Here is a 105354-nt window from a genome sequence, read left to right as displayed (position 1 = left end):
AAGCGGGAATAGCTCAGTTGGTAGAGCACGACCTTGCCAAGGTCGGGGTCGCGAGTTCGAGTCTCGTTTCCCGCTCCAAAATTTGAAAGTATCGCAAGATACGCACCACCCAAGCGGGAATAGCTCAGTTGGTAGAGCACGACCTTGCCAAGGTCGGGGTCGCGAGTTCGAGTCTCGTTTCCCGCTCCAAATTCTTATCTCAATAAAATTATCCACAACGCGTTATCACGTTGGGGACGATTTCTTTTGCTTCTGACACACTCTTGTAAACAGACTTATCCACAGGCTAGGGCATTATTCCTGGAGTGCGAAAAACTTCGCTGGGTGAATAGTAACTTTGCAATCTGTTGAAAATATTGGATTAATTATCATTTTGAATTGTTAGTGCGATCACTTGACGATTTTTTCCCTCTTGAATCACAATGCATTTTTATTTTTATACACAAGCTGTGGATGATTCAGGCGTCGCGTGGCAGACCTTTTTCAACCACTCTGATCAGTCGCTGTTTCTTCGGTAATTGCACCTCTACCACACAGGCATTGCGCCTCTCAATTTGCTGGGCGACCGCCCATTCTATGTGCTCATCAAGAAGTGGGTGCTCACCTCGGCGACTTTCCAGCGCCTGAATCACCACGTCATCCCACGGCGCATTTCCGAGTGCGACAGCAATATTTCGCAGCCAGCGTAAGTGACCAATACGCCGGATTGCTGAACCCTCTGTAACTTTCAGGAATCTTGCTTCGCTCCAGTTGAACAGTTCAATCAGTTCCGGGGCGTGTAGCGGTTTGCGCGGACTGAAATCATCCTCGGTGGTTAGCTGCGAATAGCGATTCCACGGGCAGATAAGCTGACAGTCATCACAACCATAGATGCGGTTTCCTATCAGCGGGCGAAGTTCTTCAGGGATCGCGCCTTCCAGCTCGATAGTGAGATACGAAATACAGCGGCGGGCATCGACAGTGTAAGGTTCCACAATCGCACCGGTCGGACAGATTGTCATGCAGGCCACGCATTTTCCACATCCCTCTTCCTGAGGGGCGTCGATGGGCAGGGGCAAATCGATCAGCAACTCGCCAAGGAAAAAGAACGAACCTGCCTCGCGATTAAGAGTAAGTGAGTGCTTACCTGTCCAGCCGAGACCGGCTTTTTCAGCCAGCGGGCGTTCAAGAATGGGCGCAGAGTCGACAAACGGTCTAAAATTCAGCGAGCCACAATGTTGCTGAATCATCTCGCCCAGTTTTTTGAGGCGGTTACGTAAGAGTTTGTGGTAATCGCGGCCCAAAGCATAACGGCTGACGTAGCCCAACCGGGGATTTTTCAGCGTGCTGGCAAACGCGGCGTTAGCGGGCAGATAGTTCATGCGTACGCTGATCACGCGCAGAGTACCGGGCAATAATTCGTGTGGCCTGGCGCGCATCATGCCGTGGCGGGCCATCCAGTCCATCTCGCCGTGGTATTGTTTGTCCAGCCATGCCTGCAGTTTGGGTTCGGCTTCGCTGAGGTCGGTATCGGTAATACCAACCTGCTGAAAGCCCAGTTCCAGCCCCCACTGTTTGATATTTTGCGCTAACTGATTGAGATCGAGGGGCTCTGACATGACGGACCATACAATGAAGAAATACCCCACAAGTATACCACACTCCATTTGGCCCGCCGATGACATCCAGAGAGTGGAGCGCGAAGCGGCAGACGCTTTTGGATTGACGCTGTACGAACTGATGTTGCGTGCGGGCGAGGCGGCGTTTCAGGTCACCCGCAGTGCGTACCCCGAGTCCCGCCACTGGCTGGTGCTCTGTGGGCACGGCAATAACGGCGGTGATGGCTATGTACTGGCAAGGCTTGCGAAAGCCGCAGGCATGAATGTCACCCTGTTGGCGCAAGAAAGCGATAAACCGCTCCCCGATGAGGCCGTGCAGGCTCGCGAGTCCTGGTTGAATGCGGGAGGCGTTACCCATGCGCCAGATATCGTCTGGCCTGGGGGAATTGACGTCATTATTGATGCGCTGTCAGGTACTGGCCTTAAGCAGGCCCCGCGCCAGTCTCTTGCCACATTGATTGAACATGCTAATGCGCATCCCGCTCCCGTGGTGGCGGTGGATATTCCTTCCGGCCTGCTGGCGCAGACGGGTGCGACGCCCGGCGCGGTGATTAACGCCGCGCATACGGTCACGTTTATTGCGCTGAAACCCGGTTTGCTGACGGGAAAAGCGCGGGATTTCACCGGGCATTTGCATTTTGATGCGTTGGGTCTGGAGAACTGGCTGGCGAGGCAGGAGAGGCAAATCCAACGCCTTGATGCTTCGCAACTCAGGGGCTGGTTGACGCCGCGTCGCCCGACGTCGCACAAAGGCGATCACGGTCGGCTGGCGATTATTGGCGGGGATTATGGTACTGCCGGGGCGATTCGCCTTGCGGGCGAGGCAGCGCTACGAAGCGGCGCCGGGTTAGTCAGAGTGCTGACGCGCGGTGAAAACATCGCGCCACTGCTGACGGCCCGGCCAGAGTTGATGGTTCATGAACTGACCCTGCAATCTCTTGAGGAAAGCCTGTCATGGGCAGATGTGGTGGTGATTGGCCCTGGGCTTGGACAACAGGACTGGGGTAAAAAGGCGCTGCAGAAAGTTGAGAATTTTCGCAAACCAATGCTCTGGGATGCGGATGCGCTCAACCTGCTGGCAATCAATCCCGATAAACGTCACAATCGCGTGATCACCCCGCATCCGGGGGAAGCTGCCCGGCTGCTGGGCTGTTCTGTTGCAGAAATAGAAAGTGATCGCTTACTTTCAGCACGCCGTCTGGTAAAACGGTACGGTGGTGTTGTGGTGCTAAAAGGCGCGGGAACGGTCGTCGACGCAGAGTCAGCTGTGCCAGCTATTATTGATGCCGGTAATGCGGGAATGGCCAGCGGCGGTATGGGCGATGTGCTCTCCGGGATGATTGGCGCATTGCTCGGACAGAAGCTTACCCCGTATGATGCAGCGTGTGCGGGATGTGTTGCCCACGGCGCGGCAGCGGATGTGCTTGCTGCGCGTTTCGGCACTCGCGGCATGCTGGCGTCCGATCTCTTTTCCACGCTCCAGCGTATTGTTAACCCTGATGTGATTGACGTAAACCATGATGAATCGAGTAATTCCGCTACCTGATGAGCAGGCAACATTAGACCTGGGACTGCGGGTAGCTAAAGCCTGTACGGGTTCGACTGTAATCTATTTGTACGGTGATTTAGGTGCGGGTAAAACCACCTTTAGCCGTGGGTTCCTGCAGGCGTTAGGCCATAAAGGCAACGTGAAAAGTCCAACCTACACGCTGGTGGAACCTTATTCACTCGATAACCTAATGGTATATCACTTTGATTTATATCGCCTTGCGGACCCTGAGGAGCTGGAATTTATGGGGATCCGTGATTATTTTGCCAATGATGCCATCTGCCTGGTGGAATGGCCGCAACAAGGTAAAGGTGTACTGCCTGACCCGGATGTCGAAATACACATAGATTACCAGGCGCAAGGTCGTGAGGCGCGCATTAGCGCGGTCTCCTCATCAGGTAATTTGTTGCTGGCGCGTTTAGCCGGTTAACCTTAAGGGTGGCGGGATGATTTTTCGCATCAGAAATTGGTGGGTGGCTACACTGGTCCTGCTGTGCGCGCAGGTCGGGGCTGCCAGCCTCTCCGATATTCAAGTTTCCAACGGTGAACAACAGGCACGGATTACGCTGAGTTTTATTGGCGATCCGGATTATACCTTTTCGCAGGACAGTAAACGTACCGTTGCGCTGGACATCAAACAGAGCGGCGTGATTCAGGGATTACCGTTGCTGTTTAGCGGAAATAACCTGGTGAAGGCGATCCGCTCGGGAACGCCGAAGGATGCTCAGTCACTGCGACTGGTCGTGGATTTAACCGAGAACGGGAAAACCGACGCCGTGAAGCGGCAAAACGGTGGTAATTATACCGTCGTCTTTACGATTAACGCCGATGCCCCACCACCACCTCCGCCGCCGGTGGTGGTGAAACGCGTTGAGACGCCGGAGATCGCGCCGCGCCCGAGTGAACCTGCACGTAACCCGTTTAAATCCAGTAACGATCGCACGACAACTGTGGTTAGCAGCAACACGGCGACGCGTCCTGCGGCACGGACTCCGGTGAGTAATGGCGACAAAGTCGTTATTGCCATTGATGCCGGTCATGGTGGTCAGGACCCAGGGGCTATTGGACCTGGTGGTATTCGTGAGAAGAATGTCACTATCGCCGTCGCCCGTAAACTGCGTACGCTGCTCAACGATGATCCGATGTTCAAAGGCGTCTTAACGCGTGACGGAGACTACTTCATCTCGGTGATGGGGCGGTCGGACGTCGCGCGTAAGCAAAATGCCAATTTCCTGGTATCGATCCATGCGGATGCCGCGCCAAATCGCGATGCGACAGGGGCTTCGGTGTGGGTATTGTCAAACCGACGTGCAAACACAGAAATGGCCAGCTGGCTGGAGCAGCATGAGAAGCAGTCCGAACTGTTAGGCGGCGCGGGCGATGTACTGGCAAACAGCCAGTCTGACCCTTACCTGAGTCAGGCGGTGCTGGATTTGCAGTTCGGTCATTCACAACGCGTAGGGTATGATGTGGCGACCAACATGATCAGTCAGTTACAGCGTATTGGTTCGATGCATAAGCGTCGTCCTGAACACGCCAGCCTCGGCGTGTTGCGCTCGCCAGATATCCCATCGGTGTTGGTTGAGACGGGCTTTATCAGCAATCACAGCGAAGAGCGTTTGCTGGCAAGCGATGATTATCAGCAGCAGCTGGCTGATGCCATCTATAAGGGTCTGCGTAACTACTTCCTGGCGCATCCGGTGCAGTCCGGACCGCAGGGGACGCCTGCGCAAACAGCCAGCGCGACTGCGCCGGGCGAGACGCTAACAAACTAAGGAATAGCCATGCCGATTCAGGTTCTTCCGCCGCAACTGGCGAACCAAATTGCCGCAGGTGAAGTGGTGGAACGACCTGCGTCGGTGGTCAAAGAGCTGGTAGAAAACAGCCTTGATGCTGGCGCGACGCGAATTGATATCGATATTGAACGCGGCGGCGCAAAGCTTATCCGCATTCGCGATAATGGCTGTGGCATTAAAAAGGACGAACTGGCGCTGGCGTTAGCGCGTCACGCGACCAGTAAAATCGCCACGCTTGACGATCTTGAGGCGATTATCAGCCTCGGGTTTCGCGGCGAAGCGCTGGCGAGTATCAGCTCGGTGTCGCGGTTAACGCTTACCTCACGCACCTCAGAACAGCCCGAAGCCTGGCAGGCGTATGCTGAAGGGCGTGACATGGACGTGACGGTTAAACCCGCCGCGCATCCGGTGGGCACGACGCTGGAAGTGCTGGATCTGTTCTACAATACCCCGGCGCGGCGCAAGTTCATGCGCACCGAGAAAACCGAATTTAACCATATTGATGAGATTATCCGGCGCATTGCGCTGGCGCGTTTTGACGTCACGATCAATTTGTCGCACAACGGCAAAATGGTGCGTCAGTATCGCGCGGTGGCGCAGGATGGGCAGAAAGAGCGTCGGCTGGGCGCAATCTGCGGCACTTCCTTTCTGGAGCAGGCGCTGGCGATTGAGTGGCAACACGGTGATTTGCTGCTGCACGGTTGGGTGGCTGACCCTCATCATACGACGGCGGCGCTGGCGGAAATTCAGTACTGCTATGTGAACGGACGTATGATGCGCGATCGGTTGATCAATCATGCTATTCGCCAGGCCTGTGAAAACAAACTCGGCGCCGATCAGCAGCCTGCGTTTGTGTTGTATCTGGAAATCGACCCTCATCAGGTTGATGTCAACGTGCATCCCGCGAAACACGAAGTGCGGTTTCACCAGTCGCGCCTGGTGCATGATTTTATCTATCAGGGGGTTCTCAGTGTGCTGCAACAGCAGCTTGAGACACCGTTGCCGTTGGCAGAAGACGATGAGCCGACGCCAAGGTCTATCCCGGAAAACCGTGTGGCGGCCGGACGCAATCACTTTGCTGAACCTGCGGTCGCGCGTGAACCTGCGACACCGCGTTATTCTTCTCCTTCCCCGGTGAGTCACACTGGCCGTCAGGCAACCGCACAGTGGCCGCAGGCTCAACCGGGCTATCAAAAGCAGGAGGGGGAGGTTTATCGTCAATTGCTACAGACGCCTGCTCCGGCGCAAAAGAAACAACGTCCTGATGCTGTCGAGCCTGCGCTTGCCGGACACAGCCAGAGTTTTGGTCGCGTACTCACCATTATTGGTGCCGATTGTGCGTTACTCGAAGGCAATGGTCGCATCCAGTTACTGTCGCTGCTGGTGGCTGAACGCTGGCTGCGGCAGGCGCAACTGACGCCCGGAAAAGCGCCGGTCTGCGCCCAGCCGTTGCTGATTCCGCTACGCTTAAAAGTGGCGGTTGACGAAAAGACGGCGCTGCAAAACGCGCTCCCCTGTTTGGCGGAGTTAGGGATTGAATTTCAGCTGGATGCGCAGCATGTGACCATTCGAGCTGTGCCTTTACCCTTACGCCAACAAAATTTACAAATCTTGATTCCTGAACTGATAGGCTACCTGGCGCAGCAATCTGGCTTCGAGGCAGACAATATTGCCCAGTGGATTGCGCGTAATCTGATGAGTGAACATCCGCAGTGGACTATGGCGCAGGCCATTACCCTGTTGGCTGATGTCGAGCGGTTATGTCCGCAACTTGTGAAGGCGCCGCCGGGTGGTCTGTTACAACCTGTTGATTTACATTCGGCGATGAACGCCCTGAAACATGAGTGATATTAGTAAGGCGAGCCTGCCAAAGGCGATTTTTTTGATGGGGCCGACGGCCTCCGGCAAGACTGCATTAGCAATTGAATTGCGTAAAGTTTTGCCAGTAGAGTTGATAAGCGTTGATTCCGCCCTTATCTATCAAGGGATGGATATTGGTACGGCCAAGCCCGACGCTGAAGAGTTAAAGGCCGCTCCGCACCGATTGCTGGATATTCGCGATCCTTTGCAGGCGTATTCCGCGGCGGATTTTCGTCGTGATGCCCTGGCGGAGATGGCTGACATCACTGCGGCGGGACGTATTCCGCTGTTAGTGGGCGGTACGATGTTGTATTTCAAGGCGTTGCTTGAGGGATTGTCGCCATTACCGTCGGCGGATCCTGAGGTCAGAGCCAGAATTGAGCAGCAGGCGGCAGAGCAGGGATGGGACGCGTTGCACCGACAACTTCAGGAGATCGATCCTGTTGCGGCCGCGCGAATTCATCCAAATGATCCGCAAAGACTTTCCCGGGCACTGGAAGTTTTTTTCATTTCGGGTAAAACTTTAACGGAACTGACGCAAACGTCAGGAGACGCTCTACCGTACCAGGTGCATCAGTTCGCCATCGCCCCGGCGAGCCGTGAACTGCTCCATCAGCGAATTGAGCAGCGTTTTCATCAGATGTTGGCTTCAGGTTTTGAAGCAGAAGTGCGGGCGCTTTTTGCCCGTGGAGATTTGCATACGGATTTGCCTTCCATTCGTTGCGTGGGATACCGCCAGATGTGGTCATACATTGAAGGCGAAATTTCATACGATGAAATGGTTTATAGAGGTGTTTGCGCCACGAGGCAGTTGGCGAAGCGTCAGATGACCTGGTTACGAGGCTGGGACGGTGTGCACTGGCTTGACAGTGAAAAGCCGGACCAGGCGCGAAACGAAGTATTACAGGTTGTTGGTGCTATCGCAGACTGAATGTGTACAATTGAGACGTATCGTGCGCAATTTTCAGAATCGAAAGGTTCAAAGTACAAATAAGCATATAAGGAAAAGAGAGAATGGCTAAGGGGCAATCTTTACAAGATCCGTTCCTGAACGCATTGCGTCGGGAGCGTGTTCCGGTTTCTATTTATTTGGTGAATGGTATTAAGCTGCAAGGTCAAATCGAGTCTTTTGATCAGTTCGTGATCCTGTTGAAAAACACGGTCAGCCAGATGGTTTACAAGCACGCGATTTCTACTGTTGTCCCGTCTCGCCCGGTTTCTCATCACAGCAACAATGCCACCGGCGGCACCAGCAGTAACTATCATCACGGTAGCAGCGCGCAGGGTTCTTCTGCGCAACAGGACAGCGAAGAAACCGAATAAGGTTTGTCGCTGTTTATCCATGTCGGGGGCGCCATAATAGCGGCCCCCGCTGGTTATTTATGAGGGTTTACGCTTGTTTGACCGTTATGATGCCGGTGAGCAGGCGGTACTGGTACACATCTATTTTTCGCAAGACAAAGATATGGAAGACCTACAAGAGTTTGAATCTCTTGTCTCTTCCGCCGGTGTCGAAGCAATGCAGGTGATTACCGGGAGCCGTAAAGCACCGCACCCGAAGTATTTTGTTGGTGAAGGTAAGGCAATCGAAATTGCGGAAGCCGTGAAAGCGACTGGCGCTGCAGTGGTGATTTTTGATCATGCTTTAAGTCCTGCCCAGGAACGTAACCTGGAACAGTTGTGCCAGTGTCTTGTTATCGACAGGACCGGTCTTATTTTAGATATTTTTGCCCAACGTGCGCGTACCCATGAGGGTAAGTTGCAGGTTGAGCTGGCGCAGTTGCGTCATATGGCCACACGCCTGGTCCGTGGCTGGACCCACCTTGAAAGGCAAAAAGGCGGGATTGGTTTGCGTGGTCCGGGTGAAACCCAGCTCGAAACCGACCGTCGTTTGCTGCGTAACCGCATTTTGCAGATACAGTCGCGCCTGGAGAAAGTTGAGAAGCAACGTGAGCAGGGGCGGCAGTCGCGCAAGAAAGCGGATGTCCCAACCGTATCTCTGGTGGGATATACCAACGCCGGAAAATCCACCCTGTTCAACCAGATAACCGAGGCCCGGGTATTCGCAGCAGATCAACTGTTTGCGACCCTGGACCCGACGCTGCGCCGCATTGACGTTGCGGATGTCGGTGAAACTGTGCTGGCGGATACCGTTGGTTTTATCCGTCATTTACCGCATGACCTGGTGGCAGCCTTTAAGGCTACTTTGCAGGAGACACGTCAGGCCACCCTGTTGTTACACGTAGTGGATGCTGCTGACGTACGCGTACAGGAAAACATCGAGGCAGTGGATACGGTGCTCGAAGAGATCGATGCTCACGAGATCCCGACCCTGATGGTGATGAACAAGATCGACATGCTGGACGACTTTGCGCCGCGTATCGACAGAGATGAAGAGAATAAACCAATCCGTGTCTGGCTATCCGCACAGACCGGTGTTGGCATACCACAGCTTTTTCAGGCTTTGACTGAACGGCTTTCCGGTGAGGTGGCGCAGCACACGTTGCGTTTGCCGCCGCAGGAAGGTCGTCTGAGAAGCCGGTTTTATCAACTTCAGGCAATAGAAAAAGAGTGGATGGAGGAGGACGGCAGCGTAGGTTTGCAAGTTCGCATGCCGATCGTTGACTGGCGTCGCCTCTGTAAACAAGAACCGACCCTGGTGGATTACGTAGTCTGACCAGGAAGAAAGTCCTGAGGATTTTTGCCCAATACTTATCGGATTTTGGGGTGCAGGACGGCGGCAACGCCCCTGTAGTGCAAAAAACGGGGTATCTCACCGCATAACAAATATGGAGCACAAACATGGCGTGGAATCAGCCCGGTAATAACGGACAAGACCGCGACCCGTGGGGGAGCAGCAAACCTGGCGGCAACCCTGAGGGAAATGGAAACAAAGGTGGCCGCGATCAGGGGCCTCCTGATCTGGATGATATCTTCCGCAAACTGAGTAAAAAACTCGGTGGTCTGGGTGGCGGTAAAGGTACTGGCTCTGGCGGCGGCAGCTCATCGCAAGGCCCACGCCCGCAGTTGGGTGGTCGTGTCGTATCCATCGCAGCGGCAGCTATCGTCATTATTTGGGCGGCCAGCGGTTTCTATACCATTAAAGAAGCGGAACGCGGCGTGGTGACACGCTTCGGTAAATTCAGTCATTTGGTTGAGCCGGGTCTGAACTGGAAACCGACATTTGTCGATGTCGTCACCCCGGTGAACGTTGAAGCGGTGCGTGAACTTGCTGCGTCCGGCGTGATGCTGACGTCTGACGAAAACGTCGTACGCGTTGAGATGAACGTGCAGTACCGCGTGACCGATCCGCAGCGTTACCTGTTTAGCGTGACCAGCGCCGATGACAGTTTGCGTCAGGCAACCGACAGCGCCCTGCGTGGGGTTATCGGTAAGTACACCATGGACCGCATTCTGACCGAAGGCCGTACCGTGATTCGTAGCGATACCCAACGTGAACTGGAAGAGACGATTCGTCCTTACAACATGGGTATCACTCTGCTGGACGTCAACTTCCAGGCTGCACGTCCGCCGGAAGAGGTGAAAGCCGCGTTTGACGATGCTATCGCCGCACGTGAAAACGAGCAGCAATACATCCGTGAAGCAGAAGCGTACATCAACGAAGTTCAGCCGCGTGCAAACGGTCAGGCGCAGCGTATTCTTGAAGAAGCGCGTGCTTACAAGACCCAAACCATCCTGGAAGCGCAGGGTGAAGTGGCTCGCTTTGCCAAGCTTCTGCCGGAATATAAAGCCGCACCGCAAATTACTCGCGAGCGTCTGTATATCGAAACGATGGAAAAAGTGTTGAGCCATACCCGAAAAGTTCTGGTCAATGACAAAGGCGGTAATCTGATGGTTCTGCCATTGGATCAGATGCTGAAAGGTGGGAACACCTCCGGGGCAAAGAGCGATAACAGCGGGGCGAACAACCTGCTGCGTCTGCCGCCGGCGTCTTCCTCCAGCAACAGCGGAGCAAGCAACACCTCGTCCCCCAGCCAGGGCGATATTATGGACCAACGCCGCGCTAACGCGCAGCGTAACGACTACCAGCGTCAGGGGGAATAACGATGCGTAAGTCAGTTATTGCGATTATCATCATCGTGCTGGTAGTGCTGTACACGTCTCTCTTTGTTGTCAAAGAAGGCGAGCGCGGGATCAAATTCCAGTTCAGCAGCGTTGTGCGCGACAGCGACAAGAAACCGCTGATTTATGAGCCGGGCCTGCACTTCAAGGTTCCGTTCATTCAGTCGGTGAAAATGCTCGACGCGCGTATCCAGACCATGGACAACCAGGCCGACCGTTTTGTCACCAAAGAGAAGAAAGACCTGATCGTCGACTCTTACATCAAGTGGCGTATCAGTGATTTCAGCCGTTACTTCCTGGCAACGGGTGGTGGTGACGTTTCTCAGGCCGAAGTGCTGCTGAAACGTAAATTCTCTGACCGTCTGCGTTCTGAGATTGGTCGTCTGGACGTGAAAGATATCGTCACCGATTCTCGTGGTCGTCTGACCCTGGAAGTGCGTGATGCGCTGAACTCCGGTACTGCAGGCACCGATGACGAAGTGGCGACGCCAGCCGCGGATAACGCGATTGCCGAGGCCGCTGAGCGCGTAACCGCTGAAACTAACGGTAAAGTGCCAGTCATCAACCCGAACAGTATGGCGGCGTTGGGTATCGAAGTGGTCGATGTGCGTATCAAGCAGATCAACCTGCCTGCTGAAGTGTCTGAGGCGATTTACAACCGTATGCGCGCCGAGCGTGAAGCGGTAGCGCGTCGTCATCGTTCACAGGGCCAGGAAGAAGCGGAAAAACTGCGTGCAACAGCGGATTATGAAGTAACGAAAACGCTGGCGGAAGCCGAGCGCCAGGGCCGCATTATGCGCGGTGAAGGCGATGCCGAAGCGGCGAAACTGTTTGCGGATGCCTTTAGCCAGGATCCCGATTTCTACGCGTTCATCCGTAGCCTGCGTGCTTACGAGACGAGCTTTGAAGGAAATCAGGACGTCATGGTGATGAGTCCGGACAGCGATTTCTTCCGCTACATGAAGACACCGAGCACCACGGCACGTTAAAATAACGTCAGGTTGTAGATGAGCAAAACCACCGGCATCTCCAGGGATGCGGTGGTTTTCTTTTTTTAAGGATAACGGATGAACTCAACAATTTGGCTGGCGCTCGCCCTGGTTTTGGTGTTTGAAGGCCTGGGTCCGATGCTTTATCCCAGGGCCTGGAAGAAAATGATCTCTGCCATGACGCAATTGCCTGAAAATATTTTACGCCGTTTTGGTGGAGGTCTTGTGGTTGCGGGCATTGTTGTCTACTACATGTTGAGGAAAACGATTGGCTGATCAAAAAGTGGGCTGATTACCCGTTTTTAGCCCGCAAAAAGTGCTGTATATCTGAAAAAGCGATGGTAGAATCCATTTTTAAGCAAACGGTGATTTTGAAAAATGGGTAACAACGTCGTCGTACTGGGCACCCAATGGGGTGACGAAGGTAAAGGAAAGATCGTCGATCTTCTGACTGAACGGGCTAAATATGTTGTGCGCTACCAGGGTGGTCACAACGCAGGCCATACTCTCGTAATCAACGGTGAAAAAACCGTCCTCCATCTTATTCCATCAGGTATTCTTCGCGAAAATGTTACCAGCATCATCGGTAACGGTGTTGTGCTGTCTCCAAGCGCGTTGATGAAAGAGATGAAAGGACTGGAAGACCGTGGCATTCCTGTTCGTGAGCGCCTGCTGCTGTCTGAAGCCTGTCCGCTGATCCTGGATTATCACGTTGCGCTGGATAACGCGCGTGAGAAAGCTCGTGGTGAGAAAGCGATTGGTACTACAGGTCGCGGTATTGGGCCGGCGTATGAAGATAAAGTTGCTCGTCGCGGTCTGCGCGTTGGCGACCTGTTCGACAAAGCCACCTTCGCTGAAAAACTGAAAGAAGTGATGGAATATCACAACTTCCAGTTGGTGAATTTCTACAAAGTTGAAGCTGTTGACTACCAGAAAGTGCTGGATGATGTCATGGCGATTGCCGACATCCTGACCTCGATGGTTGTTGATGTTTCCGACCTGCTGGACCAGGCGCGCAAACGTGGCGATTTCGTCATGTTCGAAGGTGCGCAGGGTACTCTGCTGGATATCGACCACGGTACTTATCCGTACGTAACCTCCTCTAACACCACCGCTGGTGGCGTCGCGACCGGTTCCGGCCTGGGTCCGCGTTTTGTGGATTACGTTCTGGGTATCATCAAAGCTTACTCCACACGTGTGGGCGCGGGTCCGTTCCCGACAGAACTGTTTGATGAAACGGGCGAGTTCCTGTGCAAGCAGGGTAACGAATACGGTGCTACCACCGGTCGTCGTCGTCGTACTGGCTGGCTGGATTCCGTTGCGGTGCGTCGCGCTGTACAGATCAACTCCCTGTCTGGCTTCTGCCTGACCAAACTGGACGTACTGGACGGTTTGAAAGAGGTGAAAATCTGTGTGGCTTACCGTATGCCGGATGGCCGTGAAGTAACGACCACTCCGCTGGCAGCTGACGACTGGAAAGGCATTGAGCCGATCTACGAAACCATGCCTGGCTGGTCTGAAACCACGTTTGGCGTGAAGGAGCGCAGCGGTCTGCCGCAGGCAGCGCTGAACTACATCAAGCGTATCGAAGAACTGACCGGTGTGCCGATTGATATTATTTCTACCGGCCCGGATCGTACTGAAACCATGATTCTGCGCGACCCGTTCGACGCGTAATCTATGGTAATGCCCGGTAGCGCTGCGCTGACCGGGCCTACGGTTTGTCCGTTATTCCAGGCCGGATAAGGCGCAAAGCGCTGCCATCCGGCTTAATCATTCGCAAGATCCTCGTTTTTTTCCTTCCCGCACTGAAATAAATTAGCGACCTGGCTGTTGGCTGGTTTATCATCAATATAATTAATACTACCAGGTATATCCCGTTTTCCCCTTTTCCTGAGGTTGATGTGCAGTTAACGAGTTTCACCGATTACGGATTACGCGCGCTAATCTATATGGCGTCGCTACCGGATGGACGTATGACCAGTATTTCTGAGGTGACAGAAGTCTACGGCGTGTCCCGTAATCATATGGTCAAAATAATTAATCAACTTAGCCGGGCGGGCTATGTTACTGCTATTCGAGGAAAAAATGGCGGTATACGCCTGGGCAAACCCGCTGATAAAATTCGTATTGGTGATGTGGTGCGCGAGCTGGAGCCCCTGTCGCTGGTGAACTGCAGCAGCGAATTTTGCCACATAACCCCAGCCTGTCGACTCAAGCAGGCACTTTCTAAGGCAGTGCACAGTTTTCTCACGGAACTGGACAACTATACGCTTGCCGATTTGGTTGAAGAGAATCAGCCACTTTATAAATTATTGCTGGTGGAGTGACGTAAAACTCCACTGGAGCTGACTACGGAGGAACCGAGATGTCACATGATCCTTTCCAGGAACGCGAAGCTGAAAAATACGCGAACCCTATCCCGAGCCGGGAATATATCCTCGAACATTTAACTAAACGCGAAAAACCGGCCAACCGTGATGAACTGGCCGTTGAACTGAATATTGAAGGCGAAGAGCAGCTGGAAGCCCTGCGCCGCCGTCTGCGCGCCATGGAGCGTGACGGGCAACTGGTCTTCACTCGCCGCCAGTGTTATGCGCTGCCGGAACGTCTCGACTTACTGAAAGGCACCGTTATTGGCCATCGCGATGGCTACGGTTTTTTACGCGTCGAAGGCCGTAAAGATGACTTGTACCTTTCCAGCGAGCAGATGAAAACCTGCATCCATGGCGATCAGGTGCTGGCGCAGCCGTTGGGCGCTGACCGTAAAGGTCGTCGTGAGGCGCGTATCGTGCGCGTACTGGTGCCGAAAACCAGCCAGATTGTTGGTCGTTACTTCACCGATGCTGGCGTGGGATTCGTGGTGCCAGACGACAGCCGCCTGAGCTTTGACATTCTGATCCCACCTGAAGAGGTGATGGGTGCGCGCATGGGCTTTGTGGTGGTGGTGGAACTCACCCAACGCCCGACCCGTCGCACCAAAGCCGTGGGTAAAATTGTCGAGGTCCTGGGTGATAATATGGGCACCGGCATGGCTGTTGATATGGCGCTGCGTACCCATGAAATCCCTTACATTTGGCCAGCAGCGGTTGAAAAACAGGTTGCCGGGCTGAAAGAAGAAGTGCCGGAAGAGGCAAAAGCGGGCCGCGTCGATCTGCGGGACTTGCCGTTGGTGACTATCGATGGTGAAGATGCGCGTGACTTTGACGATGCAGTCTATTGCGAGAAAAAACGCGGCGGCGGCTGGCGTTTGTGGGTCGCGATTGCTGACGTAAGCTATTACGTGCGTCCGCCAACACCGCTGGATCAGGAAGCGCGCAATCGCGGGACGTCGGTTTACTTCCCGTCGCAGGTCGTGCCAATGCTGCCGGAAGTGCTCTCGAACGGTTTGTGTTCGCTGAACCCGCAGGTTGATCGCCTGTGTATGGTCTGCGAAATGACCGTGTCTACCAAAGGGCGTCTGACCGGCTATAAATTCTATGAAGCGGTGATGAGCTCTCATGCGCGACTGACCTATACCAAGGTTTGGCATATGCTGCAGGGCGATCAGGATCTGCGTGAGCAGTATGCGCCGCTGGTGAAACACATCGAAGAGCTGCACAACCTTTACAAGGTGCTGGACAACGCGCGTGAAGAACGCGGCGGTATCTCTTTTGAGAGCGAAGAAGCGAAGTTTATCTTCAACGCCGAACGCCGTATCGAACGCATTGAGCAGACGCAGCGCAACGACGCGCACAAGCTGATTGAAGAGTGCATGATTCTGGCAAATATCTCAGCGGCACGCTTTGTTGAGAAAGCCAAAGAGCCAGCGCTGTTCCGTATCCACGACAAGCCGACGACGGAAGCGATCACCTCTTTCCGCTCGGTACTGGCGGAACTGGGGCTGGAACTGCCGGGTGGTAACAAACCAGAACCGCGTGACTACGCGGAGCTGCTGGAGTCGGTCGAAGGCAGACCCGACGCAGAAATGCTGCAAACCATGCTGCTGCGCTCAATGAAGCAGGCGATTTACGATCCAGAAAACCGCGGGCACTTTGGTCTGGCACTGCAACAATATGCGCACTTTACGTCGCCTATCCGCCGTTATCCGGACCTCTCATTGCACCGTGCAATCAAGTATTTGCTGGCGAAAGAGCAGGGTCATAAAGGTAACAGCACCGAGACGGGTGGCTACCACTACTCGATGGAAGAGATGCTACAACTGGGCCAGCACTGTTCCATGACCGAACGCCGTGCTGATGAAGCCACGCGTGACGTTTCTGACTGGCTGAAGTGCGACTTTATGCTGGATCAGGTCGGTAACGTCTTTAAGGGCGTGATTGCCAGCGTGACAGGCTTTGGGTTCTTCGTCCGTCTTGATGAACTGTTTATTGATGGTCTGGTGCACGTATCATCGCTGGATAACGACTATTATCGTTTCGATCAGGTTGGGCAACGTCTGACCGGCGAATCCAGTGGCCAGATGTATCGTCTGGGCGATCGCGTGGAAGTTAAGGTCGAAGCGGTCAATATGGATGAGCGTAAAATCGACTTTAGCCTGATCTCCAGCGAGCGCGCACCGCGCAACGTCGGGAAAACGGCGCGTGAGAAAACGAAAAAAGGCGATAACGGAAAACCCGCGGGCAAACGCCGTCAGGCTGGCAAAAAGGTGAATTTCGAGCCGGACAGCGCCTTCCGTGGTGAGAAGAAAGGCAAACCGGCTAAACCGAAAGCTGAGAAAAAAGGCGATAAAAAAGCGAAAAAGCCGTCGGCAAAAACGCTTAAAATCGCTTCTGCCACCAAGGCAAAACGCGCGGCAAAGAAGAAAGTCGCTGAATAACGACATGACACTGTAGGCCGGGCGCGTGCATCGCCGCCCGGCGTTACATGCCGATGACGGCAACATTAACCATTAACGAGTACATTCATGAGTGAAATGATTTACGGCATCCACGCGGTGCAGGCCCTGCTGGAGCGTGCTCCTGAGCGTTTTCAGGATGTCTTTATTTTGAAAGGCCGTGAAGACAAGCGCCTGCTGCCGCTGATCCATGCTCTGGAAGCGCAGGGTGTTGTCATCCAGTTGGCGAACCGCCAGTTCCTGGATGAGAAAAGTGAGGGTGCGGTACATCAGGGAATTATTGCGCGTGTGAAGCCTGGCCGTCAGTATCAGGAAAACGATTTGCCGGATCTGATTGCCTCACTCGATCAACCGTTTCTGTTAATTCTTGACGGCGTGACCGACCCGCACAACCTGGGTGCGTGTCTGCGTAGCGCTGATGCGGCTGGCGTCCATGCGGTGATTGTGCCGAAGGATCGCTCCGCGCTGTTGAATGCGACGGCCAAAAAAGTCGCCTGTGGCGCTGCCGAGAACGTGCCGCTGATCCGTGTGACCAACCTGGCGCGCACCATGCGCATGTTACAGGAAGAGAACATCTGGATCGTGGGTACGGCCGGTGAAGCTGACCATACGCTGTACCAGAGCAAAATGACCGGCCGTCTGGCGCTGGTGATGGGCGCGGAAGGCGAAGGTATGCGTCGCCTGACCCGTGAACACTGTGATGAGTTGATCAGCATCCCAATGGCGGGTAGCGTTTCGTCGCTTAACGTTTCCGTTGCGACGGGGATCTGCCTGTTTGAGGCCGTACGCCAACGCAGTTAAGGCTATTTTTGCAGAAAAACCATCCAAATTAGGGATGGTTTTTTTTTATCCGAAACGGATAATGTGAGCCGTAAATTTGAGCTTTACTGGATTCATCATTTAATAGTTAATTTATGGAAGAATGTATGGCATGGACAGCACCGGCGCGAATCGACGCGCTACTGAATTTCCCTTCTAAGAATATGGTTAAAGTAAATAATGAGCATGCTTTACTTATTAAAATACGTCATTGCGGCAACCGCCTTGCGTAGTTAACGCCCCATAACGATAGTGGAAAATCAGGTGTGAAACCTGTCTGTCTGCTGTTTTTATCTTATTGATATTAAAGCGTGTTATTGATTAATTTCAGGAAGAATATAATGCATATACTGGATTCATTAGTGGCTTTTTGCGCGTATTTTTTTATCGGTGCAGCCATGGTGATACTTTTCCTTTTTATCTATTCAAAAATTACGCCTCACAATGAATGGCAGCTGATTAAAAACAATAATACGGCAGCAGCGCTGGCGTTTAGCGGGACGTTGCTCGGCTACGTCATTCCATTATCCAGTGCGGCAATCAATTCGGTCAGCATACCGGACTATTTTGCCTGGGGTGGAATTGCTCTGGTTATCCAACTGATGGTTTACGGCGGCGTGCGTTTGTATATGCCGACACTGAGCGAAAAAATTATTAATCACAATACTGCGGCGGGAATGTTCATGGGCACTGCCGCGCTGGCAGGGGGCATTTTCAACGCCGCCTGCATGACATGGTAATGGACGATCATGGCGAAAAAACGTAAATCCAGGCAGAAAAAAACGGCAGCGGGGCGTATTGATACTCTGCAAAGCGGCAATCCGGTTAGCGCTTCCCTGCCACAACAGAATCGCTATGGGGGCAAATTTCTGACGCTGGCGATCATGGGCGGTGCCGCATTTTTCGGCCTCAAAAGCTGTGGTGATGAGGGGAGTGCGGATAACGATGGCGACGGCGTTTATTACTCTACAGTGAGCGATTGCATTGATGACGGGAATAGCGCCACCGTGTGTGCAGATGGCTGGAATAACGCAAAGGCCAGCTTTTACGCGAATGTGCCCGCGAACATGAGCCAGGAACGCTGTCAGTCACTCTATTTAAACTGCTATTTTGACAGCGTTGATCATAGCTGGATCCCCGTGATCTCCGGTTTTCTGCTCAGCCGTTCGATTCGTAATGAAGGCGATGAACAGTACGTTTACAGCAGCGGCGGTTCCTCGTATGTCTCTCGCCCAGCATGGCGGGTTGCCTCGGGTAATTATGTCTGGAGCGGTAAAAGAAATGCCACCACCTATCGTGATACCTCCCACCATGCCATAGCGCCGAGGGTCCCGACGGAATCTCGTGGGGGATTTGGCCGCTTCTTTAGCTCACATGGTTCCAGGGGAGGTTAACCATGCTGCGACATGCTGTCCCTGTGCGCAGAGATCTGGACAAGATCGCCTGCGATCACGGCTTCGATTTTCATATTATCGACAACGAAATTTACTGGGATGAGAGCCGGGCATACCGGTTTACGCTGCGGCAGATTGAAGAGCAGATCGAAAAACCGACCGCTGAGCTCCATCAGATGTGCCTGGAGGTGGTTGAGCGGGCGGTGAAGGACGAACATATTATGCAGCAACTGGCGATCCCGCCGCTGTACTGGGATGTTATCGCCGAAAGCTGGCACAGCCGCGATCCTTCCCTGTACGGACGGATGGATTTCGTCTGGTGCGGTAACAACGCCCCGGTCAAACTGCTGGAATACAACGCAGATACGCCCACCTCGCTGTATGAGTCTGCCTATTTCCAGTGGCTGTGGCTGGAAGATGCCCGGCGCAACGGCATGATCCCGCGCGATGTCGATCAGTACAACGCGATTCAGGAAAGGCTCATCGCCCGCTTTGGCGAGCTTTACAGTCGGGAGCCGTTCTACTTCTGCTGTTGTCAGGAAAGCGATGAGGATCGCTCCACGGTGCTGTATTTGCAGGACTGCGCACAGCAGGCCGGACAAGAAACTCGGTTTATCTATATTGAGGATCTTGGCCTTGGTGTCGGCGGCGTGCTGACCGACCTTGACGACAACGTGATTAAACGTGCTTTTAAGCTCTACCCGCTGGAGTGGATGATGCGCGACGATTACGGTCCCTTGTTACGAAAACGCCGTGAACAGTGGATTGAGCCGCTGTGGAAGAGTGTTCTCAGTAATAAAGGGTTGATGCCGCTACTGTGGCGCTTTTTCCCCAATCATCCCAACCTGTTACCGGCCTGGTTCGACGGTGAAAAGCCGTGTATTCAGCCTGGTGAAAGCTATGTGCGTAAACCTGTCTACTCCCGTGAAGGCGGTAACGTCACTATCTTTGATGGCAAGAACAAGGTTGTTGAACACGCTGAGGGGGATTACGCGGATGAACCGATGATCTACCAGGCGTTTCAGCCGTTGCCACGTTTTGGCGAGAGCTACACGCTGATCGGCAGTTGGATTGTTGATGATGAGGCGTCAGGCATGGGAATCAGAGAAGATAATACCTTGATTACGAAAGATACTTCGCGTTTCGTCCCCCATTATATCTCGGGGTGATCCCGCTTTTGTGATCTCCCTCCGCAGTCGGCGGCGCGGTACTGACCATACTTACAGTCACTGCCATTGGAGGAGGGAGACATCATGCACTGGCAAACGCATACCGTTTTTAATCAACCCGTTCCACTCAATAACAGCAATTTATTTCTGTCGGATGGCGCGCTGTGCGAAGCCGTCGCCCGGGACGGCGCTGGCTGGGATAGCGATCTGCTCGCCAGCATTGGCCAACAGTTAGGCACCGCAGAATCGCTGGAATTGGGACGTCTGGCGAACATGTATCCCCCTGAGTTATTGCGCTACGACCCACAGGGACAGCGTCTGGATGATGTGCGTTTTCATCCTGCCTGGCACCTTCTGATGCAGGGGTTGTGCGCGAACCGCGTACATAATCTGGCCTGGGAAGACGATGCCCGCGCGGGGTCGTTTGTTGCCCGTGCGGCGCGCTTTATGCTGCATGCTCAGGTGGAAGCGGGAACGCTTTGCCCCATCACGATGACCTTTGCGGCGACGCCGCTGTTGCGACAGATGTTGCCCGCTCCCTTCCATAACTGGCTGACGCCTCTTGGTAGCGATCGCTACGACTCTCATCTTCTCCCCGGCGCGCAAAAACGTGGTCTGCTGATTGGCATGGGAATGACGGAAAAGCAGGGTGGATCTGATGTTCTGAGCAATACCACTTTCGCGGAACGTCTTGACGATGGCGCATACCGGCTGGTGGGGCACAAATGGTTCTTTTCCGTTCCGCAAAGCGATGCGCATCTTGTTTTGGCTCAGGCAAAAGGCGGACTCTCTTGCTTCTTCGTACCGCGCTTTTTACCCGATGGGCAGCGAAATGCCATCCGTTTTGAACGGCTGAAAGAGAAGTTGGGCAACCGTTCTAATGCCAGTTGCGAAGTGGAGTTTCAGGATGCGATTGGCTGGCTGCTAGGCGAAGAAGGCGAGGGGATCAGGCATATCCTGAAGATGGGCGGGATGACACGTTTTGATTGCGCGCTGGGCAGCCATGGGATGATGCGCCGGGCATTTTCTGTCGCTATCTATCACGCCCATCAACGGCAGGTATTTGGCAAACCGCTGGTTGAACAGCCAATGATGCGTCAGGTGCTGAGCCGTATGGCGTTACAACTTGAAGGCCAGACGGCGCTGTTGTTTCGACTGGCACGAGCGTGGGATCGTCGCCGCGATGAGAAAGAAGCGCTCTGGGCGCGTTTATTCACGCCTGCCGCGAAGTTCGCGGTGTGCAAAAGCGGTATTTCGTTTGTCGCCGAGGCGATGGAAGTGCTCGGTGGAATAGGTTATTGCGAAGAGAGCGAGTTGCCACGTTTGTACCGGGAAATGCCGGTGAACAGTATTTGGGAGGGTTCTGGCAACATCATGTGCCTTGACGTGCTTCGGGTGTTGAACAAACAAAGCGGCGTTTACGAGTTACTGGCCGACGCCTTTGCCGAAGTCAAAGGCCAGGATCGTTATTACGATCGCGCAGTGCGTCAACTCCAGCAGCGATTGCGCAAGCCTTCAGAGGAACAAGGGCGGGAGGTAACGCAGCAACTTTTCCTGCTCGGTTGTGGGTCGCAAATGTTACGGTATGCATCTCCGCCGGTGGCGCAGGCCTGGTGTCAGATGATGCTGGACACGCGCGGCGTGGCGCGTTTGTCCGCTCAGGTACAGAACGATTTGCTCCTGAGAGCGACAGGGGGATTACGTTAGAGGCCAGGCTCGCAGGCCGGGTTAAGCGCAAACGCTGCTACCCGGCCTACGCGAAGAATCAGGCATACAGGATGGCTTGTACGCGCCAGTTATCTGGCTGCTGATCTTCGTACATCTGAATAATGCGGTACCAGGAGGCGCCTTGCTCATCGGCTTTTAACGCCACGATACGTTCCACATCCTGCGGGTTCCCTGCAATATTGCTGACGGAAATCTGGCCAATTTCGTTCAGGCCTGTGACGCAGTCAGCACTGGCGAATTCGGCAGACTGTGCCGTGGTACTCACCAGTCCGGCAGGAACCAGCAGTGAGGATAAGGCAATAGATTGTTTCATCGTCAGCTCCATTTTACGTTTCCCCACCTGGGTAGGGCATTCCGTCGCGGTAATAAACCTCCAGCACCCTGCTCTCGGTTCATTGTGCACAGGTAAACGCATAGGCACGCAAAGCAATGTAAAACTGACTAAAAATCAATCTACTGTTATTTACGATATAAAATGGCCTGTGAATACCACTGACCTGTCACGATGGTTTCATCGACCAATACAATAACGTAATAATCTGCTTTGGCGGCGATGGCCTTTGCTCTGATTTCCGCCACGGCGTCATCCGGGGAACCCCGAACCAGGGCGCTCACCGCCCCCATTCGTTGCAACCCATGTGACTGGTCGCGGCGAATTTCCTGAGGTTGGTCAGTGACGGGTGGTGCAGGTTGCGGCGTACCCTGAAGTACACTGCAGCCGCTTAAGAATAAAACCAGCATCAAAGAGGCAAACCGGCGCATAACTCTATCTCGTTTCCTGATAGCCATAGTGTAGTGCCTTATTAATTTCCCTTTAGGGGGAATGTTCCCGAATTGTTATCTCTCACGCGATTTTCGAATGAAAATGTTGCGAAAGCGTAACCCAGTTCTCAACATTGTGAATCATTGTCGAACACATAAACTTGCGCTATGAATTTTGCCGTGGCATACCAGAATAAAAGAGGTGTAAAAATGATAGAGATTGAATCACGGTATCTGGCAGAGACTCCCGTTCTTCATGCGTTTCCGCAGGGAAAACGTGAGACTCTGCTGCCTTGTCTCATTTTTTATCATGGGTTCACCTCTTCCAGCCTCGTGTATAGCTACTTCGCTGTTGCACTGGCGCAGGCCGGGTATAGAGTTATTATGCCTGATGCGCCGGAACACGGTGTGCGATTTACCGGTGATGCACAGTGGCGAACCTGGCAATTCTGGCAAATTCTGCAGCAAAATATGCAGGAATTCGCTGCGTTACGTGCGGCAGCACAGACGGAAAACTGGATTCTGAACGAACGCCTGGCAGTAGGAGGGGCGTCGATGGGCGGCATGACTGCGTTGGGTATTATGACGCGTCATCCAGAGGTGAAATGTGTCGCCAGTCTGATGGGATCAGGGTATTTCACTCAACTGGCGCAGACGCTCTTTCCTCCGTCCTCACTGGAAACACCTTCGCAGCAGGCCGAATTCGACAAGATACTTGCCCCGTTGGCCGAGTGGGAAGTAACGGATCAACTGACCCATGTGGCAAATCGACCGCTGCTGCTGTGGCATGGGCAGGAAGATGATGTGGTTCCTGCCACAGAATCATTACGCTTGCAGCAAGCGTTGAGCCAACGGGGGCTGGATAAGAATCTGACCTGTTTATGGCAAGCGGGAGTACGTCACCGTATTACGCCAGAAGCCCTGGCAGCCACGGTCTCCTTTTTTCGCCAGCATCTTTAAATACGCCGAACGTTAACCCTTTGCGCTCCATTGTGTTGCAGGATTATGGGGGCGACAGCGCCCAAAAAAAAGCCCCCTGAAGAGGGGGCAAATCAAACTATGGCAATGTTCTCGTTGGTTGTTTCTGAATGGCTAGCGATAAATGTCTGAGCTGGCATGCATGTTACCGTTGCTACCTGGCTCCCGGATCAGGATGACGTGGTAGTACGTTGCGCCTTGCGCATCTGTTTCTTCGTTCAGAGCTTGATCTGCTTCACTTTCAGTGGCGAAGTTATGATTAATGTAAATCACGCCTAAGCTCTGCACATCATCCATATTCCTGGCTTGTTGGTTATCGATTTTAATGGCTGCCGTCGCATTTGCACTGAGCAAAAGTGCAGCCAGAAAGGTCAAAACACGGGCTCGCATACTGTACCTCCTCGACTGCTGTGTCTGGTCGGCGATATCTCCTGTGAATGGATTACTTCTGATTTAATTCTAATCGCTACTTGAGAAGGGGATAGCGACCATTTCTGATGCAGTTGTTCAAAAAATTACCGCATTACCCACTTCATCTTCATTTATAAGTCACTTGCGTATGCCGTTGCGCTCAAAAAAATACCTGTCTTTTAAGAATGAACTCTTACGCAATAATCAATTTTAATGCCGAAATTCGCCCCTTATAGTGATCGCTAACATAAAGATAACTTTATGATATTAAGGCAAAAACTAATGGATACTTCATTCATGGATTTCAGCTATTTCACGATCATGTTTATGGTTGCGCTAATAGCAGGTTTTATCAATGTGGTTTCGGGCGGCGGTGGTTTTCTCTCCATCGGTGCGCTGCTGATTTCCGGTTTGCCGCCCGCCAATGCATTAGCAACGAATAAACTTCAGGCACTGGGCAGCTCACTCACCTCTGGTATTTACTTTTTGCGTCAGGGTCATATTAATGTTCAACAACATAAATATGTGTTTTTATCCGCTTTTGCCGGTTCAGCAGTGGGGACCACGCTGATCCAATTTATCGAGCCAGAGTTACTGAAAAAGCTGTTGCCGGTGTTAATTATCGCCGTTGCCATTTATTTCATTTTTGCCCCCAACCTGAGCGAGCCGAAAAAGCGGCAGCAGGTATCGCTGTTTCTCTTTTCGTTGGTTTGCGGTGTCGGTGTCGGATTTTATGATGGGTTTCTCGGGCCGGGAGCCGGTTCGTTTTACACGCTGTGCTACATCCTGATGTGGGGATACAGCATTGATAAGGCGCAGATCCACTCTAATTTCATCAACCTTGCGTCTAACATTGCCTCCATTATGTTCTTCATCGCCGGAGGGAAAATGATTTGGTCACTTGGGTTGGTGATGTTTGTCGGGCAGTCTCTCGGTGCTCGCCTGGGTGCGACGGTTGTGCTGACGCGCGGTAAGAAAGTCATCAGGCCGATGATTGTGATTGTCTCCATCTGCATCAGCGTCAAGATGCTGCTGGACATGTACTAATGGCGCGATCATGACGCGCTGATAAATAATCGTACAATCACCTTGAGTTTACCGGCCACCGCCAGTATTATGACGCGTCATTTTTCAGCCGACCTTTAACACGTTCCTTGCCTCCATGGGCCTCGGCTGACCCAGACAGGAGGCTGAATAATCCGTAAGGAGCAATTCGATGCGTCATTACGAAATCGTTTTTATGGTCCATCCTGACCAGAGCGAACAGGTTCCGGGTATGATCGAACGCTACACTGGTGCAATCACTGCAGCAGAAGGCACGATCCACCGTCTGGAAGACTGGGGCCGCCGTCAGCTGGCTTACCCGATCAACAAACTGCACAAAGCTCACTACGTTCTGCTGAACGTTGAAGCGCCGCAGGAAGTGATCGATGAGCTGGAAACAAACTTCCGCTTCAACGATGCCGTTATCCGTAGCATGGTAATGCGTACTAAGCACGCTGTTACCGAAGCATCTCCGATGGTTAAAGCGAAAGACGAGCGTCGTGAACGTCGCGATGATTTCGCAAACGAAACCGCAGATGATGCTGAAGCTGGGGATTCTGAAGAGTAATTTCTGATGACCAACCGTTTGGTGTTGTCTGGCACAGTGTGCAGGACGCCGCTTCGCAAGGTCAGCCCATCAGGAATTCCTCATTGCCAGTTCGTGCTTGAGCATCGTTCTGTGCAGGAGGAAGCCGGTTTTCACCGGCAGGCGTGGTGTCAAATGCCCGTTATTATTAGCGGACACGAAAACCAGGCCATTACTCACAGTATAACGGTCGGTAGCGCAGTGACCGTTCAGGGGTTCATCTCTTGCCATAAGGCAAAGAACGGCCTGAGCAAAATGGTTCTGCATGCCGAGCAGATTGAATTGATAGATTCTGGAGACTAGCCATATGGCACGTTATTTCCGTCGTCGCAAGTTCTGCCGTTTCACCGCGGAAGGCGTTGTTGAGATTGATTACAAAGACATCGCAACGTTGAAAAACTACATTACCGAAAGCGGTAAAATTGTCCCGAGCCGTATCACCGGTACTCGTGCAAAATACCAGCGTCAGCTGGCTCGCTGCATCAAGCGCGCTCGCTACCTGTCCCTGCTGCCGTATACCGATCGTCATCAGTAATCGGCCGCTGTCTATTAACGACTTTAAGAGGATAAGGTAATGCAAGTTATTCTGCTTGATAAAGTAGCAAACCTGGGTAGCCTGGGTGATCAGGTTAACGTTAAAGCGGGCTACGCTCGTAACTTCCTGGTACCACAGGGTAAAGCTGTTCCTGCTACCAAGAAAAACGTTGAATTCTTCGAAGCGCGCCGCGCTGAACTGGAAGCCAAACTGGCTGACGTTCTGACCGCTGCTAACGCACGTGCTGAAGCAATCAACGCACTGGAAACCGTAACCATCGCGTCTAAAGCTGGCGACGAAGGTAAACTGTTCGGTTCCATCGGTACTCGCGACATCGCTGACGCTGTTACTGCAGCTGGCGTTGCCGTTGCTAAGAGCGAAGTTCGTCTGCCGAACGGCGTTCTGCGTACCACTGGTGAGCACGAAGTTGACTTCCAGGTTCACAGCGAAGTCTTCGCTAAACTGGTTGTAAACGTTGTTGCTGAGTAATTAATTACTCATCACCACGACAAATCGCCGGCCCTGTGCCGGCGTTTTGCTTTTCAGAAAACCCCTCTGTTTCTCTCTGGCTATTCTTTATCCTTTTCGGGATAATCAAAAAATAAAACATAATTTCAAAGTGATACTGGAATGGACGTTACCCATCAACAGCCTCTGTTTGCCCGCAAAAATGTGGTTTACCTGAGTGCCGCCTTTTGTTGTTTGCTATGGGGAAGCGCTTACCCGGCGATAAAGAGCGGGTATGAGATCTTCCAGATTGCAACGGATGATATCCCCTCAAAAATTGTTTTTGCTGGATACCGATTTTTATTTGCGGGTGTGTTACTGCTGTTGCTGGCAATGATGCAGCGAAAACCCATCGCCCGCTTAAGCCCGCGACAGTTTGGTCAGTTAACCCTGCTGGGGCTGACGCAAACGTCGCTGCAATACATATTTTTCTATATCGGCCTCGCCTTCACGACAGGGGTAAAAGGGTCGATCATGAATGCGACGGGCACCTTTTTTAGCGTGCTGCTGGCGCACTTTATCTATCAGAATGACAAACTCAGCTACAACAAAACGCTCGGTTGCATCCTGGGCTTTGCTGGCGTGATGGTGGTCAACTTCAACAACGGCTTGATGGACTTTAACTTTAGTTTGTTAGGGGATGGCTCGGTGGTGATGGCGGCCTTTATTCTTTCCGCCGCGACGCTTTACGGTAAACGTATCTCTCAGACGGTAGACCCGACAGTCATGACGGGCTATCAGTTAGGGATAGGCGGCCTGGCGCTGGTCATTGGTGGTTATGCTTGCGGTGGCTCACTGACCGTACACGGACTCTCTTCCGTGGCGATCCTGGGCTATCTGACGCTGCTCTCATCGGTGGCGTTTGCGCTGTGGAGTATTTTGCTCAAACACAACCGCGTGGGGATGATTGCCCCGTTTAATTTTCTGATCCCCGTCTCCGGCGCGGTTTTGTCGGCGACCTTCCTCGGCGAAAATATCCTGGAGTGGAAATACGCACTGGCGCTGGTGCTGGTGTGCTCGGGGATTTGGTGGGTGAATAAGATTCGTAAAGTCTGAACATTATAAGCCCGGTAGGCGTTAGCGCCACCGGGCACGCATTTACCGTACGCGAATAAAACTTCCATTTGGCTGACGGGTAAACAGAACCTGCTGGTTATTACCGGTATCAATGGTTAAGCCTGTGACCACGCCGTTAGCGTTCTGGCGGATCTGTACCATCTGACCATCTTTAAGGTTGCTGAGTGGTTTACCCGCGCCCTCTGCCTGCGCCATGGCATATACATCCGTAGGCGGAAGCCCATGATCGCGAAACACTTGCGCCAGGGTTTTACCTGAATCCACGCGATAAGAACGCCACTGTTGGTCAATCCCGCTATCCTGCTGGAAGGGTTGGGATTGCGTCGGCGCTTGTGTTTGCGGCGCCGTTTGTTCCTCTGGCTGCTCGTCCTGAATAGGTTCAGGGGCGACGGGTGCTACTTGCCCTGGGTCATTTTGCGGGGCAACCAGCTGCGCCTGAAGCTGAGCTTCCGTGGGCGGTTGCGACTGCGACTGGAGATCCAACTGGGCGTTTCGCGTGACGACTGGCGTCTCGCGGGTGCCATTTGAAGGAAGCAGGAAGCCAATCACCAGCACAATGGCCGCGGCGATAATGCCACGACGGTGCATGGGTGGCAGTGGATCCATGATGCGAAAATTGTCCGGTGCATGCCAGATTTTCGCCAGGGTTGGTTTTAGTTCAAAGCGCCCGGGCATGGCTTTCCTCCTGCTCCGCTTATCGTTCCTCGATCATAGAGTATAGATGGCTAACGCTATGATGTTCGTCATAATGCCCGCTTTCGTGACCTCAGCGCGGGATACACCTATTGTTTATGTTTCCCTGCGATTTGTCATCTCTTCCCGAGACAAAGTTTTACCGGATGCAGCGTGGCTGATATGCTTCCCGCTTCTTGAAATCCGATGAAAGGAAATATGATGGCAACCCCGACTTTTGACACTATCGAAGCGCAAGCAAGCTACGGCATTGGTTTGCAGGTAGGCCAGCAACTGAGCGAATCTGGTCTGGAAGGGCTGTTGCCTGAAGCGCTGGTTGCAGGTATTGCTGACGCGCTGGAAGGTAAACACCCGGCAGTGCCTGTTGATGTGGTTCACCGCGCGCTGCGCGAGATCCACGAACGTGCTGATGCGGTACGTCGCGAACGTTTCCAGGCCATGGCCGCTGATGGTGTGAAATACCTGGAAGAAAACCGTGAGAAAGACGGCGTGAACAGCACCGAGTCTGGTCTGCAATTCCGCGTGATCAACCAGGGTGAAGGCGCTATCCCGGCGCGTACCGATCGTGTACGTGTGCATTACACCGGCAAACTGATTGACGGTACCGTGTTTGACAGTTCTGTTGCGCGTGGCGAACCGGCTGAATTCCCGGTAAATGGCGTGATCCCAGGCTGGATCGAAGCGCTGACGCTGATGCCGGTTGGCTCCAAATGGGAACTGACTATTCCTCAGGAACTGGCGTACGGCGAGCGCGGCGCTGGCGCGTCCATCCCTCCGTTCAGCACGCTGGTGTTTGAAGTGGAACTGCTGGAAATCCTGTAAGCAGTGACTTCTGTTCCCCTCTTCATTGAGGGGGACAGAAAAAAGAGTGAAAAACCTACAATGAGCGAGATGTCGATATTTTATTTTGCAAATATGCTCGCTGCGTGTATTTTTGTGAACTGATTCTCGTTGTCAGAGTGATATGACACTCACTTTAAACATAAAATTAACATTTTATTTAAATCTAAGTATTCATCCCGCCAATTCTTACCTAATATCGATGAGTCCCGATAACGGGTTCGTCGTAGCATAGATGTACGACAGACGCATTAAAGGCCGTAGAGCCTAACAACACAGACAGGTACAGGAAGAAAAAAACATGGTAGATCAGGTAAAAGTCGTTGCCGACGAAGAGGCATCGTCTGAACAGTCGCTACGGCGCAATCTTACAAACCGCCATATTCAGCTTATCGCCATCGGCGGCGCTATTGGCACTGGTTTGTTCATGGGGTCCGGTAAAACCATCAGCCTTGCAGGGCCGTCGATCATTTTCGTGTATATGATCATCGGTTTTATGCTCTTTTTCGTGATGCGCGCAATGGGAGAATTGCTGCTCTCGAATCTCGAGTACAAATCATTTAGTGATTTCGCCTCCGATTTGCTCGGACCGTGGGCGGGATATTTTACCGGCTGGACCTACTGGTTCTGCTGGGTGGTTACCGGAATGGCCGACGTCGTCGCCATTACGGCTTATGCGCAATTCTGGTTCCCTGGGCTATCAGACTGGGTGGCCTCACTGGCGGTGATTGTCCTGCTGCTGAGCCTCAACCTCGCCACCGTAAAAATGTTCGGCGAGATGGAGTTCTGGTTTGCGATGATCAAAATCGTTGCCATCGTCGGGCTGATTGTGGTCGGACTGGTGATGATTATGATGCACTTTCAATCGCCGACGGGCGTTGAAGCCTCATTCACCCACCTGTGGAATGACGGCGGTTGGTTCCCGAAAGGCTTAAGCGGCTTCTTTGCCGGTTTCCAGATTGCCGTCTTTGCCTTCGTGGGTATTGAGCTGGTGGGGACGACGGCTGCGGAAACCAAAGATCCGGAGAAATCTCTGCCGCGCGCCATTAACTCGATTCCAATCCGTATCATCATGTTCTACGTTTTCGCGCTGATCGTGATTATGTCCGTAACGCCGTGGAGCTCGGTCGTACCGACCAAGAGCCCGTTTGTGGAGCTGTTTGTGCTGGTCGGTTTGCCTGCTGCTGCCAGCCTGATTAACTTTGTCGTGCTGACGTCTGCCGCATCGTCCGCGAACAGCGGCGTGTTCTCCACCAGCCGTATGTTATTCGGCCTGGCGCAGGAAAGGGTTGCACCGAGCGCGTTTGCGAAGCTGTCTAAACGTGCTGTTCCGGCAAAAGGGCTGACCTTCTCCTGTATCTGCCTGCTGGGCGGTGTAGTGATGCTGTACGTTAACCCGAGCGTGATTGGTGCATTCACCATGATCACCACCGTGTCGGCCATTCTGTTTATGTTCGTCTGGACCATCATTCTGTGCTCGTACTTGGTGTACCGTAAACAGCGCCCTCATCTGCATGAGAAATCGATTTACAAGATGCCGTGGGGCAAGGTGATGTGCTGGGTGTGCATGGCGTTCTTCGTGTTTGTACTGGTGCTGCTGACGCTGGAAGAAGATACCCGTCAGGCGCTGATCGTCACACCGCTGTGGTTCATCGCGCTGGGTCTCGGCTGGCTGTTTATCGGTAAGAAACGTATGGCAGGCGTGCGTTAAGTCTGTTGCCGGATGGCGCTATCGCTTATCCGGCCTACAGAGGCACGAAGTGTAGGCCCGGTAAGGCGAAGCCGCCACCGGGCTTTTTTTATTCCCCGGATAAGGCGCGCGGGAACAGTACGTTGTTTTCCAGACTGATGTGTTCCATCAGATCGTCAATCAGTTCGTTAATACCGTTATACATCGCTTTCCATGTCGTGCAGGCTTCCGGCGGCGGTGTCACGTTGTTGGTCGTGTGTTTGATCACTTCCAGCAGTTCACCCGCGTCATCGTGTTCGCTTTCCATGACGCTTATCGGGCCCATCGCCTGACTTCCCATTCTCTGTTTGATCATCGGGAACAGGATCTGCTCTTCTTTCATCATGTGGCTGGAAAGTTCCTGATGCAGCATGGTCAGATATTTCGCCAGACCCTTCGGTACGCTGGGTTTATCTGCGTGTACGCGTTCGACTTTGCTCGCCTGCAGAATAAGTTCCGGCAGTTGCTCACGGTGGCGATCATGATAACGCACGATGATGTGGTCGATGATTTCGGGGAGTTTTGCGGTACGCCAGTCTTTCTCAATCGGCTGTTCAGCAAGCGTAGCCAGTTGCGCTTCAATAGCGTCAACATCCAGCTCTTTACGCGCGGCCGCGCGCGCCAGCGTCTGCTTACCACCGCAGCAGTAATCCATATCGTACTTACGAAACAGCGCCGAAGCGCGAGGGATCGAGAGCGCCAGTTCACCTAAAGGTTGATCGCGATAAGACATAGCTGTTACCTCATTCTCAGTAATATAAGATGTATATTAAATACATCTTTAAAGCGAAGATATACCTCTTTCGAGTCAGAACGAAATGTGATGATTGTCACGAAATTTTCTTATTCTCTTAAGGTGCTGAATCTTATTAAAAAGAACTGAAAATCCGCTTTGGTCGCCGACGGCGGGATTAAATAAGCTGGCGGCACTGCCGATAGTTAGACCTCAGGCAATACTTGCATAAGAAAAGGCAACAGATGTTCAAACGGATCAAAGTCATCACCTTACTGATAATCGTGCTACTCACCCTGGGCGCGATGCAGATCATTTCCGCAGGCGTTTTTATCGGCGCGCTCAACCACGACAAACAAAACTTCACCGTGTCACAGCTTTCCAGTCAGAACGTGGCTGAATTTACCGATGCGTGGATCAGCCTGAACCAGGCGCGCGTGACGCTCAACCGGGGTATGCTGCGACTGCAAGGTAACATGGCAAACCAGATCAATGGCGGGCAGCTGAATGAACTGGTGAACGCCGCGAACCGCATGCTGGCAGAGGCAAAGCGCCATTACGACAATTACTACGCATTGCCGGAAACGCCGGGTCTGGATGAACAACTGGCCGACAGACTGGAAGAGCAATATGGCCTCTACTCGGCAACCCTGGAGAAAATGAACGTACTGCTGGCTGAAGGCAAGCTGGAAGAGATGTTCAGGCAGAATGCCGAGAAAAAACAGTCCGCCATGCAGGCGGTTTACCATGAGTGGCGTACCGCGCAGGCAGAACTGGCGAATGCGGGGATGCGGGATAACGAAAACGACTATCAGCGTATCATGTGGATCCTGACCCTGATTATGTTGGCGGTCGTGGCGGTGATTGTCATCAGCTGGATTGCCATGCAGCGCGTGTTGCTGAAACCGCTGCACGATGTGATGGCGCATATTCGTCATATTGCAGCAGGCGATCTGACCCACAGCATCCACACGGACGGCAGCAACGAAATGGCGTTGTTGGCGCACAATCTGCACGAGATGCAGCAGGCGCTGGCGACCACCGTCAGCGTGGTACGCGACGGGGCCGATACCATCTACACCGGCGCAGGGGAAATTTCGGCGGGCAGCAACGATCTCTCTTCACGGACTGAACAGCAGGCGGCATCACTGGAAGAAACAGCAGCCAGCATGGAGCAGCTTACCGCGACCGTGAAGCAAAATGCGGACAATGCGCGCCAGGCGACCAATCTGGCGCGAAATGCCTCTGAGACGGCGCAGAAAGGCGGCAAGGTGGTGGATGGCGTGGTGCGTACCATGGATGAAATTGCCACCAGTTCCAGCAAAATTGCCCAGATCACCAGCGTGATTGACGGCATTGCATTCCAGACCAATATTCTGGCGTTGAATGCGGCAGTAGAAGCAGCAAGGGCGGGGGAGCAGGGGCGCGGCTTTGCTGTGGTTGCGGGCGAAGTGCGTACCCTGGCGCAGCGTAGCGCGCAGGCGGCAAAAGAGATTAAGGCGTTGATTGATGACTCGGGCAATCGGGTGACTGCAGGCGCGGCGCTGGTGAATGAAGCCGGTGAAACCATGGCGGAGATTGTGAGTGCGGTCACCCGTGTCACCGACATCATGGGCGAAATTGCCTCTGCTTCCGATGAGCAAAGCCGGGGCATCGATCAAGTCGGTCAGGCGGTTGCAGAAATGGATCGCGTGACGCAACAGAACGCTTCGCTGGTGGAAGAATCGGCCTCCGCTGCCGCGGCGTTGGAAGAGCAGGCTGCGCGTCTGAACCAGACGGTGGCGGTGTTTAACGTTTCGCGCCGGACGGCGGCGTAAACATCTTATGCGGCCTACGCGCGATGACGTCGTAGGCCGCATAAACGCCGCACCCTCTCCGGCAACATCACGACTCTGAAACCGCGACGACGCTCGGCTTCTCCGGTTTCGCTCGCACCGCAATCACCACCCCAACCACCAGCAGTGCAATCCCGCTCAAGGTCAGCAGTGGGGGCATTTCTTCACGCAGAATAAAGGTATAGAGCAGACCTGCCAGCGTCTCGAAGACAATCAAGGGGCCGAGGATAACCGTTGGCAAGCGCTGGCTGGCCACGTTCCAGCATAACGCGCCTACCCATGAACAGAGGATCGCAATGGCCACCATCAGGCAGAGAAACACCGCCGGGCGCGGCCCAAAGGGCAGATCAAACAGGGGCGTTTGCCCTTTCAGCCAGAGGCAGGCAGCGACATACCCCAGCAAAGAAACCGGCAGCGTGACCAGCGCCTGCGCCGTTGCCCACATCATCGGATGTTTATCCGGATTTTCGCGTAACCAGCGGGCGTTACGCAGCGCATACCATGCCCAGCACACCACGGAGATCAGCGCCAGTGCGATACCTGAACCATAGCGCCAGCCGTTAAAATCGGGCATTCCCTGATCCAGTTCCGCAACATTCACGCAGAGCAGCCCAATGCCGATAAGTACCAGTGCGGGCGTTAAGCGTAGCCAGGATAGTTTGCCGTCACGCTGGCTATAAAGCAGGTTGGCAAATACCGGGATCACCACCGGCAGCGTTCCGATGATCATCGTTGAGACGGGGGCGCCGGTGCGCTGGATCGCGCTTGCCAGGCAGAAGTAATAAATCAGATTGCCCATCATCGTCAGCGCCAGCGCGGTCAGCCAGTCTTTACGTGTTAACTGGCGAAGCCGCACGCGGCCAAGCCAGGCGATGGGTAATGCGATCAACCCCAGGGCCAGATAACGCCCCATTGCCTGCAATACCGCCGGGTATTCCGGCACGATCAACGGCCCGACAAAAATCAGCCCCCACATCAGCCCCGCCAGCAGGGCATACAACACACCGCTAATCATTTTTACATCCACATTATTGAACGTAGTGAGAAGTGTAGGCAGGGAATCCACGCCCGTATTGTATGAGGTTGCTGATTAACCGGAAAACACCTGCTTTTGGTAGCGTACCGGGGTGATGCCGTAGCGATGGGTAAAGGTACGGGTGAGATGGGATTGATCGGTCAACCCGGTGGCCGCCGCCACCTCTGCTGCGGGCATACCGTGGGTGAGAAACGTCTTTGCCCGCCACAGCCGAATCGCCATCAGCATCTGGTGCGGCGTCACGTGGAAATGGGCTTTGAACTGGCGCTGAAAGTGCCAGGGGCTTAGCGACGCGACGTTCGCCAGTTCGTCCAGCGTGACAGAATGCATATAGTTATCATGCAGATACTCGCGTACGCGATCAAAACGGTGTGCGCCTTCGCGCGGCGTCGGCGCATGACGCGCCAATGGCTGGAACGTGTCGATAAGAGAGAGCAGCAGACCTTTTTGCGCCAGCGGATCGTCCGCGTGCCAGAGTCCCTGGATCAGCGAACAAATCTGGCGCGATCGTAACGGATCGTGGCGCGTAACGTCCTGAAACCACCAGTGACGGATCCCGGTCACCTTTTCCAGCAGATCGGGTTCGAGATAGATCATTCGGTAACGCCAGCCGTCGGCTGTGTCAGCCTCGCCGGTATGCAGCTCATCGGGATTCATCGTGACGACGGACTGGGCGGGGGCAACATATTGCGTACCGCGATAGCGAAAGCGTTCGGCTCCGGCTTCTATCGCACCGATACCGAACGCTTCATGGGTATGGGGTTCAAAGGCGTAACGCGAAATGTGGGCATGATAAAGTTCAACGCCGGGAACCTGCGCCAGATGGCGAAAACGGGCGCTGTCTTTCTCATCAATAAACTGTTCTGGTACGCCTTGCACATTGTCTCTCCCCATGAACCCGCTTTTTATTATTAAAGAGGGTTCCCGGGGACGCCACTGCAATTCGCGAATTTTTAGCACTTACAGGATGTTTTTGACGCTCTCAGCCAGTGGGGTGGTCGAACGTCCAGTCAGTGTGCTCAATGTCTTGCTGTCATCAAACAGGCCACCGTTTGAGGCGCCCACATCGGAATCCGCCAGCATATCCGCCAGTCCCGCAGGCAGACCCACACCTTTGAGCGCCGAGGCAAAATCCGCTTCGCTCAGATTCTGATACACCACGTTTTTCCCGCTCTGTTTTGCCAGTTCGGCGGCCAGTTGGCTGAGCGTCCAGGCTTCATCGCCCGCCAGTTCGTAAACCTGACCGGCATGACCCTCTTCGCTAATCACGCGTGCGGCGGCAGCGGCATAATCAGCACGGGTGGCGGAGGCGATTTTGCCTTCCCCTGCGGCGCCGATAAACACGCCGTGTTCTAGCGCTGCGGGCGCACTGGCCAGGTAGTTTTCGGTATACCAGCCGTTACGTAGCAAGGTGTGGGGAATGCCTGAGTCTGCCAGCATTTTTTCGGTTTCAACGTGCTCGACATGCAGTCCCAGCGGGGAGCGGTCGGCATGAAGAAGGCTGGTGTACGCGATAAATTTTACATCAGCTGCCATTGCGGCATTAATCACATTGCGATGCTGTGCGCTACGTTGCCCGACTTCGCTCGACGAGATCAGCAGCAGTTTATCAATACCCTGTAGCGCGGTGGTGAATGCCGCTTCGTTGTTGTAATCCGCCTCACGTACGGTAATGCCTTGCTGACGCAGGGCCGTGGCTTTCGCCGCGTTACGAACGATAGCGACAATCTGGTTGGCAGAAACGGTTTTCAGTAAGGATTCGATAACGTGTTGACCCAGTTGGCCAGTGGCACCGGTAATTGCGATCATGGGATGACTCCTCGTCTTTGTCTTGTGTTTAATTACGCTAACACCTAAACTTACTTTTAGTAAGTACGTACAAAAAGGTAAGTATAAAAATGACAAACTCAACGCTTTCTCAGCAATTGCGCGAGGGGAATTTGTTCGCCGAACAGTGCCCGTCGCGAGATGTGTTAAAGCACGTGACCAGCCGCTGGGGGGTATTGATTCTGGTGGCGCTGCGTGACGGAACGCATCGCTTCAGCGATTTACGCCGCAAGATGGGCGGCGTGAGCGAAAAAATGCTGGCGCAATCGTTACAGGCGCTGGAGCTGGACGGTTTTGTTAATCGGGTGTCGTATCCGGTGGTTCCACCGCACGTAGAGTACAGCCTGACGCCGCTGGGTGAGCAGGTCAGCGATAAAGTGACCGCGCTGGCGGACTGGATAGAACTGAATCTGCCGCAGGTCCTGGCGGTACGGGATGAGCGTGCGGCGTGAGTATTTGCCGGATGGCGGCTGACGCCTCTCCGGCCTACAGATAGCATTGACCCGTAGGCCGGATAAGACGCTCTGGCGTCGCCATCCGGCAATGAAGGGAGCGTTAGTGGCGCAAATCCACCTGATAAATTGCAAAACCGATATCATCGGTGGCGACTTTCTTCAGCGGATATTGTCCTTTCTCTTTGATAAACGCGGCAGCCTTATCGGTCGGGGATGTCTCAAAACGGATATCCAGCGTCGTCTTACTGCTGATGGGCGCCAGACGCCAGTTATTGTCCGCTGCCGGAAGGATTGCGCCTGCACGCTTCGTTTCTGCGCCTATCCACGCGGCCAGCACTGAACGGTTCTCATCCGGTGAAGCAAACGCGATATGGTTTTCGCCGGTGCCCGCAAACTTACCACCGTAAGCGCGATAGTTATTGGTGGCGACCAGGAATGTTGCGTTCGGGTCAATCGGTTTGCCGTTGAAGGTCAGATTCTTGATACGTTCTGCGTTGGGGTTGACGGTCTGGCATTCGCCGTCATAGCGGGCGGGCTGCGAAACATCCACCTGGTAATTCACCCCATCAATCACATCGAAGTTATAGGTGCGGAATCCATCCCAGTTAATCAGCGACTGCGGCTTGCTGCTGTGGATATCAATTTGGTTGAACTGTCCTGCCGAACATTCCAGCCACTCTTTCACCTCTTTGCCGCTGGCTTTGACGACCACCAGGGTATTGGGGTAAAGATAGAGGTCGGCGGCGTTACGGAAGGTGAGTTGCCCTTTTTCCACCTCAACAAAGCTGGCGGGATCGTTTTTACGACCACCGACTTTAAACGGCGCGGCGGCAGAAAGCACAGGCAGTTTTGCCAGATCCGGATCGCCCTGAATAAAGTGTTCAACGTAGGCTTTTTGCGCCATATTCACGACCTGAACGGTCGGATCGTCTTGTACCAGCGCCAGATAGCTGTACATGTTATCTGCGGATTGACCAATCGGTTTGCCGACAAATTTGCGCGTGGCGTCATGATCGGCTTTCAGGATATCGGCCAGCTTACGGTCTTCCGCTGCCAGCGATTTTTTCGCCGTCGCGTCATAAATCGGGCGCGCCTCGGCTTTTGCCTGTGTCACCTGCCATTTCCCGCTGTCGTTGTTGAGCACCAGATCCACCACGCCCAGATGATCGCCCCACATGCCCGGCATGACGGCCGGTACACCGTTAAGGGTACCTTTGGTGATATCCGCGCCTTTAATGCTGGCGAAATCTTTACCCGGGAAGACGGCATGCGCGTGACCAAACATAATGGCATCCACGCCCGGGACTTTGCTGAGATAGTAAACCGAGTTTTCCGCCATGTTGTGGTACGGATCGGCTGAAAGACCGGAGTGCGCAATGACGACCACCACATCGGCGCCGTTGGCGCGCATTTCAGGAACATACTTGCGGGCGGTTTCGGTGATGTCATTCACCGTCACTTTGCCGCTGAGGTTAGTTTTATCCCAGGTCATGATCTGGGGTGGCACAAAACCGATATAGCCGATTTTGAGCGTTTGCTTATGACCGTCCTTATCGATGACGTCTGTCTCTTTGATCAGATAAGGGGTAAACAGCGGCTTTTGGGTTTTAACGTCGATGATATTGGCGTTAACGTAAGGGAATTTTGCGCCAGACAGCGCTGCGTGGAGATAATCCAGACCATAGTTGAATTCATGGTTGCCAAGGTTGCCGACGGCATAATCAAGCGTATTCAGTGCTTTATAGACAGGATGAATATCGCCTTTTTGCAGCCCTTTGTCTGCCATGTAATCGCCCAGCGGACTCCCCTGAATCAGATCGCCGTTATCGACCAGTACGCTGTTTTTCACTTCATTTCTGGCGGCATTAATCAAACTTGCCGTGCGTACCAGGCCGAACTTTTCCGTCGCGGTATCTTTGTAATAATCAAAATCCATCATGTTGCTATGCAAATCAGTGGTTTCCATGATTCGCAGATCGACGGTCGCCGCATTCACGCTGGCCGCGATCAGCGTGGCCAGGAGCGTTGCGCTAAACTTAATCATCAGGGGCATCCTTTTAAGATCTAAGCCACAAAAGAAAATGTATCTATATCTTCTTGCTTACAGAATCGTGAATCATGCCATGAATTTACCTGCCAAAACCGCAGTCATTATCACAGTTGGCGGATCCCCTGACGATCGGGTATAAGTAAAACAACGAGTTAACGCCACGGCCACAAACGAGGTGGAGAATGTTAGAACATGTATGCCAGCTTGCACGGAATGCGGGTGATGCCATTATGCAAATTTACGATGGAGTCAAACCGATGGAGATCACCAGCAAGCAGGATGATTCTCCGGTCACTGCGGCGGATCTTGCCGCGCATGCCGTGATACTCGAAGGATTACAGGCACTGACGCCAGATATTCCGGTTCTTTCGGAAGAAGACCCGCAGGGTTGGGACGTGCGCCAGCACTGGCAGCGTTACTGGCTGGTAGACCCACTGGATGGCACGAAAGAGTTCATTAAACGTAACGGGGAATTCACCGTCAATATTGCGCTGATCGACAAGGGCAAGGCGGTATTGGGCGTGGTTTACGCTCCCGTCATGAAGGTGATGTACAGCGCGGCAGAAGGTAAAGCCTGGAAAGAAGAGTGCGGTATACGCAAACAAATTCAGGTACGCGACGCCCGCCCGCCGCTGGTGGTGATTAGCCGCTCCCATGCAGACAACGAAATGAAAGAGTATTTGCAGCAGTTGGGCGAGCACCAGACAACCTCGATTGGATCTTCCCTTAAGTTCTGCCTGGTGGCAGAAGGGCAGGCTCAACTGTATCCACGCTTTGGCCCTACTAACGTCTGGGATACCGCTGCGGGCCACGCTGTTGCCGCTGCCGCCGGGGCGCATATTCACGACTGGCAGGGTAAACCACTGGATTACACGCCGCGCGAATCATTCCTTAACCCCGGCTTCCGGGTCTCTATTTACTGAGTAATTTATGCAGCAGGGCGATCACCTGCTGCACCTCTTCCTGCGTTAATGCGCCATCTTTTGCCCACTGAACACGGCCATCTTTGTCGAGTACGGCGATAGCTGAACTCTCTTCATCCAGTTGCCAGGTTTTACGCGCAATACCGTCGCTGTCGACAATAAACTGCGACCAGGGGTAGAGCTTCTTATTACTCTCAAGGCTACTGCGCACGAACATACCGGAGCCGGGAATGGCGTCATCCGTGTTAACGATAGTGGTGGTCTGGTATTTGTCGTGCGGCAGTTTTGCCGCTTTGATGGCCTCGATCAACGTCGCGTTTTTCTCTTTGGCAGAAGTGCGTCCAGCGATGTGTTGCAGAATGCGTACTTTCCCTGGCAGCTGCGCGCTATTCCAGTTTTTGTAGCTAAACTTATCACTATCAAGAATCAATTCACCGCGATCGGCAATCCCCACTGGTGACACGCGCTGGTGCGTTTCGAAGTTATGTGCGGAGGCCATCATCGGCAGTAGCAGGCATGAGAGCGCCAGAAGCTTACGTAAGGTCATGGTGTTTCCTTATTATTTGCAGGTGATCCGACCACTTGGGTCTGAGATTTAATCATATGTGCGAATAATGCTTTTTCCCGCAAGCGCGATGCCAGTTTGCGGACGGGCGCACAAATCCTGCGAAAAATGAAGGCTTATACTGAATCCAGCGTATCAGTGAAGAGATAATTCTGAATAAGTGTAATGGAAAGGTAAATAAACTTATACACGCTGGAAACATCGTCGCGATAGTCTATAGTCATATGGCATTAAAATTTGCGCCTTAGAACAGTTGGGCTGATTGTGGCACCGCAAAGGCGTAATGCTCAGCAGGAGACAACAATGAAAATTTTCCAACGGTACAACCCGCTGCAGGTGGCGAAGTACGTGAAGATCCTGTTTCGTGGACGGTTATATATCAAGGACGTCGGCGCTTTTGAGTTTGATAAGGGTAAGATTCTTGTCCCAAAAGTGAAGGACAAACAGCATTTTTCTGTGATGTCCGAAGTTAACCGTCAGGTTTTGCGTCTGCAAACTGAGATGGCTTAACCGAAGTGCTATGCGATAGTTAAAGCAGTATAAAAAAACGGCTCCTTAAACAGGAGCCGTTGATGTTTCTAAGGCGCGTAACTTATGCCGCGTTCTCTTCTTTGGCATCGGGCAGCTTCGGCACCAGCGTCGTGGGTTTTGTGCCGAGTCGCGTGACCAGCAACTGATCGATACGGTAGTTATCGATATCCACCACTTCAAACTTGTAGCCGGAAAACTTCACCGAGTCGGTACGTTTCGGGATTTTTCGCAGCATAAACATCATAAATCCGCCGATGGTTTCGTAGTTACCCGACTGCGGAAACTCGTCGATATCCAGTACGCGCATGACGTCGTCGATAGGCGTACCGCCATCAATCAGCCATGAATTCTCATCACGGGCGACAATCTGTTCTTCCAGACCCTGACCCACCAGGTCGCCCATTAATGTCGTCATCACATCATTGAGGGTGATAATACCCACCACCAACGCGTACTCGTTCATGATAACGGCAAAATCTTCGCCCGCGGTTTTGAAGCTTTCCAGCGCTTCAGAGAGGGTTAAGGTGTCCGGAACGATCAGCGTATTGCGGATCTGGACGCCGCTGTTAAGCGCCATGCTCTGGTTCGCCAGCACGCGGTTGAGCAGGTCTTTTGAGTCAACGTAGCCAATGATGTGGTCGATGTCTTCGTTACAGACCAGGAATTTCGAGTGCGGATGCTCCGCCACTTTGTTTTTCAGGCTCTGTTCATCTTCATGCAGATCAAACCAGATCACGTTTTCTCGCGAGGTCATGGAAGACGGCACGGTACGAGATTCCAGTTCGAACACGTTTTCAATCAATTCGTGTTCCTGTTTACGCAGTACGCCTGCTAACGCACCGGCTTCAACGACCGCATAGATATCATCAGACGTAATGTCGTCTTTACGCACCATCGGCAGTTTGAAGATGCGAAAGATGGTGTTTGCCAGACCGTTGAAGAACCACACCAATGGGCGAAATACAAACAGGCAGAAGCGCATCGGGTTGATGATACGCAAAGCAACAGCTTCTGGCGCAATCATACCGATGCGTTTCGGGGTTAAATCCGCGAACAAAATAAACAGACCGGTGACCAGCGAGAAAGAGAGAATAAAGCTCAGTTGCTCGGACAGCTCCGCTGAGAAGTAGGTAGAGAACAGGGAATAAAATGCCGGAGAAAATGCGGCGTCGCCCACGATACCGCCGAGAATGGCGACCGCGTTCAGGCCAATTTGCACCACGGTAAAGAACATCCCCGGGTTTTCCTGCATTTTCAACACGCGCTGCGCGTTGATATTGCCATCATCCGCTAACAACTTAAGTTTAATTTTACGTGAGGCGGCAAGCGAGATCTCGGATATCGAGAAGAACGCACTCACAGCGATCAAGCAGAGTATGATTAAAATACTGTTTAACATATCTTATCCGACCGTTCAGGCCAGATCCTCGGAAGGGAGAAGTTGATACTCGTCGTCTTTCAGGTTACAGGTACGTTGGCTGCACTCATTCACCCCAGTCACATAGTTTTCTATGCTCCCGGGGATTCACGAGTTTGCCGCCTTCCTGCAACTCGAAATCCATAGAGTATAAATCCATATGAAATACACATTGAAAACCGGCCCGAAGGAAGTGAGCCGGTAATTTCAGTCGCTAGTATAGCGTAAGGTACTGTAATGCCGCCAGAGGGTCCGATTTCGACACTCCCGGAGGCCAGATACGCGTCGCGGCATCAGGCGTGGCAAGGGGCTGTCAAAACGCCTGTCTGCTCACAAAATCATGCTTCAGGCGGCAGACATACGCCAATTCCGCCAATGCCGCAGTAGCCGTACGGATTCTTGTGCAGATACTGCTGGTGGTCATCCTCGGCGTAGTAGAACGGGGTGGCGTGGCTAATCTCGGTAGTGATGTGGCGATTGTCATTTGCTGCGGCCATCGCCGCCTGAAAGCGTTCAAGACTGGCGTGGGCGGCGGCGTCCTGTTCCGGCGTTAACGGATAGAGAGCGGAACGGTACTGTGTCCCCTGATCGTTGCCCTGACGCATACCCTGCGCCGGGTCGTGATTCTCCCAGAACACCTGTAACAACTGCTCATAGCGGATAACCTGGGGATCGTAGACCACACGAACGGCTTCGGCGTGACCGGTTTGCCCGGAGCAGACTTCCCGGTAGGTGGGATTTGGCGTATAGCCGCCGGTATACCCCGCCGCCGTGCTATATACCCCCGGCAATTGCCAGAATAAACGCTCAACGCCCCAAAAGCAGCCCATAGCAAAAAGGGCAATTTCCATCCCTTCGGGCACATTTGTCATGGAGTGTTCGTTTACCGCATGCAGAGTGGCTACCGGCATCGGGGTATTGCGTCCGGGCAATGCATCTGATTGAGTAACCAGATGCTTTTTATCAAATATGCTCATGGTGCGGTCCTCCCAAAAACTGTCATTTGGTTTAAGGTTGTAACAAGACGCTTCTTTGCACACAATAACTACTGTGAATGTGTCTAAAGTAAACATAAGAAATATTTGGGTTGTCGTCTGTTTTTCAACCTCGATTGTTGAATTTTTGTTAAGCCATTGGATGGTGTAGTGTTCTTTTTCCAGGGTCAGGAAAAAAAGGATATTCAGGAGAAAATGTGCCACATATCCGTCAGTTATGCTGGGTCGGTTTGCTATGCTTGAGTGGCTCTGCCGCCGCCGCGAATGTCCGTCTACAGGTTGAAGGTTTGTCGGGAGCGCTGGAAAAAAACGTCCGTGCTCAATTGTCGACGATTCAGGGTGACGAAGTCACGCCCGACCGGCGCTTTCGCGCGCGCGTTGATGATGCTATCCGCGAAGGGTTAAAAGCGCTGGGCTATTACGAGCCGACCATTGAATTTGATTTACGTCCACCTCCGGCGAAAGGGCGTCAGGTATTGATTGCCAAAGTCACGCCGGGTCAGCCGGTGTTGATTGGCGGCACTGAAGTCATTTTACGCGGTGGCGCGCGGACTGATAAAGATTATCTGTCCTTGCTGAAAACGCGGCCGGCACTGGGAACCGTGCTGGATCACAGTGACTATGACAACTTCAAAAAGTCGTTAACCAGCGTTGCGCTGCGTAAAGGGTATTTCGACAGCGAATTTAAAAAGAGCCAGTTGGGCATTGCGCTGGATCGCCATCAGGCGTTCTGGGACATCGACTATGATAGCGGTGAACGTTACCGCTTCGGGCATGTCACGTTTGAAGGTTCGCAGATTCGTGACGAATACCTGCAACATCTGGTGCCGTTCAAAGAGGGCGATGAGTACCAGTCGAAAGATCTGGCGGAGCTGAACCGCCGCCTCTCAGCCACCGGATGGTTTAACTCCGTGGTTGTCGCCCCTGAGTTCGATAAGGCCCGCAAAACGAAAGTCCTGCCGCTGAAAGGCGTTGTGTCACCGCGCGTAGAAAACACCATCGAAACCGGTGTGGGCTATTCGACCGACGTTGGACCGCGCGTGAAAGCCACGTGGAAAAAACCGTGGATGAACTCTTACGGCCACAGCCTGACGACCAGTACCAGTATTTCGGCGCCGGAACAGGTGCTTGATTTCAGTTATAAAATGCCACTGCTGAAGAACCCGCTGGAGCAATATTATCTGGTTCAGGGCGGCTTTAAGCGCACGGATCTCAACGATACCGAATCAGACTCCACCACGCTCGCCGTCTCCCGCTATTGGGATCTTTCCAGCGGCTGGCAGCGTGCCATCAATCTGCGCTGGAGTCTTGACCACTTTACCCAAGGGGAAGTCACTGACACCACCATGCTGCTTTATCCTGGGGTGATGATAAGCCGGACGCGCTCACGCGGCGGTCTGATGCCGACGTGGGGGGATTCGCAGCGCTATTCTATTGATTATTCCAATACGGCCTGGGGTTCCGATGTCGATTTCTCGGTCTTTCAGGCGCAAAACGTCTGGATACGCACCCTGTACGATCGCCATCGTTTTGTAACGCGTGGCAATTTCGGTTGGATCGAAACCGGCGACTTTGACAAAGTGCCACCGGATCTGCGTTTCTTCGCCGGGGGCGACCGCAGTATTCGCGGCTATAAATACAAATCTATCTCGCCAGAATACAGCAACGGCGATCTGAAAGGGGCCTCGAAGCTGGTGACCGGCTCGCTGGAGTACCAGTACAACGTGACCGGGAAATGGTGGGGCGCGGTGTTCGTTGATAGCGGCGAAGCGGTCAGTGATATTCGTAAAAGCGACTTCAAAACGGGCGCTGGCGTGGGCGTACGCTGGCAATCTCCTGTCGGGCCAATCAAGCTCGATATCGCTGCTCCCGTCGGCGATAAAGAAGAAAATGGTATGCAGTTTTACATCGGTCTGGGGCCAGAATTATGAGTCTATGGAAGAAAATAAGCCTCGGCGTACTGATTTTTATTCTGCTGCTGTTGGGAACAGTGGCGTTTCTGGTGGGGACCACAACGGGGCTGCACCTGATCTTCAATGCGGCGAATCGTTGGGTGCCGGGGCTGGAGATCGGTCAGGTCACGGGAGGCTGGCGTGATTTGTCGCTGAAGAACCTGCGCTATGATCAACCCGGCGTGGCGGTCAATGCGGGCGAGGTGCATCTGGCCCTCAAACTCGACTGTCTGTGGAACAGCAGCCTGTGCGTTAACGATCTGTCGCTGAAAGACATTCGCGTTGCCATCGACAGTAAAAAAATGCCGCCGTCTGAAGCGGCGGTGGAAGAAGAGGACAGCGGCCCGCTGAACCTTTCCACGCCTTATCCGATCACGCTTTCACGCGTGGCGCTCAATAACATCAACCTCAAAATTGATGACACGACGGTCTCGGTGCTGGATTTCACCTCCGGCCTGAACTGGCAGGAGAAAACCCTGACCCTGAAGCCGACATCGCTTCAGGGACTGCTCATCGCCTTGCCAAAGGTGGTGGAGGTCGCGAAGGAAGAGGTGGTTGAGCCGAAGATCCAGAACCCGCAACCCAATGAAAAACCGCTGGGCGAGACGCTGAAAGATCTCTTCTCCAGGCCGGTGCTGCCGGAAATGACCGATGTGCATTTGCCGCTCAATCTTAACATCGAAGAATTTCGCGGCGAGCAGTTGCGTATTACCGGTGATACCGATCTGACGGTACACACTCTGCTGCTGAAGGTGAGCAGTATCGATGGCAATATGAAGCTGGATGCGCTGGATATCGACTCCAGCAAGGGGAGCGTCAATGCCACCGGCAGCGCGCAACTGAGCGACACCTGGCCGGTAGATTTCACCCTTAACAGCACGCTGAATATCGACCCGCTCAAAGGCGAAAAGGTGAAGCTGAAAGTGGGCGGCGCGCTGCGCGAGCAACTGGAGCTTGGCGTTAATCTTTCAGGTCCGGTCGATATGGTTCTGCGCGGCCAGACGCGTCTGGGGGAAGCGGGATTACCGCTGAATCTGGAGATCGTTAGCCAGCAACTCTCCTGGCCATTTACCGGCGACAAGCAGTTTCAGGCAGACGATCTTAAACTCAAGCTCACCGGCAAGATGACCGACTATACGCTGTCGATGCGTACGGCGGTGAAGGGGCAGGATATTCCTCCGGCCACCATTACTCTGGATGCGAAAGGCAACGAGCAGCAGGTAACTCTCGATAAACTTACCGTTGCGGCGCTGGAAGGCAAAACCGAACTGAAGGCGCTGCTCGACTGGCAGAAGGCGATCAGCTGGCGCGGTGAACTGATGCTGGATGGCATCAATACGGCAAAAGAGATCCCCGACTGGCCTTCGAAGATCAATGGGTTGATTAAAACCCGGGGGAGCCTGTACGGCGGAACCTGGCAGATGGAAGTGCCAGAGCTCAAACTGACCGGCAACGTGAAGCAGAACAAACTTAACGTGAATGGTTCACTGAAGGGGAACAGCTACCTGCAGTGGATCATTCCGGGGCTGCATCTGGAACTGGGGCCAAACAGTGCGGATGTGAAAGGCGAGCTGGGGGTAAAAGATCTCAATCTTGACGCCGCCATCGACGCGCCTGGGCTCGACAATGCGCTGCCGGGGCTGGGCGGGACGGCAAAAGGGCTAGTGAAAATACGCGGTACGGTTGACGCGCCGCAACTGCTGGCGGATATCACAGCACGCGGTCTGCGCTGGCAGGAGCTTTCGGTGGCGCAGGTTCGTGTGGAAGGCGACGTCAAATCCACCGACCAGATTGCCGGAAATCTCAATGTTCGCGTTGAGCGAATTGTGCAGCCTGACGTCAATATCAATCTTGTGACGCTGAATGCCAAAGGCAGTGAAAAGCAACATGAACTGCAACTGCGGATTCAGGGTGAGCCGGTTTCCGGGCAGCTTGATCTGGCGGGAAGCTTCGACCGTAAGGAAGAACGCTGGAAAGGCGCCCTCAGCAATACACGCTTTCAGACGCCGGTTGGCCCGTGGTCTCTGAACCGCGCCATCGCGCTGGATTACCGCAATCAGGAACAGAAGATCAGTATTGGGCCGCACTGCTGGACGAACCCGAATGCCGAACTGTGCGTACCGCAAACCATTGATGCGGGCGCAGAAGGGCGGGCGGTGGTCAACCTTAACCGTTTTGACCTCGCGATGCTGAAACCGTTTATGCCGGATGCCACGCAGGCCAGCGGCGTATTTAGCGGCAAGGCCGACGTGGCCTGGGACACCACCAAAGAAGGGCTACCTCAGGGACAGATTACGCTCAACGGTCGTAATGTGAAGGTGACGCAAACCGTCAACGACGCGCCGCTGCCGGTGGCGTTTGAAACGCTGAACCTGACTGCCGATCTCCACAACAATCGCGCGGAACTGGGCTGGCTGATTCGCCTGACCAACAACGGTCAGTTAGACGGGCAACTGCAGGTGACTGACCCACAAGGCCGACGCAATCTTGGCGGTAACGTCAATATCCGTAATTTCAACCTGGCGATGGTGAACCCCATTTTCTCGCGGGGTGAGAAAGCGGCGGGAATGTTGAATGCCAACCTGCGGTTAGGCGGCGATGTGCAAAGCCCGCAGATGTTTGGTCGATTGCAGCTCAGTGGTCTGGATGTCGATGGCAACTTTATGCCGTTTGATATGCAGCCGAGCCAGCTTTCGATGAACTTCAACGGCACACGTTCCACGCTCGCCGGGGTGGTGAGTACCCATCAGGGGCAAATTAACCTGAGCGGCGATGCGGACTGGAGCCAGATCGACAACTGGCGTGCGCGTGTCGCGGCGAAAGGCAGTCGGGTGCGGATCACCGTACCGCCGATGGTGCGCCTCGATGTCTCGCCGGATGTGGTGTTTGAGGCGACGCCGAGTCTGTTCACCCTCGATGGTCGGGTGGATGTGCCGTGGGCGCGTATTGTCGTGCATGATCTACCGGAAAGTGCGGTGGGCGTCTCCAGCGATGAGGTGATGCTTAACAATAACCTGCAGCCCGAGAAGCCGCAGAGCACCGCAATTCCGATCAACAGCAACCTGACTATTCATGTCGGTAATAACGTTCGTATGAGTGCGTTTGGGCTGAAAGCGCGTCTGACCGGCGATCTGAAAGTCGCGCAGGACAAGCAAGGTCTGGGGCTGAACGGGCAGATCAACATTCCGGAAGGCCGCTTCCATGCCTATGGTCAGGATCTCATTGTGCGTAAAGGCGAGCTGTTGTTCTCGGGTCCTCCGGATCAGCCGCTGCTCAACATCGAAGCCATCCGTAATCCGGAGGCCACCGAAAACGATGTGATCGCCGGTGTGCGTGTTACCGGAACGGCCGATGAACCGAAGGCGGAGATCTTCTCTGACCCGGCGATGTCCCAACAGCAAGCGCTCTCTTATCTGTTGCGCGGCCAGGGGCTGGACAGCGATCAAAGCGACAGTGCGGCGATGACATCGATGCTTATTGGTCTGGGGGTTGCACAAAGTGGTCAGGTTGTGGGTAAAATCGGGGAGACGTTTGGCGTAAGCAATCTGGCGCTGGACACGCAGGGGGTAGGCGACTCATCCCAGGTGGTGGTCAGCGGGTATGTACTGCCAGGTCTACAGGTGAAATATGGTGTGGGTATATTTGACTCTTTAGCGACACTCACGCTACGTTATCGTCTGATGCCCAAGCTATATCTGGAAGCGGTGTCTGGCGTAGATCAGGCACTGGATTTGCTCTATCAGTTCGAGTTTTAGCAATGCGAATATTTGTCTACGGCAGTTTACGACGCAAACAGGGCAACAGCCACTGGATGACCAACGCCCAGTTGCTGGGCAACTACAGTATCGATAACTACCAGTTGTACAGTCTGGGCCACTATCCAGGCGCAGTTCCGGGAAACGGGACGGTACACGGTGAAGTTTATCGTATTGATAATGCTACGCTGGCCGAGCTTGATGCCTTGCGCACCAGGGGCGGTGAATACGCACGCCAGTTGATCCAGACGCCGTACGGGAGTGCATGGATGTATGTGTACCAACGTTCGGTTGACGGTTTAACGTTGATTGAAAGCGGCAACTGGTTAGATAAAGACCAGTACTAAGATGAACACGCCACCTTCGGGTGGCGTTGTTTTTTTCGCGTACTGCTTCTGCAAGCATAAAAAAACACCGCCGAAGCAGTGTTTTTTAATTCGCGGTAAGAATTACTTCTTCGCAGCGCGCTCGAAGGAGGCCACGATTTCAGCTTTCGCTGCTTCTGCGTTGTCCCAACCGTCAACTTTAACCCACTTGCCTTTTTCGAGGTCTTTGTAGTGCTCGAAGAAGTGAGTGATTTGGGCTTTCAGCAGTTCCGGCAGATCGTTCACATCTTTGATGTGATCGTATTCTTTGCTCAGCTTGGTGTGCGGTACCGCAACCAGTTTCGCATCTTCACCGGCTTCGTCGGTCATTTTCAGAACGCCAACTGGACGGCAACGAATGACAGAACCCGGCTGCAGCGGGTACGGCGTCGGGACCAGAACGTCTACCGGATCACCGTCCAGGGACAGGGTGTGGTTGATGTAGCCGTAGTTGCACGGATAGAACATCGCGGTAGACATGAAACGGTCAACGAACAGTGCGCCGCTCTCTTTGTCAATTTCGTATTTGATCGGATCGGCATTTGCCGGGATCTCGATAACAACGTAGATATCTTCAGGCAGGTCTTTACCCGCTGGGACGTTGAGTAAGCTCATGTCTGTTTCCTTTAAAATGTATGGCAAACAAGTGGCAAGTATTATAGCCAACTCGTGGCGAAAGTCTTCGCTTGTTTTCGTATCCATCCATGATCCCCCGCTGTTTTTAGCACGTTCGCATGACAGAAAAATCCATAACAACAGCTGCATTTTTCATAAGCAAATGGAAGCGATTACAAACTTGTGATTAACGTTTTATTTACTTTTTTGAAGTGTGATGTAACGCAATTCGTTACATGTTCCATTGTCTATAGTTTTTCCGCGACTGTTTGTTAATCAACGATAACTCACCCGACGAGGACGCACTTATGTGGAAGCGCTTACTTTTAGTCACAGCAGTTTCGGCAGCTATGTCGTCTATGGCGATGGCAGCCCCTTTAACCGTAGGATTTTCGCAGGTCGGCTCAGAGTCTGGCTGGCGCGCCGCTGAAACAAACGTGGCGAAAAGTGAAGCTCAGAAACGCGGCGTTACGTTAAAAATCGCCGACGGTCAGCAAAAACAGGAAAACCAAATTAAAGCGGTGCGCTCATTTGTGGCCCAGGGCGTGGATGCTATTTTCATCGCGCCGGTGGTGGCAACGGGTTGGGAACCGGTGTTGAAAGAAGTCAAAGATGCCGGGATCCCCGTGTTCTTGCTCGATCGTTCCATTGATGTCAAAGACAAATCTCTCTATATGACCACCGTGACCGCCAACAACGTGCTGGAAGGGCAACTGATTGGCGACTGGCTGATTAAAGAGGTGAATGGTAAGCCATGTAACGTGGTGGAGCTGCAGGGGACGGTCGGTGCCAGCGTGGCGATAGATCGTAAGAAAGGGTTTGCGGAAGCCATCGCCAAAGCGCCAAACATCAAAATCATTCGCTCGCAGTCTGGCGACTTTACCCGCAGTAAAGGTAAAGAGGTGATGGAAAGCTTTATCAAGGCGGAAAACAACGGCAAGAACATCTGCATGGTCTACGCCCATAACGATGACATGGTGATTGGCGCGATTCAGGCGATTAAAGAAGCCGGTCTGAAGCCAGGCAAAGATATCCTTACTGGCTCAATCGACGGGGTTCCGGATATCTTTAAAGCGATGATGGACGGAGAAGCGAACGCCAGCGTGGAGCTGACGCCGAACATGGCGGGGCCCGCTTTTGACGCGCTGGAGAAATATAAGAAAGACGGCACCATGCCTGAGAAGCTGACCCTGACCAAATCGGTACTCTACCTGCCGGATACCGCCAAAGAAGAGTTAGAGAAGAAGAAAAAGATGGGTTACTGATTTAGCCCCAGGTCGCCCGTAGGCCGGATAAGGTGTTTACACCGCCATCCGGCATAACATTGCCTGATGGCGCTTCGCTTATCAGGCCTACGGGGCGCCACACGTTGTACCGGAGGAACCATGACTATCGAACAACATCAGGAAATCCTCCGTACAGAGGGATTAAGCAAATTTTTTCCCGGCGTCAAAGCGCTGGATAATGTCGATTTTAGTCTGCGTCGCGGCGAAATTATGGCGCTTTTGGGTGAAAACGGCGCGGGGAAATCGACGCTGATCAAGGCGTTGACCGGTGTGTACCATGCAGAACGCGGCACTATCTGGCTGGAAGGTCAGACTATCTCGCCTAAAAATACGGCCCATGCCCAACAGCTCGGGATTGGTACGGTCTATCAGGAAGTGAATCTGTTGCCGAACATGTCGGTGGCGGACAATCTGTTTATCGGACGTGAGCCTCGCCGTTTTGGCCTGTTGCGGCGCAAAGAGATGGAAAGGCGCGCCACCGAGCTGATGGCTTCTTACGGATTTTCTCTCGATGTTCGCGAGCCGCTCAACCGCTTTTCAGTGGCGATGCAGCAAATCGTGGCGATTTGTCGGGCCATCGATCTTTCCGCGAAGGTGCTGATCCTCGACGAACCGACAGCCAGTCTGGATACCCAGGAAGTCGACATGTTGTTTGGGCTGATGCGCCATCTGCGCGATCGCGGCGTCAGCCTGATTTTTGTGACGCATTTTCTCGATCAGGTGTATCAGGTCAGCGATCGGATCACCGTACTGCGCAATGGCAGCTTTGTCGGCTGCCGTGAAACGCGCGAACTCCCGCAGATCGAACTGGTGAAAATGATGCTGGGGCGTGAGTTAGATACCCATGCCTTGCAGCGTGCAGGAAGAACCCTGTTGAGTGACAAACCGGTGGCGGCATTCAAAAACTATGGCAAAAAAGGGACCATCTCACCCTTTGATCTGGAAGTTCGCCCGGGAGAGATCGTCGGACTGGCGGGGCTTTTAGGCTCAGGGCGTACGGAAACCGCAGAAGTGATCTTCGGGATCAAACCCGCAGACAGCGGCAGCGCGATGTTTAAAGGTAAACAACAAACGCTACGCTCCCCGCACCAGGCATCGTGTCTGGGGATCGGCTTCTGCCCGGAAGACAGAAAAACGGATGGCATTATTGCCGCCGCCAGCGTACGGGAAAATATTATTCTGGCGTTACAGGCGCAGCGTGGCTGGTTACGACCGATTCCCCGCAAAGAGCAAAATGACATTGCCGAACGCTTTATTCGCCAGTTGGGTATTCGCACCCCGAGTGCCGATCAACCGATTGAATTTCTTTCCGGCGGCAATCAGCAAAAAGTGCTGTTGTCACGCTGGCTACTGACCAAACCGCAGTTCCTGATCCTCGATGAACCCACGCGCGGTATTGACGTTGGCGCCCATGCGGAGATCATCCGCCTGATCGAAACGCTGTGCGCAGACGGTCTGGCGTTGTTGGTGATTTCGTCCGAACTGGAAGAGCTGGTGGGGTATGCGGATCGCGTGATTATCATGCGCGATCGCAAACACGTGGCGGAGATCCCGCTGGCAGAACTGTCCGTACCGGCGATCATGAACGCCATTGCGGCCTAAGGAGGTAATCGTGATGCCTCAATCTCTCCCTCAGTCTACCCCGCCGAAAAAGCGCTTTCGCTGGTCGACGGGGATGCCGCAACTGGTGGCGTTAGCGTTGGTGCTGCTGGTGGATAGCGTTGTGGCACCGCACTTCTGGCAGGTGATATTGCAGGATGGTCGGCTCTTCGGTAGCCCGATTGATATTCTCAACCGCGCCGCGCCTGTGGCGCTGTTGGCGATCGGTATGACGCTGGTGATTGCCACCGGGGGGATCGATCTTTCTGTCGGGGCAGTGATGGCGATAGCTGGGGCGACCACTGCCGCCATGACGGTCGCCGGGCACAGTTTACCCGTCGTTCTGCTTGCCGCGCTGGGAACGGGGGTTCTCGCAGGGTTGTGGAACGGCATTCTGGTGGCGATCCTTAAAATCCAGCCGTTTGTCGCGACGCTAATCCTGATGGTCGCCGGGCGCGGGGTCGCGCAATTGATTACCTCCGGACAGATCGTGACCTTCAACGCGCCGAATCTCTCGTGGTTTGGCAGCGGCTCGCTGTTGCTGTTGCCGACGCCGGTTATTATCGCCGTGTGTACGCTGGTGTTGTTCTGGCTGTTGACCCGCAAAACGGCGCTGGGGATGTTTATTGAAGCCGTAGGGATCAACATCCGGGCAGCCAAAAATGCCGGGGTAAACACGCGAATTATCGTCATGCTCACCTATGTTCTGAGCGGCGTGTGCGCCGCCATCGCCGGGATCATTGTCACCGCAGACATTCGCGGAGCAGACGCCAATAACGCCGGATTATGGCTGGAGCTGGACGCCATTCTGGCGGTGGTGATTGGCGGCGGGTCGCTGATGGGAGGGCGGTTTAATCTGCTGCTTTCGGTAATAGGCGCGTTGATTATCCAGGGGATGAATACCGGGATTTTACTGTCTGGCTTTCCGCCGGAGATGAATCAGGTCGTTAAAGCCGTCGTCGTACTGTGTGTGCTGATTGTGCAGTCTCAGCGCTTTATCAGCGTGATAAAAGGAGTGCGTGGTCATGATAAAACGTAATTTGCCGTTAATGATCACCCTCGGGGTCTTTGTGCTGGGTTATCTCTGGTGCCTGACGCAGTTTCCCGGTTTCGCCTCCACGCGAGTTATCTGCAACATCCTGACCGATAACGCGTTCTTAGGGATTATCGCCGTTGGGATGACCTTTGTGATCCTCTCCGGCGGGATCGATCTCTCCGTCGGGTCGGTGATCGCCTTCACCGGTGTGTTTCTGGCGAAAGCCATCGGTGACTGGGGAATTTCGCCGCTGTTGGCGTTTCCGCTGGTGCTGACGATGGGCTGTGGGTTTGGGGCATTCATGGGACTGCTGATTGATGCGCTGAAGATCCCGGCGTTTATCATTACCCTCGCGGGGATGTTCTTCCTGCGCGGCGTCAGCTATCTGGTTTCCGAAGAGTCGATTCCGATCAACCATCCCGTGTATGACACGCTCTCGAGTCTGGCGTGGAAAATCCCCGGCGGCGGTCGTCTGAGCGCGATGGGGCTGCTGATGCTGGCGGTGGTGGTGGTAGGGATCTTTCTGGCTCATCGTACGCGGTTTGGTAATCAGGTTTACGCCATTGGCGGGAGTGCGATTTCGGCGAACCTGATGGGCATTTCAACGCGCAGCACGACCATTCGCATCTATATGCTCTCGACCGGGCTGGCGACGCTCGCCGGTATTGTGTTCTCTCTCTATACCCAGGCCGGTTACGCGCTGGCGGGTGTTGGCGTCGAGCTGGATGCCATCGCTTCGGTGGTGATAGGCGGCACGCTGTTGAGTGGCGGAGTGGGTACGGTGTTAGGCACACTCTTTGGTGTGGCAATCCAGGGGCTGATTCAGACCTACATTAACTTTGACGGGACGCTCAGTTCCTGGTGGACGAAAATCGCCATCGGCATTTTGTTGTTTATCTTTATTGCGTTACAACGAGCGCTGACGGTGTTGTGGGAGAATAGGCAGAATGCGGTGGTGACGCGTGTGGCGACAAAACCATAACGTGTCGGGCGGCGCTAACGCTTAACCGACCTACCGTTCGACATCAGAGACAGGCCCGATAAGCGAAGCGCCATCGGGCCTTTTCAACGACAGGGATTACGCGTCCGGGTACTCACGGATAAAGCGTTCGACGTCTTCCACCATATGGTTGTTACCCACGAAGAACGAACGACGCTGGTGCAGGCTTTCCGGGGTGATATCCAGAATGCGCTCTTTGCCGTCACTGGCTTTGCCGCCGGCTTGTTCAGCCAGGAACGCCATCGGGTTGCATTCGTACAGCAGGCGCAGTTTCCCGTCCGGGTGGCTAGCGGTGCTTGGGTAGAGGTAGATCCCGCCTTTGAGCAGGTTACGATGGAAATCCGCCACCAGAGAACCAATGTAGCGCGAGGTGTACGGGCGCTGTGTTGGCTTGTCTTCTTCCTGGCAGAACTTGATGTATTTCTTCACGCCCATCGGGAAACGAATGTAGTTGCCTTCGTTAATGGAATAGGTGCTTCCTTTTGCCGGAAAACGCATACGCTCCTGGCTGAGGCAGAAAACGCCGAGAGAGGGATCGTAGGTAAAGGCATGTACGCCGCAACCGGTGGTATAGACCAGCATGGTTGAGGAACCGTAAACGACGTAACCCGCAGCCACCTGCTTGTTGCCGGGTTGCAGGAAATCTTCTTCGGTCACCGGTGTGCCAACAGGCGTAACACGGCGGTAAATGGAGAAAATTGTGCCGACAGAGACGTTCACATCGATGTTGGAAGAGCCATCCAGGGGATCCATCAGGACAACATACTTCGCGTGTTCACACCCTTCAAAGACGACAATCTCATCTTCTTCTTCAGAGGCGATACCGGCAACAATATCACGCGCCTTCAGTGCAGCTTTCAGTTTTTCGTTCGCAAACAGGTCGAGTTTTTGTTGAACTTCGCCCTGTACGTTCTCAGCACCGCTGGCACCCAGGATATCGACCAGTCCGGCCTTGTTGATATCGCGGTGGATGATCTTGGCGCCCAGTTTTATCGCCGACAGCAAAGCAGTGAGTTCACCCGTAGCATGAGAAAACTCGTGCTGCTTTTCGACAATAAATTCACCTAACGTTTTCATAACACTTTCCCTGCAATCAATGTGGAGTAAAGCGACCGAGGCAATCTTAACAAATATTCGCGGTGCTGCGCTCAGGTGAATCGCGCCAGCAAACTACGGAATCGCCTGAAATACATTTCTCAGTCGCATAACATGTGCGTAAAATGGCCCCCAGATTAAAAAAGGACAGTGACGTATGCGCATTCATATTTTGGGAATTTGTGGCACTTTCATGGGCGGTCTGGCGATGCTGGCGCGCTCGCTCGGTCATGAAGTAACGGGTTCGGACGCCAATGTGTATCCGCCGATGAGCACTTTACTTGAGAATCAGGGCATCTCTCTGATTCAGGGATATGATGCCAGCCAGCTCGACCCACAGCCGGATCTGGTCATTATCGGCAATGCGATGACCCGTGGTAATCCATGCGTTGAGGCGGTGCTGGAAAAAAACATTCCCTTCATGTCTGGCCCACAGTGGCTGCATGACTTTGTTCTGCGCGATCGCTGGGTGCTGGCAGTTGCGGGGACGCACGGCAAAACCACCACGGCGGGGATGGCGACCTGGATTCTGGAAGTCTGCGGTTACAAACCGGGGTTTGTGATTGGCGGTGTGCCGGGCAACTTTGACGTCTCCGCTCGCCTCGGCGAGAGCGAATTCTTCGTCATCGAGGCTGACGAGTACGACTGCGCGTTCTTCGACAAGCGCTCCAAGTTCGTTCACTACTGCCCGCGTACGCTGATCCTTAATAACCTTGAGTTTGATCACGCGGATATCTTTGACGACCTGAAAGCGATCCAGAAACAGTTTCACCATCTGGTCCGTATCGTCCCGGGACAAGGGAAGATCATCTGGCCTGAAAACGACATCAACCTGAAGCAGACGATGGCGATGGGATGCTGGAGTGAACAGGAACTGGTCGGCGAGCAGGGCCACTGGCAGGCGAAAAAACTGAACACCGAAGCCTCTGAGTGGGAAGTATGGCTAGACGGTGAGAAAGTGGGTGAAGTGAAGTGGGCGCTGGTTGGCGAACACAACATGCATAACGGGCTGATGGCGATTGCCGCCGCACGTCACGTGGGTGTGCTGCCGGCTGACGCGGCTAACGCGCTGGGATCGTTTGTGAATGCGCGCCGCCGTCTGGAACTGCGCGGACAGGCCAATGGCGTGACGGTATATGATGATTTTGCGCATCATCCAACGGCCATTCTCGCGACTCTTGCTGCTCTGCGCGGTAAAGTGGGCGGCACTGCGCGGATCATCGCCGTACTGGAACCTCGCTCGAACACCATGAAGATGGGGGTCTGCAAAGACGATCTGGCACCGGCGTTAGGACGTGCGGATGAAGTGTTCTTGCTGCAACCGCAACATATTCCGTGGCAGGTCGCGGAAGTCGCAGAAGCGTGTGTACAGCCTGCGCACTGGCATGCCGATGTGGAGACATTAGCGGATATGGTGGTGAAAACCGCCCAGCCAGGCGACCATATTCTGGTGATGAGCAACGGTGGATTCGGTGGGATCCATCAAAAACTGTTAGACAAACTCGCGGCGAAAGCGCAGCAGTGATCGACCGAATGTAATGCCATGATGGCCAGCGTAACCCTGCTGGCCTTTTTTATTCCTTCGCCCTGGCTGCGAAGGCTTTTTTTACTCGTTTTACGATGAATAACGGATCCCGGAACACTCTTCATGATGCCTGACTCCCTGAATCCCGATGTGATTTACCATAACGGTAAAATTTATACGGCAGATAAGTCCGATCAATTTTGTGAAGCTATCGCCATCAAACAAGGCTATATCACCGCTGTCGGCAGCAGTCATGAACTGCTGGCGCTGGCGGGGGCACAAACGGAAGTGATCGACCTTGAAAAAAGGGTCGTGCTGCCAGGACTTATCGATAGTCATATGCATCCATTCTGGGGGGGTAAGCAGCTTCGCGGCTGTAACCTGAATTATGCGGCGTTGACTGTAGAAGAGACGCTGGCGCTTCTCCAGCAGCACCTTGATGAGGATCCGCTGAAGGAAGAGGACGACTGGCTATCTGTGCGTGCGTGGCAGCGTCAGGCGATGATCCCGGCGGGTGCCGACATGTGTCGTCAATCGCTGGATACGCTGAACACGCGCCGCCCGGTGGTGCTATTTTCCAATGACTGCCATACGCTGGCAGCCAACAGTCGTGCGCTGGAGATGCTGGGCATCACCGAAGAGACCCCGGTTCCGGCAGATGGCAAAATCGGTCGGGATGAAGAGGGGCGTTTAAACGGTATTCTGGAAGACGCGCCAGCCATGCGCGCTTTCGACAGCATTCCAACCGGTACGCCGGAACAGTGCGTTCTGATTGCCCGTCACGTTCAACGGGTACTGAATCAGCAGGGCGTGACCACGGTCATGGATACCCGGGTCTACGAAGAGCAACTGAAGGCGTTCGCCGTGCTGCGTGATAGCGGCGAGTTAACCCTTCGTATGTGCGGTGCGCGTGAAATTACGCCGGACAGCGTTGCCGGTCCGCAGGATGCCGCCCGCGCGCTGGATGAACTGGTCGACTTTAATCAACGCTGGAATGATCCGGTGTGGCAGCCTGCGCCTGGCTTTGGCGTCAGCCATGTGAAGTTCTTTGTTGATGGTGTGCTCCAGCCCCCGACCATGACCGCATCGCTGCTTCAGCCCTACCGTAAAAACAGAGGGACGCACGCACACCCTGACTGGCAGCCGACAGAAGACTATGGCGATCTCTACTTCACCCCCGAGGTATTTAATGCGCTGGTTAAAGAGTGCGGACGTACCGGCGTTCACCCGCATATGCATACGGTGGCGGAAGGGGCGATAGAGATGGCGCTTGATGCGTTGCAGGAGATGCGTCAGGCCTGGCCGCAAAAAGACGTCCGTCCGGGTCTTGCGCACAATGAACTTGCGGCGGCGCATCAGTATGCCCGTTTTGCTGAACTGGATGTCACGGCGGTACTCTCTTATCAGTGGGCGGGATTACCGGCGGTGTTGATTGATGAAGAGCGCGCCATGCTGGGTGAAGAGCGATTCCCGCATCTTGAACCGCAAGGGCGATTCCTTGATGCTGGTGCGCGTCTGGCGTATGGCAGTGACTGGCCAATCGACCGCCTTGATGAGTGGTATAACCTGCAAATTGCCATGACGCGCCGGGCGTGGGATGCCGAAGGTAACCCTGCGGGGCCACGTCTTGATAATGACCGCAATTTAACACTGACCGAAGTGTTGCGCTCCGCCACGATCGATGCGGCCTACATGATTGCCCGTGACGGTGAGGTCGGCTCTCTCGAACCGGGCAAGCTGGCCGATCTGATCGTCCTGAAAGACGATATCTTCAGCAATCCTCCCGAAACCTTATTTAAAACGCGCGTACTGCGTACGGTTGTCGGTGGCAAAGTGGTTTGGCAGGACGCCTGATAGTGTGAAATAAACAGCCTGTTTCTGTTACGGAAACAGGCTTATCTATTTATAGAATTGTATTTAAACAGAATAAATACCGTCGAATCCATTTTGTTTTCGGCGTTCTACAGCTTTACATATGAAATAAATTAATAAAATTAATGTAAATAATTTTATATGAATAGAACGCTTATTATGCTTTTCAAAATCCTACCCATATGTAAAAATTCGCGGTCTTTTTTTTATTATAAATAAACCTTTCAACGGTGCCTTTTAACAGCGCCAGGAGATGATACGGGAATGCCACAAAAACATCAGCTACGAAGAGTGCTTAAAACACCGGCCCTGGTCGCATTTGGTCTGGCGTATATGGTTCCGCTGGGAGTATTTACCACCTACGGGCAGGTGACTGTCCTCAGTGAAGGGCATTTGCCCGTCGCCTATCTCGTGACCATTGCGACGATTCTGTTTACTGCGTTGAGTTACTGTCGTATGACCAGCGCGCTGCCGCTGGCAGGTTCTGCTTATTCCTATGTTCAGCGCAGTTTTGGCGGCAGAATGGGATTCTTAGTGGGATGGGCGCAGATTCTGGATTATTTATTCCTGCCAATTCTGAATTATCTTGTTTTAGGCATCTTCCTGCACGAAGCATTCCCGGCGATCCCGGCTCCTGTCTTTGTTCTGGCATCTATTATATCGGTCAGTCTGCTGAATATTCTTGGCGTACGACTGATGACATCCGTTAATTTCACATTAATCGCGGCACAGTTAATTTTTATCGTACTGTTTATCGCGCTTTCTTTTAGCCAGGCTGATTTGAGTCCGGATGCGCTGTTGCGTCCTCTGTTAGTCGACAGCGGGCATCTGGGCGGATTACTGGCCGGTGCGGCGGTGCTTTGCCTGGCATTTTTGGGGTTTGACGCTATCGCAACAATGGCGGAAGAGGCCGATGATGCGAAACGGACGTTACCTCGCGCCATTATCATTACCGTCCTCCTGGCGGGCGTCATCTTTATTGCCGTGTCGTATGCCGCGCATTTGATCTACCCGGACTGGCAATCGCTGATCCCGGTTCAGGATACCGCAAGCCTGGTGGTGTCGGAAAAAGTGGGTGGCAAATGGATGTACAACTTCTTTATGGCGGCCTACCTGACCGGCGTTTATGCCTCTGCCATGACGGCGCAGACCGGCGTATCGCGTATCTTCTATGCCATGGGACGTGAAGGCGTTTTGCCGAGAAAAATCTTTTTCCATCTGCATAAGCGTTTCCATACGCCGTATCGGGCGATTATTTTTGTGGCGCTGGTATCCCTGACGGCGCTGGAGTTGAGCCTGGATCTTGTCGTCTCGATGATCAGTTTCGGGGCGCTCGTCGCGTTTACATTTGTGAATCTCAGCGTCATCAAGCACTTCCTGATCAATGAACAACGCCGTGGCGTCGCCGCGCTGTTTCACTATGGTCTGTTGCCGTTACTGGGCGTAGGGATGTCTGTGTGGCTGTGGACGAACCTGGCGCCGGATGCGTTAAAAGTGGGCCTTGTGTGGCTGGCGGTTGGGTTTGCCTGGCTGCTGTACATGACGCGTGGTTTGCGCCAGTCGCCGCCGTCAGTCGATTATGATGAAATCGCTCACCTGATTGAGTAATTCTCTCTCCCGCGCACGCCGGTGCGCGGGTTGTCATTCACTTTTTTATCACCTGATATGCTGACCTGTAAAAAAGTAACATCAACAGAATCGACGCTCTTTCAGCGTCTGGACGCGCTGTACTCTACGGCTTTCCCCTGGCACGAACAGCGGGAGATGCACGCCAAACAACAGGCGATTGCCAGCCCGCATTACGCCCTGGAAGGGTGGTTTGAAGAAGAGTTGTTTGTTGGTCTGAGCGGATGCTGGACCTTTGACGACTACGTTTACGTTGAACATCTGGCGATTGACGGAACATTGCGCTCGCAGGGGTATGGCAAAGTCATACTCGGGCACATTCTTGCGCGCTCGCCAATGACGATTCTGGAGATTGATCCCCTGACGACGGACATCGCCGAAAAACGGCTGCGGTTTTACGAATCGATGGGATTTTTTGCGAATCCATGGCCGCACACGCATCCGGCGTATCATCCAGGCGTGGCCGGACATGCGTTAATTGTGCTGAGTTATCCGAAGCCGATAGATGCAGTGCACTATGAACGCTTCAATGCGGATTTATGTCACCGCGTCATGGCACCATAAGTAATAATGCCCCAGCGTTGCTGAGGCATCCAGGACGGAATTACGCTTCGTTTTCCGCCAGTTCACGCAGATACTGGAAGATCAAACGGGCCGACTTCGGCGGCTTGTTGCCTTCTTTCTCTTTTTGGGCATTGCGAACCAGAGAGCGAAGTTGCTGACGGTCGGCGTTTGGCCACAGGTTCAGCACTTCCGCTACTGCCTCATCCCCTTCAACGATCAGACGATCGCGCAGTTGCTCAAGCTTGTGAAACAGCACGACCTGTTGGTTGTGGCGATTCTTCAGCTTATCCAGTGCCTGGCGGATCGGATCTACATCGCGCTGACGCAACATTTTACCAATCAACTGCAACTGACGGCGGCGGCCTTCCATTTTAATACGCTGGGCCAGTTCAATGGCTGCACGCAGGTCCGCATCGAGCGGGATTTTATCCAGCGCGTTTTTCCCTAATTCCACCAGTTCCACACCCAGGCGTTTTAACTCCTCGGCGTCACGTTTAATTTCACTTTTACTGACCCAGATAATTTCATCGTCTTCGTCTTCGATGTCATCACCGGGAACGTCGTCGAGCCAGTCTTCGGGCTGCTTAGTCATGTCAGGCTCCTTTAAAAAAAGAGGCTAATGTTACCAGTTAAGATGCGCACTGAAAAACGGTTCTCTGTTAGACTTCAGAGAAACTCTCTCTACATTATGGCATTTGCGATGAAAGTAATCTCTCAAGTTGAAGCGCAGCGTAAGATTCTGGAAGAAGCGGTATCGACAGCGCTGGAGTTAGCGTCAGGCAAATCGGATGGTGCGGAAGTCGCCGTCAGTAAGACTACCGGTATCAGCGTGAGCACCCGTTATGGTGAAGTGGAGAACGTAGAATTCAATAGTGATGGCGCTCTGGGCATCACCGTGTATCACCAGAACCGTAAAGGCAGCGCGTCATCCACCGATTTAAGCCCGCAGGCAATTGCGCGTACCGTTCAGGCGGCGCTGGATATTGCCCGCTATACGTCGCCGGATCCGTGTGCAGGCGTGGCAGACAAAGAACTGCTGGCCTTTGACGCGCCGGACCTCGATCTGTTCCATCCCGCTGACGTCTCCCCGGATGAAGCCATTGAGCTGGCGGCGCGCGCCGAACAGGCTTCCCTGCAGGCGGATAAACGCATCACCAATACCGAAGGCGGCAGCTTTAACAGCCACTACGGCATTAAAGTGTTCGGCAACAGCCACGGTATGTTGCAGGGCTATTGCTCCACCCGTCATTCGCTTTCAAGCTGTGTTATCGCGGAAGAGAATGGCGAAATGGAGCGCGATTATGCCTACACCATTGGCCGCGCGATGAGCGATCTGCAAACGCCGGAATGGGTCGGTGCAGACTGTGCTCGCCGCACCCTGTCTCGCCTGTCGCCGCGCAAACTGTCCACCATGAAAGCGCCAGTGATTTTTGCCAATGAAGTGGCGACCGGGCTGTTTGGCCATCTGGTTGGCGCCATTGCGGGTGGCTCGGTGTATCGCAAGTCCACTTTCCTGCTCGACTCGCTGGGCAAACAGATCCTGCCAGAGTGGTTGACCATCGAAGAGCATCCGCATCTGCTGAAAGGGCTGGCCTCTTCACCGTTCGACGGTGAAGGCGTGCGTACGGAGCGTCGCGATATCGTTAAAGATGGCGTACTGACCCAGTGGCTGCTGACCAACTATTCTGCGCGTAAATTAGGGCTGAAAAGCACCGGGCATGCGGGCGGCATTCACAACTGGCGTATTGCCGGACAGGGCCTGAGTTTTGAGCAGATGCTTAAACAGATGGGTACGGGTCTGGTGGTTACTGAGCTGATGGGGCAAGGCGTGAGCGGCATTACCGGCGACTATTCCCGCGGTGCGGCGGGCTTCTGGGTCGAAAACGGTGAAATCCAGTACCCGGTGAGCGAGATAACCATTGCCGGTAACTTAAAAGAGATGTGGCGCAATATTGTGACCGTCGGTGATGATATTGAAATGCGTAGCAATATACAGTGTGGTTCAGTGCTGTTACCGGAGATGAAAATCGCCGGGCAGTAGTCTCAAATGGCGCGACCTGCCGCGCCATAAACTTCAATAATAAAAAGGAAGTGAGCAATGCGTAAAAACCTGTTAGCGATGCTGGCTGTGTCATCTCTCGTGCTGAGCTCGGCCAATGTGTTTGCGGCCGATCTTGAAGATGACATGGGGATCCTCAACGATAATTTGAAAGTGGTCGAGAAAACGGATAACGCAACGGAATTGAAAGATGCGTTAACTAAAATGCGTGCCGCCGCAGTGGACGCCCAAAAGGCCACACCACCGAAACTGGAAAACAAATCCCCTGACAGCCCGGAAATGAAAGATTTCCGTCAAGGCTTAGAGACGCTGGTCGGTCAGATCGACGGTGCGCTTAAGCTGGCGAATGAAGGCAAAGTTACAGAGGCGAAAGCGGCGGCAGAAGCGTTGAAAACCACGCGCAACGAGAACCATAAGAAGTTTCGTTAATCGCTTTATCTCGGGCGGGGGAAATCTGTTCTCCCGCTGAACGATTATTCCGTTACCTTTTTTCTCAAAATAACGGTACGGATAGTCGCGATGGGTAAGAGAAAAAACCGCCGTTTACCACGATGTGGATAAACGGCTTTCAGGATTAACGCAGGTGATGCACAACCTGATTACTGCTACCGCGCCAGATCAGCGCCGGGTCTTTTAAATCCTGCACAAACTTACCGTCGACCAACACGTTGATAAGGTCTACAACCTCCCTTTGTGCGGCGTCGAGTTCATTGAGCTTATAGCCGGTCCACACCCAGATATCTTTGCCCGGGCACTCCGCGTGGATACGTTTCACCAGCTTGAGAATTTCCGGTACGTTTTGTGGATGCAACGGGTCACCGCCGGAGAGCGAAATGCCCTGGCGTTTGACGCGCGTGTCATTAAGGTCGGCGATAATCCGGTCGGCCATTTCTGCGGTGAACGGCATCCCTGAGTTCACGCGCCAGGTGCTTTTGTTGTAGCAACCGGGGCATTCATGGACGCAGCCTGAAACAAACAGGGTGCAGCGGGTTCCAGGGCCGTTGACGATATCTACAGGATAATATTGATGATAATGCATTTTCGCTTCTCAATTGACGCCATTACTGCGGTGGCTGCTCTCACTCACCCGGGTCACTTACTTAATGTAAGCTCCCCGGGATTCATTCGTTTGCCGCCTTGTCCTGGCGCCAATTGCTTTGCGAAAAACGTATTAATATGTGAAAGCGTTAAGCCGGGTCGTTGTAGGCCGGATAAGGTGCTTGCACCGCCATCCGGCATCTACGTATTGCAAACGGAGGATTAACCGATCTGCCCGTTACCCAAATGTTTAATGCGGCGCTTCACTTCTTCCTGCTTACCGGCGTTAAACGGACGTGCATCCGGGCTACCTAAATATCCGCATACGCGACGGGTAACCGAGACGCGGGCGGCATCGTGGTTGCCGCATTTCGGGCAGGTAAAACCTTTGCTGGTGCACTCAAACTCACCGGTAAAGCCGCACTCGTAGCATTCGTCGATTGGCGTGTTGGTTCCGTAATACGGCACGTGCTGATAGCTGTAATCCCAGACGTCTTCCAGCGCTTTCAGGTTGTGCTGAATGTTCGGGTATTCGCCATAGCAAATGAAACCACCGTTCGCCAGCGGCGGGTACGGCGCTTCAAAATCGATCTTGTCGTACGGGTTGACCTTTTTCTCGACGTCGAGGTGGAAACTGTTGGTGTAGTAGCCTTTGTCCGTCACGCCAGCAATCACGCCAAACTCGGCGGTATCCAGACGGCAGAAGCGGTCACACAGGTTTTCACTCGGTGTGCTGTACAGACTGAAGCCGTAACCTGTTTCTTCTTTCCACTGATCGACAGCCTGACGCAGGCGTTCCACAATGGCGATACCTTTGGCACGCAGTGCTTCGCTGTCGTACAGATGCTCGTTGCCAAACAGGGCATTGATGGTTTCATGGATACCGATATAGCCCAGTGAGATGGACGCCCGGCCATTTTTAAAGATTTCAGAAACGTCATCGTCCGCTTTCAGGCGCACACCGCAGGCACCTTCCATATAGAGGATTGGCGCAACACGTGCTTTAACCCCTTCAAGACGGGCGATGCGGGTCATCAGCGCTTTGCGCGCCAGCGCCAGACGGCTCTCCAGCAGTTTCCAGAAGGTCGCTTCATCACCGTGGGCTTCCAGCGCGATGCGCGGCAGGTTCAGGCTAATGACGCCCAGATTGTTACGACCATCGTGGATCTGCTCGCCGTTCTCGTTTTCCCAGACGCCGAGGAAACTGCGGCAACCCATCGGAGTTTTGAACGAGCCAGTGACCTTCACCACCTGATCGTAGTTCAGGATGTCCGGATACATGCGCTTGCTTGCGCACTCCAGCGCCAGCTGTTTGATGTCGTAGTTAGGATCGCCAAATTTGTGGTTCAGGCCATCGCGAATCGCGAACACCAGTTTCGGGAATACGGCGGTTTTACGGTTTTTACCCAGACCCGCGATACGATTACGCAGAATAGACTGCTGAATCAGACGAGATTCCCAGCTGGTGCCAAGGCCAAAACCAAAGGTCACGAACGGCGTCTGTCCATTGGCGGTGTGCAGCGTGTTCACCTCGTATTCCAGGGACTGGAATGCGTCATAGCACTCTTTCTCGGTACGGGAATGCGCATAGCCGTCAGCATCCGGGATTTGCCATTCTTCAGCGGTTTTACGGTGCTTATTGAAGCTGGCGGTAACAAACGGGGCCAGCACTTCATCAATACGGTTAATAGTGGTGCCACCGTAAATATGGCTGGCAACCTGGGCGATGATCTGCGCGGTGACCGCTGTGGCGGTGGAGATGGATTTTGGCGGTTCGATCTCCGCGTTACCCATCTTAAAGCCCTGTGTCAGCATGCCTTTCAGATCGATCAGCATACAGTTGAACATCGGGAAGAACGGGGAGTAGTCGAGATCGTGATAGTGAATATCACCACGCTCATGCGCCTGCACCACATCACGTGGCAGCAGATGCTGACGCGCATAGTGTTTAGCCACGATACCGGCCAGCAGATCGCGCTGGGTCGGGATCACTTTACTGTCTTTGTTGGCGTTTTCGTTGAGCAGTGCGGAGTTGGTTTGCTCGACCAGACCGCGGATTTCCTGGTTCAGACGACCACGCTTCTCGCGCTGAATATCGCGATCGTGGCGATACTCGATATAGGCGCGGGCGAGTTGTTTGTACGGACCCGACATCAGTTGGTTTTCAACTGCGGTCTGGATGTCGTTGATATCGACCTGACTGCGCTCATTCATTTGGTTGCTAACGACTTCTGCGACGGTGGCGCAGTAATCTGCGTCATCGACTCCCGCTGCTTTAGCTGCACGCAGAATGGCTTCTTTGATGCGCTCTGATTTAAACGGCACTTTACAGCCATCACGTTTCATCACATGCGGTGTCATGATCACTCCATATTTATAAGAACAGGTTATCCACAGAGGCTGGGGAAGCATTCCTTGGTTTATTCATCTCTCTATCCAAAGACTTCCCGCAATCCTGACCCATTTTATCCACAACAGCTGCGCTATACGGTCAGTTGTGGTTGATGCAATTGTAGACGATAAATACAACATATTGGGTCAGCGTGCATTTTAAGTTCTATATGTAGTGATTTGCATCAAGGATGTTTACGGTTTTATTGACGTAGGACAAAGTAAAAATCAGAGCGTACAGATGACGGGCACTACAGCCTTTGTAAATTATTTCCAGAAAATTCTGATTAATTATTCAACAAAAACAGTAGGGTAAATCCAGGCAAACGCAGCGCTGCCCGGAAAGGCTCCCCCACAGCGTTAGCCGGATTATTCCCGTTACAGAGGGAGTGTCGGATATTCCTTCCCTCTTGCCACTGCCGCTACAGCCATGTTGTAAGGAGACCGTGATTTTGTCAGTGTGGCGGTTTTACGTTCCAGTGAAATTACGTTTCATCTGTCACTCCATCGCTCGCAGATTCATTTTCAGAGAGGGGGAAAATGGTCCTGGCACTCAGGGGCATAACCCAAAGTAATTAAGTTATGTGTGGCAGATGACATTGTTGATTGTCAGGCAGTCAGTGCCATTTCGATAACGCTGCGCGATATTTTAAGTGGGTTTAAAACATTACAACTGCTTACATAATACCGACTAAAAACAAAATGGGTAGTTGCAGAATTTAATTCTAAGTTTTAGTGTCTGACTTGATTAATATTCTATTGAAAAAACAAAATACAAATATATTAAATTGCCTTTACCTTGGTTTTCCATTTGTTTTGTTCGTTAAACTATTTATTAATACTCAACATTGCATTATTTGCAAGAATGACTGTTTGTTCTATCATGAAAATAGTTTGGTAAATTCAATGATAAAAATAAATTTATTCTTATCATTGAATTATCTTTCATCTCTTTAAATGTAATACCCGCTATCTGTTGGCCTGCTTTTAATTTTGCAAGGTCGGGATAACTGCGTGGTTACAATCAATTGGAATAACGCCATCATGGAAAATAACGAACTATCCACAGTCATTGAAAAAAGACTTGTTGCCAGATTTCTGGATATGTTCATCAAGCTTGGGCTGATCCTGGCGCTGGGCTCCTTCTGCTTTACTGTCATGTCCCCTTTCATGAATATGCTGCTGTGGGCGCTTATTTTGGCGGTCACACTGTATCCATTGCATCAGCGTTTTGCTGCCCGAATGGGTAAGAAGCAGGGCAGGGCGTCAACTGTCATGGTATTACTGGGGGTGCTATTGATCGTCGCGCCGACCGTTGCCATGCTCAGTTCTCTGGGTGATAGCGTAAGCAGACTTGTGGAAAATGTGGGCAACGATAGCCTGGTTATCTCACCTCCGTCTGAGAAGATCGCGTCTATTCCTCTTGTTGGTGAAAAAGTGCACGCCTTGTGGCTCAAGGCGTCGACAGATTTACCCAGCCTTATCAGCAGTTATCGCCCGCAGTTGGGAGATATTGCTAAGCAGGTTGTGGGTGTTCTGGCGAGCATGGGCGGCGGATTAATTGGCTTCGTCTTCTCCTTCATCGTTGCGGGCATCATGATGGCCTGGGGGGCACCCGGCGCGCGCAGCGCCGAGAGTATCGCCATCCGTATTACCGACACACAACGTGGCCTTGCGCTGACCAAACTGTGTACCAGCACCATTCGTGCCGTAGCGATGGGCGTTATCGGGGTTGCCTTCATTCAGGCGCTGCTGGCCGGTATTGTCATGGCGATTGCCGGTATTCCTGCGGTTGGCATCTTCTTCGTCCTGGCGTTGATTCTGGGGATTGCTCAGGTGCCCGTTATCCTGGTGACCGCACCTGCGATTGCCATCATGTGGATGTCTGGCGATCACGGTACGGTTCTCAATATTGTCTACACCGTTCTGCTGCTGGTTGCGGGTATGGCGGATAACGTGCTTAAACCCTTGTTGCTGGGACGTGGTGTTGATGCGCCTATGCCTGTGGTGCTGTTGGGGGCGCTGGGGGGTATGGCGGCCAATGGTATTCTCGGCATGTTCGTTGGGGCGACGTTGCTTTCCATCGGCTATCGCATCTTCATGGCCTGGGTTAACCAGGGGCCAGATGGTGTCGCGGCGAGTGGAAAAGATGTTCAATGACCGTCGCGTTGGGCGTCTCCTGTTGACAGGAGGCGCCTGCCTGCTGTTGAGCGCGTGTACCACCCTGGGGCCAGACTATAAATCGCCGCAAGTCCCGGAACTGGACCAGTGGCAGGCGAAGACCAAAAGTACGGCCGCCAACGCCTCCACACAAAATTATGACCAGTGGTGGACGCAACTCAATGACCCCACGCTAACCGCACTTATCAATGAAGCGCTGCGCAAAAACCCGGACGTTAAGATTGCCGGTCTGCGCTTACTTGAGTCACGCGCACAACTGGGCATTGCCGAAAGTCTGTTAGGGCCGCAGGCGACGGTGGGTACGGGTGAGGTGATAACGGGCGGCACGCGTCGTGATGGCCGTTACAATGACACCACCAGCTATAGCGCCGATTTTAATCTGGGTTGGGAGATCGATTTTTGGGGTAAGTTCCAGCGCGGCGTGGAATCTGCCGATGCGAGTTACTTCGCCACTCTCGCGCAGTATGACGATATTCAGGTGCTGATGGCTGCGCAAGTGGCGCAACTGTATGTGAATATCCGCACCTTAGAAGCGCGACTGCAAATTACCCGCAGCAACGCCGAAATTCAGCAACGCAGCCTGCAAATCACCGAGCGTCTGTTCCTCAGCGGCAACAGTGCTGAGCTTGACGTGCAGCAAGCGAAAACCCAATACCTCTCAACACTCTCCAGTATCCCGCAACTGGAAACCAGCCTGCGTCAGAGTCAAAACGCGCTCAGTGTGTTGCTTGCGCGCAAGCCAGGCCCGTTGCCTGAAATGGCGAGCAATACCGGCGTGCTTCCACAGGGCAATCTGGCATTGGTGTCTGAGTTACCAGCAGATCTGTTGCGCCGTCGACCTGATGTGCGGGTTGCGGAACGGCAACTGGCTGCCCAGTCGGCCCTTATCGGGGTGGCAGAAAGTGAGCTCTATCCTTCTATTTCACTGATTGGCAGTGTGGGAATCAGTGCGCGTAGTGGGACGAGCAGCACACTGTCCTGGGTGGCTGGCCCTACGTTTAGCTGGAATTTGCTCGATCAAGGGCGGCTTGGCAACCAGGTTCTGGTGCAGGATTCCCGCTTCTTGCAACTGCATGAACGCTATCGTGACGTCGTGTTTCAGGCCGCACGTGAAGTCGATGATGCCGCGATCGCCTACGCCAATGGCAAAGACGAGATTGAGCTCCTGACCCAAACAGGAGAAGCGGCTACTCGTTCACTGGAGATTGCGAATACGCAATACCGGGAAGGGATGGCCGATTTCCAGCGGGTACTGGATTCGCAACGCGCCTTGTTCAATCAACAGGAGCGCCTGGTGAACAGCCGTGGTGCCCTGATGCGCGACCTGGTAACGCTGTACAAAGCGCTGGGCGGCGGTTGGGAAAGCGGGCGGCAACGTCCGTTGGTTGATCCACAAACCGATGCGCATTTACGTCAGCGGGAGGACTGGATCCCTCTGTTAGACGCGTCTCTGCCAGCAGCAACTGATCTCAAAGAAGGTAAAAAGCAATGACCGAACCCTCATCCCCGGCGGGACAAGCGAGTCGTCGTGGCGTGATAAGTCTCCTCGCCGTGATCGTGGTGCTGCTGTGCTGGTATTTAGCGGCTGACCGACTCACACCCTATACCTCGCAGGCCAGAATTCAGGCGTTTGTTATTCCTATCTCTTCTGAGGTCGCCGGGCAAATTCAAAAAGTCTATGTGCGCGACAATCAGCAGGTGGCGCCAGGAGATCGGTTATTTGAACTTGATCCCGAGCCTTACGACATCGCCTTGTCACGCGCGCGTTCAGATTATGAAACGGTATTAAGTTCGGTCAAGGCAAACAATGAAGCCATTGCCGCTGCCAAAGCAGGCCTGCAGGCCGCGACCGCCGCTTACCAGAATGCCGCGAAAGACGCGGAACGCCAGGAGCGTTTGTACCGCGAAGATCCCGGCACTATTTCAGTCCGCCGTCTTGAAGTGGCGCAAGCCACGCGTGAAACCGCGCGTAGCCAGATGGCGGCTGCGGCGGCTGATGTACGGCGTGTAACCGAAATGGCGGGGGCGGAGGGCGACAATAATTCACAACTGCTCAGCGCGCGTTCGGCGGTTCGTAAAGCCGAACTTGACCGGAGAAATACCGTGATTGTGGCGACAAACCGTGGCCTGGTGACTGATTTGCGCACCGATGTGGGGCAGTTTCTTGGCGCGGGAGCACCGGTAATGACCCTGGTTGCCATCAACGATGTCTGGATCAGTGCGGACATGACAGAGAACAACCTCGGCAATGTGAATCCTGGCGATGAAGTCGCCATTCTGCTCGATAGCCAACCGGGACATATTTACAAAGGGCAGGTGCGCAGCATTGGCTATGGCGTCAGTGCAACGCAAAGCCAGCCGGCGGGGGTATTGCCGACTATCGACAATAACCGTGACTGGTTACGTCAGGCTCAGCGATTCCCGGTCAAGGTGGCGTTTTCTAAAGATGATTTTCCCCCGGTCGACAGTTTACGGGCGGGCGGACAAGCAGATGTGCTGGTGTACGCGAATGGCAGTGGCTTGATGAGCATTTTAGGTAGCGTCTACATACGGTTGATGAGCGTGTTCTCGTATATCTACTAAGGTGCTGCGCTATGCATAACGGAGATCGTGCGGTACTGAGGATCAGCTGCGGAACCGCGATTGCCGCGCTGGCCTGTTATAGCCTCGCGCTGCCGATGCCCCATCTGGGGTGCATCATGGCCTGGATTGTACTCTGTCAGGGCAAGCCGTTACCCCTCAAGAAAGGGGTAGTGGCGGGCCTTGGGCTGATGGCAACCATGATGGGTGGGGTATTGATAGTGCCTTTGTTAACGCACTATCCGTTGCCCGCACTCCTGCTGACCGCGTTGTTGCTTTACCTGTTGATGCTGATGTGGCTTGCAGGGAAGGGCACGCAGGCGATGTTGCTTACCACGGCGGTCACCATCATTCCCATCGCCGGGCTGATTGAGCAATCCCTTGCCGTCGGCATCGCCCAGATGATGGGACTTGGCATCATCATTGGCACGGTGGTTAACCGGATTGCTCTGGTCGTCTTTCCACCGCAGGCAACACCCGCCTCGGCGGGAAAAGCCTATGTTGCGCCGCAGTCCCCCCATCAACTGGCCCTACGTGCGATGCTTATTGTGCTGCCAGTCTGGCTGTTGGCGTTGAGTAATCCCGCTTTCTATATTCCGGCGGTGATGAAAACAGTGATGCTTGCACAACAAACCAACACGCTTGCGGCAAAACAGGTGGGGCGTGAGCTGGTGTTGTCGACCCTGATGGGCGCGCTGTTAGCCGTGGTGTTGTGGTTTGGCTTAAGTCTTTGGCCCTCGCTTTTGATGCTGGGGCTGTGGCTTGCGCTGGTCGGCCTTTGGGTGGCACGACGAATGGTACGCCTGGTGGCTAACCGGTTTACTCCCTCCTTTTGGAGCAACGCCTGGGTCACCTGCCTCATCTTGTTTGGCCCAGCCATTCAGGATAGTGCTGCCGGCAAAGATGTCTGGTTGGCGTCTGCGATGCGTTGCTCTTTGTATGTTGCCGTTGCCCTCTATGGTTGGGCATGTGTTGTGATTCTTGAACGCTGGCGCCCGAGTGGTCGGCCTGCGGTAGAAGCCACTCCAGGAGATTAATATGTTGCTGGTTTTAGTCACAGGGATGCCCGTCATCCTGCTGAATATGTTGTTACAGTCGTGGGTTTCGATTGGCTGTATTCGTTTTTACATCAAACGTTTTCACCATCGAGAAGGGATGATAGCCGGGGTGCTGGCGCTGTTTGGCATCATTACCATTGTGCTGATGGGCAATCTGCTGCAAATCATGCTATGGGGAATTTTATTCTTGTGGCTGGGGGAGTTTTCAACGCTCAAAGAGGCGGTTTACCATTCAGGCGTTAACTTTGCCACTCTCGGTTATGGCGATATCGTGATGAGTGCAAAGTGGAAGTTGTTTGGCGTACTCGAGGCCGTGAATGGGGCGATGATGATTGGCCTGTCTGGTGCCAGCATGCTGGCGGTCTTGCAGCATCATATTCGCAAACTGCTCGGGCAAACTAAATAGCGCACCCTCGTCGCGGAACAGGCACCGGTAGCGAGCATTCCCCTTTCTCTGAGGGATGCAGATAACATCAGCGTATCTGCATCCCCTATTTTTATTTCAACAACCACCAGACCGCTTCAAAAGGTCGCAGCGTCATGGGGCCTGGAAGGTGGGCGACCTCATCGTAGTTATGCAGCAAAACCTGCCAGTTTCCGCAAAGTTGCGCAGGTTGCCACTCCTGACATTCAGAGCTCAGATTGGCGATAACCAACAGTTGCTGCCCCTGCCATTCACGACGATAACACCACAAATGTGGGCTGTTCGGTAACAGATCCTGGTAATCGCCCCAGGTCAGAATCGGCTCTTTTTTGCGCAGTGCAATCAGCTGTTGGTAGGTATAAAAGACGGAGTCTTTATCCTCCAGCGCTGCCGCGACGTTAATCTCCGCAGCGTTGTCGCACAGGTTTATCCACGGCGTGCCGTGCGTGAAACCGGCATTTTCACTGCTATCCCACTGCATTGGCGTGCGGCTGTTGTCGCGCGATTTACTGGCGAGAATGGCCAGTAGTTCATCAGCATCCTGATGTTGGGCAAGCCGCTCGGCAAACATGTTGTGGCTTTCTACGTCACGGTAGTCGGTGATGCGGGTGAAATGCGGATTGGTCATCCCGATCTCTTCGCCCTGGTAAATGTAGGGCGTGCCCTGCATGCCGTGTAGCACCATAGCCAGCATTTTCGCGGCCGGAACCCGATATTCGTTTTCATCGCCAAATCGCGAGACGATGCGCGGCTGGTCATGATTACACCAGAACAGCGCATTCCAGGCGACGTTGTGCATCCCCTGTTGCCAGTGGCGGAACAGCGCTTTTAATGCCACAAAATCGGGTTTCGCCAGCGTCCATTTTTCACCGCCGGGGTAATCGACCTTCAAATGATGAAAATTAAAGGTCATCGACAGTTCGCTGCCCTCCAGCGCGGCATAGCGTTGGCAGTGTTCCAGGCTGGTGGAAGACATTTCGCCAACGGTCATTAATCCACGAGGGGTAAACACATCGCGATTCATCTCGTGCAAGAATTCATGCGCACGCGGGCCATCGGTATAAAAACGGCGGCCATCGCCGTCGGGATCGTGCGGGAAATCCTGATTTTTTGAAATCAGGTTCACCACGTCCAGGCGCAGGCCATCGACGCCGCGATCTGCCCAGAATTCGCAAACTTTTTTCAGTTCGGCGCGGACCGCAGGATTCTCCCAGTTCAGGTCGGCCTGCTCTGGTGCAAAGAGGTGCAGATAATATTGCTCACTGTCGGCGTGCCAGTCCCAGGCGTAACCGCCAAACTTTGAGCGCCAGTTGTTGGGCCGCTCATCCGGCGTTCCGTCGCGCCAAATATAGAACTGGCGATACGGACTCTCTTTATTGAGCGCCTCTCGAAACCAGGCGTGCTGCGTCGACGAATGGTTAAACACCATATCCAGAATAATGCGGATGCCGCGTGTTTTTGCCTGCGCGACCAGTTCATCGAAGTCATCCAGCGTACCGTAGGCGGGATCAATCGCCATATAGTCGGCCACGTCGTAGCCGTTATCAATCTGCGGAGAAACGTAAAACGGCGTCAGCCAGATGGCGTCTACCCCCAGTTTTTGCAGATAGTCGAGGCGCTGCATGACGCCGCGTAAATCGCCCGTGCCGCTTCCAGTAGTGTCCTGAAAACTCCGGGGATAGATCTGGTAAATAACGCCGTTTTGCCACCAGTGGGGAAGGGTGTTCATTATTTTTTCCTGGAACAAATGCACTGGGGCGCAACGGCGCCCCACAAAAAATTAGACGATTTGCAACGTGCCCTGACGGTACTTGCGCTGATAGACGACAGAGGTCAGCACCATCGGCATGACGATCGCGACCACCATCGCCATGCCAAACACCTGCCAGTAGCTCGGTTGAATGGAGAGGATTCCCGGCAAGCCGCCGACGCCGATACCGTTCGCCATGACGCCATTCAGGCCACACAGCAATCCGGCGAGACCGGAACCGATCATCGCGCACAGCATCGGGAAACGGTATTTCAGGTTAATGCCGTACATTGCCGGTTCGGTTACCCCAAGATAGGCGGAGATCGCGGCAGGAACGGAGATCTCACGTTCGTTGTGTTTACGGCTGGAAATAATGATGCCGACAACGGCGGACGCCTGAGCGATATTCGACAGCGCAATCAGCGGCCAGACGGGTGTACCGCCCATGCTCTGGATCATCTGCATGTCGATAGCCAGCGTGGTCTGATGGACGCCGGTGATCACCAGTGGGGCATAAAGGAAGCCGAACAGCGCCGCGCCAATCGGTGCGAAGCTGCCGGTCATCAGGTGACGTACTGCGAACGCAACGCCGTCGCCAATCATGCGGCCAAACGGACCGATCAACGCGTGCGCGAGGAAGACCGCCAGAATCAGCGAACACACAGGCACCACCACCAGATAGAGGTAGTCCGGCACGATGCGCTTCAGGCGCGTTTCAATCAATCCGAGCGCCAGGCCAGCCAGTAACGCCGGGATCACCTGCGCCTGATAGCCCACTTTCGCAATGCTGAACATGCCAAAGTCCCATACCTCCGGAACCTGTTGTCCCAGCAGATAAGCATTCATCAGTTGGGGAGAAACCAGCGTCACGCCGAGGACGATCCCGAGGATGGGCGTTCCGCCCATTTTCTTCACCGCAGACCAGCAGATCCCCACCGGCAGATAGAAGAAGATCGCTTCGCCGATAAGCCACAAGAAGTCGTAAAGGGTTTTCAGCGACGGATGCATCTGTGCCAGCGTCTGCCCGTTGCTCATCGGCAGATCGCCAATCACGTTACGGAAACCGAGGATCAGACCACCGCTGATTAATGCAGGCAGCAGCGGGAAGAAGATCTCGGCGAAGTGGGAGATCAGCTGCTCGTGCCATTTCATGTTCTGACGGGCGGCTTTTTTAGCCTGCTCTTTGTCGGCGCTGGCCTGTCCGGTGGTCGCCAGCAGGGCTTTGTAGTAGTCGCCGACGTCGGTGCCAATCACCACCTGGAATTGACCCGCATTGGTGAAACAGCCTTTAACCATCGGTAATTGTTCAATTTCTTTCGGTTTAGCATTTGCTGGCTGATTGAGGACAAAGCGCAGGCGGGTAATGCAGTGGCTTACCGTGGCGATGTTATCGCGCCCGCCCACCAGCGCTATCAGCTGGTCGATATCAGCTTGTTTAACTTTACTCATCATTTAGCCCCGTGGCAGATGAAGTGATGTTGTGTTGTAACCTGCCGCAAGAGTATATCTTCGTTACATTTTCTAAAATGGGAACGTTCCCGAAACGCAGCGAAGATCACAAATTACCGAGCAAAAAGTGCTCGTGTTGTCTTCAGGCGAGGGCGGAGGGGATCACGATCTGGCGGGGATCGCTGCGTCCGTTGATCTGCTCGATCAGCTGCAATGCCGCTTGTCGTCCCGCTTCGGCATAGCCTGGATCGACAGTGACGATCTCCGGGTGGAGAAATTTCATCAGCGGCGTATTGCCGACGCTGGCCAGTTGCAGCGCCTCAATGCGTTGTTCCTGCAAATATTTACTGGCGCCCAACGCCAGCGTATCCGTCGCGCACACCAGCGCGGTGGTGTCCGGGGTAATGACATCCACCGCGTGATCGTAGCCTTGCTTCATGGCAAGACCCGGTAGCGCTGCAACGGGATGCAGTTGATGTTTTTTACAGAAGGCCAGGTAGGCGTCGTGGCGACGTTTACCGGTGGTGATGTCGCTATGCGGAACCCCCAGAAAACTGATATGCCGGTGACCCTGATCGTACAGGCGCTGCATCAGGGTTTTGATGGCTCCGTCATCGTCATAACAGACGGAGGCAAACCCTTTGGCATCACGAGCCAACAGTACCAGCGAAGGCTGCCAGGGGTGGAGCGTCTCTTCATTAATACCGGTAAAACCAAACAGCACGACGCCATCAATGTTCCGCCGCCGGAGCATGCCCAGATGTTCTTCTACCAACGACGGTGAAAACTGGCTCTCCATCATAATGGGATCGTAGCCTTGTTCATAAAAGGCGGGGAGCATGGTTTGTACCGCGAGGTTTTCAGACAACGAGTCCAGACGCGTGACGATAATGGCGACCACTTTGTCGCTCTGACCACGCATGGCGCGCGCAGAACGAGAAGGGGAAAATCCGTGCTGATTCATCACTGCTTCGACACGTTCGCGGGTCCGTTCGCTGACGCCGCTTTCGTTGTTGAGCACGCGGGAAACGGTCGATTTCCCGACGCCGCTTAAGCGGGCGATGTCTTTAATGGTCAGCCGATTTTGCATCCTGTTTTCCCGTGGTACGTCTGGTCTTTGAAAAGGAATCACTTTACTCAAGTGAGCGGCAATGGGCAAAGTCTGGTTTACGTCTGGTTTAGTCACCTTCAGTTATCATACCGCCATAATAGACACAAACCTTATGGTTTTCTGCGCATTGCGCATCATTCACTTACCGGAGGCTGTATGGATCCCGATCCCACCCCTCTCTCGCGAGGGCGAAATATTCCTTTCCGGTAAGCCTGCTTTTCACTGTCTTACCGGTGACGTAAGACAGTGACGCTCTGACGTCCCTGTTAGCACATTACATTACCCTCAGGTAAGGCATTGCCGCGCCTGACGGATTTTCTGCGCCTGTGTTATTGGGCGCGGAGGGACTGCCCATGTTTAAAAATATCACCCGTTTACTTTTTGTCCGGCTGAGCCGTCATTTACCTTATCGTCTGGTGCATCGCGATCCGTTGCCCAACGCGCAGACCGTAGCCAGTGCGCCCGTTCCTCCTTCATTAAGCGATCGCTGTCTGAAGGTCGCCGTGATGGAAGAAGAGGCGCTCTGGCAGACGTTTGACGCGCACCCGGAAGGGCTGAACCATGCTGAGGTTGAGCGCGCCCGTGAAAAATATGGCGAGAACCAGCTTCCGGCTCAGCAGCCCGCGCCATGGTGGCGGCATTTATGGATCTGCTATCGCAACCCGTTCAATATTTTGCTCACCATTCTGGGCGGGATCTCCTATGCCACCGAAGATCTGTTCGCTGCTGGCGTAATTGCCCTGATGGTCGTCATTTCCACGCTGCTGAATTTTGTGCAGGAGGCGCGTTCGACGAAAGCGGCGGATGCGCTGAAGGCGATGGTCAGTAATACGGCGACGGTGCTGCGTGTGATAAGCGACACCGGAGAGAACGGCTGGGTTGAACTGCCCATCGACCAACTGGTGCCGGGCGATATCATCAAACTGGCGGCGGGCGATATGATCCCGGCCGACCTGCGCGTCTTTCAGGCGCGTGATCTGTTTGTCGCACAGGCCTCTCTGACGGGCGAGTCGCTGCCTGTCGAGAAAGTGGCGACGACGCGTGACACGCAGCAAAGCAATCCGCTTGAGTGCGACACGCTGTGTTTTATGGGCACCAATGTGGTGAGCGGCACGGCGCAGGCGATAGTCATGGCGACGGGTGCCAATACCTGGTTTGGTCAACTGGCGGGAAGCGTCACCGAACAGGAAAGCGAGCAGAACGCTTTTCAAAAAGGCATTAGTCGCGTCAGTATGCTGTTGATTCGCTTCATGTTGGTGATGGCGCCTGTGGTGCTGATCATTAACGGTTATACCAAAGGCGACTGGTGGGAGGCGGCGCTCTTTGCGCTGTCGGTGGCCGTTGGCTTAACGCCGGAAATGCTGCCGATGATTGTCACCTCCACCCTGGCGCGTGGCGCGGTGAAGCTTTCAAAACAGAAGGTGATTGTCAAACATCTCGACGCCATCCAGAACTTTGGTGCGATGGACATTCTCTGCACCGATAAAACCGGCACGCTGACGCAGGATAAAATTGCGCTGGAGAATCACACCGATATTTCAGGAAAACCCAGCGAACGCGTGTTGCATTGCGCCTGGTTGAACAGCCATTACCAGACCGGGCTGAAGAATTTACTCGATACCGCCGTGCTGGAAGGGGTCGATGAAGCGGCTGCGCGCCAGCTTTCCGGTCGCTGGCAGAAAATTGACGAAATCCCGTTTGATTTTGAACGCCGCCGGATGTCGGTGGTGGTGGCAGAAGAGGCCAGTGTGCATCAACTGGTGTGCAAAGGGGCGTTGCAGGAGATCCTCAGTGTCTGCACCCAGGTGCGGCACAACGGCGATATTGTGCCGCTGGATGACAATATGTTGCGGCGGGTTAAGCGTGTGACTGACACCCTGAACCGACAGGGACTGCGCGTGGTGGCGGTGGCGACAAAATACCTGCCCGCGCGGGAAGGGGACTATCAGCGTATTGATGAGTCTGATCTGATCCTTGAGGGCTATATCGCGTTTCTTGATCCCCCGAAAGAGAGCACTGCACCGGCGCTGAACGCGTTGAAAGCCAGCGGGATAGGCGTAAAAATCCTCACCGGAGACAGTGAGCTGGTGGCGGCAAAAGTCTGCCACGACGTCGGGCTGGATGTGGGAGAGGTGGTTGTTGGTAGCGACATCGAACGACTCAGCGATGATGAACTGGCGAATCTGGCGCTGCGCACCACGCTGTTTGCGCGCCTGACGCCGATGCACAAAGAGCGCATCGTCACGTTGCTGAAACGCGAAGGGCATGTGGTCGGGTTTATGGGCGACGGTATCAATGACGCGCCCGCATTGCGTGCTGCCGACATTGGTATTTCCGTTGACGGCGCGGTGGACATTGCCCGTGAAGCCGCTGATATCATTCTGCTGGAAAAAAGCCTGATGGTACTGGAAGAAGGGGTAATAGAGGGGCGGCGTACCTTCTCTAATATGCTGAAGTACATCAAGATGACCGCCAGCTCTAACTTCGGTAATGTCTTCAGCGTGCTGGTGGCGAGCGCCTTCCTGCCGTTCCTGCCCATGTTGCCGCTACACTTACTGATTCAAAACCTGCTGTACGATGTATCCCAAGTGGCGATCCCGTTTGATAACGTTGATGAGGAGCAGATCCAAAAGCCACAGCGCTGGAACCCCGCCGATCTTGGGCGCTTTATGCTGTTCTTTGGGCCGATCAGTTCGATCTTTGACATTCTGACGTTTTGCTTGATGTGGTGGGTCTTCCACGCCAATGTGCCGGAAGCGCAAACCTTGTTCCAGTCAGGCTGGTTTGTGGTGGGGCTGCTGTCGCAAACATTGATTGTGCATATGATCCGTACTCGCCGCGTGCCGTTTATCCAGAGCCGCGCCGCATGGCCATTAATGCTGATGACATTGCTGGTGATGGTCGCGGGGATTGCGTTGCCGTTCTCACCGCTGGCAAGTTATCTGCAATTGCAGGCGTTGCCGCTGAGCTATTTCCCATGGCTGGTGGCGATTCTGGTGGGGTATATGACGCTGACGCAGTGGGTGAAGGGGTTTTATAGTCGGCGTTACGGTTGGCAGTGATCTGTTTTGCCGGATTGTTAGCGCTATCCGGCAATCGTAATCCGGGCATTAGCGCCCGGATTTTATCGCTTAGCGACGAACGGCAATCGCTTCGATTTCAATTTTCACGTCTTTTGGCAGACGTGCCACTTCGACGCAAGAACGCGCAGGGAAGGTGGCATTGTGCTCAGTGAAGAACGCTTCGTACGTGGCGTTCACGGTGGCAAAGTCGTTCAGATCTTTGACGAACACGGTGGTTTTAACGATGTCGCCTACTTTCAGGCCTGCGGCTTCGACGATAGCTTTTACGTTATCCAGCGACTGACGCGCCTGAGCGGACACGTCTTCCGGTACGCTGCCGGTTTTTGGATCAACCGGGATCTGACCGGAAGTGATGATCATGCTGCCCAGGTCTACGCCCTGAACATAGGGGCCGATTGCTGCTGGTGCATTTTCCGTCGCGATAGTTTTGCTCATGATATCTCCTGAATTACAGCGGTAATTGAGGCTGCATCAATCCACTTGAGGGATGCAGCCTCATGTCCCGGTCATTATAGGGAGCCGGGAATCCATAACCAACCCCAATTAGTTGGCGAGCACCACATAATGAGAAAACTCTTTTTCACAGTATTTGCATTTGAGTGCAATGTCGTCTACGCGTTTTTTCACTGAAAAACTGGAAGAAACCGGTTCTGCATGGCTGATACAGTTGCTGTTCGGGCAGACCAGCACGCTTTCGATACGCTCCGGCAGGCTGGGGCGGGATTTGCCCACAACGTCGTAATCATCAATGCGATTCACGGTGGCTTGCGGGGCGTACAGGGAGAGTTGGTTTACCTGCTCATCGGTCAGAAACGTGTTCTCGATTTTGATAAGGTCTTTGCGGCCCATTTCGCCCGACGGCAGATTAAGACCGATGGTGATGCGCTGGTCTGTTTCGGTCAGCTTGAACAGGGTCAGTAGCTTAAAACCGACCTGAGCGGGAATGTGGTCAATCACGGTGCCGCGTTTGATTGCTTCAACCTGAAGTTTGTTATCGTGTGTCATCTCTTTTCCCCTTACAGTGCCAGATCGCGATTCAGAACCAGTGCCAGTAACGCCTGGCGAGCGAAAATGCCGTTTCCAGCTTGCTGGAAGTACCAGGCGTGCGGTGTTTTGTCGACGTCGGTGGTGATCTCATCAATACGCGGCAGCGGGTGCAGAACCTTCATGTTTTCACGCGCGCCGTTCAGGTCGCTGGCGCGCAGGACAAACTGCGCTTTGACGTTGGCGTATTCAGAAGGGTCCAGGCGCTCTTTCTGCACGCGGGTCATATACAGAATGTCCACCTCAGCCATCACCTCTTCGAAGTTGCCGTGCAGACTCCAGGCAATGCCTTTCTCATCAAGCATATCAAGAATGTACTGCGGCATGGCCAGCGCATCCGGGGCGATGAAGTAAAAGCGATTACCTTCGAACTTTGCCAGCGCCTGCGTCAGAGAGTGCACGGTACGGCCGTATTTCAGGTCGCCGACCATCGCGATGTTCAGGTTATCCAGACGGCCTTGTGTCTCCTGAATGGTGAACAAATCCAGCAGCGTTTGGGTCGGATGCTGGTTAGAGCCGTCACCCGCATTCAAGACTGGTACGGTGCCGGAAAACTCGGTGGCCAGACGCGCTGCGCCTTCCTGTGGGTGGCGCATGACGATAGCGTCAACATAGGTGCTGATGACGGAAATGGTGTCCGCCAGCGTCTCGCCCTTTTTACCCAGAGAGGTGTTGCTGCTGTCGGAGAATCCGACCACGCTGGCACCCAGGCGGTGCATTGAGGTTTCGAATGATAAGCGGGTACGGGTTGAAGCCTCAAAGAAACAGCTGGCGATTACTTTGTGTTTAAGCAGCTCCGGCTGCGGGTTGGTTTTTAATTTCGCCGCGGTCGCCAGGACCAGATTGAGGTCATCGCGACTAAGGTCGTTTATGGAAATGATGTGTTTTTGATATAGCGGGTTAGCCATGTTTATCTCCTGACGCCTGGGCAAAAAAAAAGCCCCTCAATTGAGGGGCTGGGAATAGGTGATCAACGGAAAGAAAAACGGCAGTCCGGCGTCTGTTTTCAGACGCGGTAAGACAGAATGTCGAACACACTGGACCATACTTCCTCCCGGCAAATTGTCCGCGATTATACTCAGCTCCGTTATGGGATCAAGCGATTAATGCACAAATTCCATAAGGAAAACGATTGAGGTGAGTGGAGTGGCGTTTTTACTGCATTTTTATTCGCTGCCAGAGCGACTGCCAAACGTGGCGAAAAACATGCGCTGTCGCAAAACATGATGAAATAGCGATGGTATGGCCGCTGTTTTTTTCGTATAACCTTTAAAATGAAACGATGTTTTAATTAAGGGGTGTAGGATGATCACAGGCAATATCCACAATCTGCAATCCTGGCTGCCGGAAGAGCTGCGCCAGGCTATTGAATATATCAAAGCAAACGTGACGGATGCGACCGAAAAGGGTAAGCATGATATCGACGGTAACCGCCTGTTCTATCTGATCTCAGAAGATATGACGGAACCGTTTGAGAAGCGCCGTGCCGAATTCCACGCCCGCTACCTCGATATTCAGATTGTCTTAAAAGGTCAGGAAGGGATGACATTCAGTACACAACCTGCGGGTGTGCCGGAGACGGACTGGCTGGCGGACAAAGACATTGCGTTTTTGCCTGAAGGCATTGAGGAAAAAACCGTCGTGCTGAGCGAAGGCGATTTCGTGGTGTTTTATCCAGGCGAAGTGCATAAGCCGCTGTGCGCGGTGGGCGCACCAGCGACAGTGCGTAAGGCTGTCGTGAAGATGCTGGTGCAGTAGAGGCATCTGAGTAAGCTTTTCCACTCACCCTCTCCCCATTGGGGATAGGGTGAGGATCCCAGACCATACCTTCCCCCGTTACATCCCGTTGCTTCCCATTTTGTGATCAAGTCTAAAAAACGCACAGACACCCCATTCCTCTGATTTACCTCTACGCACCGCCTGGATTACAGTGAAGTTAATTTAATGAACGCTGTTCTATAATATAGAACAAAGCCCTGATAAGGAGTTCCCATGCAACCAGCAGTGCAGTTCTCAGGCATTATTCCCCCGGTTTCGACGCTCTTTACGCCTGAAGGGCAATTCGACCCTCAACGCACCAGCGTACTGATTGACGACCTCATCACGGCGGGCGTGGATGGCCTTTTCTTCCTGGGTAGCGGGGGCGAATTCTCCCAGCTCTCGGTTGATGAACGTAAAGCCATCGCTGAGTTTGTTACGGAGCATGTGAATAAACGCGTGCCTGTGCTGATTGGTACCGGTGGCACCAACGCACGCGAGACCATCGCCCTGAGCCAGCATGCAGAACGTTGTGGCGCGGACGGCGTGGTGGTGATTAACCCGTATTACTGGAAAGTCTCGGAAGAGAATGTGATCCACTACTACCAGCAGGTGGCAGACAGCATTGCGCTGCCGATCATTCTCTATAACTTCCCGGCATTGACCGGGCAGGATCTCACTCCTGCCATCGTCAAGCGCCTGGTGGCGTCGCGCAACAATATCGTCGGCATTAAAGACACTATTGATTCTGTCGCCCATATCCGCAGCATGATCAACACCGTTAAGGCCGACTATCCCCACTTCTGCGTACTGTGCGGCTACGACGACCATCTCTTTAATACCTTATTGATGGGCGGCGATGGCGCGATTTCAGCCAGCGTGAATTTTGCGCCGCACTTGTCGGTAAACCTGCATCGCGCTTTCCTTGGCGGCGACCTCGGCACGGCGGCGAAAATTCATCAGAAGTTGGTGCAGGTACCGCAAATTTATCAACTCGATACACCGTTCGTGAATGTGATCAAAGAAGCGATGGTGCTGTGCGGGCGTGAGATGTCGACCTGGACGATGCCGCCTGCTGGCGTGCTGGATGACGGGCGTCGTGAGCAGCTAAAAGCGCTGCTTAAACGCCTTGAACTCTGCTGATCGGGAGCGCGCGAATCATGAGTATTAACGCTATTTTCACGCCGCAGGATGAACCGTTCTATGCGGTAAAAACGCACGCAGCGGGGCCACAGGGCGCGCTGCCGCTGACGCCGCAAATGCTGCTGGAGTCACCCAGTGGCAATCTTTTTGGCATGACACAAAACGCCGGGATGGGTTGGGATGCCAATAAACTCACCGGCAGAGAAGTGCTGTTGATTGGCACACAGGGCGGCATTCGCCACTCTGACGGTCGCCCTATCGCGCTGGGTTACCACACCGGGCATTGGGAGATTGGCCTGCAAATGTCAGCCGCGGCGAAAGAGATTACGCGTCTGAACGGTATCCCGTTTGCCGCGTTTGTCAGCGACCCGTGTGACGGGCGATCGCAGGGCACCCACGGTATGTTCGATTCACTGCCTTATCGCAATGATGCGGCAATTGTCTTTCGTCGCCTGATTCGCTCATTACCGACGCGACGGGCGGTGATCGGCGTCGCCACCTGCGATAAAGGGCTGCCAGCAACCATGATTGCGCTGGCATCAATGCACGATCTGCCGGTGATCCTTGTACCGGGCGGAGCGACGCTGCCGCCAACCTTTGGCGAAGATGCCGGGAAAATTCAGACCATCGGCGCGCGCTACGCGAATGATGAAATCAGCCTGAAAGAGGCCTCCGAGCTGGGTTGTCGCGCCTGCGCATCGCCCGGCGGCGGCTGTCAGTTTCTGGGTACGGCGGGGACGTCTCAGGTGGTCGCGGAGGCATTAGGGCTGGCGCTGCCGCACTCGGCGTTGGCACCATCGGGCCAGGATGTCTGGCTGGAGATCGCCCGCCAGTCGGCACGTGCTGTGATGGCGCTCGATGAAAAAGGCATTACTGCGCGCGACATTCTGACCGACAAAGCGATCGAGAATGCGATGGTGGTGCATGCGGCCTTTGGCGGCTCGACCAACCTGTTGTTGCATATCCCGGCCATCGCTCATGCAGCGAAATGTCGCCTGCCGGATGTAGCGCAGTGGAGTACCATCAATCGCAAGGTGCCACGGTTGGTGAGTGTGCTGCCCAACGGGCCGGATTATCACCCGACGGTGCGGGCGTTCCTTGCGGGGGGCGTACCGGAGGTGATGCTGCATTTGCGCCGACTGGGGCTGCTGCATGAAGATGTGATGACGGTGACTGGGCAGACGCTTGGTGAAAACCTTGACTGGTGGGAACACTCGGAGCGGCGCGAAAGATTCCGCCACTGCCTGCGCGAGCAGGACGGTGTTGAACCGGATGAGGTGATTCTGTCGCCGGAAGGGGCGAAGGCCAAAGGGATGACCTCAACGGTTGCATTCCCGGTAGGCAACATCGCGCCGGAGGGTTCGGTTATTAAAGCGACGGCAATTGATCCTTCTGTCGTGGATGACGACGGTATTTATCGCCACACGGGTGAGGCGCGGGTCTTTGTCTCGGAAGAGGCGGCGATCAAAGCCATCAAGCAGGGGCAGATACGCCAGGGCGATATTATGGTGATTATCGGCGGCGGCCCTTCCGGTACAGGAATGGAGGAGACCTACCAGCTGACTTCGGCACTGAAACATATCTCTTGGGGGAAAACTGTTTCGCTGATTACCGATGCACGCTTCTCGGGTGTGTCGACCGGGGCGTGTCTGGGGCATGTTGCGCCGGAAGCGCTGGCGGGTGGGCCGATCGGTAAATTGCGCGATGGTGATCACATTGAGATCGTGGTTGATCGCTTGTCGCTAAAAGGCAGTGTGAACTTCATTGGTAGCGCGGAGGCACAATTGACGCCGGAGGAAGGTGAAGCGGTGCTGGCAGCACGCGAGCTGCATCCAGGTCTGAAGGCTCACGACTACCTGCCTGATGACACGCGCCTGTGGGCCGCGCTGCAGGCGGTCAGCGGCGGTACCTGGAAAGGATGCATCTACGATACGGATAAAATTATTGAGGTTATTAATGCCGGGAAAAAAGCACTTGGTATTTAAATAATATTAATTTTTTTAATTAACCACCGGGTAAATATATCCGGTGGTTAATCACGTCTGATATAAAATTAATATCTCACAAATTCTTTTTGTTGAATAAAGTGAACCGTTATCACAGAAGTTAAAATACATAATCACTAAATCAAAAATGATAATTGCTGATACTAAAAATAAATTTCTACAATGGCACTCTGCAAGAATCATCTAATAAACATACGAATAAAGGGTGTATTCCTTACAAAGTGCGCGTTATGCATTTTATTTTGTAGGTCCCGACCATTCGGAATGTATTCCTCTCTTATGACCTGGAGGTAGACATGCATTTAACCATGAAAGATAAAATCGGTTACGGACTGGGAGACACTGCTTGTGGTTTTGTCTGGCAAGCCACGATGTTTTTACTGGCCTATTTTTATACCGATGTTTTTGGACTTTCTGCGGGCGTTATGGGAACACTGTTCCTGGTGTCCCGAGTACTGGATGCCGTGACCGATCCCTTGATGGGCCTGGTGGTGGATCGTACCCGCACGCGTTACGGGCAGTTCCGTCCTTACCTGTTATGGGGGGCGATCCCATTTGGTATTGTTTGTGTATTAACGTTCTATACGCCCGATTTTTCCGCCAACGGGAAAATTATCTACGCGAGCGTCACCTATATTTTGCTGACCCTGGTTTATACCTTCGTGAATGTGCCTTATTGCGCGATGCCGGGGGTGATTACCGCAGACCCTAAAGAACGTCATGCATTGCAGTCGTGGCGTTTTTTCCTTGCGGCGGCGGGTTCATTAGCCATTAGCGGCATAGCGCTTCCATTGGTGAATATCATTGGCAAAGGAAATGAACAGGCGGGTTATTTTGGCGCGATGTGCGTGCTTGGTGTTTGTGGTGTCGTGCTGCTGTTTATCTGTTTCTCGCTGACGAAAGAGCGTTACACTTTTGATATTCAACCAAGCGCTTCAGTTAAGAAAGACCTTAAGTTATTAATGGGTAATAGCCAGTGGCGAATTATGTGCGCCTTTAAGATGATGGCAACGGGCTCAAACGTAGTACGCGGTGGGGCGACGCTCTATTTCGTGAAATACGTCATGGATCACCCGGAGCTGGCGACGCAATTTCTGCTCTATGGCAGCCTCGCAACCATGTTCGGCTCGCTCTGTTCCTCACGCCTGTTGGGGCGTTTTGATCGTGTTACCTCGTTTAAGTGGATCATCGTGATCTACTCGCTGATTAGCCTGAGTATTTTCCTTGTCCCGGCCAACAATATCGCCCTTATCTTTGCGCTTAATATCCTGTTCCTGTTTGTCTTTAATACCACCACGCCGCTGCAATGGTTGATGGCGTCTGATGTGGTGGACTACGAAGAGAGCCGCAGCGGGCGTCGTCTTGATGGCCTGGTCTTCTCGACCTATCTCTTCAGCCTGAAAATCGGACTGGCGATTGGTGGGGCACTGGTGGGGTGGCTCCTCGCATTCTCCAGCTACTCTGCGGGAAGCGCGGTACAGTCGGATAACGTGCTGACCATGATAAAAGTCCTGTTCTGCATAGTGCCGGTTGTGCTCTATGTCGGCATGTTTACGCTGCTGTCGTTCTACAAACTGACCAGCCAGCGCGTCGAAGAGATTAGCCAGCAACTGCAACGCCAGCGCACCGCGCAGCCTGAAACGCAACCCGCTGATGCCGCCGCTGCGGTGAACTGAGGAGAGAATAATGTATCAGATTGAAAACCCTATCCTGACCGGTTTTAACCCAGACCCCTCCCTGTGCCGCGTGGGGGAGGATTACTACATCGCCACCTCCACCTTCGAGTGGTTCCCCGGCGTGCGTATTTATCACTCCCGCGATCTGAAAAACTGGTCGCTGGTCAGTACGCCGCTGGACAGCGTTACTCTGCTGGATATGAAAGGTAACCCGGATTCCGGTGGTATCTGGGCTCCTTGCCTGAGCTATGCCGACGGGCGCTTCTGGCTGCTGTACACCGATGTCAAAATTGTTGATTCGCCTTGGAAAAATGGCCGCAACTTTCTGGTGACTGCGCCATCAATTGAAGGGCCGTGGAGTGCACCCGTGCCGATGGGTAACGGGGGCTTTGACCCTTCACTGTTCCATGATACGGATGGCCGCAAATATTATATTTATCGCCCTTGGGGGCCGCGCCACCACAGTAACCCGCATAACACCATCGTGATGCAGGAATTCTTCGCCGATACGCAAACTCTCTCGCCGCTGCGTAAAACCCTGTTTACTGGCACGCCGTTGGGTTACACCGAAGGGGCGCATATTTATCGCCGCGAGGGCTATTACTATCTGCTGGTGGCGGAGGGGGGAACCAGCTACGAACATGCTGTGGTGGTGTTGCGCTCAACAAATATTGATGGGCCGTATGAGCTGCACCCGGACGTGACCATGATGACTAGCTGGCATCTGCCGGAAAATCCGCTGCAAAAGAGCGGCCACGGTTCGCTGCTGGAGACGCACACCGGCGAGTGGTATATGGCTTACCTGACAAGTCGCCCGCTGCATTTGCCGGGTATCCCGCGTCTGGCGGCCGGGGGGCGAGGATACTGCCCATTAGGACGCGAGACAGGCATTACGCGTATTGAGTGGCGCGATAGCTGGCCGTATGTCGAAGGTGGAAAACATGCCGCGTTGTCGGTGCCGGGGCCGCGTATGAGGGAGCAATCTGCCGTTAGTGCGGGAGTGTGGCATGCGAATTTCGACAGCGCGCGTCTCGACCCGGAACTGCAAACTCTGCGTATTCCCTTTGATGAACAGCTTGGGTCGCTAACTGCCCGACCCGGCTTTTTGCGTCTGTTTGGTAATGACTCGTTGAATTCCACCTTTACCCAATCGACTGTCGCCCGCCGCTGGCAGCATTTCCGCTTCCGTGCTGAGACGCAGATGGCCTTCTCACCTCGCCACTTTCAGCAGAGCGCCGGGTTAACCTGTTATTACAACAGCAAAAACTGGACGTACTGTTTTATGGATTGGGAAGAGGAGCGCGGACGAACGCTGAAAATTATTCAGCTCGACCATAACGTAGCGCACTGGCATCTTTACGATAACCCCATTTTGGTACCGGAAGCGGCGGAGAATGTTTGGCTGCGCGTGGATGTTGATACGCTTGAATATCGCTACAGTTATTCATTCGATGGGCAACACTGGCAGACGATCCCGCTCACGTTTGAAGCCTGGAAACTCTCTGATGACTATATCGGTGGAAGAGGTTTCTTTACCGGCGCGTTTGTTGGCCTGCACTGTGAAGATATCAGCGGCGACGGTTGCTACGCTGATTTTGCTTCGTTCTCGTATCAGCCTGAAGCATAACGGCGAGCTGGGTTATCGCGTGCGATAGCCCAGCGTTTTTGATAGCCCCAGCCCGGCGTCCATCAACATCTGGCGATAGGTCGCCAGCTCGCTATCGCTTACGCGTGAGGTGAGGGTGGAAAGGCTGAGTGCGGCAATGACGCGCGATTCATGATTCCATACCGGTACCGCTATGCAACGCACACCTTGTTCGTTTTCTTCGTTATCACTTGCGTAGAGGTTTTGGCGGGTTTGCGCCAGCGCCGCCAGCATTGCGGCGCGGTCAGTGATGGTGGAGGGTGTAAAGCGTGTGAATGGGTACCCTTCCAGCAACGCGGCGAGTTCTTCGTTGTCCAGCCAGGCCAGTAATACTTTGCCGATAGCGGTGGCATGTACGGGCAGTCGGCGGCCAATTCGTGAATAGGCAATCGCGGCCTGTTTGCCTTCGATTTTCTCGATGTAGATACCTTCGTTACCGTCCAGAATACCCAGATGGGTGGTTTGCCCGGTCTCCTGCGAAAGTACCGTCAGCCAACTTTTCGCCTTCTGACGAATATCCATCGTGCTAACCACAAAATGCCCGCGTTCGACCAGTTTCATCCCGAGGCAGTATTTACCGTTTTCCGGGTTCTGATCGATATAGCCGTGGAGTTGCAGGGTTTTGAGAAGAGAATGGAGGGTGCTTTTGCTCAATCCCATCTGTTTACTGATTTCGGTGATTTTGAGTTCCGTTGACTGCTCATTAAACAAGTCGAGGATCTGCAAAGCACGTTCAACAGACTGAATTATTGGCATAATTTATTACCGTCCACGAAGGGTTCTCCTCGTGTGACCGTACTATTTTCGGGGGGGAAAAGCAATGCCGAATGGCGGCCTTAAACACTGCGCCATCCGGTAACGCAACTTACTGGCTTAACGTCGCCACCATTACCGCTTTGATGGTGTGCATACGGTTTTCTGCCTGATCAAAGACAATGCTTGCCGCAGACTCAAATACCTCATCGGTGACTTCCATACCGCCATGCAAACCATACTCCTGTGCCATTTTCTTACCGAGGGTGGTCTGGTCATCGTGGAACGCGGGCAGACAGTGGAGGAATTTCACCTGCGGGTTACCGGTTAGCGCCATCATCGCGCTATTCACCTGATATTCACGTAGCAGCGCGATACGCTCAGCCCACTTCTCTTTGGCTTCCCCCATCGACACCCACACATCGGTATAGATAAAGTCAGCGCCTTTCACGCCTGCCGAAATCTCTTCGGTCAGTGTGATATTACCGCCGTTTTTCTGCGCCATCGCCTTGCATTCCGCCACAAGGGACGCGTCCGGCCAGCAGGAGGTTGGCGCAACCAAACGTAAATTCAGCCCCGTTAATGCCGCCGCTTCCAGCATCGAATTGCCCATGTTGTTACGCGCATCGCCTGCATACACCAGCGTCATTTCATTGAACGCTTTGCCCGGCAGATGCTCCTGCATGGTCAGCAGATCAGCCAGTAATTGCGTCGGGTGAAATTCATTGGTCAGGCCGTTCCACACCGGCACACCGGCATACGCCGCCAGCGTTTCGACAATCTCCTGGCCGTAGCCGCGATACTGTATGCCGTCGTAGATGCGGCCCAGCACGCGCGCGGTATCTTTGATAGATTCTTTATGGCCAATCTGGCTGCCGCTGGGGCCGAGGTATGTCACGCGGGCGCCTTGATCGTATGCGGCAACTTCGAAAGAGCATCGGGTACGGGTCGAGTCTTTTTCGAAGATGAGCGCGATATTTTTACCGGTCAGTTTTGGTGTTTCGTTACCGTTTTTCTTATCGGTTTTCAGCTGCGCGGCGAGTTGCAGCAGAGTGGTAAGTTCAGCAGAGGTGAAATCAAGCAATTTCAAGAAATGCTTCTGATAAAACGCAGACATGGTTCCCTCACATGGTTAAGACCACTTGTTGAATTAAAATTCAATTTATATGGATGATTATTCATTTGCAACCCTGTTTAACAAATCTTTGCTGGAAAGGTGGAGGCAATGTCAGCGGTATGTGACAATAAGAGTATCGGCAGGACATTATGAGGAATCAGCCATGGCAAACCCGGAACTACTGGAAGAGCAGCGTGAAGAGACGCGCTTGATTATTGAAGAATTACTCGAGGATGGCAGCGATCCCGACGCGCTGTACACCATTGAGCATCACCTTTCCGCAGATGACTTCGAAACGCTGGAGAAAGCTGCAGTAGAAGCGTTCAAACTCGGCTATGAAGTGACCGAGCCGGAAGAGCTGGAAGTGGAAGAGGGCGACACGGTCATTTGCTGCGACATCCTCAGCGAATGCGCGCTGAACGCTGAGATCATCGACGCTCAGGTTGAACAATTGATGAATCTGGCAGAGAAGTTTGAAGTGGAATACGACGGCTGGGGAACGTACTTTGAAGACCCTAACGGCGAAGACGGCGACGATGAAGATTTCGTCGACGAAGACGACGACGGTGTGCGCCACTAAGTTCCAGATGCTATACGGTACGACAGCGCCTGCTGTCGTACCTTAATGACAGGTTACCAATGGATTACCCGCAAATACTCTCTCCGGTTCTCTCTTTTCTGCAATGCCCAACGCCAAAGGCGTGGCTCGATAAAGCCCGCGATCCGGCGAATCTCCCGCTGCTGTTAACTGACCACCTGGTGTGTGAGCTGAAAGCCGCGCAAACGGCGATGCTGCTGGTGCGTAAATATGTTGCGGATAAACAGGGGGCTGATGCGTTGCTCGCCTGGCTACAACCCTACGAAGCGTTTGCCTTCCGTGAAGGGCCGGAGCCTGATTTCGTCGCCCTGCATAAGCAGATCGGCAAAAGCGCGATGCCGCAGACCGACGACCCGTGGGGGCAGGCGTTGATCGACAGCATGGTGCTGCTGATCAAAGAGGAGTTGCATCACTTCTGGCAGGTGCGCGAGGCCATGACCGCGCGCCAGATCCCGTATGTGAAGATCACTGCCAGCCGCTATGCCAAAGGGATGCTGAAAGAGGTGCGTACCCACGAGCCGCTGACGCTGATTGATAAGCTGATTTGCGGGGCGTATATCGAGGCGCGTTCCTGCGAGCGTTTTGCCGCGCTGGCACCGTATCTTGATGAGCCGTTGCAGAAGTTTTATCTCTCGTTGCTGCGTTCAGAAGCGCGTCACTATCAGGATTACCTGGCGCTGGCGCAGCAGGTGTCGAAAGTGGATATCACGCCGCGCGTTCGCTTCTTTGGTGAAGTGGAGGCGGCGTTAATCACCTCGCCGGACGATGAGTTTCGTTTTCACAGCGGTGTGCCGATGTGATTGTCTGCCCGATAGGCGTACTGCGTCGGGCAAACTTACAGACCTTTCAGCATCCGCACTTCGCAATCCACATGTCCGGTGCAGCCCAGCGGTTCGCTGATGTGCTCAAAGCCTAAATGTTCATACAGGCCGATGGCTTCACGCAGAAACGCGGTGGTTTCCAGATAGCAGCGTTTGAAGCCCTGTTCGCGGGCGTGATCGAGCGCCATTAGCGCCAGTTTCTTCGCCAGCCCCTGGCCGCGTACCGTCGACAGAAAATACATCTTCTGCAATTCACAAATATCCGGTTCGCTACAGGAAAGTGGCGCAATACCGCCGCCGCCCACCACGCGACCATTTTGCTCTACCACCCAATACGCGTGGCCAGGCTGGCTGTAAAGCTGGTACAGCTCATCCAGATTCGGATCGGCAACGGTATAGCCTTTGTCGGCGGTCAGGCCGTATTCGGCAGAGACCTGACGGATGACGCTGGCCACCGCGGGATTATCGTCAGCGGTGATCAGGCGCAGGGTCGCCGCGACCGGAGATATAACACTCATAGCGAAACTCGAAATAAATAGTGACAGATATACGCAGTTAATAACACCGCAGGGCAGGGGAGTGCAAGAGAGGATAATTCAGGAACGAATGTATTGTGCGCCTGATAAAGCGCACAATACATGGATATTGCAACGGACTGTAGTCCGGGTAAGCGTATCGCCACCCGGCATTTGATTACAGCGCGGCGATAACCGCCTGCTGCTCAACCAGTTTCGCTTTCGCTTCCGCGTAACCGTCCAGCTTCTCACGCTCTTTGGCGATCACCGCTTCCGGTGCGCGCGCCACAAAGCCTTCGTTAGACAGTTTGTTTTCGATGCGGCTGATTTCGCCTTCGATTTTCGCCACTTCTTTCGCCAGACGCGCCAGCTCATCTTCTTTGTTGATGAGGCCAGCCATCGGGATCAGCAGCTCAGCGCCGTCGATGATTTTGGTCACGGATACCGGACCTTTGTCATCGGTTGGCAGCACGGTGATGCTCTCCAGACGCGCCAGGTTCAGCAGGAAGCCACGGTTGTCGTTCACACGACGCTCCGCGTCCTGGCTGCAACCGCGCAGCAGAAGTTCCAGCGGTTTGCCCGGGGCGATGTTCATTTCCGCACGGATGTTACGTACCGCAATGATCGCCTGTTTCAGCCACTCGGTGTCAGACGCCGCCGCTTCATCAACCTGAGACGCATCGTACTGTGGGAACGGCTGCAGCATGATGGTGTCGGCGGTGATGCCGCAAATCACTTTCACGCGCTGCCAGATGGTTTCCGTGATGAACGGGATGATCGGGTGCGCGAGGCGCAGCAGACCTTCCAGCACGGTCACCAGAGTATGGCGAGTGCCGCGCAGTTCAGACTCAGAACCCCCGTTCATCACCGGCTTGGTCAACTCCAGATACCAGTCGCAGAACTGGTTCCAGGTGAACTCGTACAGGATGCCTGCAGCGATATCGAAGCGGTAGTTATCCAGCGCTTCGCGGTAGGCTTTGATGGTCTGGTTGAATTCCGCCAGGATCCAGCGATCTGCCAGCGACAGGGTCATTTCGCCGCCGTTGAAGCCGCAATCCTGCTCTTCGGTGTTCATCAGCACAAAGCGGCTGGCGTTCCACAGTTTGTTACAGAAGTTACGGTAACCCTCCAGGCGCTTCATATCCCAGTTGATATCGCGACCGGTAGAGGCAAGTGCGGCCAGGGTGAAGCGCAGGGCGTCGGTGCCGTGTGGCTCGATGCCGTCCGGGAACTGCTTCTCGGTGCGCTTACGGATTTTCTCCGCCAGCTGCGGCTGCATCATGTTGCCGGTACGTTTCTCCAGCAGGTCTGCCAGGGAAATGCCGTCGACCATATCCAGCGGGTCAATAACGTTGCCCTTGGATTTGGACATCTTCTGGCCTTCGTCGTCACGAATCAGACCGGTCATGTAGACGGTATGGAACGGAACCTGCGGCTTGCCGTTTTCATCTTTGATGAAGTGCATGGTCATCATGATCATGCGGGCAATCCAGAAGAAGATGATGTCGAAGCCGGAGACCATTACGCTGGATGGGTGGAACTGACGCAAGGCGTCGGTGTTTTCCGGCCAGCCGAGAGTGGAGAAGGTCCACAGCGCGGAGGAGAACCAGGTATCGAGAACGTCTTCGTCCTGACGAAGCGCAATGTCGGCACTCAGGTTGTTTTCCTTCCGCACTTCGTCTTCGGTGCGACCCACGTAGACGTTGCCTTCGTTGTCGTACCATGCAGGGATACGGTGACCCCACCACAGCTGACGGGAGATACACCAGTCCTGAATATCACGCATCCAGGAGAAATACATGTTTTCGTACTGCTTCGGCACGAACTGAATGTCGCCGTTCTCAACCGCTTCAACCGCCGGTTTCGCCAGCACGTCAGCACGCACGTACCACTGGTCGGTCAGCATCGGTTCGATAACCACGCCGCCACGGTCGCCGTAAGGAACGGTCAGGTCGTGCGGTTTAATCTCTTCCAGCAGGCCGAGCGCGTCAACGGCAGCCACCACCGCTTTACGGGCGGCAAAGCGCTCCAGATTCTGGAACTCCGCCGGGATGTCGCTGGCGTAGACGTCAGATTCTTCACCTTTGGTATCAAAGACCTGGGCGCTTTCACGGATGTCACCGTCAAACGTCAGGATGTTGATCATTGGCAGGGCGTGACGTTTACCGACTTCATAGTCGTTAAAGTCGTGCGCCGGGGTGATTTTCACGCAGCCGGTGCCTTTTTCCATATCGGCGTGGTCATCGCCCACAATCGGAATGCAGCGGTTTACCAGCGGCAGCACCACGAATTTGCCAATCAGATCTTTATAACGCGGATCTTCCGGGTTTACGGCCACGCCGGTATCGCCCAGCAGGGTTTCCGGACGCGTGGTAGCGACAACCAGGTAATCTTTACCGTCTGCGGTTTTCGCGCCGTCGGCCAGCGGATAGCGGATGTGCCACATCGAGCCTTTAGACTCGCGGTTTTCCACTTCCAGGTCAGAGATGGCGGTGCGCAGTTTCGGGTCCCAGTTGACCAGGCGTTTACCACGGTAAATCAGGTCTTCTTTGTAGAGGCGTACGAAGACTTCTTTCACGGCATTGGAAAGACCTTCGTCCATGGTGAAGCGCTCGCGCTCCCAGTCCACGGAGTTACCGAGACGGCGCATCTGACGGGTAATGGTGCCGCCGGATTCCGCTTTCCACTGCCAGATTTTGTCGATGAACGCGTCGCGTCCGTAATCGTGACGGGTTTTACCTTCTTCAGCGGCAATCTTGCGCTCAACCACCATCTGGGTGGCGATACCGGCATGGTCGGTCCCCGCCTGCCAGAGGGTGTTTTTACCCTGCATGCGCTGGTAGCGGATCATGGTATCCATGATGGTTTGCTGGAAGGCGTGACCCATATGCAAACTGCCGGTGACGTTCGGCGGCGGGATCATGATGCAGAAGGATTCTTTACTTTCATCACCGTTTGGCTTGAAGTAGCCCTGCTGTTCCCAGTGCTCGTAAAGCGGCTGTTCGATATCTTGTGGGTTGTATGTCTTTTCCATTATTTCCAGGTTGCCGTATTCAGGTTAAAACCAGCCACGCGGTAGGCTTTGTAGCGTTCACGCGCCAGTTGTTTCAGAGAATCTTCGTAAGGAACGAAGTCTATCACTTCTGTGAAAGCGGTGGCAAAATCTGCAAAGTTTGTTCGCAGGCTGATCAAGATATCCCGCGGGCTGCTGTTGCGTTTTTGCGGCCAGGCAATTTCAACCGGCGCGCCGCCTCTTGGGCCTTCACCCGCCAGATTATGTGGAACAAAACGGTCAGCCGGTCTTGCCCACAGCGCTTCATCCAGACGAATGGCCTGCTGCTCATCTTCACAGGCAATCAGCACGCGCTTGCCACTGCGCCAACGTTCTGCGGCAACGTCGCACACCAGTTGTTCGACAGCGCTTAAGCCATCGACGGTGGTGTCGTTGTCCAGAATGTAGAACGTTGCATTCTTCATATATGGGGTTTCTTGTTGTGGATTTAAACGTATTGCCCGGTGGCGCTGCGCTTACCGGGCCTACGGTATCGTCACGTTGTAGGCCGGGTAAGGCGAAGCCGCCACCCGGCATTTAACATCACTCTTCGCCGTTAAACCCGGCGCGGTTCAGCAGGAACTGCGACAGCAACGCGACCGGACGACCGGTTGCACCTTTCGCTTTGCCGGAACGCCATGCGGTACCGGCGATATCCAGGTGCGCCCAGTTGTATTTACGGGTAAAGCGCGACAGGAAGCAGCCTGCGGTGATTGCCCCGCCAGGACGCCCGCCGATGTTGGCCATATCCGCAAAGTTAGACTCCAGTTGCTCCTGGAACTCATCGCCCAGCGGCAGACGCCATGCGCGGTCACCCGCTTGCTCGGACGCGCTAATGAGCTCGTGCGCCAGCGGATTATGGTTCGACATCAAACCGGTGATGTGATGGCCCAGCGCAATCACGCAAGCCCCGGTCAGGGTCGCCACGTCAATCACCGCTTCTGGCTCAAAACGCTCAACGTAGGTTAATACGTCGCACAGCACCAGACGGCCTTCGGCATCGGTGTTCAGCACTTCAACGGTCTGACCGGACATGGTGGTCAACACGTCGCCCGGACGATAAGCTCGCCCGCCCGGCATGTTTTCACAGCCCGCCAGCACACCGATGACGTTAATCGGCAACTGCAGTTCCGCCACCATGCGCATCACGCCGTACACTGCCGCCGCGCCGCACATGTCGTACTTCATCTCGTCCATACCTTCGGCAGGCTTGATGGAGATACCACCGGAGTCAAAGGTCAGCCCTTTACCAACCAGTACGATCGGGCGTACGTCTTCGGACGGATTGCCTTTGTATTCGATAACCGACATCAGCGATTCGTTTTGCGAACCGTTGCCCACCGCAAGGTAGGAGTGCATGCCCAGCTCTTTCATCTGCTGTTCGCCGATGACGCGGGTAATGACGTTTTTGCTGTAGGAATCTGCCAGCTGACGCGCCTGCGAAGCCAGATAACCGGCGTTGCAGATGTTTGGCGGCATATTGCCAAGATCTTTTGCTGCCTTGATACCGGCGGCAATCGCCAGACCGTGCTGGATCGCGCGTTCGCCGCTGGTTAGCTCACGGCGGGTTGGCACGTTGAAGACCATTTTACGCAGCGGACGACGCGGTTCGCTTTTGTTGGTTTTCAGTTGATCAAAACTGTACAGCGTCTCTTTGGCTGTCTCGACCGCCTGGCGCACTTTCCAGTAGTTATTACGGCCTTTGACGTGCAGTTCGGTCAGGAAGCAAACGGCTTCCATTGAGCCAGTATCATTCAGTGTATTAATGGTTTTCTGAATGACCTGCTTGTACTGACGCTCATCAAGTTCGCGCTCTTTGCCACAACCAATAAGGAGAATTCGCTCGGACAAAACGTTCGGCACATGGTGCAACAATAGCGTCTGCCCCGGTTTTCCCTCCAGTTCGCCACGGCGCAGCAGTGCGCTAATGTACCCGTCGCTGATCTTATCGAGCTGTTCTGCAATCGGAGAGAGGCGACGCGGTTCAAAGACGCCCACGACGATGCAGGCACTCCGCTGTTTCTCCGGGCTACCGCTTTTTACACTGAACTCCATGCACTACACTCCTGATTCTTAAAGACAACGGCGGTGGCTACGGATAGAATTGCAAGCTTTCGTAACTCATGTCCGCTGTTGCGGTGACTTCGTGTTAATCTTAACGTTATTACGGTATTGGCACGTCAGAACAATTTTCTGAGAGGTGAATCCGTTGAGTATAATAGTCTTAGCGACGATTTCGACGACTCAAGAGAATAAATGACGTTTAAGCCATGAAACAAGCTAAAATCCTGCAAAAGACGAGTTTTTACGGGCGTATTTAAAGTGATAATCATAAGATATCTGGTACGGGAGACGCTCAAAAGCCAACTTGCGATCCTTTTCATCTTGCTTTTGATCTTCTTTTGTCAAAAGTTAGTGAGGATCCTCGGTGCGGCGGTTGACGGTGATATTCCGGCAAATCTGGTGCTCTCTCTGCTGGGGCTGGGCGTGCCTGAAATGGCGCAGCTCATTCTGCCTCTCAGCCTGTTCCTTGGGCTGCTGATGACGCTGGGCAAACTGTATACTGAAAGTGAAATTACGGTCATGCACGCCTGCGGGTTGAGCAAAGCCGTCCTGGTAAAAGCCGCCATGGTACTGGCGTTGTTTACTGGTATTGTCGCTGCGGTCAACGTCATGTGGGCGGGACCTTTATCATCTAAACATCAGGATGAAGTGCTGGCGGAGGCGAAAGCCAACCCCGGTATGGCTGCGCTTGCGCAGGGGCAATTCCAGCAGGCAACCAATGGCAGCTCGGTCCTGTTTATCGAAAGTGTCGATGGCAGCGACTTCAAAGACGTGTTTCTCGCGCAAATCCGCCCGAAAGGCAACGCCCGTCCTTCCGTGGTGGTGGCTGATTCCGGGCATTTGACGCAGCTTCGCGACGGCTCTCAGGTGGTCACCCTGAATCAAGGGACACGCTTCGAAGGGACCGCGTTGTTACGTGATTTCCGCATTACCGATTTCCAGAACTATCAGGCGATTATTGGGCATCAGGCGGTTGCGCTGGATCCCAATGATTCCGAGCAGATGGATATGCGCTCGCTGTTGTCGGCCAAAACCGATCGTGCCCGGGCGGAACTACACTGGCGCCTGACGCTGGTGTTTACCGTATTTATGATGGCGCTGATGGTCGTACCACTGAGCGTGGTGAACCCACGTCAGGGGCGCATCCTGTCAATGCTCCCGGCGATGTTGCTGTATCTGCTGTTCTTCCTTGTGCAGACCTCCCTGAAATCCAATGGTGGTAAAGGCAAACTGGACCCGGCGCTCTGGATGTGGGCGGTGAACCTGGCGTATCTGGCGTTGGCGATTGGCCTGAACTTGTGGGATACGGTGCCGGTACGCCGTCTGCGTGCCCGTTTTCTGCGTAGAGGAGCGGTGTAATGCAGCCATTTGGTGTACTTGACCGCTATATCGGTAAAACCATTTTTACCACCATCATGATGACGCTGTTCATGCTGGTGTCGCTCTCCGGCATTATTAAGTTCGTCGACCAGCTGAAAAAAGCCGGGCAGGGGAGCTACGATGCGTTGGGCGCTGGGATGTATACCCTGCTCAGCGCGCCAAAAGATGTGCAGATCTTCTTTCCGATGGCGGCGCTGTTAGGCGCGTTGCTGGGGCTGGGGATGCTGGCGCAGCGCAGCGAACTGGTGGTGATGCAGGCTTCTGGTTTCACCCGCATGCAGGTGGCGCTGTCGGTCATGAAAACGGCCATTCCACTGGTGCTGTTGACGATGGCAATTGGCGAGTGGGTTGCGCCGCAGGGCGAGCAGATGGCGCGTAACTACCGTGCTCAGCAAATGTATGGCGGCTCGTTGCTCTCTACCCAGCAAGGGTTGTGGGCAAAAGACGGCAATAACTTTGTGTATATCGAACGGGTTAAAGGCGATACGGAGCTGGGCGGGATCAGTATCTACGGTTTCAACGAGCAGCGCCGTTTGCAGTCGGTGCGTTACGCCGCTTCTGCGAAATTCGATGCTGAGCACAAAGTATGGCGTCTGTCGCAGGTCGATGAGTCCAACCTAACCAATCCGAAGCAAATCACCGGTTCGCAGACGGTGAGCGGTACCTGGAAAACCAACCTGACGCCGGACAAACTCGGTGTGGTCGCGTTAGATCCAGATGCGCTCTCCATCAGCGGCCTGCACAGCTACGTGAAGTATCTGAAGTCGAGTGGTCAGGACGCCGGACGCTACCAGCTCAATATGTGGAGTAAAGTGTTCCAGCCGCTCTCTGTGGCCGTCATGATGCTGATGGCGCTGTCGTTCATTTTCGGCCCGCTGCGTAGCGTTCCGATGGGGGCGCGTGTTGTCACCGGTATCAGCTTTGGTTTTGTCTTCTACGTGCTTGACCAGATCTTTGGTCCACTGACGCTGGTTTATGGCATTCCGCCGATTATTGGCGCGCTGTTGCCGAGCGCCTCGTTCTTCCTGATTAGCCTCTGGTTGATGCTGCGGAGATCGTAATCCTGCTACCCTCCCGTGTTACGGGAGGGTGCATGTCTCACCTTAGCGTTTTCTCCCGCCCAGTAAGCTGCCCAACATCCCGCGTATAATTTGATTGGTGACCTGACGGGCTGCGCTTTTGGCAACACTCTGTACGACACCATCACGTTTACCGCCGCGTGGCCCGGTACTGCCAAACAAAATGTCCTTCAGCCCGCCGAGAATACCCTCGTCAACCGCAACCTCTTTGCCTTTCACCATCGGGTTGTTCTGCTGTTCTGTGCTAGCCTGCACACCCTTTTGCAGCCTCTCGTAAGCGGATTCGCTATCCACCTCTTCCTCATACTTGCCGTACAGTGCAGAGTGATTGAGTAACCCGTTACGTTCGTCGTCGGTGAGTGGCCCCATCCGCGAGCAGGGCGCAATGACCATTGCGCGTTCCACCACCGACGGACTGCCTTTAGCATCAAGAAACGAGATTAGCGCTTCGCCAGTACCCAGCTCCTGAATGGCTTTTTCGGTATCAAATGCCGGATTTGCCCGCATCGTCTGCGCTGCGGTTTTCACCGCTTTCTGATCTTTCGGTGTGAAGGCGCGCAAGGCATGCTGCACGCGATTACCCAACTGCCCGAGCACGTTGTCGGGTATGTCGGACGGGTTCTGTGAGACGAACCAGACGCCAACGCCTTTTGAACGGATCAGGCGAATAACCTGCTCGATTTTATCCAACAACACCTGTGGCGCGTCGTTGAACAACAGATGCGCCTCGTCGAAGAAGAAAACCAGCTTCGGCTTCTCCAGATCGCCCGCTTCCGGCAGTTGCTCGTAAAGTTCGGAGAGCATCCAGAGCAGACTGGCGGCATACAGTTTTGGCATCTGGTAAAGTTTTTCTGCGCTGAGGATATTGATAATCCCTTTGCCGTTTGCGTCGACGCGCATCCAGTCGGTGATCTCCAGCATGGGCTCGCCAAAAAAGTGGGTCGCGCCCTGTTGCTCGAGGGTCAGCAGGCCACGCTGTATCGCCCCCACCGATGCACTACTGATATTGCCGTACTGATTCTGGAAGGATTTGGCGTTATCGCCAATGTATTGGGTAATGGCTCGCAGGTCTTTGAAATCCAGTAGCAACAGCCCCTGGTCATCGGCGATACGAAAGATAATATCAAGGACGCCGGACTGGACCTCGTTCAGATTTAGCAGGCGCGCGAGCAGTAGCGGCCCGAGATCGGAGATGGTCGCCCGCACCGGATGGCCTTTTTCGCCGAAAATATCCCACACCACCACCGGATTGGCGTGGGGCTGCCAGTCGGTGATACCGATGTTTTTTAGCCGGGTAAGCAGTTTTTCCGAGGCTACGCCCTCTTCAGCCACGCCCGTCAGATCGCCTTTCACATCCGCCATAAACACCGGAACGCCGATTTCCGACAACGACTCGGCCAGCTTTTGCAAGGTGACCGTTTTACCCGTCCCCGTCGCGCCGGTAATCAGCCCGTGACGGTTTGCCATGCCTGGCAGTAAGAACAGCTCGGTTTCTGGCGTGCGGGCAATTAACAAGGGTGCGCTCATGAGATTTCCTCCATTTATCCTGCCTGGAGTATAGGCAACCGCCGGGCGTTCCACATCGCGAAATTCCTGACTTTGCGAAGCGGATTCCGAAGAGGCAGGGATAAACGGGCGGCAAACGCCACCCGGAAGAGGGGATCAGAAGTCGGCTTTCAGCACCACGCGGTAGCGCGCTTTGCCGTCGCGAACGTGCTGGATGGCGTCGTTGATTTGCGACATTGGGAACAACTCTGTCGTCGGCGAGACCTTGCTGCGCCCGGCAAACTTCATCAGCTTGCGCAGTTCATAGGGCGTACCGGTTGCTGAACCGGAGATGCTGCGATCGCCAGCAATCAATGTAAACGCCGGAACCGGCAGCGGCTTCATCACTGCGCCGACGGTGTGAAAATGGCCGCCGTAGGCCAGAGCTTCAAAGTAGGGCTGCCAGTCGAGATCGACATTAACGGTGTTGATAATGAGATCAAACTGACCTGCCAGCGCATTTAACGCGTCTGGATCGCGACTGTTCACGACTTTATCAGCTCCCATCGCCAGCACTTCCTGCTGTTTTGACGGATTCGAGCTAAATGCGGTCACTTCACAGCCCATCGCGTGCAGTAGCTTAATGGCGATGTGCCCAAGACCGCCGATGCCGATCACCCCCACGCGACTGGTCGCGGTGATGTGGTGTATCAGCAGAGGTTTAAAGACCGTAATACCGCCGCATAACAGAGGACCTGCCGACTCAATATCGATGCTCTCCGGAAGCGGGATCACCCACTGCCAGTCTGCCCGCAGTTTCTCGGCAAAACCGCCACGGTTGAGAATGGTGGCTACGGCTCCTTCCAGGCAGTTAATCTGATTACCGCTGATACATGCATCGCAATGCCCACAGCTGCGCGCCGTCCAGCCAACGCCCACGCGCTGTCCGACCTTCAACCCTTTTTCCTGCGCTGCGCTGCCGAGCGCCGCCACGCGACCAATCACTTCATGCCCGGCAACCAGCGGATACTGAGAGAATCCCCATTCGTTGTCGATCATGGAAAGATCGGAATGGCAGATACCGCAGTAGTCGACCTGCACCTCGACATCTTCCGGCCTGAGTTCACCGGCATCATATTCGTAAAGTTCGAGTTCGCTGCCCGCCTCTTTTGCGGCATAGCTTTTTATAATGGACATCGTGTTTCCCTCGGTGGGTGTTGAACTGGAAGTGTAGAGCATGGGGGAATGGGACGCTTCAAAGAAGGGGGGGTTAAGTCGCGAGAGGAGGGGGAGAAATGTGATGAATACTGCTTTTAAACTGCGTAATGCTGAAAATTTCGACACTTAACGAGTGAGGCACACGCTGCCGCTTGCATGGTGGCGCGTGACAGGTATAATCCACAACGTTTTCCGCATACCTCTTCAGTGCCGAAGTGGCGAAATCGGTAGACGCAGTTGATTCAAAATCAACCGTAGAAATACGTGCCGGTTCGAGTCCGGCCTTCGGCACCATCGGAACATCAATAGACGTCAACGGACGTCTTTTTTTGTGTCTGAAATCCAGTATTTAGCCATCATTCCCGCTATATTAACTCTCTCAAGGTCAACCGACTTCAACGTGCATCTACCAACAGATGTTGGTACAGATGATGGTATTTCCGGTTCGATAATGCTTGTACCAACAGGGAGGGGATAAGCATGGCTCTAACAGATATCAAAGTCAGAACAGCCAAGCCAACGGATAAGCAATATAAGCTGACCGATGGCAACGGTATGCACCTTCTTGTTCATCCAAATGGCTCTAAGTACTGGCGTCTGCAGTATCGATTTGGCGGAAAGCAAAAGATGCTGGCTCTGGGTGTTTACCCTGACGTATCTCTTGCAGATGCCAGAGCTCGTCGCGATGACGCTCGTAAGCTTTTAGCAAACGGCATCGATCCGGGAGATAAAAAGAAAAATGATAAGATTGAGCAGGAGGAAGCACGTACTTTTGAGCAGCTTGCTATTGAGTGGCATGCCACAAATAAAAAGTGGTCGGAAGAACATAGTCGACGAGTGCTTAAAAGCCTGGAGGACAATCTCTTCCCTGCCATAGGTAAGCGGAATATCGCTGATCTTAAAACTAGAGACCTGCTGGCCCCAATCAAAGCGGTAGAACTGTCAGGACGGCTTGAGGTTGCTTCACGATTACAACAGCGAACCACGGCAATTATGCGCTATGCCGTACAGAGTGGTTTACTGGACTATAACCCCGCGCAGGAGATGGTTGGCGCTGTTGCTTCAAGTAACAGGCAGCATCGACCTGCTCTTCAGTTGAAGCGAATCCCAGAACTATTACGGCGCATAGATAGTTATACCGGTAGACCTCTTACTAGACTTGAAGTGGTTTACTGAATTTGGCCACCTGAACAGAGGTGATATGCTCACCTCAGAACAACACAGGTGCACCAATG

95 protein-coding genes, 3 tRNA genes and 2 pseudogenes are annotated in these 105354 nt (G+C 53.8%); 66 read left to right on the top strand and 34 right to left on the bottom strand.

Going from position 1 to position 105354, the window contains the following annotated elements; all coding sequences use genetic code 11:
• The first annotated feature begins 2 nt into the window (after positions 1–2).
• Both AC07NP_RS17700 and AC07NP_RS17695 read left to right on the top strand, forming a co-directional pair.
• A tRNA-Gly gene (locus tag AC07NP_RS17700) sits at positions 3–78 on the top strand.
• Between the two features lie 35 nt (positions 79–113).
• Positions 114–189, top strand: a tRNA-Gly gene (locus tag AC07NP_RS17695).
• 269 nt (positions 190–458) lie between these two features.
• Here the strand turns inward: AC07NP_RS17695 and queG are convergent.
• Positions 459–1598, bottom strand: a complete 1140-nt coding sequence (gene queG, locus AC07NP_RS17690; RefSeq protein ID WP_203359180.1) for a tRNA epoxyqueuosine(34) reductase QueG — start codon at positions 1596–1598, stop codon at positions 459–461.
• Between queG and nnr the strand changes: the two genes are divergently transcribed.
• The 18 genes from nnr (at position 1597) to AC07NP_RS17600 (ending at position 21801) form a co-directional block, all read left to right on the top strand.
• Positions 1597–3144, top strand: a complete 1548-nt coding sequence (gene nnr / locus AC07NP_RS17685) for a bifunctional ADP-dependent NAD(P)H-hydrate dehydratase/NAD(P)H-hydrate epimerase (protein ID WP_494661242.1) — start codon at positions 1597–1599, stop codon at positions 3142–3144. The two genes, queG and nnr, sit on opposite strands and share 2 nt — an antisense overlap.
• Positions 3116–3577, top strand: coding sequence for a tRNA (adenosine(37)-N6)-threonylcarbamoyltransferase complex ATPase subunit type 1 TsaE (gene tsaE / locus AC07NP_RS17680; protein ID WP_192610818.1), 462 nt, complete (start codon positions 3116–3118; stop codon positions 3575–3577). The genes nnr and tsaE overlap by 29 nt, the downstream gene beginning before the upstream one ends.
• Positions 3578–3593: 16 nt before the next feature.
• A complete protein-coding gene (amiB, locus tag AC07NP_RS17675) occupies positions 3594–4922 on the top strand; it encodes an N-acetylmuramoyl-L-alanine amidase AmiB (protein ID WP_494661241.1) in 1329 nt (442 codons plus the stop codon).
• A gap of 9 nt (positions 4923–4931) precedes the next feature.
• Positions 4932–6791, top strand: coding sequence for a DNA mismatch repair endonuclease MutL (gene mutL / locus AC07NP_RS17670; RefSeq protein ID WP_494661240.1), 1860 nt, complete (start codon positions 4932–4934; stop codon positions 6789–6791).
• Entirely contained in the window at positions 6784–7734 is a 951-nt protein-coding gene (gene miaA / locus AC07NP_RS17665) for a tRNA (adenosine(37)-N6)-dimethylallyltransferase MiaA (RefSeq protein ID WP_494661239.1), read from the top strand. The genes mutL and miaA overlap by 8 nt, the downstream gene beginning before the upstream one ends.
• An 83-nt stretch (positions 7735–7817) precedes the next feature.
• A complete protein-coding gene (gene hfq, locus AC07NP_RS17660; RefSeq protein WP_162383027.1) occupies positions 7818–8126 on the top strand; it encodes an RNA chaperone Hfq in 309 nt (102 codons plus the stop codon).
• Positions 8127–8199: 73 nt separating this feature from the next.
• Positions 8200–9480 (top strand): ribosome rescue GTPase HflX, encoded by a 1281-nt coding sequence (gene hflX / locus AC07NP_RS17655; RefSeq protein ID WP_203359174.1) that lies wholly within the window; start codon positions 8200–8202, stop codon positions 9478–9480.
• Positions 9481–9605: 125 nt separating this feature from the next.
• A complete protein-coding gene (gene hflK / locus AC07NP_RS17650) occupies positions 9606–10868 on the top strand; it encodes an FtsH protease activity modulator HflK (protein ID WP_203359173.1) in 1263 nt (420 codons plus the stop codon).
• A 2-nt stretch (positions 10869–10870) separates the two neighbouring features.
• A complete protein-coding gene (hflC, locus tag AC07NP_RS17645) occupies positions 10871–11875 on the top strand; it encodes a protease modulator HflC (RefSeq protein ID WP_192610824.1) in 1005 nt (334 codons plus the stop codon).
• Between the two features lie 78 nt (positions 11876–11953).
• Positions 11954–12151 carry a DUF2065 domain-containing protein gene (locus AC07NP_RS17640; RefSeq protein WP_192610825.1) on the top strand — a complete coding sequence of 66 codons (198 nt, stop codon included), beginning with the start codon at positions 11954–11956 and terminating at the stop codon, positions 12149–12151.
• A gap of 102 nt (positions 12152–12253) precedes the next feature.
• Positions 12254–13552, top strand: coding sequence for an adenylosuccinate synthase (purA, locus tag AC07NP_RS17635; RefSeq protein WP_162383032.1), 1299 nt, complete (start codon positions 12254–12256; stop codon positions 13550–13552).
• 227 nt (positions 13553–13779) lie between these two features.
• Positions 13780–14205, top strand: coding sequence for a nitric oxide-sensing transcriptional repressor NsrR (gene nsrR / locus AC07NP_RS17630; protein ID WP_192610827.1), 426 nt, complete (start codon positions 13780–13782; stop codon positions 14203–14205).
• A 38-nt stretch (positions 14206–14243) separates the two neighbouring features.
• Positions 14244–16694 carry a ribonuclease R gene (rnr, locus tag AC07NP_RS17625; RefSeq protein WP_490468867.1) on the top strand — a complete coding sequence of 817 codons (2451 nt, stop codon included), beginning with the start codon at positions 14244–14246 and terminating at the stop codon, positions 16692–16694.
• 87 nt (positions 16695–16781) lie between these two features.
• Positions 16782–17513 (top strand): 23S rRNA (guanosine(2251)-2'-O)-methyltransferase RlmB, encoded by a 732-nt coding sequence (rlmB, locus tag AC07NP_RS17620; RefSeq protein WP_203359170.1) that lies wholly within the window; start codon positions 16782–16784, stop codon positions 17511–17513.
• 359 nt (positions 17514–17872) lie between these two features.
• Complete coding sequence (locus tag AC07NP_RS17615; protein WP_192614280.1) at positions 17873–18271, top strand: DUF350 domain-containing protein; 399 nt, start codon at positions 17873–17875, stop codon at positions 18269–18271.
• A 9-nt stretch (positions 18272–18280) separates the two neighbouring features.
• Positions 18281–18925, top strand: a complete 645-nt coding sequence (locus AC07NP_RS17610) for a DUF1190 domain-containing protein (RefSeq protein ID WP_494661238.1) — start codon at positions 18281–18283, stop codon at positions 18923–18925.
• A gap of 2 nt (positions 18926–18927) precedes the next feature.
• Positions 18928–20094, top strand: a complete 1167-nt coding sequence (locus AC07NP_RS17605) for a glutathionylspermidine synthase family protein (protein WP_494661237.1) — start codon at positions 18928–18930, stop codon at positions 20092–20094.
• An 84-nt stretch (positions 20095–20178) separates the two neighbouring features.
• Positions 20179–21801: an isovaleryl-CoA dehydrogenase gene (locus AC07NP_RS17600; RefSeq protein ID WP_494661236.1), complete on the top strand. Its 1623-nt coding sequence runs from the start codon at positions 20179–20181 to the stop codon at positions 21799–21801.
• Between the two features lie 58 nt (positions 21802–21859).
• Here the strand turns inward: AC07NP_RS17600 and yjfN are convergent, their stop codons facing one another.
• Positions 21860–22135: a DUF1471 family protease activator YjfN gene (yjfN, locus tag AC07NP_RS17595; protein ID WP_203359165.1), complete on the bottom strand. Its 276-nt coding sequence runs from the start codon at positions 22133–22135 to the stop codon at positions 21860–21862.
• 146 nt (positions 22136–22281) lie between these two features.
• Positions 22282–22611 (bottom strand): biofilm peroxide resistance protein BsmA, encoded by a 330-nt coding sequence (gene bsmA, locus AC07NP_RS17590; RefSeq protein ID WP_192610834.1) that lies wholly within the window; start codon positions 22609–22611, stop codon positions 22282–22284.
• Between the two features lie 183 nt (positions 22612–22794).
• Between bsmA and yjfP the strand changes: the two genes are divergently transcribed.
• Positions 22795–23544: an esterase gene (gene yjfP, locus AC07NP_RS17585; protein ID WP_494661235.1), complete on the top strand. Its 750-nt coding sequence runs from the start codon at positions 22795–22797 to the stop codon at positions 23542–23544.
• 132 nt (positions 23545–23676) lie between these two features.
• Here yjfP and yjfY read toward each other — a convergent pair whose 3' ends face one another.
• The gene (gene yjfY / locus AC07NP_RS17580) at positions 23677–23952 is read right to left on the bottom strand and encodes a DUF1471 family protein YjfY (RefSeq protein WP_494661234.1); all 276 of its coding nucleotides are present in this window, start codon (positions 23950–23952) and stop codon (positions 23677–23679) included.
• A 303-nt stretch (positions 23953–24255) separates the two neighbouring features.
• Between yjfY and AC07NP_RS17575 the strand changes: the two genes are divergently transcribed.
• From AC07NP_RS17575 to AC07NP_RS17550, 6 genes are all read left to right on the top strand, one after another.
• Positions 24256–25020 carry a TSUP family transporter gene (locus AC07NP_RS17575; RefSeq protein WP_494661233.1) on the top strand — a complete coding sequence of 255 codons (765 nt, stop codon included), beginning with the start codon at positions 24256–24258 and terminating at the stop codon, positions 25018–25020.
• A 169-nt stretch (positions 25021–25189) separates the two neighbouring features.
• A complete protein-coding gene (rpsF, locus tag AC07NP_RS17570; RefSeq protein ID WP_096758559.1) occupies positions 25190–25585 on the top strand; it encodes a 30S ribosomal protein S6 in 396 nt (131 codons plus the stop codon).
• 6 nt (positions 25586–25591) lie between these two features.
• Complete coding sequence (gene priB / locus AC07NP_RS17565) at positions 25592–25906, top strand: primosomal replication protein N (protein ID WP_096758558.1); 315 nt, start codon at positions 25592–25594, stop codon at positions 25904–25906.
• A 4-nt stretch (positions 25907–25910) separates the two neighbouring features.
• Positions 25911–26138, top strand: a complete 228-nt coding sequence (rpsR, locus tag AC07NP_RS17560) for a 30S ribosomal protein S18 (RefSeq protein WP_002210155.1) — start codon at positions 25911–25913, stop codon at positions 26136–26138.
• A gap of 39 nt (positions 26139–26177) precedes the next feature.
• Positions 26178–26627 carry a 50S ribosomal protein L9 gene (rplI, locus tag AC07NP_RS17555; RefSeq protein WP_192610838.1) on the top strand — a complete coding sequence of 150 codons (450 nt, stop codon included), beginning with the start codon at positions 26178–26180 and terminating at the stop codon, positions 26625–26627.
• Positions 26628–26768: 141 nt separating this feature from the next.
• Positions 26769–27701 (top strand): DMT family transporter, encoded by a 933-nt coding sequence (locus AC07NP_RS17550; RefSeq protein WP_494661232.1) that lies wholly within the window; start codon positions 26769–26771, stop codon positions 27699–27701.
• A gap of 42 nt (positions 27702–27743) precedes the next feature.
• Here the strand turns inward: AC07NP_RS17550 and AC07NP_RS17545 are convergent, their stop codons facing one another.
• A complete protein-coding gene (locus tag AC07NP_RS17545) occupies positions 27744–28397 on the bottom strand; it encodes a LysM-like peptidoglycan-binding domain-containing protein (RefSeq protein WP_494661231.1) in 654 nt (217 codons plus the stop codon).
• Between the two features lie 219 nt (positions 28398–28616).
• Here AC07NP_RS17545 and bamJ point away from each other — a divergent pair, with 219 nt between their 5' ends.
• Positions 28617–29237 (top strand): BamJ family beta-barrel-assembly machinery protein, encoded by a 621-nt coding sequence (gene bamJ / locus AC07NP_RS17540; RefSeq protein WP_192610841.1) that lies wholly within the window; start codon positions 28617–28619, stop codon positions 29235–29237.
• Positions 29238–29556: 319 nt separating this feature from the next.
• Positions 29557–30966, top strand: coding sequence for a D-serine/D-alanine/glycine transporter (cycA, locus tag AC07NP_RS17535; RefSeq protein WP_494661230.1), 1410 nt, complete (start codon positions 29557–29559; stop codon positions 30964–30966).
• An 88-nt stretch (positions 30967–31054) separates the two neighbouring features.
• Here cycA and ytfE read toward each other — a convergent pair whose 3' ends face one another.
• Positions 31055–31717, bottom strand: a complete 663-nt coding sequence (gene ytfE / locus AC07NP_RS17530; RefSeq protein ID WP_494661229.1) for an iron-sulfur cluster repair protein YtfE — start codon at positions 31715–31717, stop codon at positions 31055–31057.
• 245 nt (positions 31718–31962) lie between these two features.
• Here ytfE and AC07NP_RS17525 point away from each other — a divergent pair, with 245 nt between their 5' ends.
• The gene (locus tag AC07NP_RS17525) at positions 31963–33534 is read left to right on the top strand and encodes a methyl-accepting chemotaxis protein (RefSeq protein ID WP_494661228.1); all 1572 of its coding nucleotides are present in this window, start codon (positions 31963–31965) and stop codon (positions 33532–33534) included.
• A gap of 67 nt (positions 33535–33601) precedes the next feature.
• Here AC07NP_RS17525 and AC07NP_RS17520 read toward each other — a convergent pair whose 3' ends face one another.
• From AC07NP_RS17520 to AC07NP_RS17510, 3 genes are all read right to left on the bottom strand, one after another.
• Positions 33602–34567 (bottom strand): DMT family transporter, encoded by a 966-nt coding sequence (locus AC07NP_RS17520; protein ID WP_494661227.1) that lies wholly within the window; start codon positions 34565–34567, stop codon positions 33602–33604.
• Between the two features lie 75 nt (positions 34568–34642).
• Positions 34643–35467 (bottom strand): AraC family transcriptional regulator, encoded by an 825-nt coding sequence (locus AC07NP_RS17515; protein ID WP_494661226.1) that lies wholly within the window; start codon positions 35465–35467, stop codon positions 34643–34645.
• An 81-nt stretch (positions 35468–35548) separates the two neighbouring features.
• On the bottom strand, positions 35549–36397 hold the full coding sequence (locus AC07NP_RS17510; protein ID WP_494661225.1) for an SDR family oxidoreductase: 849 nt from the start codon (positions 36395–36397) through the stop codon (positions 35549–35551).
• A gap of 89 nt (positions 36398–36486) precedes the next feature.
• On the opposite strand from AC07NP_RS17510, the gene AC07NP_RS17505 reads away from it, so the two are divergent.
• The gene (locus tag AC07NP_RS17505; protein WP_494661224.1) at positions 36487–36867 is read left to right on the top strand and encodes a winged helix-turn-helix transcriptional regulator; all 381 of its coding nucleotides are present in this window, start codon (positions 36487–36489) and stop codon (positions 36865–36867) included.
• Between the two features lie 103 nt (positions 36868–36970).
• On the opposite strand, the gene AC07NP_RS17500 is transcribed toward AC07NP_RS17505, so the two are convergent.
• On the bottom strand, positions 36971–38914 hold the full coding sequence (locus AC07NP_RS17500) for a bifunctional 2',3'-cyclic-nucleotide 2'-phosphodiesterase/3'-nucleotidase (RefSeq protein WP_494661223.1): 1944 nt from the start codon (positions 38912–38914) through the stop codon (positions 36971–36973).
• 188 nt (positions 38915–39102) lie between these two features.
• On the opposite strand from AC07NP_RS17500, the gene cysQ reads away from it, so the two are divergent.
• A complete protein-coding gene (gene cysQ / locus AC07NP_RS17495; protein ID WP_494661222.1) occupies positions 39103–39843 on the top strand; it encodes a 3'(2'),5'-bisphosphate nucleotidase CysQ in 741 nt (246 codons plus the stop codon).
• Here the strand turns inward: cysQ and AC07NP_RS17490 are convergent.
• On the bottom strand, positions 39833–40390 hold the full coding sequence (locus AC07NP_RS17490) for a YtfJ family protein (RefSeq protein ID WP_494661221.1): 558 nt from the start codon (positions 40388–40390) through the stop codon (positions 39833–39835). The two genes, cysQ and AC07NP_RS17490, sit on opposite strands and share 11 nt — an antisense overlap.
• Before the next feature lie 321 nt (positions 40391–40711).
• Here AC07NP_RS17490 and AC07NP_RS17485 point away from each other — a divergent pair, with 321 nt between their 5' ends.
• Entirely contained in the window at positions 40712–40918 is a 207-nt protein-coding gene (locus AC07NP_RS17485; protein WP_192610851.1) for a DUF1107 domain-containing protein, read from the top strand.
• An 82-nt stretch (positions 40919–41000) separates the two neighbouring features.
• Here the strand turns inward: AC07NP_RS17485 and paeA are convergent, their stop codons facing one another.
• Both paeA and msrA read right to left on the bottom strand, forming a co-directional pair.
• On the bottom strand, positions 41001–42338 hold the full coding sequence (gene paeA / locus AC07NP_RS17480) for a polyamine export protein PaeA (protein ID WP_192610852.1): 1338 nt from the start codon (positions 42336–42338) through the stop codon (positions 41001–41003).
• 356 nt (positions 42339–42694) lie between these two features.
• The gene (gene msrA / locus AC07NP_RS17475; protein WP_494661220.1) at positions 42695–43333 is read right to left on the bottom strand and encodes a peptide-methionine (S)-S-oxide reductase MsrA; all 639 of its coding nucleotides are present in this window, start codon (positions 43331–43333) and stop codon (positions 42695–42697) included.
• Between the two features lie 215 nt (positions 43334–43548).
• Between msrA and tamA the strand changes: the two genes are divergently transcribed.
• Genes tamA through AC07NP_RS17460 form a run of 3 tightly spaced genes read left to right on the top strand, consistent with a single transcriptional unit; the run spans position 43549 to position 49405 of the window.
• Positions 43549–45282 carry an autotransporter assembly complex protein TamA gene (gene tamA / locus AC07NP_RS17470; RefSeq protein ID WP_494661219.1) on the top strand — a complete coding sequence of 578 codons (1734 nt, stop codon included), beginning with the start codon at positions 43549–43551 and terminating at the stop codon, positions 45280–45282.
• The gene (gene tamB, locus AC07NP_RS17465; RefSeq protein WP_494661218.1) at positions 45279–49058 is read left to right on the top strand and encodes an autotransporter assembly complex protein TamB; all 3780 of its coding nucleotides are present in this window, start codon (positions 45279–45281) and stop codon (positions 49056–49058) included. Before tamA ends, tamB begins: the two co-directional genes overlap by 4 nt.
• 2 nt (positions 49059–49060) lie before the next feature.
• Positions 49061–49405 (top strand): gamma-glutamylcyclotransferase family protein, encoded by a 345-nt coding sequence (locus tag AC07NP_RS17460; protein WP_203359149.1) that lies wholly within the window; start codon positions 49061–49063, stop codon positions 49403–49405.
• Positions 49406–49507: 102 nt separating this feature from the next.
• On the opposite strand, the gene ppa is transcribed toward AC07NP_RS17460, so the two are convergent.
• Positions 49508–50038: an inorganic diphosphatase gene (ppa, locus tag AC07NP_RS17455; RefSeq protein ID WP_203359148.1), complete on the bottom strand. Its 531-nt coding sequence runs from the start codon at positions 50036–50038 to the stop codon at positions 49508–49510.
• 308 nt (positions 50039–50346) lie between these two features.
• On the opposite strand from ppa, the gene ytfQ reads away from it, so the two are divergent.
• From ytfQ to yjfF, 4 genes are all read left to right on the top strand, one after another.
• Entirely contained in the window at positions 50347–51303 is a 957-nt protein-coding gene (gene ytfQ, locus AC07NP_RS17450; protein ID WP_276293022.1) for a galactofuranose ABC transporter substrate-binding protein YtfQ, read from the top strand.
• 120 nt (positions 51304–51423) lie between these two features.
• Entirely contained in the window at positions 51424–52926 is a 1503-nt protein-coding gene (ytfR, locus tag AC07NP_RS17445; RefSeq protein WP_494661217.1) for a galactofuranose ABC transporter, ATP-binding protein YtfR, read from the top strand.
• Positions 52927–52939: 13 nt separating this feature from the next.
• On the top strand, positions 52940–53962 hold the full coding sequence (gene ytfT / locus AC07NP_RS17440; RefSeq protein WP_301702021.1) for a galactofuranose ABC transporter, ATP-binding protein YtfT: 1023 nt from the start codon (positions 52940–52942) through the stop codon (positions 53960–53962).
• Positions 53949–54941 (top strand): galactofuranose ABC transporter, permease protein YjfF, encoded by a 993-nt coding sequence (gene yjfF, locus AC07NP_RS17435; RefSeq protein ID WP_494661216.1) that lies wholly within the window; start codon positions 53949–53951, stop codon positions 54939–54941. The genes ytfT and yjfF overlap by 14 nt, the downstream gene beginning before the upstream one ends.
• Positions 54942–55037: 96 nt before the next feature.
• Here the strand turns inward: yjfF and fbp are convergent, their stop codons facing one another.
• The gene (gene fbp, locus AC07NP_RS17430) at positions 55038–56036 is read right to left on the bottom strand and encodes a class 1 fructose-bisphosphatase (RefSeq protein ID WP_192610863.1); all 999 of its coding nucleotides are present in this window, start codon (positions 56034–56036) and stop codon (positions 55038–55040) included.
• A 175-nt stretch (positions 56037–56211) separates the two neighbouring features.
• Between fbp and mpl the strand changes: the two genes are divergently transcribed.
• The 4 genes from mpl (at position 56212) to AC07NP_RS17410 (ending at position 61641) form a co-directional block, all read left to right on the top strand.
• Positions 56212–57579, top strand: coding sequence for a UDP-N-acetylmuramate:L-alanyl-gamma-D-glutamyl-meso-diaminopimelate ligase (gene mpl / locus AC07NP_RS17425; RefSeq protein WP_494661215.1), 1368 nt, complete (start codon positions 56212–56214; stop codon positions 57577–57579).
• A 123-nt stretch (positions 57580–57702) separates the two neighbouring features.
• Positions 57703–59433: an amidohydrolase gene (locus AC07NP_RS17420; RefSeq protein WP_494661214.1), complete on the top strand. Its 1731-nt coding sequence runs from the start codon at positions 57703–57705 to the stop codon at positions 59431–59433.
• Positions 59434–59715: 282 nt separating this feature from the next.
• Positions 59716–61059: an APC family permease gene (locus AC07NP_RS17415; RefSeq protein ID WP_203359142.1), complete on the top strand. Its 1344-nt coding sequence runs from the start codon at positions 59716–59718 to the stop codon at positions 61057–61059.
• Between the two features lie 57 nt (positions 61060–61116).
• Entirely contained in the window at positions 61117–61641 is a 525-nt protein-coding gene (locus AC07NP_RS17410) for a GNAT family N-acetyltransferase (RefSeq protein WP_494661247.1), read from the top strand.
• 40 nt (positions 61642–61681) lie between these two features.
• On the opposite strand, the gene yjgA is transcribed toward AC07NP_RS17410, so the two are convergent.
• On the bottom strand, positions 61682–62233 hold the full coding sequence (gene yjgA, locus AC07NP_RS17405) for a ribosome biogenesis factor YjgA (RefSeq protein ID WP_203359141.1): 552 nt from the start codon (positions 62231–62233) through the stop codon (positions 61682–61684).
• 96 nt (positions 62234–62329) lie between these two features.
• Here yjgA and pmbA point away from each other — a divergent pair, with 96 nt between their 5' ends.
• Positions 62330–63682: a metalloprotease PmbA gene (gene pmbA / locus AC07NP_RS17400; protein ID WP_203359140.1), complete on the top strand. Its 1353-nt coding sequence runs from the start codon at positions 62330–62332 to the stop codon at positions 63680–63682.
• Positions 63683–63739: 57 nt separating this feature from the next.
• Complete coding sequence (cybC, locus tag AC07NP_RS17395; RefSeq protein ID WP_203359139.1) at positions 63740–64129, top strand: cytochrome b562; 390 nt, start codon at positions 63740–63742, stop codon at positions 64127–64129.
• 145 nt (positions 64130–64274) lie between these two features.
• Here cybC and nrdG read toward each other — a convergent pair whose 3' ends face one another.
• The gene (gene nrdG / locus AC07NP_RS17390) at positions 64275–64739 is read right to left on the bottom strand and encodes an anaerobic ribonucleoside-triphosphate reductase-activating protein (protein ID WP_494661213.1); all 465 of its coding nucleotides are present in this window, start codon (positions 64737–64739) and stop codon (positions 64275–64277) included.
• Between the two features lie 221 nt (positions 64740–64960).
• The gene (gene nrdD, locus AC07NP_RS17385) at positions 64961–67099 is read right to left on the bottom strand and encodes an anaerobic ribonucleoside-triphosphate reductase (RefSeq protein ID WP_203359137.1); all 2139 of its coding nucleotides are present in this window, start codon (positions 67097–67099) and stop codon (positions 64961–64963) included.
• A gap of 1074 nt (positions 67100–68173) precedes the next feature.
• Between nrdD and AC07NP_RS17380 the strand changes: the two genes are divergently transcribed.
• Genes AC07NP_RS17380 through AC07NP_RS17360 form a run of 5 tightly spaced genes read left to right on the top strand, consistent with a single transcriptional unit; the run spans position 68174 to position 73354 of the window.
• Complete coding sequence (locus AC07NP_RS17380; protein WP_494661246.1) at positions 68174–69289, top strand: AI-2E family transporter; 1116 nt, start codon at positions 68174–68176, stop codon at positions 69287–69289.
• Positions 69279–70802: an efflux transporter outer membrane subunit gene (locus AC07NP_RS17375; RefSeq protein ID WP_494661245.1), complete on the top strand. Its 1524-nt coding sequence runs from the start codon at positions 69279–69281 to the stop codon at positions 70800–70802. The genes AC07NP_RS17380 and AC07NP_RS17375 overlap by 11 nt, the downstream gene beginning before the upstream one ends.
• The gene (locus AC07NP_RS17370) at positions 70799–71893 is read left to right on the top strand and encodes an HlyD family secretion protein (protein ID WP_494661212.1); all 1095 of its coding nucleotides are present in this window, start codon (positions 70799–70801) and stop codon (positions 71891–71893) included. Before AC07NP_RS17375 ends, AC07NP_RS17370 begins: the two co-directional genes overlap by 4 nt.
• Before the next feature lie 11 nt (positions 71894–71904).
• Positions 71905–72927 (top strand): DUF2955 domain-containing protein, encoded by a 1023-nt coding sequence (locus AC07NP_RS17365; RefSeq protein ID WP_494661211.1) that lies wholly within the window; start codon positions 71905–71907, stop codon positions 72925–72927.
• 1 nt (position 72928) lies between these two features.
• Positions 72929–73354, top strand: a complete 426-nt coding sequence (locus AC07NP_RS17360; RefSeq protein WP_494661210.1) for an ion channel — start codon at positions 72929–72931, stop codon at positions 73352–73354.
• A 91-nt stretch (positions 73355–73445) separates the two neighbouring features.
• Here the strand turns inward: AC07NP_RS17360 and treC are convergent, their stop codons facing one another.
• The 3 genes from treC to treR form a co-directional block, all read right to left on the bottom strand.
• Positions 73446–75101: an alpha,alpha-phosphotrehalase gene (treC, locus tag AC07NP_RS17355; protein WP_494661209.1), complete on the bottom strand. Its 1656-nt coding sequence runs from the start codon at positions 75099–75101 to the stop codon at positions 73446–73448.
• A gap of 51 nt (positions 75102–75152) precedes the next feature.
• Positions 75153–76571, bottom strand: coding sequence for a PTS trehalose transporter subunit IIBC (gene treB, locus AC07NP_RS17350; protein WP_494661244.1), 1419 nt, complete (start codon positions 76569–76571; stop codon positions 75153–75155).
• Between the two features lie 142 nt (positions 76572–76713).
• On the bottom strand, positions 76714–77661 hold the full coding sequence (treR, locus tag AC07NP_RS17345; RefSeq protein WP_494661208.1) for a trehalose operon repressor TreR: 948 nt from the start codon (positions 77659–77661) through the stop codon (positions 76714–76716).
• Between the two features lie 177 nt (positions 77662–77838).
• Between treR and mgtL the strand changes: the two genes are divergently transcribed.
• Positions 77839–77892 carry a mgtA regulatory leader peptide MgtL gene (mgtL, locus tag AC07NP_RS17340; protein ID WP_494661243.1) on the top strand — a complete coding sequence of 18 codons (54 nt, stop codon included), beginning with the start codon at positions 77839–77841 and terminating at the stop codon, positions 77890–77892.
• A 143-nt stretch (positions 77893–78035) separates the two neighbouring features.
• Positions 78036–80744: a magnesium-translocating P-type ATPase gene (gene mgtA / locus AC07NP_RS17335; protein ID WP_494661207.1), complete on the top strand. Its 2709-nt coding sequence runs from the start codon at positions 78036–78038 to the stop codon at positions 80742–80744.
• A gap of 69 nt (positions 80745–80813) precedes the next feature.
• Here the strand turns inward: mgtA and ridA are convergent, their stop codons facing one another.
• The 4 genes from ridA to pyrL all read right to left on the bottom strand — a co-directional run bounded on the left by ridA (position 80814) and on the right by pyrL (position 82855).
• Complete coding sequence (ridA, locus tag AC07NP_RS17330) at positions 80814–81200, bottom strand: 2-iminobutanoate/2-iminopropanoate deaminase (protein WP_000047540.1); 387 nt, start codon at positions 81198–81200, stop codon at positions 80814–80816.
• A 108-nt stretch (positions 81201–81308) separates the two neighbouring features.
• On the bottom strand, positions 81309–81770 hold the full coding sequence (pyrI, locus tag AC07NP_RS17325; protein WP_192610888.1) for an aspartate carbamoyltransferase regulatory subunit: 462 nt from the start codon (positions 81768–81770) through the stop codon (positions 81309–81311).
• 11 nt (positions 81771–81781) lie between these two features.
• Positions 81782–82717, bottom strand: coding sequence for an aspartate carbamoyltransferase (gene pyrB / locus AC07NP_RS17320; RefSeq protein WP_192610889.1), 936 nt, complete (start codon positions 82715–82717; stop codon positions 81782–81784).
• Between the two features lie 36 nt (positions 82718–82753).
• Positions 82754–82855, bottom strand: a complete 102-nt coding sequence (gene pyrL, locus AC07NP_RS17315) for a pyr operon leader peptide (RefSeq protein WP_192610890.1) — start codon at positions 82853–82855, stop codon at positions 82754–82756.
• On the opposite strand from pyrL, the pseudogene AC07NP_RS17310 reads away from it, so the two are divergent.
• The 6 genes and pseudogenes from AC07NP_RS17310 to AC07NP_RS17285 form a co-directional block, all read left to right on the top strand.
• Positions 82835–82921: pseudogene (locus AC07NP_RS17310) on the top strand (hypothetical protein); the annotation flags it as partial. The gene pyrL and the pseudogene AC07NP_RS17310 sit on opposite strands and share 21 nt — an antisense overlap.
• 193 nt (positions 82922–83114) lie before the next feature.
• Entirely contained in the window at positions 83115–83567 is a 453-nt protein-coding gene (locus AC07NP_RS17305; protein WP_494661206.1) for a YhcH/YjgK/YiaL family protein, read from the top strand.
• A 234-nt stretch (positions 83568–83801) separates the two neighbouring features.
• Positions 83802–84710 carry a dihydrodipicolinate synthase family protein gene (locus AC07NP_RS17300; protein WP_494661205.1) on the top strand — a complete coding sequence of 303 codons (909 nt, stop codon included), beginning with the start codon at positions 83802–83804 and terminating at the stop codon, positions 84708–84710.
• Between the two features lie 17 nt (positions 84711–84727).
• Positions 84728–86695, top strand: coding sequence for a YjhG/YagF family D-xylonate dehydratase (locus AC07NP_RS17295; RefSeq protein WP_494661204.1), 1968 nt, complete (start codon positions 84728–84730; stop codon positions 86693–86695).
• A 317-nt stretch (positions 86696–87012) separates the two neighbouring features.
• Positions 87013–88392, top strand: coding sequence for a glycoside-pentoside-hexuronide (GPH):cation symporter (locus AC07NP_RS17290; RefSeq protein ID WP_203359126.1), 1380 nt, complete (start codon positions 87013–87015; stop codon positions 88390–88392).
• Positions 88393–88402: 10 nt separating this feature from the next.
• Positions 88403–90019, top strand: coding sequence for a glycoside hydrolase family 43 protein (locus AC07NP_RS17285; RefSeq protein ID WP_494661203.1), 1617 nt, complete (start codon positions 88403–88405; stop codon positions 90017–90019).
• A 12-nt stretch (positions 90020–90031) separates the two neighbouring features.
• Here AC07NP_RS17285 and AC07NP_RS17280 read toward each other — a convergent pair whose 3' ends face one another.
• The 3 genes from AC07NP_RS17280 to argL form a co-directional block, all read right to left on the bottom strand.
• Positions 90032–90793: an IclR family transcriptional regulator gene (locus AC07NP_RS17280; RefSeq protein ID WP_494661202.1), complete on the bottom strand. Its 762-nt coding sequence runs from the start codon at positions 90791–90793 to the stop codon at positions 90032–90034.
• Positions 90794–90902: 109 nt separating this feature from the next.
• Positions 90903–91907, bottom strand: a complete 1005-nt coding sequence (gene argF / locus AC07NP_RS17275) for an ornithine carbamoyltransferase (protein WP_494661201.1) — start codon at positions 91905–91907, stop codon at positions 90903–90905.
• Entirely contained in the window at positions 91877–91972 is a 96-nt protein-coding gene (argL, locus tag AC07NP_RS17270; protein ID WP_494661200.1) for a putative translational regulatory protein ArgL, read from the bottom strand. The genes argF and argL overlap by 31 nt, the downstream gene beginning before the upstream one ends.
• A 98-nt stretch (positions 91973–92070) precedes the next feature.
• Here argL and rraB point away from each other — a divergent pair, with 98 nt between their 5' ends.
• Together rraB and miaE are read left to right on the top strand one after the other, a co-directional pair.
• The gene (gene rraB, locus AC07NP_RS17265) at positions 92071–92487 is read left to right on the top strand and encodes a ribonuclease E inhibitor RraB (protein ID WP_192610893.1); all 417 of its coding nucleotides are present in this window, start codon (positions 92071–92073) and stop codon (positions 92485–92487) included.
• A 59-nt stretch (positions 92488–92546) separates the two neighbouring features.
• On the top strand, positions 92547–93305 hold the full coding sequence (gene miaE, locus AC07NP_RS17260; RefSeq protein WP_494661199.1) for a tRNA isopentenyl-2-thiomethyl-A-37 hydroxylase MiaE: 759 nt from the start codon (positions 92547–92549) through the stop codon (positions 93303–93305).
• A gap of 35 nt (positions 93306–93340) precedes the next feature.
• On the opposite strand, the gene AC07NP_RS17255 is transcribed toward miaE, so the two are convergent.
• The 4 genes from AC07NP_RS17255 to pepA all read right to left on the bottom strand — a co-directional run bounded on the left by AC07NP_RS17255 (position 93341) and on the right by pepA (position 98948).
• On the bottom strand, positions 93341–93844 hold the full coding sequence (locus tag AC07NP_RS17255) for a GNAT family N-acetyltransferase (protein ID WP_203359121.1): 504 nt from the start codon (positions 93842–93844) through the stop codon (positions 93341–93343).
• Positions 93845–94019: 175 nt separating this feature from the next.
• Positions 94020–96875, bottom strand: a complete 2856-nt coding sequence (locus tag AC07NP_RS17250; RefSeq protein WP_494661198.1) for a valine--tRNA ligase — start codon at positions 96873–96875, stop codon at positions 94020–94022.
• Positions 96875–97318, bottom strand: a complete 444-nt coding sequence (holC, locus tag AC07NP_RS17245; protein ID WP_494661197.1) for a DNA polymerase III subunit chi — start codon at positions 97316–97318, stop codon at positions 96875–96877. Before holC ends, AC07NP_RS17250 begins: the two co-directional genes overlap by 1 nt.
• A 118-nt stretch (positions 97319–97436) precedes the next feature.
• The gene (pepA, locus tag AC07NP_RS17240; RefSeq protein WP_192610898.1) at positions 97437–98948 is read right to left on the bottom strand and encodes a leucyl aminopeptidase; all 1512 of its coding nucleotides are present in this window, start codon (positions 98946–98948) and stop codon (positions 97437–97439) included.
• A gap of 154 nt (positions 98949–99102) precedes the next feature.
• Here pepA and AC07NP_RS17235 point away from each other — a divergent pair, with 154 nt between their 5' ends.
• From AC07NP_RS17235 to lptG, 3 genes are all read left to right on the top strand, one after another.
• On the top strand, positions 99103–99153 hold the full coding sequence (locus tag AC07NP_RS17235; RefSeq protein WP_223307023.1) for a hypothetical protein: 51 nt from the start codon (positions 99103–99105) through the stop codon (positions 99151–99153).
• A 62-nt stretch (positions 99154–99215) separates the two neighbouring features.
• Entirely contained in the window at positions 99216–100316 is a 1101-nt protein-coding gene (gene lptF / locus AC07NP_RS17230; RefSeq protein WP_494661196.1) for an LPS export ABC transporter permease LptF, read from the top strand.
• Positions 100316–101398 carry an LPS export ABC transporter permease LptG gene (gene lptG, locus AC07NP_RS17225; protein ID WP_203359116.1) on the top strand — a complete coding sequence of 361 codons (1083 nt, stop codon included), beginning with the start codon at positions 100316–100318 and terminating at the stop codon, positions 101396–101398. The genes lptF and lptG overlap by 1 nt, the downstream gene beginning before the upstream one ends.
• A gap of 42 nt (positions 101399–101440) precedes the next feature.
• Here the strand turns inward: lptG and AC07NP_RS17220 are convergent, their stop codons facing one another.
• The gene (locus AC07NP_RS17220; protein ID WP_494661195.1) at positions 101441–102943 is read right to left on the bottom strand and encodes a helicase HerA-like C-terminal domain-containing protein; all 1503 of its coding nucleotides are present in this window, start codon (positions 102941–102943) and stop codon (positions 101441–101443) included.
• Positions 102944–103078: 135 nt separating this feature from the next.
• Positions 103079–104098, bottom strand: a complete 1020-nt coding sequence (gene ahr / locus AC07NP_RS17215) for an NADPH-dependent aldehyde reductase Ahr (protein WP_494661194.1) — start codon at positions 104096–104098, stop codon at positions 103079–103081.
• Positions 104099–104328: 230 nt separating this feature from the next.
• Here ahr and AC07NP_RS17210 point away from each other — a divergent pair.
• Both AC07NP_RS17210 and AC07NP_RS17205 read left to right on the top strand, forming a co-directional pair.
• Positions 104329–104413: transfer RNA gene (locus AC07NP_RS17210), tRNA-Leu, on the top strand.
• Positions 104414–104599: 186 nt separating this feature from the next.
• Positions 104600–105286: pseudogene (locus AC07NP_RS17205) on the top strand (tyrosine-type recombinase/integrase); the annotation flags it as partial.
• Positions 105287–105354 lie beyond the last annotated feature (68 nt).

Source organism: Citrobacter sp. GW821-FHT07H02, from assembly GCF_059418505.1.
Note: the sequence above shows the minus strand (reverse complement) of the source record. Positions and strands in the feature narration are given on the sequence as shown.

Coding starts and splice junctions, on each gene's coding strand:
- nnr (WP_494661242.1), top strand. CDS start 1,597: ATGACGGACCATACAATGAAGAAATACCCCACAAGTATACCACACTCC.
- queG (WP_203359180.1), bottom strand. CDS start 1,598: ATGTCAGAGCCCCTCGATCTCAATCAGTTAGCGCAAAATATCAAACAG.
- tsaE (WP_192610818.1), top strand. CDS start 3,116: ATGATGAATCGAGTAATTCCGCTACCTGATGAGCAGGCAACATTAGAC.
- amiB (WP_494661241.1), top strand. CDS start 3,594: ATGATTTTTCGCATCAGAAATTGGTGGGTGGCTACACTGGTCCTGCTG.
- mutL (WP_494661240.1), top strand. CDS start 4,932: ATGCCGATTCAGGTTCTTCCGCCGCAACTGGCGAACCAAATTGCCGCA.
- miaA (WP_494661239.1), top strand. CDS start 6,784: ATGAGTGATATTAGTAAGGCGAGCCTGCCAAAGGCGATTTTTTTGATG.
- hfq (WP_162383027.1), top strand. CDS start 7,818: ATGGCTAAGGGGCAATCTTTACAAGATCCGTTCCTGAACGCATTGCGT.
- hflK (WP_203359173.1), top strand. CDS start 9,606: ATGGCGTGGAATCAGCCCGGTAATAACGGACAAGACCGCGACCCGTGG.
- hflC (WP_192610824.1), top strand. CDS start 10,871: ATGCGTAAGTCAGTTATTGCGATTATCATCATCGTGCTGGTAGTGCTG.
- AC07NP_RS17640 (WP_192610825.1), top strand. CDS start 11,954: ATGAACTCAACAATTTGGCTGGCGCTCGCCCTGGTTTTGGTGTTTGAA.
- purA (WP_162383032.1), top strand. CDS start 12,254: ATGGGTAACAACGTCGTCGTACTGGGCACCCAATGGGGTGACGAAGGT.
- rnr (WP_490468867.1), top strand. CDS start 14,244: ATGTCACATGATCCTTTCCAGGAACGCGAAGCTGAAAAATACGCGAAC.
- rlmB (WP_203359170.1), top strand. CDS start 16,782: ATGAGTGAAATGATTTACGGCATCCACGCGGTGCAGGCCCTGCTGGAG.
- AC07NP_RS17615 (WP_192614280.1), top strand. CDS start 17,873: ATGCATATACTGGATTCATTAGTGGCTTTTTGCGCGTATTTTTTTATC.
- AC07NP_RS17610 (WP_494661238.1), top strand. CDS start 18,281: ATGGCGAAAAAACGTAAATCCAGGCAGAAAAAAACGGCAGCGGGGCGT.
- AC07NP_RS17605 (WP_494661237.1), top strand. CDS start 18,928: ATGCTGCGACATGCTGTCCCTGTGCGCAGAGATCTGGACAAGATCGCC.
- AC07NP_RS17600 (WP_494661236.1), top strand. CDS start 20,179: ATGCACTGGCAAACGCATACCGTTTTTAATCAACCCGTTCCACTCAAT.
- yjfN (WP_203359165.1), bottom strand. CDS start 22,135: ATGAAACAATCTATTGCCTTATCCTCACTGCTGGTTCCTGCCGGACTG.
- bsmA (WP_192610834.1), bottom strand. CDS start 22,611: ATGGCTATCAGGAAACGAGATAGAGTTATGCGCCGGTTTGCCTCTTTG.
- yjfP (WP_494661235.1), top strand. CDS start 22,795: ATGATAGAGATTGAATCACGGTATCTGGCAGAGACTCCCGTTCTTCAT.
- yjfY (WP_494661234.1), bottom strand. CDS start 23,952: ATGCGAGCCCGTGTTTTGACCTTTCTGGCTGCACTTTTGCTCAGTGCA.
- AC07NP_RS17575 (WP_494661233.1), top strand. CDS start 24,256: ATGGATACTTCATTCATGGATTTCAGCTATTTCACGATCATGTTTATG.
- rpsF (WP_096758559.1), top strand. CDS start 25,190: ATGCGTCATTACGAAATCGTTTTTATGGTCCATCCTGACCAGAGCGAA.
- priB (WP_096758558.1), top strand. CDS start 25,592: ATGACCAACCGTTTGGTGTTGTCTGGCACAGTGTGCAGGACGCCGCTT.
- rpsR (WP_002210155.1), top strand. CDS start 25,911: ATGGCACGTTATTTCCGTCGTCGCAAGTTCTGCCGTTTCACCGCGGAA.
- rplI (WP_192610838.1), top strand. CDS start 26,178: ATGCAAGTTATTCTGCTTGATAAAGTAGCAAACCTGGGTAGCCTGGGT.
- AC07NP_RS17550 (WP_494661232.1), top strand. CDS start 26,769: ATGGACGTTACCCATCAACAGCCTCTGTTTGCCCGCAAAAATGTGGTT.
- AC07NP_RS17545 (WP_494661231.1), bottom strand. CDS start 28,397: ATGCCCGGGCGCTTTGAACTAAAACCAACCCTGGCGAAAATCTGGCAT.
- bamJ (WP_192610841.1), top strand. CDS start 28,617: ATGGCAACCCCGACTTTTGACACTATCGAAGCGCAAGCAAGCTACGGC.
- cycA (WP_494661230.1), top strand. CDS start 29,557: ATGGTAGATCAGGTAAAAGTCGTTGCCGACGAAGAGGCATCGTCTGAA.
- ytfE (WP_494661229.1), bottom strand. CDS start 31,717: ATGTCTTATCGCGATCAACCTTTAGGTGAACTGGCGCTCTCGATCCCT.
- AC07NP_RS17525 (WP_494661228.1), top strand. CDS start 31,963: ATGTTCAAACGGATCAAAGTCATCACCTTACTGATAATCGTGCTACTC.
- AC07NP_RS17520 (WP_494661227.1), bottom strand. CDS start 34,567: ATGATTAGCGGTGTGTTGTATGCCCTGCTGGCGGGGCTGATGTGGGGG.
- AC07NP_RS17510 (WP_494661225.1), bottom strand. CDS start 36,397: ATGATCGCAATTACCGGTGCCACTGGCCAACTGGGTCAACACGTTATC.
- AC07NP_RS17505 (WP_494661224.1), top strand. CDS start 36,487: ATGACAAACTCAACGCTTTCTCAGCAATTGCGCGAGGGGAATTTGTTC.
- AC07NP_RS17500 (WP_494661223.1), bottom strand. CDS start 38,914: ATGATTAAGTTTAGCGCAACGCTCCTGGCCACGCTGATCGCGGCCAGC.
- cysQ (WP_494661222.1), top strand. CDS start 39,103: ATGTTAGAACATGTATGCCAGCTTGCACGGAATGCGGGTGATGCCATT.
- AC07NP_RS17490 (WP_494661221.1), bottom strand. CDS start 40,390: ATGACCTTACGTAAGCTTCTGGCGCTCTCATGCCTGCTACTGCCGATG.
- AC07NP_RS17485 (WP_192610851.1), top strand. CDS start 40,712: ATGAAAATTTTCCAACGGTACAACCCGCTGCAGGTGGCGAAGTACGTG.
- paeA (WP_192610852.1), bottom strand. CDS start 42,338: ATGTTAAACAGTATTTTAATCATACTCTGCTTGATCGCTGTGAGTGCG.
- msrA (WP_494661220.1), bottom strand. CDS start 43,333: ATGAGCATATTTGATAAAAAGCATCTGGTTACTCAATCAGATGCATTG.
- tamB (WP_494661218.1), top strand. CDS start 45,279: ATGAGTCTATGGAAGAAAATAAGCCTCGGCGTACTGATTTTTATTCTG.
- AC07NP_RS17460 (WP_203359149.1), top strand. CDS start 49,061: ATGCGAATATTTGTCTACGGCAGTTTACGACGCAAACAGGGCAACAGC.
- ppa (WP_203359148.1), bottom strand. CDS start 50,038: ATGAGCTTACTCAACGTCCCAGCGGGTAAAGACCTGCCTGAAGATATC.
- ytfQ (WP_276293022.1), top strand. CDS start 50,347: ATGTGGAAGCGCTTACTTTTAGTCACAGCAGTTTCGGCAGCTATGTCG.
- ytfR (WP_494661217.1), top strand. CDS start 51,424: ATGACTATCGAACAACATCAGGAAATCCTCCGTACAGAGGGATTAAGC.
- ytfT (WP_301702021.1), top strand. CDS start 52,940: ATGCCTCAATCTCTCCCTCAGTCTACCCCGCCGAAAAAGCGCTTTCGC.
- yjfF (WP_494661216.1), top strand. CDS start 53,949: ATGATAAAACGTAATTTGCCGTTAATGATCACCCTCGGGGTCTTTGTG.
- fbp (WP_192610863.1), bottom strand. CDS start 56,036: ATGAAAACGTTAGGTGAATTTATTGTCGAAAAGCAGCACGAGTTTTCT.
- mpl (WP_494661215.1), top strand. CDS start 56,212: ATGCGCATTCATATTTTGGGAATTTGTGGCACTTTCATGGGCGGTCTG.
- AC07NP_RS17420 (WP_494661214.1), top strand. CDS start 57,703: ATGATGCCTGACTCCCTGAATCCCGATGTGATTTACCATAACGGTAAA.
- AC07NP_RS17415 (WP_203359142.1), top strand. CDS start 59,716: ATGCCACAAAAACATCAGCTACGAAGAGTGCTTAAAACACCGGCCCTG.
- AC07NP_RS17410 (WP_494661247.1), top strand. CDS start 61,117: ATGCTGACCTGTAAAAAAGTAACATCAACAGAATCGACGCTCTTTCAG.
- yjgA (WP_203359141.1), bottom strand. CDS start 62,233: ATGACTAAGCAGCCCGAAGACTGGCTCGACGACGTTCCCGGTGATGAC.
- pmbA (WP_203359140.1), top strand. CDS start 62,330: ATGGCATTTGCGATGAAAGTAATCTCTCAAGTTGAAGCGCAGCGTAAG.
- cybC (WP_203359139.1), top strand. CDS start 63,740: ATGCGTAAAAACCTGTTAGCGATGCTGGCTGTGTCATCTCTCGTGCTG.
- nrdG (WP_494661213.1), bottom strand. CDS start 64,739: ATGCATTATCATCAATATTATCCTGTAGATATCGTCAACGGCCCTGGA.
- nrdD (WP_203359137.1), bottom strand. CDS start 67,099: ATGACACCGCATGTGATGAAACGTGATGGCTGTAAAGTGCCGTTTAAA.
- AC07NP_RS17380 (WP_494661246.1), top strand. CDS start 68,174: ATGGAAAATAACGAACTATCCACAGTCATTGAAAAAAGACTTGTTGCC.
- AC07NP_RS17375 (WP_494661245.1), top strand. CDS start 69,279: ATGTTCAATGACCGTCGCGTTGGGCGTCTCCTGTTGACAGGAGGCGCC.
- AC07NP_RS17370 (WP_494661212.1), top strand. CDS start 70,799: ATGACCGAACCCTCATCCCCGGCGGGACAAGCGAGTCGTCGTGGCGTG.
- AC07NP_RS17365 (WP_494661211.1), top strand. CDS start 71,905: ATGCATAACGGAGATCGTGCGGTACTGAGGATCAGCTGCGGAACCGCG.
- AC07NP_RS17360 (WP_494661210.1), top strand. CDS start 72,929: ATGTTGCTGGTTTTAGTCACAGGGATGCCCGTCATCCTGCTGAATATG.
- treC (WP_494661209.1), bottom strand. CDS start 75,101: ATGAACACCCTTCCCCACTGGTGGCAAAACGGCGTTATTTACCAGATC.
- treB (WP_494661244.1), bottom strand. CDS start 76,571: ATGAGTAAAGTTAAACAAGCTGATATCGACCAGCTGATAGCGCTGGTG.
- treR (WP_494661208.1), bottom strand. CDS start 77,661: ATGCAAAATCGGCTGACCATTAAAGACATCGCCCGCTTAAGCGGCGTC.
- mgtA (WP_494661207.1), top strand. CDS start 78,036: ATGTTTAAAAATATCACCCGTTTACTTTTTGTCCGGCTGAGCCGTCAT.
- ridA (WP_000047540.1), bottom strand. CDS start 81,200: ATGAGCAAAACTATCGCGACGGAAAATGCACCAGCAGCAATCGGCCCC.
- pyrI (WP_192610888.1), bottom strand. CDS start 81,770: ATGACACACGATAACAAACTTCAGGTTGAAGCAATCAAACGCGGCACC.
- pyrB (WP_192610889.1), bottom strand. CDS start 82,717: ATGGCTAACCCGCTATATCAAAAACACATCATTTCCATAAACGACCTT.
- pyrL (WP_192610890.1), bottom strand. CDS start 82,855: ATGGTCCAGTGTGTTCGACATTCTGTCTTACCGCGTCTGAAAACAGAC.
- AC07NP_RS17305 (WP_494661206.1), top strand. CDS start 83,115: ATGATCACAGGCAATATCCACAATCTGCAATCCTGGCTGCCGGAAGAG.
- AC07NP_RS17300 (WP_494661205.1), top strand. CDS start 83,802: ATGCAACCAGCAGTGCAGTTCTCAGGCATTATTCCCCCGGTTTCGACG.
- AC07NP_RS17295 (WP_494661204.1), top strand. CDS start 84,728: ATGAGTATTAACGCTATTTTCACGCCGCAGGATGAACCGTTCTATGCG.
- AC07NP_RS17290 (WP_203359126.1), top strand. CDS start 87,013: ATGCATTTAACCATGAAAGATAAAATCGGTTACGGACTGGGAGACACT.
- AC07NP_RS17285 (WP_494661203.1), top strand. CDS start 88,403: ATGTATCAGATTGAAAACCCTATCCTGACCGGTTTTAACCCAGACCCC.
- AC07NP_RS17280 (WP_494661202.1), bottom strand. CDS start 90,793: ATGCCAATAATTCAGTCTGTTGAACGTGCTTTGCAGATCCTCGACTTG.
- argF (WP_494661201.1), bottom strand. CDS start 91,907: ATGTCTGCGTTTTATCAGAAGCATTTCTTGAAATTGCTTGATTTCACC.
- argL (WP_494661200.1), bottom strand. CDS start 91,972: ATGAATAATCATCCATATAAATTGAATTTTAATTCAACAAGTGGTCTT.
- rraB (WP_192610893.1), top strand. CDS start 92,071: ATGGCAAACCCGGAACTACTGGAAGAGCAGCGTGAAGAGACGCGCTTG.
- miaE (WP_494661199.1), top strand. CDS start 92,547: ATGGATTACCCGCAAATACTCTCTCCGGTTCTCTCTTTTCTGCAATGC.
- AC07NP_RS17255 (WP_203359121.1), bottom strand. CDS start 93,844: ATGAGTGTTATATCTCCGGTCGCGGCGACCCTGCGCCTGATCACCGCT.
- AC07NP_RS17250 (WP_494661198.1), bottom strand. CDS start 96,875: ATGGAAAAGACATACAACCCACAAGATATCGAACAGCCGCTTTACGAG.
- holC (WP_494661197.1), bottom strand. CDS start 97,318: ATGAAGAATGCAACGTTCTACATTCTGGACAACGACACCACCGTCGAT.
- pepA (WP_192610898.1), bottom strand. CDS start 98,948: ATGGAGTTCAGTGTAAAAAGCGGTAGCCCGGAGAAACAGCGGAGTGCC.
- lptG (WP_203359116.1), top strand. CDS start 100,316: ATGCAGCCATTTGGTGTACTTGACCGCTATATCGGTAAAACCATTTTT.
- AC07NP_RS17220 (WP_494661195.1), bottom strand. CDS start 102,943: ATGAGCGCACCCTTGTTAATTGCCCGCACGCCAGAAACCGAGCTGTTC.
- ahr (WP_494661194.1), bottom strand. CDS start 104,098: ATGTCCATTATAAAAAGCTATGCCGCAAAAGAGGCGGGCAGCGAACTC.